Here is a 115,343-nt window from a genome sequence, read left to right on the forward strand (position 1 = left end):
GAGACGCTATATTCTTCTTAGAAGATTATATTTATCTACAGAAGATTTAAAGAATGGTAGGAAAATAATTGAGATCGCATTGGATTACGATTACTCTTCCCAAGAAGCTTATAGTAGAGCTTTCAAAAATGTTTTTGGAATGAATCCAAGAGAATACCAACTTAGCAAAATGCCTATTCAATCATTTGTTAAACTAAATTTAAATAAAGAAGGGGCGTTTAATATGAATATTTCTAGAAAATTAGAGGTTGAACAGTTACGAAATAGGAAGAGTGAGCTATTTGATAAAGAAGTACTTAACATATTAAATGGTCAAGTTATGTATGAAGAATTTAAAAACGAAAAGTTAATGGGTGATTCTGATTATGCACCATTTAATGAGGCGATGTGTGTGAACCCCGCTACTACAAAAATTTTTGATGACGATTTTATTAAAACAAGAGCGGAAGGACACAACAGTTCCGTAGAAAGTTATACAAAAAAGGTTATAGATCCGCTAGAAAAACTTTTTACGAAAAAGTATAAATGTATTGTCTTATGGTTTGGTGAAGATATGTTTTGCCAAATGAATCTACTTACAATACTTTCATATCTTGAACAGTCTTATTATGAAGGGAAAGTATATTTAAATAGCTTCAGAGAGGATGAATTTAAAGTAAATCAAATTGAACTTGAATTAGGAAATTATTCTTCGGTATACAATGAAGTATTAGTAAATCATAAAAAGACTTTCTATAAGGTACCACCTGTAATGTATCAGACTATAGATCTATATTTAGAAATGCTAAAAGAAGACAATGCTGTAATGAAATTTATCTTTAAAAATAAAGACGTATCAACTCAAGAATTATTAACGAAGTTGTTTCATATTTTTCCAACAATTGGATATGGAGATATTCAGTACATAGAACTGATTAATAAAATAAAGAAGAAAACTACACCTAAAATATAAGTGTAGTTTTCTTCTTATAATTGCTCAAGTAATTCTAATTCTTTTTCTACAAATGCCATTAATTCTTTAATTGTTTCGCCAGAAAAATCAAAACGAATTCCAGCTGCTTCATACACTTCTTTTATAGATTGCGAGCTTCCTAGTGATAATGCCTTTTTATAATTTTCTAGTGCTTGCTTTGGATCCTCTTTATATTGTTTATACATTTGTAATGCACCCAGTTGGGCGATCGCATATTCAATATAATAAAATGGTACTTCAAAAATATGGAGTACAGGTAACCAACTCGTTGCTATCCAGTTTTCGTAGCCATCAATATGTATGACGCTAGACTGATAATGTTTTTGAAGTTGTAAGTATTTTTCATTTCTTTCTTCAGAAGTATGACTTGGATTTTCATACAGCCAGTGTTGAAATTGATCGACAATAAGCATAATAGGTAAATATGAAATAACATCTTTAAAGAAGTTAATTTTTGCTTGTTTTAAATCTTTTTTGTCTGTATAGAAGGTATCCCAATAATTAAGCGAGAATAACTCCATTGTCATACTGGCTAGTTCAGCTGTTTCAGCTGGAATTTCTATATACTGTCGTATTTCTAATGGTTTTATGAGTTCGTTATGAATACTATGACCCATTTCATGTATAAAAGTGATAATATCATCTTGTGTATAATTTAAGTTCATAAAAATAAATGATAATTGTGAAGCTGGTAAGTACTCACAAAAGCCTCCAGATGCTTTTCCTTTGCGGCTTGTTAAATCAAGACAGTTATGTTTATACATTTGGTTTAAAAGTGCTGAAAATTCAACATCTAGTTTATTAAAGATATGAGTGCTCTTTTCCATTAAATCATTTTCATTTGCAATTGGTTTAAGTACTTTTTGATCTGGAGTTACAGCTGATACATCCCACGGGCGAAGCGTATCCACTTGCAGTTTCTCTTTTTTTTCTAGTAATATTTTATCTTTAAGAGGCACAACATACTTACGTATGGATTCAGCTAGTTCATAGCAATCTTTCGCTGAATAATCAAAACGCTCGTATTTTTTGAACATATAATCGCGATAATTCTCTAGTTGAATATTTTTTGCTTGTTGATGACGAATTTCAATTAATTGATTTAATATGTTTTGAAGTTCTTTTTCAACAGATAAAAATTGTTCAGAAATAATGGTTTTTGCCTTTTTACGGGTGTCACGATTCGAATCTTGTAAATAGGATTGTAATTCTGTTATCGTTTTTTCTTCTCCGTCCCAAATTCCAATTAATCCTCCAGTAATTTCAAAGTACTCTGTGACTAATTTGTCTTCTTGTATTTCTAATTTGATATTTTCCTCACAAAATAACTTTTGAGCATTTTTTATTTTTGCATTCAATAAACCATATACGTTAGAATCTAATTCCATTCGAAATGGTGACTCTAAATATTTATTATCCAATAAATTTTGGTACCGCTTTAAAAGTGGCTTTACAAATTGTTGATCATGTTCAAAAGTATCTTTTATTTCTTCATCATCCGTATTACATTGAAAGGCGATATAATGTGATTTTAATTGTTCTTCGATTTCCCAAATCACTTTTGACTGCTCTTTTAACCAATTTTCAAGGTCTAGTTTTGAAGAAATCATTTTATTTAATAAAGTCGAAAGCGTTTTTTCCAATTGTAGTACATTACTAATATCAATTGTATTTACATGTTGCATTATATATCCCTCACTTTTTATTTATTCATGAAGATATTCTATTTATTAATTGTAATTTCCTTTTTAAGAGGAGAAAATGTGAAATAATGTTAAAATTTGAAATTATAGAAGGTATTTATATGTGAAAGTAAAAGTTTATCGTAAATGAAAATTTACGGAGGGAAGTGCAATGAAAAGAGGAAAGAAGTTGATTGTATTTTTATTTTCAATTGCTTTATTGTGTGCTTGTGAGTCTGAAATGGAAGAATCCAAAAGTGAAGATTCTATAGTTATGGATATTGCTACAGCGACAGTCAAGGAGGAATCTTTTTTTAGTGCTGCTATATGGGATGAAAAGGAAAGAATAGTAGATTTAGAGATTGCTGATAGCGAAGATGCTAACGAAATAAAAAAAGAAATTAATAAAAGATTGCAAATTCAAGGCATTATGTCTTATAAAGTAAATATATCTCAAAGAAACAAGGAGATTGTAAATGCAGAACATAGATGGGAGTTAGTTTTTGGACAGATATTTGATGACGTATTCAGAAAAAATGGATATGAAGGGTTTGGGATTCAGCAAATAAATTATAAAAAGAATCAACCTGTTGCTATTGATATAAAAACTAAGATTAGCAATGATGAAGTAAGAACGAGAGAACTTGGGCAGAAAATAGAAAAAGAGGTTGAAGGTGTACTTAAAACAGAAGCAGTAAAGAAATGGATTGAAAATGATTCATATGCTATTGGGATTTACGATATAGATAATCGAAAAATTAACTAATTGAGGAATGAATGCTATATGGATGAAAAATCGATGTAATTAAATATAAAATTGCTGAAGGAGGTGTAAAATGTATAAGTATTTACGTATTTTTAATGATATAGAAAACATGATTCAACATGGAGAAATAAAAGAAGGAAAGAAATTACCGTCTATACGATCGCTTGTTACGCAATATGAATGTAATAAGGCGACAGTTATACGTGCACTTCATGAATTAGAAAAGCGTCACATTATATATTCTATCCCTCAAAGTGGATACTACGTTGTTCAAAAGTCAGGGAGTTTTGTAGAAAATGACGGGATAATTGATTTTGCTTCCTCAGCACCAGATCCAGATGTTTTCCCATATTTAGATTTTCAGCATTGTATGAATAAGGCAATTGATACTTATAAAAATGATTTGTTCGTATACGGAACACCGAAAGGGTTACCATCTTTAATTCCAGTCATTCAAAAACAGTTGGCAAATTATCAAGTGTTCACGAAAGAAGACAATATTTTTATAACATCAGGTGTGCAGCAGGCACTTGCAATATTAACTTCTATACCATTTCCAAATGAAAATGAAACAATATTAGTTGAACAGCCAACGTATCATTTATATATAGAATATCTAGAAATAAATAAAGTCCCTGTAATCGGTATTCAACGTACGATTGAAGGTATTGATTTAAATGAATTGGAGCGTATTTTTCGAACTGGTAAAATAAAATTCTTTTATACAATACCAAGATATCATCATCCGCTTGGAACTTCTTATTCTAAAGGTGAGAAAGAAAAAATCGTGCTATTGGCTAAGAAATATAATGTATTTATAGTAGAAGATGATTATTTAGCAGATTTAGAAACAGATTCAAAAGCCGATCCGTTATATAGCTTGGATCATGGTAATCATGTTATATATTTAAAAAGTTATTCGAAGATTATTTTTCCTGGTTTACGGGTTGGAGTTGCGGTCATTCCACCGTCTATTGCAAATGATTTCTATACATACAAAAAGATACTAGATATTGATAGTCCCATGATATCTCAAGCTGCTTTAGAAATTTATATAAAGAGTGGTATGTTTGAACGTCATAAAAATAAAATTAAATCTTCCTACTATAATAGATCAATAAAATTAGCGGAAACATTAAAAAAAGTGCAAAATGAAAATCCATCATTATTTGCATATAATAGACAAAACACATTGGGAATACACACTTGTTTAAAAATACAAAAAAACATAGCTATAGAAACATTCATAAAAACATTAAGAGAAAATCAAATAAGTATCGATTCAGCTGATAGAAATTATTTAACTGATTTTCATAAAGAAAAGTTGCTAAAGTTAAACGTATCGAATGTAAAAGAAGATAAAATTGAAGAAGGTATTCGTAAAGTAATTGAGAAAATCAAACAATCAGGACAGTTGAATTTTCAGTTTAGAAAAAATAATTTGAATTAGGAGGTTTATTGTGAGACGCAAAATAATTCTCTTGTTTGTGTGTATCGCTATTATAATTGGAGCTGTCGTTCTAATTAATTATTATAGAAAAGATGATCAATGTATCGCGATTGGTAAGTATTCAAGAGGCATTATCGTAGATCAAAATAACGAACCTATATCTAATGTAAAAATTTATGAAGATTCAATTGAAAGTAAGGAACGCAGTGTTTCAAATATAGAAGGTAAATTTGAAATACCACATGGTGTTTGTGGCGAGATTGTATTACAATTAGTTACTCCAAATGGAGAAATCTATACAAGGAAATATGATAGTAATCATATACCGGCAGTGATAGAACTGAGTTATAAAAAGTAAGAGAACTGTCATAAAATCATTACGGGGAAAATATGTTAAATTAATATTTTTTAGAGCACTCAATAGCTGAATGCTCTTTTTATTTTGGATATAAGTAATTTAAATGGAAATAAACTACCAATAAATGTTAACCTTAAAGTGTAGTGTTTATTTTGAATAGGAGGCTGATAGAGTCTATGGCAGTACGTATAATTGATGATTTACAACAATTATCATTGTTACTTATGTTTTTAAGTACATTTATATTTTACAGGTACTTAAAGAAGGTTAAACGAGAGAGGAAATTGACTGGTTTTGAATGGACAATGTATTTTGTCACTCAATTTGCGACATTAATTTGGGCAATGACTTATTTTATTAAACACTTAGCTGAATCGTAATTTCTATTCACTCAATCTAGTTTACTGTTATCTATTAGGGATATAAATATAGTCTGTATCTAAATCAATAACAACATCGCTCAAGAGGTCTTCTTGTAATAACTTTGGGATTCGTTCATAGTGGTACCGCATACAAAATAAAATTAGAAGCTCTTTATTAGATATTTCTTCATTTTTAACATTTAAATACATTATCATTAACTCTTTAAGAGAACAATTAAGGCCAAAAACATACTCATTAATTCCATATCCATCAAATTCAATTATCATATTATCACTGTTGGGTGCTAGCCAACGTTATAGCTTAAATTTTAGATGAATTTATTATACATTGTTTGAAATGTAGTGAGAATATATTTTTATAAAATGTGAGGGTTATAAATGGAACAAAATAAATTAGTTTTAGAAGGACCACACTTGAACAATGTTTTGAGGAATTAAGTCAAGGAATAATTACCTCTTTAAAAGTATTTGTCTCATATGAATAATGAACAAAATGACCAGGTACTTGTCACATAGCCCACATATGTTTAGACACTAATATGATAGCAGAGCGCGGAGTAACATGTACGGGGATTCTTTAATAGGTACAACGGGTTGTGAAAACAGAGAATGGTTTTTGCTCTTTCATTATGTACAAATAGTATATTATCTTTCTCAATGTACATATTAAGTAAAATGTTTCATATCATGTACATAAAAGGTGGGGTAATATGGATGAAAAAAAGGAAAATGAAGAATTGATTAAATTTAAGAAACAATGGTTTAATGAAGATAATCAACCAGTGGCTGGAATAGAGTTAGCTTTACCGCCTGATATAGGCAGCATGTTAGACTCCAAATCAGTTGATGATGAAAGTGAAGAAAGTAATAATGAATAAGTTTAATCTATATGCATCCATTCGGGTGCTTTTTCTTTTTTTGACAATGGAAGATGGACCATCAAATCCTTATTGAAAAAGGTTGGTCAAAATAAATTCTTTTTCAGTATATGTAAGTTTGATTTTTACAAAAAAGTTTAATTAAAATACATTTAGAATGCTATATGAAATGGGAATGCTAGTAACATTCACCATTAAAGGATTGGGCTATTATGAATATGATTTTTGAAAGCATTATTTTAATTCTGACTGGGATTATTGCATTAAAAATGACAGGTAGTAAATCTGTTAGCCAAATGACAAGAGCTGAAATTATTATAGTAGTATCAATTGCACGTATTATTGTGGAGCCTGTATTAAGTAGGAAAGTAGGCCCATCTATATTTGCAGCTGTAATATTTGCAGCCGTCCTTCTTATCATTCATTTCTTTGAATTGAAATCAAAGAAGATGGAACAATTCCTAAATGGCAGTAGCATTATAGTAGTAGAAAATGGAGAGATTGTAAAAGAGAATTTGATGAAGGCGAAAATGTCGGAACAACAACTATATATGCAATTAAGAGAAAAAGGAATTCATGATCTGAAGAGCTTACAGCAAGTTACAGCTGAGCCGAATGGGCGGATTGGTTACCAATTAATAGAGAAAGCTCAACCGATAACTTTAGAAATGTTAGAAAAAGTAATAGATCAGTACAATATAAAAAGATAATTTATCTTAAGAAAAACCAATACTACAACGGAAGTATTGGTTTTTCTATTTTTTTACATATTAATATAGGGGAAATAATAAGCCAATCTTAAAATTAGATATAGGCTTATTATTATGCTATATTCAATGAACCTATAGTGAATGTGGTAAAAAAATTAATTTGGCATAGGTAGCCACAGCACTAAAATTTATAAGTTTTTAATGTGATACTAAAAATAGGATTAGAACAAGGAGATAGAAACATAATGGAATTTTGGGAATCAAGTTTTATTGAGAAACAAACGATGTGGGGTTTTGAACCTACAGAATCTGCAATTTTGGCAAAAGATTTTTTTCTAGAAAAGAACGTTAAGGACATATTAGTTCCGGGTATTGGTTATGGAAGAAACGCGAAGGTATTTATCGAAAATAGTATAAATGTAACAGGTATTGAAATTTCGAAAACAGCGATCGATTTAGCAAGAGAAAACGGACTAGAAGATGTTAGTATCTATCACGGTTCGGTAAACGAAATGCCTTTTGATAATAAACTGTATGATGGGATATTTAGTCATGCACTTCTTCATTTGTTGAATGAACAGGAAAGAGAGAAATTTATTGAAGATTGTTATAATCAGTTAAAACCAGACGGATATATGGTTTTTACAACTGTTTCTAAAAAAGCTCCCATGTACGGAAAAGGAAAACAGTTGGATAAAGATTATTATGAGATAATGGAAGGTGTAAAAATGTTCTTCTATGATTCGGAATCTATAAAAAAAGATTTTAATCAATATGGATTAGTACAAGTTTCGGAAATTGATGAACCAAATAAGAACATGGCAAATAAACCTTCAATCAACTTTTTAACGATAAAATGTAAGAAAGAACTATAACTAAAAGTTATTAAGAATGATTAAATATGTTTATATATTAATTATGCACAAATAAAGAGGACAAGCATATAATAGAAATACCTTTTAACTTTAAGTAACCTTAACTTTCGTTAATAGGGTATCTCAAAATCCCCAAAAGAGCACTTGCGGAAACAAGTGCTCTTTTATTTTTTGTTTATTTAAGATGAATAAATTTCGTTAAATCAATATGGGGTTTTAAGCCATTATTTTATATAAAGTGGTAAAATAAATAGGGGGAATATTTAAGGGGGCGGAACATTTGAAACTAAAAGAGCTGGCGAATTTGTTATTGATTAAAGAAACTATTGGCAATATGGATGTAGAAATTACGGGGTTAGAAATGGATTCTAGAAAGATAACTGATGGAGATCTATTTATATGTGTATCAGGTATCGATGGTTTTCTTGAAGATCGACATCAATTTGTTGAAGATGCAGTGAAGAATGGTGCTGTAGCCCTAATTGTAGAAAGGGATGTAAATATTGAGATACCTAAAATAATTGTTAAAGATGCTAGATATGCTATGGCAGTTATTGCGTCACACTTCTATGGTTATCCATCTAATAAAATGAAGCTAATTGGAATTACAGGTACAAATGGGAAAACAACTACTTCCTATTTACTTGAAAAAATTTTAAGTGATTATGGATATCACACGGGGCTCATGGGGAATAACGGAGTAAAAGTTGATTCAAAATGGTATCCTACTGATATTAATACGCAAGAACCTCCAACACTTCAACGGAATTTGCAAATGATGAAAAATCAAAATGCAGATTATTGTGTTATGGAAGTTACGTCACAAGGTTTACATATGGAAAGAGTGAAAGGGTGTAACTTTAAAATAGCTGTTTTTACAAATTTAACGCAAGATCATTTGGATTATCATGGAACATTTCATGAATATAAGCATGTAAAAGGTCTTCTTTTTTCAAGATTAGGAAATGATTTATCTACTACGGATAAAAAAATAGCTGTTTTGAATGCAGACGATCCATCGGTAGAATACTTTAAAAAAATTACTTCAGCTGAGGTTATCACATATGGAATACATAATGGAGCAGATGTTCAAGCGAAGAACATAACTTTAAGCCCAAAAGGAATTCGTTTTTTAGTTTCGTCCTTTAATGGAGAAATAGAGGTTAGCCTTAATCTTGTAGGTCGTTTTAATGTTTATAATGCATTAGCAGCAATAACAGTTGCAATGGTTGAAGGTATTCCGCTTACAAACATTTGTGATAGCTTATCTAACTTAAAGAGTATTGAAGGTAGAATGGAAATCATAGATGAAAATCAAGATTTTCTTGTAATAGTGGACTATGCTCATACACCGGATGCGTTAGAAAATGTTCTCTCTATAATTAGCGAGTTTTCAAAAGGTAAAGTTATTACTGTTTTCGGTTGTGGTGGAGATAGAGACACAAAAAAACGATCTATAATGGGCGGAATTGCTGGAAGTTATAGTGATTTTGTTTTTATTACTTCTGACAATCCGCGTTCGGAAGATCCGCAGGCAATAATGAAAGATATTGAAAAAGGATTTTCGCAAAATAATAATTTGAATTATAAAGTAGAAGTAGATCGTGAACTTGCAATAACTCACGCAATAAACATGGCATCTTCTAATGATATCGTTTTGATTGCAGGGAAAGGGCATGAAACGTATCAAATTTTAAAAGATTCAACTATTCATTTTGATGATAAAGAAAAAGCTCGACAAGCAATTATTAACAAATGAATTTAATTAATAGCTTAATAGTATTTCTAATAAAAATAATGTTTTAGATAAAGCTAAAACTAATAACGAAGCAATTTTTTGAAGAATTGATCATTGAAAGGTAAGGGTGTTTCTCTAAATATATGAGGGGAAAACCTTACCTTTTATAGTTTTATTTCTGAAAAATAAATGTTATAGCATTTGTTTTTAATTGAATATGCCTTTCATCGCGAACAATATCATAGACTAATTCTTTTATTTCAACTTTAATTTCTTTCCATTCCTTATAAATACTTTTTAATAGATATATCATATCTTCAGTAGGAAGGTTAATTTCAATTAAAGCATCTAATTCTTCATTTGTATGTAAGTCAATTTCTTGTATGTTCGAGTTAATAATTAAACAATTAATACCGCCGTTTGTTGTACCTTTTTTCATAGAATGGAGCACGTGTTTTAAATCTTCTTCTGACTCAACATGCTCTAAACTGGATACTGCAACGATATAATCATAAGTATTAGGTTGAATGTAGTAGTTTTCAATTGCTGCTTGTTCTGTTTTAATATTATTAATTACACCATATTCTTTACTATAAGTTTGTAATTTTGTTAAAGCAGAATCAAGTAAATCCACACATGTAACAGTACCACTAGTATTTTGAATCTTTTGGGCAATTGGAATACTATTTCTTCCAACGCCAGAGCCGAGATCAAGTACTTGCAAGTTGTTTTTTCCTTCAAAATAATCCATCAAATCCATAACTGTTTTAACTGGTTTGTAAAGCCAAGAGCCAGTTTCAAATAGTTTGTATTGTTCATAGCAAAGGTCATGATATTTCTTTTCTTCTTGTCTTATGTAATCGAGACGATTCATATTGTTTCAGCTCCAATATTATTATTGCGAAATGAATGGGTAGGACAACCTTTTATATTTGTTTGAATTCGAAAAATACCACCAGCATGTGGATATTCTTTTAATTCGTTATTTGTCATTCTTGTTCTGGCTGTTGTAACATATAGGTCTGTTAAATTAGGTCCTCCAAATGTACACGAGGTTACATATAGCGCTGGAATTGGGATGCTTAATATTCGTTCTCCAGTTGAAGGATTCCATCTCGTAATCTTTGAACCTCCCCAATGAGCAATCCATAAACAACCTTCCTCGTCAATTGTCATACCATCAGGTAGACCGTCATTTTCGGGGAAAATGATTACATCATTTGGATTACGAATTTTTCCAGTACAAATATTATAATGAAAACGAACTACTTTTTTAGTAGGTGTATCAATATAGTAAAGGTATGTATAATCAGGTGACCAAGCGATGCCATTTGATGTATTTACATGTGAAACTTTTTTCTCTACCTTTAAACTATTATTTAAACAATACAAGGAACCTACAGCATTAATACCGTATGTATCTGTAGTACCTGCCCAAAAACGTCCTGCTGGATCGCATTTTCCATCGTTAAAACGATTATCAAATAAATGTGGTTCAGGGTCAAAAATATGTGTCAGTTTTTCTGTTTTTATATTAATAGAATAAAAGCCATTTTCCATAGCTAGGAGTAGTACGTCATCTAAATATGGAACAACACAGCCAATTTGTTGATTGAGAGCAATTACTCGGTTTGTATTAGCGGTAGGGCTAAATATGCATAATTGTTTCTCCACAATATCAACCCAGTATAAAAGCTGCTTTTTTTCATCCCAACATGGTCCTTCAGCTAAACTTGCTTTCGCATCTAAAATTAATTCTATATTACTGTCCAAGATGTCCACCTCGCTTTATAAGATATTTATATAATTCGATAAGAATAGAGGTAAACCTTTTAATCAGAAGATATTAAGATTTGTACTATGGAAAAGTAATTTTCTCGAGCGATTAAAAAATGTATAAACATGGAGAGGAAAATGCATATGATGTTTTATGAAATTATTTGCTTTTCTTGTAAAAATATATTTCGTGTGTATGAAGGTAGTGAAAAATATAAGCGATTTAAAGAGAAACCAAAAGGGTTATATTGTTGTGATGAGTGTAGCCACAAAATTCAATTAGAAGCGATAAAGAATTTTTTTTAGATAATTATACTGTTTTATTTCGGAAAAGTTTGACAATAGAGTCGTTTTAAATTATCATATGAAAAAACTAATATTTAAAATGGCATGGAAGAGAAGAGTAGTTAAGAAAGAATACATACAGAGAGCTCTGGTAGCTGAGAAAGAGCGGTATACATCTTAACGAAAAAAGACTTGGAGCTGCGCAAGGAACTAATTTATTTAGGGATGGTGCGACGGGTTCTCCCGTTATAGAGATAGGGTATAAGCTATTTTGCCGTACCTGAAGAGGTTAGTATGGCGACATATTAACAAACTGAGGTGGTACCGCGAAGCTAATAACTCTCGTCCTCAAGATGAATAATCTTGGGGGTGGGAGTTTTTTTATTGCAAAAAAATGAAAATGTGAGAACAAAAATATAATTGAGGTGAGTAGTATATGCATTGGGCGTATGAAGTAGCAAATGAATTAATTAGAAAACATCCAAACAAAGAAACTTTTATTTGCGCATCTGGGATTAGTCCATCAGGTTCTGTTCATATTGGAAACTTTCGTGAAATCGTAACGACTTATTTTGTTGTAAGGGCACTTCAAGATTTAGGGAAAAAAGCGCGTTTTATATTTTCATGGGATGATTACGACAGGTTTAGAAAAGTTCCTAAAAATATTGATCCATCTTTTATAAAGTATATCGGTATGCCATACTGTAATATACCAGATCCGTATGGATGTCATAATTCATATGCTGATCATTTTGAAAAAGAGTTTGAGGAATCTCTTCAAGCATTTGGAATTGAAGTAGAATTTATTTATCAACATGATGAATACAGGAGCGGAAGGTATAACAAAAGCATATTAGAGGCTTTGTATAAAAGAAAAGAAATATATGGTATTTTAATGGATTATAAAACTGGGGAATGTAGTGAAGAAGAGCGAGAGAGCTTCTATCCAGTTACGTTATATTGCGAGAAATGCGGGAGAGATACAACAGCGATTACGCATTTTGATGAAGTATTAAAAACAGTTCGGTATGAATGTGAATGTGGAAATCAAAATGAATTATCTATACTAAATACAAATAATATGAAATTGAATTGGAAAATCGATTGGCCGATGAGATGGATGATAGAGGATGTTGTTTTTGAACCGGGCGGAAGAGATCATTCATCAGAAACGGGTAGTTATAATGTATCAAAAGAAATTGCGAGAAAAATATTCAATCGTGAAGCGCCCCATTACGTTGCTTACGATTTCATTGGTATTAAAGGGAATCATGAAAAAATGTCTAGTTCCTCAGGGAATAGTATTACACCTAGCGAGTTGCTAAAAGTGTATTTGCCCGAAGTGATTCTATTTATGTTTGCAAAATATAGGCCAGACGCAGCTTTTCATATCGGTCTTGATGAAGATGTGATTCGCAATTATACAGAGTATGAACGATCAAAAGATCGTTATAAAAATAAAACGCTCAAAAATGAAGATTTATTTGATGCAATTAAACTTTCTAGAGTAGATAGCGAATTGAAAGAATATCCGAAATTTAATCAAGTAGCAGGAACGTTACCGTTATTAAATTTTGATTCATCTATTTTACAAGGTATATTAGACAAAATAGATAGGAATTATGCATTAGAGGATATGGTAGCGATAAGTAAACGTGCAGAGTATTGGGTTAGAAACTTTCAATCTGAAAAATTAATGGCGGTAAATCAAGAGAGAAATATAGAGTTTTACAACACATTAGATGAAAGACAGAAAGAATGGTTAGTAGAAGTCTGCAACATACTTCGTTCTAACAAAGATTACTCTAACTTAATGGAACAATTGTACGCGCTTTGTCATCATGAAAATAAAAAAATAATGAAAGAAAATCAAAAACAATTATTTATTATTATATATAAGCTCATTATGAATCAGTCCAGTGGCCCCTCGAATACCGTTATTAATACATGTTGTAGGAGTTGAAAAGTTCATCACATTATTAGATTTTTAAAAAGCTCAAAGAAATGCAAGTACTTAAAGGGCTAAGTACTTGCATTTCAAATTCTATTACCGTGAATACATTTTCGGACATTCGTCACCACTAGGTTCATAAAAACAATGACTTTTAAACTGTCCTACAAATGGCTGGTTATACCATTGGGGTGGACAAGATCCAACTGGACGGAAATACCAAAGAGCCCATCGTGCAGGCCAGCGCCATTCACCTTGTAAAACTTTTCGTGCGATTTCTTTTTCTGACTCACGAGCACGTTGATAAAAATATCCGTATTGCACTGCTTCGAATCCACCAGGGCTTTGATATACAGCGTCACGTACAGAACGAAGTTGTTTAAAATCTAAGCAATCACAAAATACACGATTTACTACTACACAGCCAACAAGTTGTTCACCTTGTCGACCGTCGCCTTCAGCTTCAGCACGCATTAAACGAGCTAGTAAATCAACATCGCTTTCGTTATATGGAATAAGGGGCATAGTGATACCACCTTTCTTTACCTGTTATAGTAAAGAGTGTATGTATGAAAATAAGCTAAGTGCTTTTCTATATGTAAATTCATTAATTATTAAAAGGAGCTTTTATGAAAAAAGCTAATTATTAATTGTAGACTAATATAAAGAGGAGAGATAATATGCATCGAATTCAGAAAGACCATATCATTTACGCAATGTCACCAGAAAATCAACCATGTATGGAAGTAGAAATTGGGAGTCGCCTTATATTTGAAACATATGATTGCTTTGAAAATCAAATTAATTCTGAAGATGTTGTGTTTCAAGAATTAGATTGGAACCGGATTAATCCAGCGACTGGTCCGGTATATATTAATGGTGCAGAACCTGGGGATATATTAGTTGTTACGATTGAAAAGATAAAAATTGCAGAGCAAGGTGTTTTAACTACAGGGGTGAATCTTGGCGTAATGGGTGAAGAGCTACATGAAAATACAGTGAAAATCGTCTCAATACATAATGAACATGTTCTGTTTTCAAATGAACTACAAATCCCGATTAATCCAATGATCGGTGTAATTGGAACAGCGCCGAAAGAAGCGAGCATTTCATGTGGCACACCACATGATCACGGCGGGAATATGGACTGTAAAGAGATAAAAGAAGGGACAACATTATTATTACCTGTAAATGTTCCTGGTGCTCTATTAGCATTAGGTGATTTACACGCAGCGATGGGTGATGGTGAAATTGGTGTTAGTGGAGTAGAGGTTGCTGGTGAGGTAACCGTAACAGTCCAAATTATAAGAGGGAAAAAATGGCCATTACCAATGGCTATTCAAAAAGAAAAAGTAATGACGATTGCTTCAGAAAAATTGCTAGATGATGCAGCGAATCGTGCTGTACGTAATATGGTGACATTTTTACATGAAGAATTAGAAATGTCTAAAGCTGATGCAATACTTTTATTATCAGCTGCCGGCAATTTAAAAGTTTGTCAAGTGGTTGACCCGTTGAAGACTGCTCGAATGGAATTAGGGATGAATTATGTGGAGAAATTGGGGTTTACTATGAATGAATTCCATATTAAATAAGAAATGATAGAAGAAGGATGATTTTGTATAAAAGTATCTTTTTTGATTTACGGATTATATAAAAAAAGGTAGTATTTATTTTATATAATTGAATATAAGATTGTGGGTCGAAAAAGGAGTAAACACATGGTTAAAATTATGATTGTAGAAGACGATATGAAAATTGCAGAACTATTATCAACACACGTTGCGAAATATGGGTATGAAGGAATTATTGTATCGGATTTTCATAATGTATTAAATATTTTTTTAGAAGAACAACCAGAGTTAGTTTTATTAGATATTAATTTACCGAGTTTTGATGGGTACTATTGGTGTCGTCAAATTCGCGGAGTTTCTACATGTCCGATATTATTTATTTCAGCTCGTGAAGGTACGATGGATCAAGTCATGGCGCTAGAAAACGGTGGCGATGATTTCATTTCAAAGCCATTCCATTACGAAGTTGTAATGGCTAAAATTCGAAGTCATTTAAGGCGTGCTTACGGAGATTATGCACCGAAAGTAGAAGAACGGATGGTTGAGCAACAGGGTCTTTGTTTATATCCTGAAAGGCTTGTATTGAAGCTTAAGAATCAAGAAATTGATATAACGAGAAATGAAGCTATTTTATTAGAAATGTTAATGAAAAATTATCCGCGTGTTGTGAGTAGAGAAGTGTTATTAAATAAATTATGGGATAGCGAATCCTATGTTGATGATAATACATTAAGTGTAAATACGACACGTGTTAGAAAAAAGTTAAAAACGTTACATATTGAGAATGCGATTGAAACAATTCGTAGTGTTGGATATAGATTGCATATTACTTGGGATACTGGTATGGAAAAATGATAAGGCTGTTTATACGTGATCATATACCACTTATTTGCTTTACAGCGATCCAACTACTAGCCATATTCCTCGTATATTGGTTTGATGGACATAACCGTATTGCGACGGCATTGTATGCAATGTTTTTAGGTGCCTTTTTTATGGTAGGCTATTTACTATTTCGTTACTATACACATCGTTCTTTTTATGAACGTTTAGCAAACCCGATGCAATCTTTAGATGAATCGGTTCAAAAATCTGATTTTGCAGCTATATCTGCTGCTCTTCAAGACTTGCTTGAAGTACAATATCGCCATTATCAAAATCAACTCCAGATACAAGAGAGAAAAAATAATGATCATTTAACTTTTATGAATCAGTGGATTCATCAAATGAAAACACCTTTATCTGTAATAGAATTAATTACACAGGATGAAGTGGATCCACGTTTTGAAAGTATAAATGAGGAAACAGATAGGCTGAAAAAGGGGCTAGAGATGGCACTGTATGTCGCACGTTTAGAAGCATTTACACAAGATTTTTATGTGGAAAGAGTACAATTACATAAAATAGTGAATGATTCTGTGCATGAACATAAACGCTTCTTTATCCGGAATTTTGTATATCCAGAGCTTAAAATTGATAAGGACATTACAGTAGAAAGTGATGCGAAATGGTTACAATTTTTAATTGGACAAATACTATCAAATGCGATTAAATATTCATCTGGTAGCCGAGAGAAGATTAAAGTGAAAGCTTGTAAGGAAGGTAATAATGTTATACTTGAAATTGCTGATAACGGTGTAGGCATACCGAAGCAAGATTTACCAAGAGTGTTTAAACCTTTCTTTACAGGAGAAAATGGTAGAGATTTTAAAGAATCAACTGGAATGGGGCTATATCTCGTATATGAAATTACGAAGCAATTAGGGCATAGTGTAGAAATCCATTCAGAAGTTGGTAAAGGTACGGTTGTACGAATTAAATTTTATAATGTATAAATAAGTGATCTAGGCTAAAGAACTTTGGAAATAAGTTTTTTAGCCTTATTTTATCTCGTTTTAATGGGGGGCGGATTGCTCATTAAAGTCCGATTGATGAGGGATAATAATTAGTGGGTGATAAAGAAAACCCCCACTGGTTAAAGTTTACCTTTACGGCGATTATATGGAATGGTAAAAGGTCATCTTAGTATACATAATGCCACGCTAATAAATACGATTGTTAAATTAGAAGTATTTAATAAAAGTTGATGAATAGTTTTTGTAAGAAAAAAGCTATCCCTTTGAAAGAGATAGCTTCATGAATCCAGCCTATGAATAAGTGTATCAACATTAATAAGTATAATGATCAAATTCGTGATATATTTTGTGGACTATAATAGAATTAGTCTTTTGTTTTTTCATGATACAGTATTGTAATTAAGTAAACAAACTTAATAATTTATATCCAATTAATCCTAAAATAGTGATAGGAACCATCATTAAGAAAGAAGAAATTCGATTAGCATTAGAGCGTTCTAATACAAGAATCAAGATAATCCCGACTATGACTTCGGTATATCCAACAGGTAACATGTGATTATAGTCTTCAAAATTTAAAAGAATGTGAAGTCCATCCGTTACAAAAACTCCACCAATAAGTGCACTTCCTAATTTATGAAGTGGATTTGTAGTATCTTTCCATAGAAAGCCTGCAATTCCAAAGATAGTTCCTCCAATGAATGCACATGTTATCCATACAGAAATAAAATAAATAGAATGAGATACATTTTTAAATATTATTGCATAACCATAGTAGCCTAGTACCATACCGAGTAGTGCAAGGATACCAGAAAGTATAGCTGTACGCTTAGAATAACTAAAGCTAGCCACAAAAAAGGATGGAACTAACCAAACGCTTCCTAGGTTAGCTAATGAATTCCAATGTCCTGGAAGTATACCTTGTCCCAATTTCGTTAGTATACCAACAAGTATCCCTACTATAATCGGGAGGATAAAAATCCTTACAAACATATTTAACTTTGTGATTTCTAATGTCCTGTCCATAAATTCAATCCTTACATTAATATTTTCTGTAAAGATATAATAGCTTATCGCAAGGGAATAATCAATAAAAATTTATCGAAAAACAATAAGTGGTTATTGGATAACAAATAAGATTTTGTTTTTATATAAAATTTATTACTGTGGAAACCTAAAGGGCGTATTACAATCAATGTAATTTGTGCTTATTCAACATGAAGTTAAGGAATAATAAATAAATCTAAAAGAAAGCAATCTTTTTAACAGCACATATAATTACATTTACTCATACAGTACTAGTATGGTACAATATGGTTATTAACGACGGAAAGGAATGATGGGTGGACGATGATTAACTAATCTTATTTTTAAATGTTGAAATTCAATATATTTCAATTTCTAAAAAATAGGATTAGTCTGCCCAATTTCCATACAACGGTATTGCTATTTATGTTGCGCAATAGCTTATTTGGGTATAAATATTTTAACGACTAATCCTGCCAAATTTATTTGGGAGGATTTTTTTATTCTCCCTTAATGAAAGGGATCGGTATTATGAAAGAACTATTAAAATTAAATGATGTTTATGTTGAAATAAAGGAAAATACTTTGTTAGAGAAAATGAATGTGACAGTAAGACAAGGGGATGTTATCGGATTAATCGGCAAAAATGGGGCTGGTAAATCAACGTTACTTCAATTAATAAATGGGAAGATTGAACCATCAAAAGGTACTGTTGAATGGATGCAAATGAATATGACAACAGCATATGTTGAACAAGAAAAAGAATCTTTCGTTAGTAAGGATATAATTGCAAAAGAAGCAGAACTTCTTGCGAAATGGGGCGTGCCAACGAATGATTTTTTTACTTTAAGTGGTGGTGAAAAGCTAAAAGTTCGATTAGCAAAAGGATTTGCTGAAAATCCTAATGTCTTAATATTAGACGAACCGACAAATCATCTAGATGAGATGAGTACAGAATTTCTCATTAAGCAAATTAAAAATATGAAAGGTACAGTTATCGTCGTATCACATGATCGATATTTTTTAGATGTTGTCGCGACTAGAATATGGTCAATTGAGGATAAGAAATTAATTGATCATAGCGGGAATTATACGAGTTATATGAAAGCACGTGAGCATAAAAGAATGACGCAGCAGCGTGAATATGAAAAACACCAAAAGAAGATAGAACAAGTAGAAACTCATATAAAAGAATTAAGCTCATGGTCACAAAAGGCACATGCGCAGTCCACAAAACAAGAAGGTGTGAAAGAGTTTTATCGTGTAAAGGCGAAGCGAATGGATGCGCAAGTAAAATCGAAACGAAAACGTCTTGAAAAAGAGCTTGAGAAAACGAAAGTTGAACGTGTGAAAGAAGATTATTCGGTTGAATTTTCTATTCAAGCGAATAAAAAAGTAGGGAAACGTTTTTTAGAAGTAAAACAATTACGGAAAGAATTTAATAATCGGCTATTATTTGAAAACGTTAATTTTACAATTCAGCACGGTGAGAAGATTGCGATTGTTGGCCCAAACGGTAGCGGGAAAACAACATTACTAAAGATGATTATGGGAGCGGAAACTGCTCAAGGCGAAATATGGATTTCACCATCAGCAAACATCGGTTATTTAACACAAGAAGTATTTGATTTACCACTTGATAAAACACCAGAAGATTTATTTTATAAAGATACATTTGAAGAAAGAGGAAAAGTCCAAAATTTAATGAAACATTTAGGATTTGAATCTTCTCAATGGACAGAGCCGATACGATATATGAGTATGGGAGAACGAGTAAAATGTAAGCTAATGGCTTATATTTTAGATGAAAAAGATGTACTTATTTTAGATGAACCAACGAATCATCTGGATTTGCCTTCACGTGAACAGCTCGAAAATACATTAGCTGAGTATAACGGAACACTCGTTATTGTTTCTCATGATCGATATTTTCTGGAGAAAACAACAAACACAAAACTTGTGTTTGTAAACAATACGATACAAAAGCAACTTGAAGAACCTACGAAAACAAGAGATGAAATTGAAGAGCTACGTTTAACGTTAGAAACAGAAAGACAAGAAGTATTAGGGAAATTAAGCTTTTTAACTTCTAAAGACAAAGAATATAAAGCACTGGATGAACGGTTTAAGGAACTTACGAAGCAGATTAAGGAACTTTAATGTAAGTAAGGGGGATTAACATGGGAGAAGAGAGTTTGACTAAGTTATTTAGAATAGATTGTGGAGATCTATACCTACAAGAGTTTACGGTCAATGATGCAGAGAGTATTTATCAAATACATTTCAATTAAAGGCGTAAGTTAAAAATATAACTTTGGGAATGAAAAGATCGATAAAGTAATCGGTCTTTTCTTTTTCGTATAATAAAGATAGGATATTGTATTTCCTACCACTATACAATTATTATAAGATAGTTATGCGTTAATTTTAATTTGTAAACAGTATTATTATCAGTTTTTTTAGAAATCTTACAAGCGTGTAAGATAAATGAAAGATGAATCAATATGAGCTATAAGAGAATTCATTTACACTCTATTGTGAGAAGTGCAAATGAAGGGAGAATAGAAATGGAAATTTTACATGCGAAAAATATTAGTAAAGTATATAAAGGGAAAATACCTTTTAAAGCATTAGTAGATATTGATTTATCAATTCAAGAAGGTGAATTTATAGGGATCATGGGGCCATCTGGTAGCGGGAAAACAACGTTATTAAATATGGTATCTACTATCGACTCTCCAACATCGGGAGAAATAGTAATAAATGGTACGAATCCTTTCCAGTTATCATCTGAAGATTTGGCTTTATTCCGTAGAAAACAATTAGGATTTGTATTCCAATCATTTAATTTACTTAGTACGCTTACAGTGAAGGAAAATATCGTATTGCCGATGACATTAGATGGTGTTTCTGTGCAAGAAATGAATAAACGAGTAGAAGAAATTGCAGAGAAATTAAATATTACAGATATATTGAATAAAAGAACGTTTGAAATTTCAGGGGGACAAGCTCAAAGAACAGCAATTGCTCGTGCAATTGTTCATAAGCCGCAATTATTACTTGCTGATGAACCGACCGGGAATTTAGACTCTAAATCTTCAAATGATGTAATGGAGATGCTGGATACGCTTAATAAGGAAGAAAAGGCAACGATGATGTTAGTTACACATGATCCGTATGCAGCTAGTTTTTGTAGCCGAGTAATCTTCATAAAAGATGGTCAACTGTATAACGAAATTTATCGTGGTGAAAGTCGGCAAACCTTTTATCAAAAGATTATGGATGTCCTTTCTTTGTTAGGAGGGAAAAGGCATGACTTTTCGTCAGTTCGCATTTAATAATATTTTTCGAAATAAGCGTACATATGCTGCCCATTTTTTAAGTAGTGCATTTTCGATTATGATTTTCTTTACATATGCCCTTTTATTATTCCATCCTGATTTACAGGGGGAGTTGAAATCGACAAGTAAAACAATAAGTACATTTGGTACATTAGGATTTCAAATATCCCAAGGTTTGATTTTTGTCTTTTCATTTTTCTTTATTTTATATTCAGTGAGCTCGTTTTTAAAAACGCGTAAGAAAGAATTTGGTATTTTAATGATGCAAGGTATGTCAATGAGACAGCTTAAGCAGTTATTGTTAATTGAAAATATGTTAATCGGACTTGGTTCGATTTGTATTGGTATCCTCATTGGCCTCATATTTTCTAAACTAGTTTTACTAATCAGTGCCAGTGTATTAATGATTAGTAATGGTTTACCTTTTTATATACCAGTGCAGGCTGTATTATTAACAGTTTTCACGTTTCTTGTCTTATTTTTAATCGTTTCGTTAGTTACATTTAAAACGGTTAAAGTAACCGAACTTGTGGAACTTATTCAAGCTGGAGAAAAGCCAAAGCCTGAACCGAAAGCTTCAATAATATTATCGTTACTTTCTTTAATTAGTATAGGGTATGGATATATTTCAGTATTTCGCTTTATTCAAAATCATAGTTTTATCATGCTCGTAATGGGTGTGCTCTTAGTAATTATAGGAACGTACTTTTTATATACACAATGTAGCGTTTATATATTGCATCTTGCGAAAAGGAGTGAATTTTTCTTTTTAAAGAGAACAAATATATTAACGTTTTCAGAATTAATTTACCGTATGAAAGATAATGCAACTATGTTTTTTATAGTGTCTATTATTTCAGCAGTTGCTTTTACAGCAATTGGAACTACAGCTGCTATTGGGAATAAAGAATTGGTAAGAATGACAAACCCATATACGTTTCTTTATATAGGTCCTGAAAAAGACAAAGTGGTGGATAAACATCTATCTATTATAAAAAAACATCTTGCTGATGCGAATATTCCATATCGAACAGCTTCATCTTCTTATAAATATACAGAAAGTAATGTATATGTAATGAAGTTAAGTGAATATAACGAACTTGCGAGAGCGCTAGGATATCAACAAGAAACAATTGAAAAAGAAGATGAAATATTACTAATCCCTGGAATGGTATCACAAAAACAAGAATTTAAAAATGGTGATTATAAAAAGAATATTGAAGTCATTGAAGGAGATTGGATAAAGACATTTCGTGTGAAAAAAGCTGTAGAAAATTTAGTTTTACCACATGATACTAGCGGTATTTTTATCGCGGTTCAAGATCGTGTATATGATGGTATTCCTTTTAATATCAATCAAGATGATGTAGTTATTCAACATCGTACATACGGATTTGTTGTAGATGACTGGATAAAGACGAAAGAAATTTCAAATCAATTAAATAGTATATTCAATGCAGATGCAAGAGAAGATAATTTCCATTTTCAAGCTTTGACTTTAAGTTTGTTAGAGGCAAAACAAACGAATGGATTATTACTTATGGCCAGTGTTTTAGTTGGAATCGTCTTCTTCACATTTGCCGCTAGTTTTATTTACTTCCGGTTATATAATGATTTGGATCGCGATCAACAACAATATAAAATGATTTCGAAAATGGGATTAAGTAAGCGAGAGTTGAAAAAAGTTGTAACGAGACAGTTATTATTAATGTTCTTTTTACCGATTACCATTGCAGTAATACACACAGTGGTTGCTTATATGGCATTACAACAATTAGTCGATTTTTCTATTTTAAATAGTTCTATTGTAATTTTAATTTCATTTATCTGTATACAAGTTTTATATTTCTATATAACTCGTTGGCGTTATTTACAAAAGCTTTATAAAACTATGGAACAGTAGGGAATATGAGTAAGTAAGACTGCATAAAAGCATGTAAAAACAATTTGAGTTATGAAAGGAACTGTGATGAAGAAAATATTATCTATTTTCATTTTAAGTATATTAATGTTAATAAGTTTAAGTGCATGCTCTAAAAATGAAAACAGATTTCCAGCTAACGGTGTATTAATCATTGGAGATGAAAATAATACTTTATCAATTATGAATCGTTATCAGGAAATTACGAAAGAAAATGAAGTGTTTTCTGTGAAAACGGGTACATTTGGAAATGGACAAGTTTTAATTTTAAATGAATCTACAGCACAAGCGTTGATTAAAACAAAGATTTTTCGTGAAAGAGAGAATGGATCCAAATTTAGACCTATAGATACGTTACCTAAGTTACCAAAAGAAGGCTCGATTTTGTTGGCACAAGAAGATGAAAAAAATTTTAAAAGTATTGAATTAGAAGGAAAGGAGTTTGCTGTTAAATACGGTAGTGATGCTTGGATAGGTAACACTCGTAAATATCCAACACAAGCGTATGTAATTGTAGCAAAAGATAGTGTGTATAAAGAATTAAAAGCAAATGAAACGAAAATGCATCTTCTCCACCTGAACAAGTCTTTAGGTGATGAAAAACCTAAAATGTCGACAGATAATACATTAATAAATGAAAAAGTAAAAGTAGAAAAGTTAATTAAAGATCATCAAGGGGAGGTATCATTTCAGTTTGTAACGATTGGAGAAAAATCTTAAAAAAGAGTTCGAGGTTGATAGAAATTTTATCAATCTCGAACTCTTTTTACTTTAGAGCATTCATATAACATAGATTACATTACTTCATTTAATCGAGTCTCACTCGTTTCTTCAATCGCAGTTGAATTTTGAACTGAATTATTTTGTGTTTCTTTTTCTTTACGAGCCTTTTGTAGCATTTCAAGTATAATCCATAAAGGAACACCTTTATCTTTTAGCATCTTCCATAAATCTAATTCATTAAATTTATGCTCAGGTTGTTTCATCTCTTTTTCAGATGAACGAATATCAAATTTGATGGGATCATTTGATTTTTTATTTTCAAGTTTAGTAGAAGAGATAGTATTATGCTCAAGATTAGACGGAGTTATTTTAGTAGGTTGAGATAATGTATGAATATTTGATTTGATTTGCATGCTTTTTCCTCCTTTTCAAGCAATGAGATTAGTTTTCTTATGGTTTTTAAATCTTTTTAACATGAGGAAACTATATCTAATTATAAATTCAAATAAACAGATTTACAAGATGTATTGTAAAAAGTAAAAATTCACTTGAATTAATATTTATCAACATTTGTATATGTTTTCTATATATACAACGTATATATAATACTTTACATTATGTTTAAGTTATGAATGCATGATGTAAATTAAAAAATATAAACGTTTTACTAGGGGGAGTATGGGGTAGAGAAGAAATGCTTGGCGTAAAATATTGGGGTGGTGTTCATGATATACAGGAAGATTACATTTGCCTCATTTCACGATGAATAAAGTGTTAATAGGGAACTTAAGTTCCTATGCAAGATATGAAGGAAATCATCCATTAATTGATACTGTTTGGTGGCAAAAAGACGGTGTAGTAAATACAAATTCTATGATTGTATCTTCTACTAATACTGCTGTAAATAATTATGAGCCTTTACAGGTTGGAAGATGGAATCATATCGAAACGAAAGCAAATTAGGACAATCTCGACATGGTAGGATGAAGTGTTTCAGACACATTAGGTTTTTCTAGTATTCAAGAGTTTTATAGAACAATCGCTGAAAAGCTATTACGTTTACCGAAATAGGTAATAATAAAGCGCTCTCGATGGAATTCGAGGGCGCTTTATTATATATTATATTGAAAGAGGGATTGGATAGAAAAATATGGGGGGATATTATGAAAATTAAAGTTGTACTCTCAGGATATGGAACAGTAGGAAAAGAGTTTATAAAATTACTACATGAAAAATGTTCATATATATATGAAACTTATGGTATAGAGTTAGTTGTAAGTGGCGTATTAGGCAGAAATGTTGCAATACATAATAAAGATGGATTATCTATTCATAACTTATTAATGTATGGTAGCAGTAGTGCTGCACTTGAAAAGTATATAGAATATCATCCGGAGGAACGTGCAACAGATAACATAAGTGGTACAGTGCTGGTAGAATCAACAGTTACAAACCTTAAAGATGGAAATCCAGGGAAACAATATATAAAACAAGCGATTGAGAAACAAATGGATATAGTAGCAATTTCAAAAGGTGCGCTTGTTACAAACTGGAGAGAAATAAATGAAGCAGCAAAAATCGCAAATGTACGAATTCGATATAGTGGTGCAACTGCTGCGGCATTACCGACACTTGATATTGGTCAATTTAGTTTAGCTGGTTGCCATATTGAAAAAATAGAAGGAATATTAAACGGGACTACAAATTATATTCTTTCGAAAATGAATGAGGAAGATATTACGTTTGAAGAAGCACTGAAAGAAGCGCAACGTAAAGGAATTGCTGAGACGAATCCAATATTGGATGTAAGCGGATCTGATAGTGCTTGTAAATTGTTACTTTTGACAAACAGTTTAATGGGAACAGAGCATATGCTTACAGATATACATATAAAAGGAATTGAACATGTTACAAAACAACAAATTCGAAATGCTAAGGAACAAAATAAATTTGTTAAATTAATAGCTTCAGCGTATAAGGAGCAGGATGGTAAAGTGACTCTTAAAGTAGAACCGTACGAAATAGATAAGAATCATCCGCTAGCAAATGTAAATGGGACAGAAAAAGGGATTACGTTCTTTACAGATACGATGGGGCAAGTTACTACAATTGGTGGTGCATCAAATCCACGCGGAGCCGCAGCAGCAGCTTTAAAAGATATAATTAACTTATACCGTAAAGATTTATCCCTTAGTAACAGGTAGTAAAACGCCTGGTTCGTGAGGGCTAATAATCAGTGAGCTTAATAAACAATCCCATTGATTAAAGTTCCACTTTATAAGACCGTACCGCCCTTTATAAAAAATACATATGTAGTGGACCTTTTGAGAATGAAATAATTATGCAAAAATGATTGCAGGGGGTAAGGAATTGTTTAAAGATTTTAAAGTTGTCAAAGAGCGTCCCGTTTATATTCAATTGAAAGATTATTTAAAAAAGATGATTATGAAAGGGCATTTGCTCGGGGATCAAAAAATTCCTTCGACGAGGGAACTTAGCGAATTATTAAGTGTGAGCAGAAATACTGTGCTAGCTGCTTATGCGGATTTAGAGCAAGAAGGACTTATATATGCAGTAAAAGGAAAAGGGAATTTTGTTGCGAAGGTTGATATTTCAAACACTTCGTCTGTTGAAATAGATTGGAAAAATAAACTTAATACAGTTACTTTATTAGCGGATGAATTAGATTTAATGAAACATGGTGTTCGCTGGGAAAAAGGAATGATTGTTTTTAACAGTATCGCTCCGGACGAAAAGCTATTTGATGTGGAAAATTTCAAAAGAGCTTTTCTTACTCGTATGTCCATTGAAGGTGATGTCGTATTAAATTACGGATACGCAAAAGGCTATAGACCGTTAATGAAATATCTACTTCATTATATGGAAATGAAAGGTGTAGATATTTCGAATAAAGACATTTTAATTACAAATGGATTTACAGAAGGGTTAGACATTGTTCTATCCTCGTTATCAAAGAAATCAGGGCGGGTTATTTGCGAGAATCCGACTCATCATGCTGCACTCAAGCTTTTCCGCCTACATGGTCTTGAAGTGCATGGAATAAATATGAATGAAGATGGCATTGATACGAACGAAGTGGAAAAAAGCTTGCGTGAAAAAGAGTTTGATTTTGCGTATTTAATTCCTTCCTATCATAATCCAACCGGTATTGTTACGAGTTCAGAGAAAAGAACGGAACTGATGAGATTATTTTCAAAATATAAGGTTCCTATTATAGAAGATGGATTTAATGAGGAACTACGTTATTCAGGTTCACATTTAGCCCCACTATTAACTTTTGCTGGTGCTGGTAATAATGTGATTTATATTAGTAGCTTTTCGAAGGTACTTTTCCCTGGTTTACGTGTTGGATGGATCATTGCAGATAAAGAGCTGATTCATTATTTAGAAAGTGTAAAAAGAGCAAGAACAATTCACACATCTACTTTAGATCAAGCTGTTCTTTTTCAATATTTACATGAAGGATATTTTGAAAAATATTTAAAAAAGGCAAGGTCTGTTTATAAGAAAAAATATGAGTTAGCTGTTGGGGCGTGTAACGAGTACATTCCGTTTCAAAGAATGACCGGTGATGGTGGACTTCATTTATTTATAGAGTTAGAAGAAAAAATTCATGCCCGCACACTTTTGCAAAAGTGTTATGAGCAAGGGGTTACTTTTTCTCCTGGAGATGTGTTTTATTCTGATGGAGAAGGAGCGACCACTTTTCGATTAGGATTTTCACGTCTGAAAGAAGAAGAAATAGTTCGTGGCATTAAAATAATCGGTGATACAATAAAAAACGAAATTTGGAGTTGAGGAAATGAGAATTGGCGTTATTATGGGAGGAGTATCCTCTGAAAAACAAGTATCCATTATGACTGGAAATGAAATGATTGCAAATTTAGATAAAAATAAATATGAAATTGTACCAATTACATTAAATGAAAAAATGGATTTAATCGAAAAAGCGAAAGACATTGATTTTGCATTGCTCGCATTACACGGAAAATACGGAGAAGATGGAACTGTTCAAGGAACGCTTGAAAGTTTAGGTATTCCTTATAGCGGAAGCAATATGTTATCTAGCGGTATATGTATGGACAAAAATATTTCGAAAAAGATTTTACGTTATGAAGGAATAGAAACACCAGATTGGATTGAACTTACAAAAATGGAGGATCTAAATGTTGATGAATTAGATAAATTAGGATTTCCGTTAGTGGTAAAACCAAACTCTGGTGGCTCGAGTGTGGGGGTAAAGATTGTCTATGATAAAGATGAATTAATTTCAATGCTGGAAACGGTGTTCGAATGGGATTCAGAAGTAGTAATAGAGAAATATATAAAAGGTGACGAGATTACATGTTCCATTTTTGATGGAAAACAATTACCTATTATTTCAATTCGACATGCGGCGGAGTTCTTTGATTACAATGCGAAATATGATGATATTAGTACAATTGAAGAAGTTATTGAACTTCCAGCTGAACTTAAGGAACGTGTAAACAAAGCGTCACTGGCTTGCTATAAAGCATTAAAATGCAGCGTTTATGCAAGGGTGGATATGATGGTGAAGGATGGTATTCCATATGTAATGGAGATTAATACATTACCAGGGATGACGCAAGCGAGTTTACTACCAAAAAGTGCAGCTGCAGCGGGAATTGAATATAGTAAACTATTAGATATGATTATTGAAACTTCATTAAGAGTAAGAAAAGACGAAGGATTTTAAGTAGTGGTATCATGAATAACTTTTGACAGTTACATGAAGTATGTTATGATGAATACAATACGAAAATTAAATATTTTATCCACTAGGGGGGCCTATTATAGGCTGAGATCAAATTGGAATTTGAGACTCTTAGTACCTGATCTGGTTAATACCAGCGTAGGGAAGTGGGAAAGACATTGCTATTTAATAAATAAAAACTGTCAATTTCACTTTCTTTACGCCTGTAAAGAAAGTTTTTTTGTTTTACAGATTTAATAATGGTGGGTAAATACTTAAATTTTATACATAATTGGAGGGACTTAAATGACTTTTTCACAATCATTACGTAAAGAAGTAGATTCAATTTGGGAAGCTAGTTTTCATCATCCTTTTGTAAAAAAACTTGGTGAAGGAACGTTAGATTTAGCTAATTTTCGCTATTACGTGCTTCAAGATTCATATTATTTAAGTCACTTTGCTAGAGTACAAACTTTAGGAGCTGCAAAAGCACTAGAATTAGAAACGACAGCTCGTATGGCACACCATGCTCAAAATACATATGAGGCGGAATTATCTTTACATGAGAATTTTGCGAAGAAATTAGGGATAACACAAGAAGAAAAAGATACTTTTATCCCTGCTCCAACTGCATACGCATATACTTCACATATGTATCGTGCTGCGTATGAAGGGCATTTAGGTGATATCATTGCAGCAATTTTACCTTGCTATTGGCTGTATTATGAAATTGGTGAGCGTTTAAAAGAGTGTCAGCCAGAAGAGCCGATTTATAACGAATGGATTTCTGCTTATGGATCTGATTGGTTCCGAACATTGGTGGAAGAGCAAATCACACGATTAGATGCAATAGCTGAAAAAGTAACAGAGGCAGACCGAAATCGAATGAAACAACATTTTATTATTAGCAGCCAATATGAATATTCATTTTGGGAAATGGCTTATACATTAGAAAAGTGGCCGATAAGTACAGAAGAGAAAAACGTAATCGGATAAAGAGAAGAGGTATTGCTATTCACAGGTATGAATCATACTTATGTATATAATTTAACAAAAGAAGTATCGCAAAAAGGCGCATCAATCTAAATGCGTCTTTTTTCAATTTATTGTAAAGTTATTGTAAATGATAAATACATTACATTATTTATATTGTATAATTTGAATGTATTAAAAAATAGTTTTTAAGGGGGCTGTATATGATAATTACTTTTCATTTTTAAATGAGCTGTTTCAATAATATATGGTTCAGAGAAATGTTTTTTTACTTTTCTTTTAAATACTTGATGTAAATGGATTAGAGTAAGTGCTATTTTTCTAGTTTTTTGACAATCAAGACAAATAAAGAAAGGAAGTAATCATTTTATGGGAAAATTAAAGTTGTTAACATTTGAAAATATAATAGAACCTCTTTTAAACGAAAGCGTATCATTTATATATTTTCCTATTGAATGGCTCGATATTGTAGAGATACATTATAAGACATTTTTATTAACGAGTAAGTTGAAACGATTGAATGAAAGATTATATGATATGTTTTCTGATATATTATTTATTCAGCATAATCCATATGTATTAAATGAAAATACACCATGGATTGTATGTAAAGAACCTATTAGAAAAGAACAACTTGATTATATTTTTCAAAGTTGGTATGAGATTATTCATGATTGGAAACCTAATAAATTAATAGAATCGCCAAAATATGAATGGCATTACGATTTAATTTCTAATTTAACAGTACTACATGATAAGAAAGTATATTCTAAATGGGTGCCCGCTTTAATTTCACATATTTTTTGTGAACGTCCTGTACAATTAGAAAATATAAATGAAGAAGATATATATTTTTCTCCTCTTAGATCACAAAATATTTGTGAGGCGATGTCAGAGCCTATTAAAGATGAAAAAACACAAGACTATTTCGCCTATGTATTTCGGTTCGAATATATAACGCGCGGAGGAGAGAACATTCCATTATTAAATGTTTCAATAGGAATTCGGAGGTTTTATCAAGAATATAACCATCCAGACATTCCTTTGCTATTAAGACGAAAACGGGGCATGATATTAATTTCTACTCCAGAATTTGCATCGAATAATAAGAAATTACGATTTGTAAAACTAAAAGTTCAGCAGGCTACAAACGGCATCAAATGGATTAAGATATTTAGAAATTTAAAAGATGATTTTCGTATAGGTGGAGAAGTTGAATTAGAGCATATTCTTCAATATCCGAAAGATTATATGCTAGGAGCAAATCTTAGGGTACTTCTTCCATACAATGAGAGGATATATAAAGTTCAAGGTACTAAAATAAAATCTGGTATAAAAGCAAAAGAAAGAGAGTATCTATTTAAAGGGTTTCAACAAAAATTTTCTTATTTCACATTACTACCAGAATGCAAAAAGATGGAAACAGATAATAGGAAAGAATTATTCCCTTTAATTGCACCAAAAGGATTAGAGACTATAACGCTAGAAATATGGTCTGAAAAAATATCGCTGGAAGTAGAACAAGCATTATTTGAAAGTGAAATTGTGTTAGCTCAAATTAGTGAGTCATCATATATATTAAATGCAGATTCGCCAGTGTTGTTAAAAATAGTAAGATGTAATATTGAAAAGGTATTGCAAAATCCATATAAAATGCAATATTGCCAGAAGTATAAAACGAATTTAGTAGAGGATGTTATGAAAGCGGTTTATGCTACTGCAGGTGAGCGTAATGATGCGACATTGGCGTTAATTGCAATGAAAAATTGTGATGGACGTGAAAAAATTGATCCAAAGCAAATTGTTAGAGAAGGATTTGCACGAACAAACCGTATTTCAGCATTTATTAATTTATTTATAGGTCAAAGTGTATCTCGTAAAACGATTATAAATGGTATTTTGAGTTTATTAGAACAAAAAGGATTTTTAAAACGTAGTTGGAATAAGATAAATTTACCTTGTACATATGTTAATTTATCAATTGAACGAATCTCGAAATTTGATTTCTTACCCATTTTTTCAAAAATAAAAGGAAAAGAAATTTCATATAAATTATATGGGAATACAGAGTGGCAAACGATTGATCGTTTATTATTAAATGTAGATAAACATAACACCTTTTTGCCGCAGCCTTCAAAAAGAAATGATATGGGCATTCAATTTAAACAATTTGTTTCTGAAACATTAGCGGAAATTTTACAACCTGCAAAAGAGCAAAATGAGCAAGTATACTTCATTATAGATGCGAATGTAAGAAAACATTGGATAAAAGAGTTACAAAATGAAAAAATTGATATAGATACTTTCCCTGACATTGTTCCAGATGTGCTAAAGGTTCCAAACTTAAATGCTGTAAGAATAAATACATCTTTTGATGTACCAAAATACGGTGTGATAGAATGTGATGACGTACTAGATAGTACGAGTTTATATATAGATCAAAAAGGAATGTATTATAGCACTGGTGAGTATCTGTGTAATGATAGTGAAACATTGCATCGATATATACTTGAAATATTACCTCTAGGTGTAAAAGCTGTTGAAAGGAACTATATTGCCAAAATGGTACATTACATGTGCTGTAATTCAAGTATGCTTTTGGAAAAGAATATACACATGCCATATTCTATGCATATGGCGAAAGTAATAAAGAGCTATATGACGGATATAGATGCAAGAGAGTTTAAAGAGTTTGATGATGAATTGGATGTAGATATTATAAAAATAGAAAAGAAAGATTCAATTATTCTACTGTAAATAATAATAAACAAATCCTGCTCATTATATCGATCAGGATTTGTCATTTTTTCATGTAAATAAGGATATCTTTTGTCATGTATCTTCTCTTTTATATATTTACTTTATTTCCATACAGGATTAAGATGTTTTTTAGAAATAAAAAACTATATCATTTGGAAAAGCAATAGGAATGAATTCAAAAGAAATTGGAAAGGAATGAGGAATTGTGAAGAAATTAGATGTGCTATTCATGCTATTGAGCGGCCTCTTTCCAGTTGCAGGAATTATGAAGCAAATCCCACTAGAACAATCTTTATATATTGGAGGCCTTTTATTTTTCACCAGTTTCGGTAGTTATTTTGCGAAAAAAATATATTCACGTATATGTAGCTGGATAGCATATGCGCCATTTATTACACTATTGTTAGTTATTTGGCATCAAGATATTTCAACAAGTTCAATCATAGCGAATGCGAAAATCGCTGCTTGTGTCGCTTTAATCCCATGTTTATTCCGTTTTCGTACATATGGGCTTACTTTCGGTTTATTCGCATTATGGGCTGCTTTACTATGGGATATTAAAGAGGTGCAGTCGTTAGTCATACTTGAACGTATGTCGAGTTTAATGACAAGTAATTTCAAATATCTTATGCTTTTAGTTGGTGGACTTATATTAGGTGGATTAATTGCTATGTTATTACACCGTAACGAAGAGGATTATAAAGAAAATATAACTTTATTTCAACAAAAAAAGAAACGTAAAAAGCTATCATTTAAGATTCCGATCCCAAGATTACCGAAATTTAAGTTGAAATTATTTAAGTTTGGTGGGAAAGTATCGAAACAAAAAACGCCTGAAGAAATACGTGAGCATAATTACGAAGAACCAACTGCAGTTGCAACATATGAAATGGCAGAGCAAATACCTCAATATAAAGAAGAGACTGCTCAAGGACAAACGAGGATGGAACGTCGTAGAAATCGGTATAATGCATAATGAAGTTAAAAGCCCCTTAATGATTAATCCTACTAATATATCTTCTGTAGTTGAAAAAATTGGTGTACCGGCTAAGTTTATGGAAGCTTAAAAATCGGTACATAAAAAAACATCCACGGGGGATGTTTTTTTATGTATAAATATGTTAATTGTACAATGAATTTATGAGGAGAATTTATAGTGATACTTCGTACATGCACAAAAAATAAGTACAAGCATATATTAGATAGTGGGACAAGACCTTCGTGTCCTACTTAATACTCAGAAAAACCTCTATCACATGAGAGCATCTGATTGCAGGGTGCTCTTTTTTATCCCACTTTATCCGGATCTTTAACTTTTAATTTTAAACATATCTTTGATGCTCATAAATATTAAAAATAAAATAATAGCAAAAATTAAGTTAGATAAATAGAAATCTTGATGAAATATTAATTCAAAGATGACATCAAAAACATATAAAAAGGCGATAGTAGGTAATATACAAATAAATATAAATCTCCAATTTTTTAGATAATGTTTATAATTAGGAAATACTTTCTCCATAAACATAGCTCCTATATTTTTTATTTTCCATATAATTATACATTTAAATAAAAAGATTTACAAAAGGTTATTTAGCAATCTTTCTAATACATGATTTGACTAAAAAACTTTTAAAGAGTAACACTTAAATGATACACTATAATCTACGTTATTTTTGAAATGAATAGAGGGGTTTACATGATAGATAAAATTAAAAATGCTGTAGAAGATATGCACGAAGATGAAGCAAAACATTTACTTCAAAGTATTCTAATCCAATTAAATTTATTAAAAGAAAATTATAGTGAAGATACTATTAAAAATTTGATGGATATTCCTAAGCAACTAACGAGTAATACATCTTATAAAAGAAATGTAAAAGAAGTCTCACACGTACATATTGCATTTGATGATTCAACAGCTGGATGTTTAAAGCATATGCTTGGTCAAGAAGAACGATTGGAAGAGATGGTTGTTGCTTTTTCTGAATTCTTTTCAATTGGGCCGATAAATAAGTTACATATGAATGAAGGGCAACTAGCAAGAAAAGAGTGGTTAGTAAATAACTTAACTTCTTATGATTGTTATTTTGAAGAAGAGTATTTACCAAGATTTAAGGAAACTTTAGAAGTTTTACATTCAATTCCGAATGAAACACCAATTACCATTTGGAAGGCAGATAACGCACATGAACATGTAGGTCTATGTTTTGTAATGGCGCAATTAAAAGATAAGAAAAATATTCGCGTTATGAATACATCTGAAGCAAGTAAAGAAATATTAAAACTAGAGTATGTTATTCGTGGAACAGGAGAGTTAGCACCTGAAAGTTTAGCTCTAATTCAAAAAAGTTTTGTAAAATTGCCGTATTTAACTGTAGAGAAACGTATGCAGTTTGAACAAGAGTGGGATAGTCTATCGAAAAGTACGGAATTTTTAAGAGTTTGGACAGACAATGAAGTACGTTCTGTACAAGAAAATTATTTTGATCAATTTATTATTGAATGCGCGAAAAGCATAGGCGCTGATCAAGAATTCCGAAAAGCTCCTAGAGTAATTGGTGAAGCACTTGGTCTTGTAGAACAATCAGTTGGCGATACGTTTTTAGAATATCGCTTAAAGGAATTAATTAAACAAGAAGTATTTGAATTTGAAGGTTCATTAGATGAAATGCGTTTCTATAGTGTGAAATTAAGAAAATAATACATCTATTCTGTTTATGAAGAAGCTCGTATTTTTAAATACGAGCTTTATTTTTTGTTGAATTTAGGCTATACATAAGCTTCCCAGAGAGGGCATATCACATATGAATGGTAAAGACAATGAATAAAAAGAAGGTGATTTATTAATATGTATAACCAGCAAAATTATCCATATGATCAAGCGATGTATTATAATCCACAAAACTACGGGTATGAACCTACAAATGAAGTGAGAGATATTGAACAAGAAGATTACAGACCAGATGATGCGGAAGATGCTCCAACGTCACCACCTCCGTCACAAGCGCCGTCGTTACCGTCTACATTTGCTTCTCCTGCACAACCAGGTAATATGAAATCCTGGATGTGTAACTGTCTAGGAAGATGGGGCTATTTACGCTTACATCGTCCTGGTCCTTTCGGAAGGGATTTATGGTTCTTCCCGACTGAAGTGAGAAGAAATGGAGTATCAGGTTACACGTGGCAAGGTGGTCGTCGTCGTAAAGTAAGTTATCGCTATCAACAAATTAGTAATTTTATGTGCTTCGCATAAAGAGAAGTGAGGGAGTGAAACGATTTTACTTTCTCACTTTTTATTTTTCAATATACGAAGTGAGATTTTGATTAAAAATTTACAATTTTCGCGTTTTTATTAGAGTATAATGCATATGTTGGGTTGGTTTTCAACAACAAATGAGAGTGAGGGAATGCAATGTCAATGAAAAATAAAGTTGGGTTAAGCATAGAGGATGGCATTAATTTAGCTTCAGCTCAGTTTAAAGAAGATGCGTATGAAATTTATAAAGAATCGAGAAAAAAACAACCAATATTATTTGTAAACCAAGTTGAAATCGGTAAAGAATGGCTCATTACTAGATATGAAGATGCTCTGCCACTTTTAAAAGATAATCGTTTAAAAAAAGATTGGACAAATGTGTTTTCTCAAGATACAAAGAACATGTATCTTTCCGTTGATAATAGTGATCACTTGACAACACATATGCTAAATTCAGATGCACCTAACCACAGTCGTTTACGATCTTTAGTTCAAAAAGCTTTTACACCGAAGATGATTGCACAATTAGACGGAAGAATTCAGAGAATAGCAGATGATTTGATAAGTGATATAGAGCGAAAAGGTACATTAAATCTTGTGGATGATTATTCATTTCCATTACCAATTATTGTGATAAGTGAGATGCTCGGTATTCCAAAAGAAGATCAAGCGAAATTTAGAATTTGGTCTCATGCTGTTATTGCATCACCAGAAACACCTGAAGAAATAAAAGAAACTGAAAAACAACTATCTGAGTTTATTACATATCTTCAATATTTAGTTGATGTGAAACGAAAAGAGCCAAAAGAAGACTTGGTGAGTGCTTTAATACTTGCAGAGAGTGAAGGGCATAAACTTAGCGCCCGAGAACTATATTCGATGATCATGTTACTAATTGTAGCGGGACACGAAACAACGGTAAATTTAATAACAAATACAGTATTAGCACTTCTTGAAAATCCAAATCAATTACAGTTATTAAAAGATAATCCAAAACTAATTGATTCGGCTATTGAGGAAGGATTGCGTTATTATTCTCCAGTTGAGGTTACAACTGCAAGATGGGCAGCAGAACCTTTTCAAATTCACCATCAAACAATACAGAAAGGAGATATGGTTATTATCGCATTGGCTTCAGCGAACCGTGATGAAACAGTATTTGAAAATCCAGAAATATTTGATATTACACGGGAGAACAACCGTCACATTGCCTTTGGCCATGGTAGTCATTTCTGCTTAGGAGCTCCACTTGCGAGGTTAGAAGCAAAGATCGCTATTACTACTTTGTTCAAACGAATGCCTGAACTACAAATAAAAGGCGATCGTAAAGACATTAAATGGCAAGGTAACTATTTAATGCGTTCTTTAGAGGAATTGCCTTTAACTTTCTAGAATAGTTAAAGGGAGACATGCATACATTGAAAATGTTTTACATAGAGTATGTATGTGTTATTTAAATTCGAAACGGAAGGGTGAAAACATCCCAATGATCAACTAATTCTATTTATAAGAGATCTTCGTTAAAAAACGAAATATTCTTCTGAATAGGATTAGTCTGTACATTTATAGAAAAGGGATGTATTTCGCTCTGCGAATATATAGTCTTTTTATATGATTTGTGCTGCTTCCTGTTCAGAACATGAAATAGGAGGCTTTTTTATGTCGACAAATGTAGTAACGAAACAAAACAATGGGGTATCACAAGTATTAAAAAATCGGTTTGTTCAAGTGATTTTAGCATCAGCATTATTTTTACAAATTGGAATATGGGTTCGGAACTTTGCGGTATTACTTTACGTAATGGAAATGACAAAAGGTGATGCTTTTGCTATTTCGATGATTTCAGTGGCGGAGTTTGCTCCAATTTTCATCTTTTCCTTTATTGGTGGAACGTTTGCTGATAGGTGGAAGCCGAAGAGGACTATGATATGGTGTGAGACTTTAAGTTCTTTATCAGTATTTGCAGTATTAATTACTCTAATGTTTGGAACGTGGAAAATCGTATTTTTTGTCACACTTATTTCTGCAATTCTTTCACAGTTTTCTCAACCATCTGGCATGAAATTATTTAAACAGCATTTATCGGCAGAACAAATTCAATTAGCAATGTCTATTTATCAAACAATATTTGCGATATTTATGGTATTAGGACCGATTCTTGGAACATTTATTTTTCATAGTTTTGGAATTTATATTTCAATCATTATTACAGGTATTGCTTTTTTACTTGCAGCAGCTGTGTTGTTATTTCTTCCGAAAGATCTTGAGAATGATAATGAGAAGAAAGAAATCACTCTGTTACAGGAAATGCTTGATGGTATTAAATATGTGAAAAAGAAAAAAGCATTAACTTTGCTAGGGCTTTGTTTTATGGCAGCAGGACTAGGAATTGGTTTAATTCAGCCGTTAGGTATTTTTATTGTAACTGAGCAGTTAGGATTATCAAAAGAGAGTTTACAATGGTTACTAACAGTAAATGGTGCAGGAATGATTGTTGGAGGTGCTTTAGCGATGGTGTTTGCAAAAAACGTTGCGCCGCAAAAGATGTTAATTATCGGTATGCTTGGTCAGGCAATCGGCATCGGTATTATAGGTTATTCCACCAATTTATGGATAACACTCACAGCACAACTTTTTAGCGGTTTAGCTCTTCCTTGTATTCAAATAGGTATTAATACGCTCATTATTCAAAATAGTGATACTGATTTTATTGGTCGTGTAAATGGCATTTTAAGTCCGCTATTCACCGGTTCAATGGTAGTAACAATGAGTATTGCTGGTTCATTAAAAGAAATGTTCTCATTAAGTACGATGTACGAAGGCACAGCTTTACTATTTATAATTGGATTATTATTTATTTTACCTATATACAATTTAAAGCCAGTAATAGCAGTAGAAAGTGAAATAAACGGTAAAGGAAGTGCTGTGCAACATGAATCCTAATCCAAATGTTAAATATCCTATTGAAGGAAATAAAAATGTTCACTTTATAAAAAATACAATAACGAAAGCTAATATACTCGCCGGTGACTATTCATATTATGATGCGAAAGATGGAGAAACATTTGAAGATCGAGTATTACATCATTATGAATTTCTTGGTGATCACCTTATCATTGGAAAATTTTGTTGTATTGCAAATGGAGTTACCTTTATTATGAACGGAGCGAATCATCGGATGGATGGATTTTCGGCATATCCATTTAATATATTTGGAAATGGGTGGGAGAAGCATACACCTAGTTTGTCTGATCTACCTTACAAAGGGGATACAGTCATAGGTAATGATGTTTGGATTGGTATGGATGCAACCATTATGCCCGGAATCAAAATAGGAGATGGTGCAATCATTGCAGCTAAATCTGTTGTGACTAGAGACGTTGCACCATATACAATTGTTGGTGGAAACCCCGCAAATAAAATAAAGGAACGATTTACAAATACAATAATAGAGGAATTACTGCAAATTCAATGGTGGCATTTTGATATTGAAAAAACAACTGAAAATATAGATGCTATTGTACAAGGGGATATAGAGCCATTAAGAAAGCTAAAAATGGAATAAAAAATGCATAACAAAGAGTATCATACCTCCGAATTTTGTTAATGATAATAGAACGAGGAGGTGTGATACTATGGCACAAGACGTTTTATGTGAAGTAAACAATTGTAAATTTTGGGCTAACGGTAATAAATGTAGCGCAGACGCAATTTATGTAGTAAGTCATAAAGGAAAACAAGCATCGACTACAGAAGAAACAGATTGCAAAACTTTCGATCCGGAAGTATAAATTTTTAAGGGTAACCAAATCGTGGTTGCCCTTTTATTAATTATAGTATTGATAATAAATCTCATTTTCATTCATTGTTTTTAACTTTTCTTGTTATTTTTCATATTTTCTTCATAAGTGATGTAATCCAGAGCAATTCATGCTCAATACGCGATTTACTAAATTCAATGACTTCTGTAATAAAAGATGAAATAGCATCTAAAGATTGAATAGCAGTAAGCTGTTTATGTAGTACGTTTTGGCGTATTGTTAAAATTTCTTTTCTAGCTTTATAATCAAGTTTTTCAAATAGCGCGATACGAACAAGAAATTCTGCATTATTTGTCGCGAGTTTTTCGGGAAACTCGCGTAACATTTCAGAAAAAATTTCTTCTCCTGTTTCAGTAATGTCATACATATTTCGGTTTGGTTTTCCGACTTGTGTATGTACCTTTTTCGTTATAGCCCCCATATTCTCAAAACGTCGAAGAGAAGGATAAAGCATATTATGATTTAATTCAAAATTCTCTCCTAACCGATTTTGAATATTTTTCTTTATTTCATACCCATATTTTGGCCCTGACGTCAATTCTGCGAGCAATAAAATATCAACATACATAAAAATCCCCCTTATTTATTTCTCAAGTTCTCCTACGAAAAATCCCCTTTAGTATATGTTAAAATAACATATGTTAGATTATACAACTTTGAATTACCGACCTATCACTTTTATTGTAAAAGAAAAGGGAGGAAAGGACTATGGCTTCGCCTGAAAATGTGATTTTAGTTCATGAAATTTCAAAGCTGAAAACGAAAGAGGAATTGTGGAATCCGTATGAGTGGTATCAATTTATGAGGGATAATCACCCCGTACATTATGATGAAGAGCAAGATGTTTGGAATGTATTTTTGTATGAGGACGTAAATCGTGTTTTATCAGACTATCGCCTGTTTTCAAGTAGAAGGGAGCGAAGACAATTCTCAATCCCTCCTTTAGAAACTCGAATCAATATTAATTCTACTGATCCACCAGAACATCGCAATGTACGTTCTATCGTTTCTAAAGCATTTACTCCAAGGAGTTTAGAACAGTGGAAACCTCGAATACAGGCTATTGCAAATGAACTTGTACAACATATTGGAAAATATAGTGAAGTTAATATCGTTGAAGAGTTTGCTGCTCCTTTACCTGTTACTGTTATATCCGATTTGTTAGGAGTGCCAACAACTGACCGCAAAAAAATTAAAGCATGGTCTGATATTTTATTTATGCCGTATAGTAAAGAAAAGTTTAATGATCTGGATGTAGAAAAGGGGATAGCACTAAATGAATTTAAAGCATATCTTCTACCAATCGTTCAGGAAAAGAGATACCATTTAACGGATGATATTATCTCAGATTTAATACGAGCTGAATATGAATGCGAAAGATTAACTGATGAAGAAATTGTTACTTTTTCATTGGGTTTATTAGCGGCTGGCAATGAAACAACTACAAATTTAATTATTAATAGTTTTTACTGTTTCTTAGTGGATTCACCAGGAACATATAAAGAATTAAGAGAAGAACCTACATTAATTTCAAAAGCAATTGAGGAAGTATTACGCTATCGCTTTCCCATTACATTAGCTAGGAGAATTACAGAGGATACAAATATATTTGGCCCTTTAATGAAAAAGGATCAAATGGTGGTTGCGTGGGTAAGTGCAGCAAATTTAGATGAGAAAAAGTTTTCACAAGCCTCTAAATTTAATATACACCGAATAGGAAATGAAAAGCATTTAACATTTGGTAAAGGTCCTCACTTTTGCTTAGGGGCACCACTTGCACGTTTAGAAGCTGAGATTGCATTAACTACCTTTATAAATGCTTTTGAAAAGATAGCATTATCTCCATCGTTCAATTTAGAACAATGTATATTGGAAAATGAACAAACTTTGAAATTCTTACCTATCTGCTTAAAAACTCAATAAACTGTTCAGCAAGGTACAAATTTACTGTACCTTGTTCTTTTATTTCTCAATTGTGAAATTTTAGTTGGTTATTTAGTATGGAAGTGTGTGAATAAGAGTAGAGGAGGATGCTTATGTTAACATGTAATGGAAGTAAGACGTTCCAAACATTTATTAAAGCTGTAACGGATTTAATAAATAGTAATTTGTTAGAAGATCAAATGGTTTGTGGGATTGAAAAATTATTAGAAGAACTTTTAGAAAAGAAAACATGGCTTCCGTTAGAAAAACAGAAGGCGAATTCGGCTCAATATGCACGACACTTATTATATGAAGATCCTTTAAATCGTTTTGAAGTATTAGCTCTTGTATGGAAAGATGGACAATCGACTCCTTTGCATGATCATGATGGCACATGGGGAGTAGAAGGTGTATTTACAGGGAGAATAATGGTGCAGAACTTTATACAAACTAAGCAGCTTGAAAATTCACTTGTTTATTTAACTCATACAGGAAATCTTTATTTGGGAGAAGGAGAAACAGATAAAGTCATTCCACCAGCTGATTGTCACATTCTTGAAATAGATGACAATGAAAGCGTTGTCACAATTCATGTTTACGGAAAACGTTTAGAAAAGTTTAAAGTATACGTTCCAACTAAAGAAAAGAATGTATACACATGTGAGACAAAATATATTCATTATAATTCATAGTTTAAAGTCCAAAGCCCTTGCTTTGGATTTTATTTATAATTATTTCTTGACCTGAAACGCTTTTCATAAATTATAAATAAAGAGTGCTTTACGAGAGCGGTATGAAAACGATACCTTTTGTTTAACATGAGCTCGTGTATATATAGAAAGTGGTGAAGAAATAATGAAATTAATCGCAATTGATTTAGATGGAACTCTTCTTTCGGGGAACAAAATGATTAGTAACGAGAATGCAGAAGCAATTCGAAAATGTCAGGAAGCTGGTCATGTTGTAGCAATTTGTACAGGTCGTTCTATCGTCGATATTGAACGATTGTTGTTAGAAGTTAATTTGGAGTGTCCAATTATTGCCGAAAATGGTGCGCTTATATATAATGATAAAAAAATGATGAAGAGATATCCAATTCAAAATATGCAGGCACTCGAGATTGTGAATTATCTTGAAGAAAACGGATTATATTATCAGCTTTATACTAATAAAGGTGTGTACGTACCGGAATATGGAGTAGAGAGTGTACGCAATGAAATCGATTATGTGAAACATTCAAATGAAAATATCGATTTGAAAGAGTTGGAAACGATCGCAGCATTATACCTTGAACATACAGCATTTCTTAGTGCAGAAAGTTGTAAACCAATTGTAGAAACAGATATACATGTGCATAAGCTTTTACCATTTTCTTATGACATGGAAAAATTAAAAAAGTTAAAAGAAACGTTTCTGCATAATACTGATTTAGCAATTACATCTTCATATTGGCATAATTTAGAGATTAATCATCGAGACGCTCAAAAAGGAAATGGACTATATACTTTAGCGGAACATCTAAATATTCCAGTTGAAAATACTGTAGCGATAGGTGATGGGTTAAACGATGTATCCATGATGGAAAAAGCAAATCTATCAATTGCAATGGGGAACGCAGTCGAAGAAATAAAAGCGATGTGTCAATATGAAACTTTGACTAATGAAGAACATGGTGTTGCACATGCTTTATATAAATATGTAATGTAATATAAAAAGAAAAAAAGAATCTAAATAGATTCTTTTTTTCTTTTTATTAGGGGTAAGGTATTCTATGAGATTCATAGAAGCCTTATTACATTTTATTATATAGAATATATTGGAATAAATGTTTATATTTTTCATAGTAATTGTGAAAATTTTATGAACTTTATATTTAATGCATTTTTATAATACAACTAATACGTATGAATTCATGTCAAAACTTAACAAATGTAAGGAGCTAAGGAGAGTTTGTGCAACATAAAAGATCATGATTGGCACAGCTAATAATTAATCGGTGATGAAAAAACTTACTAATTAGAGTTTCAATTTTGTACGGATATATTTTTTGTTTTTAATTGAAAAATAAAATTTGTTCGAATAATTATTCTTCAGCTATATACCTACAGGCACATTCTTCGTATAATGGAGAAGTATGAATTTTAAATTTGTATGAATTTTACATATTGAGGTGAAAAAGGAATGAATGCGCGGCTAATGGAACTTATTGATGTGAGTACAATAGAAACCATGGCAGAACAATTTTATCAATTAACCAACATATCACATCAACTTCTTGATGCTGAAAAAGAATGTATATTTTCATTTGGAATAAATGAAAAGAAAATATGTAAACTTCCCAAACTTGAAATCCCCATTTTTTTATACAATCAATATTTAGGATCTTTTGTTGTATGGTCTCAGAAAAGCGAAATTTTCAATTGCCAAAAATACTTTGAAATGCTTTCAAATTTAATTATAGATGGAGTAATGAAAGGATTTCAAAATAAAAATACGACGTTACTTACTCGAAAAGAGGAGGAACTACATACAATCTTACAAAACATGCCTGTTATGGTTGATGCACTTGATTATAATGGAGATTTTGTTTTGTGGAATCGCGAATGTGAAATTGTGACAGGCTATACTGCGGAAGAGGTAATTGGAAATCCAAACGCACTTCGATTACTGTATCCGGATCATGATTATCGTCACGAGATACAAAAGAAATTTTTGACTCGTGGAAAGAACTTTAGAGACTGGGAAATGCGTTTAACTTGTAAAAATGGTGAAATTAAAACGATAATGTGGTCCAATATATCAGAACAGTTTCCTGTAAGTGGGTTTAGTTATTGGGCTGTTGGTGTGGATATTACACATTTAAAAGCAATAGAAGAGAAATTAAAACAACAAACGTCTGAGTTAGAATTAATTTTTCAGGCTTTACCAGATTTATGTTTCTTAACGGAAGATGATGGAACAATTATTGATTATAAAGCAGGATCCCCTACAAAATTTTACGTACCCGCAGAAGCTTTTATGGGAAAAAAGTTTTACGAAGTATTACCATCTACAGTAGCAAAAAAATTTCAAGAAGCAATTTGTCAAGTGAAAGAAAAAGGGACAAATGTAATTGTGGAATATCCACTTACAATTAATGAAAGTATCGATTTCTTCGAAGCTAGATGTTTACCGTTATTGCATGATAAAATTATGATTATTGTACGTGATATTACAGAGCGGAAAAAGACAGAAGAATTGCTAAATAAATCAGATACACTTGCAGCAATCGGTCAATTAGCAGCTGGTGTTGCTCATGAAGTTAGGAATCCATTAACAGTCATTAAAGGCTTTATACAGCTATTTCAAATTAATAAAGAAGATCAAGAAAAATATTTTGATCTAATGCTTTCTGAAATTGAAAGAATAGAAGCGATTCTTCAAGAATTTTTATCGATTGCTAAAACAGATGAACTAAGCACGGAAAAGAAAAATCTTTATCAAATATTTAAAAATGTCGTTTCGTTAATAAATACAAAAGCAATTATGACAAATATTCAAGTTGAATTATATGCAGATTCCAAAGATATAATCATTGAATGCTCAGAAAATCAACTGAAACAAGTATTTATTAACATTTTGCAAAATTCAATCGAAGCTATGCCAGATGGTGGGAGAATTTCAATTCACATAAAAGAAATAGGCAAAGATGGTATCATTATTAGTGTAATTGATAAAGGAATAGGAATACCTGAAGAACGAATTAAAAGATTAGGTGAACCTTTTTATAGTACGAAAGAAAAAGGTACCGGTATTGGATTGATGTTAAGTTATAAAATTATTGAAAGTCATCAAGGGAATATAAGTATTATGAGTGAGGTTGGCGTCGGAACAACAGTAACGATTTACTTGCCAAAATTTCAGAGTAAAAAGCCTTTATCAAATTATGATGATAGATTTGAATCGATACGTCCAATTATTAACTCTTAAATTTATTAAATACCCAATAACCAAAAGCTAAGCTTTTGGTTATTGGGTATTTTTGTATTTAATTTAGAAAACTTTACCTTTTCTTTAGATTTGCTTTAATTTCTATTAAGTTTTTATCAATATATTAGTATTTGTGCAAAGTAATGTATAGAAAATGTGCATTACTTTTAATATATAGATTCAATTATTAATAGAAATACAGTAAGGAGGAGATTATGACAAGGTGAAAAAACAAGAGAAAAAAAGCGGTAGAGCAGTACCGATGCGGTTAAACATTTTATTCTTATGTGTATTTATATTGTTTTCTGTCATGATTATACAATTAGGTAAAGTACAAATTATCGATGGTGAGACGTATAAAAATGAAGTGGAGAAGAGAGAAAATGCAACCGTAAGCCTTTCTGTGCCGCGGGGAAAAATATTTGACCGAGAAGGGAATCCAGTAGTTGATAATAAGTCTTTACGTACAATTACATATACAAAGATGAAAGGTGTAAAATCAGAAGAAATATTAAAAACAGCAAGACAACTTGCAGACATAATTGAAATACCACAAGAAGATATAGACAAGCTAACTGAGACGGATAAGAAAGATTTTTGGATGCAATTAAATCCGAAACTAACTGAAAAATTAGTATCTAAAAAAGAAATAAATAAGTTCAGAGATAAAGATATTACCGGAAAAAATTTAGATAAAAAAATTGAAGAGTTAAAAAGAAAACGAGTTACAGATAAAGATCTTCAAGATTTAACAGATAAAGATATTAAAGTGTTAGCTATTAAAAGTAAGATGACTTCTGGTTATCAAATGGCTCCTCAAATTATTAAAAAAGATGTTAGTGAAAAGGAATTTACTATAATTAGTGAAGGTTTAGCAAATCTCCCAGGTGTAGATGTGTCGGTTGATTGGGAGAGAGTGTATGTAAATGATGGGTTATTCCGATCTGTTCTTGGAAATGTTTCTAATTCCGATGAAGGATTACCAAGTGAAAAATTAGATTATTACTTGGTACGAGATTATAGCCGAAATGATAGGGTTGGAAAAAGTTATATTGAGCAGCAATATGAAGATGTACTTCATGGTACAAAAAAAGAAGTAAGAAGCGTTGCAGATAAACAAGGTACTGCAATTAGAACGGAAACAATTTCTGAGGGAAAGAGCGGTAAGAACTTAACTTTAACGATAGATATGGAATTACAGAAAAAAGTAGAAGAAAGTATAGAAAAAATATTAAAGGCATATAAAGGATCTGAATCTATGTTGGACCGTGCTTTCGTTGTAATGATGAATCCGAAAAACGGACAAGTATTATCAATGGCTGGGAAAAGACTTGTAGAAAAAGACGGGAAAACAGAAGTTGAAGACTATGCATTAGGCACAATGACTAGTTCATATGAGCTGGGATCAACAGTTAAAGGTGCGACAGTTTTAACTGGATTTGAAACGAAAGCTATAACACCAGGTACTTATTTTTATGATGCACCTATGAAGTTTAAAGGTACTAGGGAGAAGAAGTCTTGGAAAGAGTTTGGAAACATTGATGATTTAAGAGCGTTACAAGTCTCTTCAAACGTTTATATGTTTCATACAGCATTAAAAATTGCAGGTGTGGATTATGTGAAAAATAGTTCATTAAATATTAAACAGGAACACTTTGATAAAATGAGGTACTATTTCAGACAATTCGGATTAGGTGTTCCAACGGGCATCGATTTACCGAATGAAACAGCTGGACAAATTGGTAAAAAAGATAATCAGCCGGGTTTCTTATTAGATTATTCAATTGGTCAGTATGACACGTATACACCACTTCAGCTCGTACAGTATATTTCAACAATTGCAAACGGTGGATATCGAATGAAGCCACAAATTGTACAAGAGGTAAGAGAGCAAACGTCGCAAAAAGATGAGATTGGTAAAGTGGTGCATGCAGTAGAACCAATTGTTTTAAATAAAATTGATATGAAAGAGGAATATATAAATCAAGTAAAAGAAGGATTTAGAAAGGTATTCCAAGAGGGTGATGGAACAGGAGTAAGGGCGTTCCAAAAAGCATCTTATAAACCAGCAGGTAAAACAGGAACAGCACAGACGGTATACGGTGGAGAAAGTGATATTGGAAGAAATGAAAAAGGCGAGAGAAGAGAATGTTATAACTTAACGTTAGCAGGATATGCGCCATATGATAATCCAGAAGTAGCGTTTTCCGTAGTTGTGCCGTGGGTTATGAATGATAAATCTGGTATTAACTCTGATATTGGAAAAGAAGTTTTAGATGCTTATTTTGAATTGAAAAATAAGCGATTGACTGGAGAAACTGTAAAAATAGATAGCTCTAAAGAAGATTAAAACATATGAAATGTTATAAAAATAGAGTTGTCTTATTTAGGAATTAATTCAAAATGGGTGAGAAAGAAGAATAAAATTATTCTATCAATTATTCACATTTTATAAAATAAAACATATATTGATAGCATAGGACAAGCTGAAAAGCTTATTCTAACCTCACAGAACACTCCTTATCACGGGTTGGCATCTACTTATGTAGATGCCTTTTTTAATTTAAACACTAACAATTATTTATCAACCTAAAGTAGTAAGCATATTAGGACTATTAGGTGAAGATTGACGGTAATAATTACAGTATGCTTAATAAGCGAATTGAAATGTAAGGAGTGAGAAATAAGTGCTAAATATTTTAGTGGTTAATTTTCCAGCAGAGGGACATGTAAATCCTACATTAAGTTTAGTCAAAGCCTATACGGAACGGGGGGATCACGTACATTATATTACGACAGAACAATTTAAAGACAGAATTGAAGATTTGGGAGCTACTGTATATACACATCCAGATTTATTAAAGGAGATTTCTATTGATTCTGAAACTCTAGATGGGCTGAATTCTTTCTTTCGTGTACATGTTCAAACTTCTTTATATATATTAGAAATTGTGAAACAATTATGTGAAAACATACATTTTGATTTCGTAATTTATGATATATTTGGTGCTGGAGAGTTAGTAAAGGAGTATTTACAAATTCCAGGCATAGTTTCTTCTCCTATATTCTTAATTCCTACTGAATTTTTGGAGACTTTACCTTTTCATCCTAATGCAGCAATACCATTCCGACCTGATGAAATTTCTGAACAGTTGTTATATCAAATGGATCGTGAATTTGGAGTAAAGCCTAAAAATAATCTTCAATTTATGCATAATAAGGGAGATGTTACTCTTGTGTACACAAGTCGTTATTTCCAACCTAATAGCGATTCGTTCGGAGAAAATAACATTTTTATTGGACCAAGTATTTCAAAGCGTAAAATAAATGTTGAATTTCCACTTGAATCGCTTAAAGATAAGAAAGTTATTTATATTTCAATGGGAACACTGCTTGAAGGGATCGAACCATTCTTTAATGCATGTATTGATGCTTTCTCAGATTTTAATGGATTAGTTGTAATGGCAATTGGCGATAGAAATGATCGTTCTAAAATTAAGGAAGCGCCAAACAATTTTATAATTGCTCCATACGTACCTCAATCAGAAGTATTAAGTGAAGCAGATGTTTTTATTACACATGGCGGTATGAACAGTGTACACGATGCTATTCATTTTAATGTCCCATTTGTCATCATTCCACATGATAAAGACCAGCCAATGATAGCACAAAGATTAACTGAGCTTGAAGCAGCGCATCGGTTATTGAAAGAGAATGTTAATGTGCAAACGTTAAAAGAAGCGGTAACCGATGTTCTTTCAAATGAAAAGTATAAGCATGGAATACGAAAACTGAAAGATAGTTTTTTAGATTGTGGTGGTTCAAATGAAGCAATCACAGTGATTACATCTCTTTTAAATAAATAGTGTGGGTAATATAAAAGCATAGAGGCGCACCTTTATGCTTTTATATGATTATCCCGCAAACTGCACAGCAGTATTTGCATGTAAAAAAGCAGTATCAAAAACAGGAACAGTAAGGTCGTTTTGGGAAATGAGCAACGGTATTTCGGTGCAACCTAGTAGTATACCTTCTGCGCCATTTTGAATTAATGACTTTGTAATTTGTAATAGCTTTTCTTTTGATGTTTCTGAAATAATTCCTTTACTTAATTCATTTAAAATAACATGATGAATAAAATTTCTTTCCTCTTTATTGGGGATGATTGTCTCAATGCTATAATTCGCTAATCGTGATTTATAGAAGTCTTGTTCCATCGTTTGTTTCGTACCCAATAATCCGATACGCTTTATATTCTGTTCTACCATTTCTTTAGCACTTACATCACCTATGTGAAGAAGTGGAATGGATATTGCACTTTCCACTTCTTCAGCAAATAGATGGACCGTATTGGAACACATTAATAAACATTCAGCTCCGGATTTTTCAACCTTCTTTGCAACGGTGACTAATTCGTTTTTCACTTCTTCATATTGGTGATTTTGTAATAAAGTAGTTACTTCACCAAAGTCCATGCTATATAAAACAAGCTTTGCATTTTGATCGTATTGAGAGAGTGTAAGTGTATTAATATGTTTATAGTATAATGATGTAGATTCCCAACTTAGTCCACCAATTAAACCGATTACTTTCATCGTACATTCCTCCCGTAACTATTTTGAATTTATTATTTCACAATTCCGATAAGAATACAATGATTTAAATGTACTATTAAACAAAAAATAAAAATAATTAGAAAAGTATTGAAATTTATATTTTTTAATGCCATAATACGAATTACAAATTAATACTTATCCAGAGAGGTGGAGGGAACGGCCCTATGAAACCTCAGCAACCCCTATATATATTTATAGGAAGGTGCTAATTCCGCAGAGAACACGATGTGTTTTTTGGAAGATAAGAGGATTCTTGAACGTGAAAGAAAATGACCTCTTATGTAAGAGGTCATTTTTTGTTGTATAGAAAGGGAGTGTCGATGCATAATTCATTTTCAAAATAAATATAGAGTAATAAAAGTTGACTATTAAGAGAGGAGAATTGTAATGAACAAATTATCAACAAAATTAGTAGTGGCAATCGGAATTGGAGCAGCATTATACGGGATATTAGGACTTTGGGGATTTTCTATTGCACCCAATACATTTATTAAACCTGCGTTAGCTATTTTAACCATTTTTGGTGCGTTATTTGGCCCAGTGGCAGGACTGTTAATAGGACTTATCGGTCATACCGTAACAGATACAATTGCTGGCTGGGGTATTTGGTGGGGCTGGGTTTTTAGTTCCGGCATTATCGGCTTTGCAATGGGGCTCATTCAAAAAAGAGTTGGCTTTAGTGTGAAAAACGGGACATATAATAAAGGAGATATTTCCTATTTAGCTATTACTGGGTTAATTGGTATTGTCATTGCTATTATATTTGCTGGGGCATTCGATATTATCGTGATGGGAGAACCGTTTGATAAAATTGTTATACAAGTATTAGGTGCAACAATTGCTGATGTTATTGTATTTTTAGTTCTTGGATTGCCAATTACAATAGGGTTAGCTAAATCTAATAAAAAACATACACATTTAAAAATTGAAAAGTAGGGATGTTAACATGCAACCAATTATTTCTTTTGAACAATTCAACTTTCAATATAAGCATGCAGCGCAGCCTACTGTTAAAGACGTTACATTTCATATATATCCTGGGGAAAAAGTGCTGATTGCTGGGCGAAGTGGTTCAGGGAAATCGACATTAGCTCATTGTATGAATGGGCTAATCCCATTTTCTTATGAAGGGACTAGTACTGGTACTATTTTAATTGACGGAAAAGACCCGAGGAAAGGAAGTATTTTTGAACAGAGTAAACAGGTTGGAACAATTTTGCAAGATCAAGATGCACAATTTATTGGTCTTACAGTAGAGGAAGATGTAGCTTTTTATTTAGAAAATGAATGCGTAAATGAAGATGATATGAAAAAGATTGTTTCGGAATCATTAAAAAAGGTAAAGATGCATAATTTTCATAAACAAAGTCCACATGAATTATCAGGAGGACAAAAACAAACTGTTTCTTTAGCAGGTCTGTTAACAACAAATGCTCATATATTATTGTTCGATGAACCGTTAGCAAATTTAGATCCAGTTAGTAGCTTACATACAGTAGAACTTATTAAAGATATACATAAACAATATAATAAAACAATTGTAATAATTGAACATCGAATAGAAGAAATGTTAAACCTAGATTTAGATAAAATCATTTTAATTGATGAAGGAGAAATTGTTGCGATAGGCACACCAGAAAAGATTTTAGCATCAAATATATTACCATCTATCGGATTAAGAGAACCTATGTACATAGAAGGCTTAAAGAGATTGCATTTTGATAGTAATAATGACGTAATATACCCACTTGAAAATCTTCAAAGGGAAAGTGTTAGTGGAGTAATAAATGAGTGGATGGAGAAGCAAACTTTTTGTAAAGATACTCCTACAAAAAAAGAATTATTGAAAGTAGAGAATTTGTCATTCTCATATCCTAATAAACAAAAAGTATTAGACAATGTAAATTTCTCTCTATTTAAAGGGGAAATAGTAGCACTCCTAGGACATAATGGAGCTGGAAAATCAACACTAGCTCATAGTCTTATAGGGATAAACAAAACAAAAAATGATAGGATTTTAATTGATGGAGTAAATATCAATTCTTGGTCTATTCGTAAACGCGGTGAGGTTATATCTTATGTGATGCAAAATCCAAATCATATGATTACACAAGCTACTGTAATGGAAGAAATTTCATTTTCATTAAAATTAAAAAAATTTTCGAAGGAAGAAATTAAGCTTAGAGCAGAGGAAACATTAAAAATTTGTGGCTTGTATCCATTTCGAAATTGGCCAATTCAGGCATTAAGTTATGGGCAAAAAAAGAGATTAACGATTGCATCTGTACTAACAACAAATCCAAAACTTATCATATTAGATGAACCGACAGCGGGACAAGATTATTATCATTATAAACAATTTATGACGTTTATTAGAAAACTAGCTGCAAAGGGAATATCCTTTATTTTTATCACACACGATATGAATCTCGCATTAGAATATGCAGACAGAGCAATAGTTCTAAAGGAAGGAGAAGTTATTGCGAATAATACTGCATCTATTGTATTAGGTCATCCAGAAACGTTAAAAAGAGCGAACTTAAAGGAGAGTTCTTTATTTAAACTCGTTAAATTTAGTGGTATTGCAAATCCTGAAAGGTTTATGGAACTTTATTTTGATGATATTAGGAGGGAGGAAGGTGTATAATACATATTTTCATCGCATGGACGGATCAGTGAAATTGTTATTATTTATTTTTTGTATGACACTTACTTTTTTATTTTTTGATTTTCGCATATTGCTATTTGTATTTATGATTGGATGTATCGGACTTCTAGTTGCTAAAATTCCATTTCGTAAAATTTTTATTGTTTTTACTGTTATATTTACATTTAGTTTATTAAATTCTGTTATGATCTTATTTATTACACCAACCCATGGATCTGAATTAACCGGATCATATACTTCATTTGTGTATATTGGATATGCAACAATTACATACGAAACATTATTTTATGCAGCTACACTTTCGTTAAAGTATTTTACGTTATTACCATTTACAATTATTTTTATTTATACGACTGATCCAAGCAAATTTGTGAGTAGCTTAAGTAAATTTCGAATTCATTATAAAATTACTTATGCGATAAATATTGCATTACGTTATATACCTGATATTCAGTCCGAATATAAAGTTATTAAACATGCCTAAGAGGCGAGAGGAGTAGCTTTTGAAAAAGGAGAAGCAAGTTTATGGATCCGCATGCAAAACCGTGTCTTAATTTTCTGGCCTTTAATTATTCATTCTTTAGAGAGAATCGATACAGTTTCAAACGCAATGGATTTAAGAGGGTTTGGAAAGAAGGATACACGTACGTGGTTCTATACAAATAAAGCGAAAAGCGGGGATTTCATTGCTTTATTTATAGGTATTTTTATTTTAATTGCTGCAGTATATTTAAAGTTACATGTATTTCAAAATTTTTGGTATCCGTTTTAAAGCACTCTCAAATGAGTGCTTTTACTTATTTTTATATAGACATGCTCAAAAAAGGGATATTTACATAATGTATAATACGAACCAGTTAAAATGATCAACTACCTATTAGTTTTCAAACCAAAAGGAGGAGAAAATATGAGTTACGGTGGTTCTTGTGGTTTTGGTGGAGGTTTCGCTTTATTAGTTGTGTTATTTATTTTATTAATTATCGTTGGATGCAGCTGTTGGGGCGGAGGGTACTAATTTTTAATTAGTCTCCACAAATGTAAAACTAAAAAACATAGAAGATACTTATGTATCGAAACAAATAAAAAAGGAGCATAATTGCTCCTTTTTTATTTGTTGTTAGATGCGTTTGTATTACATTTCGGAAATGTAATTGTCAAAGTAGTACCTTTATTCATAACGCTTCGGATTTTCAAATTACCTTGCATCGTTTCAATGATCTTAACAGCAACCATTGTGCCTAAACCTGTACCTTTCGTTTTTGTACTAAAATACGGTTCGCCAAAGCGATTTATTTGCTCTTGTGACATACCAATTCCGCTATCTTCAATTCGTATGATAACTTTATTATTACTAATAGAAGAGGAGATATTTAAAGTGCCACCATTAGGCATTGCTTCAATACCATTTTTTATTAAGTTTAAAAAGCATTGCTGAAAGTGCTGTTTATTACCAACTATTGTTGCATTGGAGAAATCTTTCGTAATATGTACCGTATTCATATTACATAAGGGCACTATCATATTAATAACTCTATTTAACTCTTGTTCGACTGAAATATGATCTAATTTTTCTGGAGCAGGTTTGGCAAATGTTAAATAGTCATCAATAATTTCTTGAGCACGATTTAATTCTTCAAGTATATGGTCAATATATTTGTCTCTCGATTCGGGAGTTAGATTGGATGTTTTCAAAAGTTGTGTAAATCCTTTTACGACAGTTAAAGGGTTTCTTACTTCATGTGATATGCTAGCAGCGAGTTGGCTAACAATCTCCATTTTCTCCACTTTAATTAATTTTGATCGCATACATACTGCATCTTTTATAACTTCATTTATATAAACAATAAATAGCATTAGAGTAGTCGGTAATATTATGAAGTAAATAATATACAAATTATTTACTTCAAAATTTGATAAAGTTAACACAATCACAGTTGTAAATATTGCTAGAAAAAAGGTTAAAAACATGGAAAAAGCTACTTTTATTTTTCTATTATATGTATTAAATTTTGCGGATGCGAATGCTGTAATGATAAACATTATTCCGTAAACAATGACAGTTAGCATATTAAATCCATAAAATAAAAATCTTGTAATTAATAAAATTGTAAACAATATGATACCGACAGGGAATCCACCATAGAGTGTACCAATTATGACTGGGATTTGTCTTAAATCATGAATACAACTCTCATCCATATAGATAGGGTATCTCATACATAGAATAAGTGGGATACTCGAACAAAGAGTAATAAGTAGTGTTTTATATTTCTTTAAATAGCGCCCGCTATCGTATATAAAATAAAAAATAAATATACTAATTAGAATGTAAAGAAGATTATTTAATACGTTTTGATTAATATAAACAAAGTTCATAATATATTTGCCTCGTTATTTTGAATTTCCATTTCATATATATTATACATGATTATAGTAGAAACTTTTTGCTTTTAATAATATAAGTTTATATTTTTTCAGTATTAGCCATGTTTAGCCACTCTTCATAAAATGTTTCAACCGATACATATCGTTCCATTCGGTTTTCATTTACAGCACGATACGCTATTTCATATAAATCCCTACTTGCTTCCCATTTTGTAAAGGAGCGATCTTTTCCACCACCTAAAATTGCGAAAGCCATTGCACCCATATTAAATACATTTGTTCTCGCATCAATCATAGCGTTTAGCTCGAATTCTTCAGGAGACATAAAACGTGAGGAACCCCATAATCTTCCCATTTTATTTACGTATGGTTTTTTAGAATATAAATCAATATCACAAATTTTCGTTTCATTTGTATTAAAATTATACATAATACTACCATCATAAAAATCTATTGCTACATAGTTTTTCTTTTCGACATATGTATGGAAAGAAAAAATGGAATTTAAAGATTGAACTCGTTTTCTAACAGGTAAATGCTTAAATTTATAAAATGGAGAGTTTGGATTTTTATATTTCTCAGGAGGCGGGAAACTCCAGTGCGAATGAAGACATTCACCATCAAACCAATCGAAAATTAATACATATCCAGATTGAACTGGAAAATGTTCAATTAGTTTTATAAGCGAGTTATGCTTTAATTCCTCGTATAGGGAAACTGATTTTTTTAACCGTTCAATAGCGTCGTTTATTGTTCCTTCGTATGCAATTGTTTGTGCCCCTGCGTATTTAATGAATTTTTTATGGCCATTTTTTTCAACACCAAAACTTATATTACCTGAATCTTGCTGGTCAAAAACTGCAAATACGGTTCCTAATTTCAAGAGCCAATCAAAATTATGATGTTCTTTTAATTGGAATGTTATTTGATTTAACTGAATTTCAACTGGTTTAGCTTCCATAATATACCTCGCATTTATTATAATTAAGTTGTATATTTCATTATTCGACATATTTTGTAAAAATCCTATGTTAATCACATGAAATTTTATAAATATAATGATGAATACTTATAGGAGTGTGAATAAAGTGGAACAACAAATCGTTATTAAATCGTATGAAAAAGAGTGGCATGAAGAGTATTTAAAAGAAAAGGAAAAATTTATTTCTTTATTCGGATGAGATTGTATTGCTATTGAACATATAGGGAGCACATCTGTACAAGGGTTAGGAGCGAAACCTTTAATTGATATGATGATTGGCGTAACAGATTTGCAAATTATCGAAAAGTGGATTGAAGATTTATTAAAAATTGGATATGAGTACGTTCCAAAAGAATCACCTAATTGGCGTTTTTTTAGAAAGGGAAAATGGAGAGCGGGCACTCATCATTTACATGTCTATATTTATAATAGTGACGAATGGAAAAACAATCTTTTATTTCGAGACTTTCTAATAAAGCATGAATGGGCACGTAAAGAATATAGAGAACTAAAAGAGAGACTTGCAGCTACATATCCTTTTGATCGAGTTTCATATACAAGTGCAAAAGCGCCGTTTATTCAAAAAATAATAAAGGAAGCTAAACAAATTAAGTGATCTTGAAATTCTCATTTTATTTTAATCTTGTTCTCATGTTCCTTTCTTTTTTATTTGATATTCTGCTGGTTACAGAAACTTTTTAAGAAAGGAGCTTAAATGAAATGGAAAAGCTACTAAAACATAAATCTTTTCATTTATTTGTAAAAATTATAGGCTTTACTATTATTTTTTGTAGTGTAGCATTGTTACTTATTAATGTAATTTACGGCAACGTATTAAATGTAAAAGGGTTAAATAAGAAATTAGGTTCTTTCGGTGAATATGGGACGATTTTAGCTGCATCATTATGGTTTTTACGTCATGTATGGTTATTTTTTAAAAAGAAAAATATAATTGGGGTTAAATTGATAAAAGATTTATATTTGTTCATTAAAAAATTTCACGTATTAATTGGATATACTGTATTAGCTGTATCAATTACTCACGGTGTTTATTTTTTATTAAAAGGAAGTCGACATATACTTATATTTTATAGTGGTATATTCTCCCTTTTTATTTTAATTATACTAGGTGTCATTGGACTTTTCTTACAGAAACATGATAAAAAAATAAACTTGATATTGTATAGAAAAGTACATCAAATTATGGCAATTATATTTGGAGTAGGATTACTGATTCATTTAACTGTATAGGGGGCATTGCTGTTGCAACACATATTAATCATTGAGGATGAAGAAAATTTAGCTGATTTTTTAGAGTTAGAACTAAAGTATGAAGGATATAAAGTCGATATACAGTTTGATGGGCGGAAGGGTTTAGAAGCTGCACTTGAAACAAATTATGACCTTATTCTGCTGGATTTAATGCTACCAGGATTAAATGGAATAGAGGTGTGTCGTAGATTAAGGGCAACTAAAAATACACCAATTATTATGCTAACTGCACGCGATAGTATTATGGATCGCGTGACAGGATTAGATAGCGGAGCCGATGATTATCTTCCGAAACCATTTGCAATTGAAGAGCTATTGGCACGTATGAGGGTTATATTTAGACGGGAAGAACATATAGAAAACAAGCATGTTTCATCTCTTACGTTCAAAGATTTACAGCTCCAGATTGAATCTCGAACTATTACAAAAGGAAATGAAGAAATCGAACTTACAAATAAAGAATTTGAACTCTTGCTTATGTTTATGAAAAATATTAATAGAGTACTTACCCGTGATGTTTTATTGGATCAAGTATGGGGATATGATGCAATGGTTGAGACGAATATCGTTGATGTATACGTTCGTTATTTACGTAACAAGTTACATAGTGTAGATAAGGAGGAATATATCCAAACGGTCCGCGGTGCTGGATATATAATGAAATGATTAAAAATATTGTGCATCAAATTCGAAATCTACCTATAAAGTGGAAATTAACACTTTGGTCCACTACATTAGTATTTATTTTATTCATTTTATATAGCACTTTGCAGTTTATTGTAATCAATAAGTGGACTATAGATTATGAACAGAAACAAATAAATAGGCAAGTGACAGAAATAGCGGCATATTACCAAGATAAAAGTGATACCCTTTCGATTAAAACGTTTGAAAACAGTAAAGATTTCTTAAATAATATGATTGATAAACATCAAATGATTCGTGTTATCGGCATGGATGGAAAACCAATTGTTACTGTTTCGCGAGATTTTAATGAGACATGGATAAAGCCAAAACAAGTTTTACAAGATGAATTATTTATAAAAAGACATGTAGAAGATCGCATATTAGTTAAACGTATACCAATTCAAACAAAAGAGTTCACTGGCACGATTGAACTTACGAAAAACTTAGAGGCTTTTGATCATTTATTAAAAATTATTTTAGTGGTAATGATTATTGCCGGAATATGTGGATTAATCCTTAGTTTTTTAGGTGGGGTACTAATCACGAAAAAGCTATTATCAAGTATTCAAAATATAACGAATACGATGAAGCGTATTAAGAAAAATGGGCTAAATGAACGGGTTCCAGTACGTGAAAATAATGATGAACTTGCAAAATTATCGTTTCTTTTTAACGAAATGATGGATGAAGTAGAAACTTCCTTTACACAACAGAAGCAGTTTGTAGAAGACGCATCCCATGAACTGAGAACACCACTAACAATTATTCAAGGACACTTGTCTATGTTAAATCGGTGGGGGAAAAATGATCCAGCAGTTTTAGATAAATCGCTTCAATCCAGTTTAAAGGAAGTTGATCGTTTAAATAAGTTAGTTTTAGAATTGCTAGAACTATCAAGAGCTGAATCAGAACAGATGCATCCAATTGCAGCTGATCCAGTCCATGTAAATAGCATATTAAAACAAGTTACACAAAACTTTGTTGTACTTCAAACTGAATTTCAATTTGATATGAAACTGGGTGAAGATTCGGCATATGTCTCAATACCTTCATCTTACTTAGAACAAATTATTATTATCGTATTGGATAACGCAGTGAAATATACAAAAGAAGTTAATAAATATATTTGTATTGAATCTAGTGTACAATCAGGGAAAGTTAAAATTCGTATCATAGATCGTGGTGCGGGAATACCCGAAGCTGATTTACCATTTGTTCTTAACCGCTTTTATCGTGTGGACAAAGCAAGAAGTCGAAAACAAGGTGGAAACGGTCTAGGTTTGTCTATCGCAAAACGTCTTGTAGAGAAATACAACGGAACTATTCGAATAGAGAGTAAAGAAGGTGAAGGAACAATCGTTACGATTATACTGCCTACCGTTTCACTTTAATACATTGAAAAGAAGGGATGTTTTTACATTCCTTCTTTTTTATAGTCAAATTACTTTGTTTATTTCGAACTTTCTAGTACATTAGAATTATTAAGGGGGAATAAAAATGAAAGCTATCGTACAACAATATAAAGCAGGATTTGAAGGGGTAGAATATAAAGTATTACCTGAGAGAAACCCTAGCGCTGGGGAAGTGAAAGTAAAATTAAAATCAGCCGGTTTAAATCACCGAGATTTATTTATAATGAATAATAGAAGAGAAATGCAAGTACCATTAGTTCTAGGATCAGATGGTGCAGGTATTGTTACGGAAGTTGGAGAAGGTGTTTCAGGTGATTTATTACAAACCGAGGTCATTATTAATCCTAGTATTGGATGGGATCATATTGCTGAAATACCTGAGTTACCAGAGGTGTTAGGTGGACCGAAAGATGGAACGTTTGCTGAATATGTTATTGTGCCAGCTGAAAATATAGTGGCAAAACCGTCATATCTTACTTGGGAAGAGTCTGGTGTTTTATCTTTATCGGCACTAACTGCATATAGAGCGCTTTTTACAAAGGGTAGATTAAAGCGTGGCGAACATGTTTTAATTCCGGGTATAGGCGGCGGTGTAGCGACATTTGCCATGTTATTTGCAAAAGCAATTGGTGCAAAAGTAAGTGTTACTTCAAGGGTAGAGAGTAAAAGAAAGTTTGCCGAAACATATGGCGCAGACTTTTCTTTTAATAGTTCTGGAAATTGGGAAGAGAGTTTAAGTGGAGAGAAAGTAGATTTAATAATTGACAGTATAGGTCCAGCAACATTTTTAAAATACTTTGATGTATTAAAACCAAATGGGAGAATTGTTAATTTCGGCGCAAGCTCAGGAGATAAAATTGAATTACCATTACGAGCATTATTTTATAATCAAATCGATATAATGGGAACATCTATGGGTAGTCGTGAGGAATTTCATGAAATGGTTAAGTTTATAGAGAAACATAAAATTAAACCAATTATTGATAAAGTATATTCGTTAGAAGAAGCCATTCAGGCGTTAAATCGTATGGAACAAGGAGAACAATTTGGTAATATCGCACTTCGTATGTAATAAAAATATGATTTCGCAACTAGTATATTTAAATAAATATGTTATGTTTTCTACACATAAAAAGCATATGATTCGTATTGTTTTAAAGGTTTTTCAGCTTTATACATAATTAGCCGTTATAATTAGTCTCAATATTGTCAAATGAGTAATAGTAAAATGAGAATTAGATGAGAAAAGTTTAAGCCCATTTTCATATTGATGTTGTATACTGTGTAAATCAAGAAAGCTTTTATTTAAGGAGAGAGAATTATGAATTACACAGTATTTCAATGGTTTAATAATTTAGCTGGATCGTCCAAACTATTAGATACGCTAATGATTGCTATTACAAATAGTGCTGTATATGTAGCAATTTTGTTTATGTTTATCTTATGGTTTAATAATGGAAAAAAAGTCAATGCAATTAAAAAACAATACACAGTGTTATATACGACACTTTCAGTCATTATCGCATTATTAGTAAATGTTGTGATACATGCGGTATATTACCATCCACGTCCGTTTGTATCACATGATGTACATCAATTAGTACCACATGCAGCGGACTCATCATTTGTTAGTGATCATTCAGTACTTGTATTTTCAATTGCATTTGTATTTTTGCTTAGAGGAGAAAAACTTAAATATGTCGCTCTTATTTGGGCAGTATTAGTCGGTGTTTCACGTATGTACGTAGGTGTTCATTATCCTTTAGATATACTGGGTGCCGCTTTCTTAACATTTATCACAAGTGGCTTAGTAGTGCAAAGTACACGTACGTTTGAGCCGATAGCGAAATTTGTATTTAAAACGTACGCGTTGGTAGCGAAACGTATTCCTTTTTTAGCGAAATATAATCATTTAGCTTAATTTTATAAATAACTATTTGTAGGTTTGTTTGAAAGTTCTCCTTTGGAAATCCAGAGGGGAACTTTTTATTGTGCACAAGATAAGGGCCATAAGTATTAAAAGAGTGACAAAATAATACTGGGTTAGCATTAAAAGTCTTTATGAAATTTGTAATTTATAATAAACCAACCATCTAATAATGGAATATTCGTAAATTTCACGCACCGTAATATAAATAGATCAAAAAATAGAAACAGAAACAATAACTACTTTCAGACTGTTTTAAAGGAATTGAAAGGAAATGTTCGAAACATATAGTAGTGAAAGTAAAAACTACATATTTGGTAGCACATCTTTGTAGTAACTAATGGTGAAAGAAAGGAGCGAAATATGCATAAACTTCAAACGAATAAAGGCGCGCGGTATTTTATGATTGCTTTTATTGTTTTGTTTCTTATTATGCTTTTACGTTTTTTCTATATTCAAGCAGTAGGAGTCGTGCAAAATGTGAATGTAAAGGATTTAGCAAATGAACAACATAATAAAAATGGTGTTTTGGAAGCGAATCGTGGCACGATTTATGATCAAACTGGAAAAGTGCTCGTTCAAGATTCAACAACGTATCGTGTTGTTGTGAATTTGAAAGGTAATGACAAAGTGAAAAATAAAGATGAAACTGCAGAGCAATTAGCTACTGCGCTTGAAATTGATAAAGAGGACGTATTAAAAAATTTCCATGAGGGGCGTACGCAAGTTGAAATCGGAAAAGTTGGCCGGAATTTGTCTAGGGAAAAGAAAGAACAAATTAAAAAATTGAAAATCCCAGGTGTTTCTTTTATGCCTGAGAAAGCAAGAGTGTATCCAAATGAAGATTTTGCATCTTATATACTTGGTTTTGCTAGACCAGACGATAAAGGAAATACAGAAGGGAAGTTTGGACTTGAAAAAAGTTTAGATAAATATTTACGCTCGACAAATGGGAATATAGAATATGTGGGAGCGCGAGGAGGTATCCCGCTTACAAATGATATAGGAAAAATAGAACCCGCTAAAAATGGAAATAACGTATATCTTACGCTTGATAAACAAATTAATAGTTTTTTAGAAGAAGCGATGAATAAGGCGCAAGAGCACTATGATCCTTCTATGTTAGTAGGTATTATAGCGGATCCAAAGACGGGGAAAGTTTTAGCTATGTCTAGTAAACCTAGTTTTAATCCTAATAAAGGGGATATTGAATACTTTTTAAATGATCCAATCGCAAATGCATATGAACCAGGTTCAACGATGAAAGTATTTACGTTAGCTGCTGCAATCAATGAAGGTGTATATAACGGGAAAGAATATTTTCAATCCGGCAAGTATTCAGTAGGTTCAGCGGATATAAAAGATCATAATGGTGGGTTTGGATGGGGATCTATAACATTTGATGAAGGTTTTGAAAGGTCATCAAACGTAGCTTTTTCTATTTTAGAAGATCAGTTATTAAAACCAAATAAATTTAAGCAATATATGAATAAATTTGGTTTTAACCAAAAAACGGGAATAGATTTACCTGGTGAAAGTAAAAATACTTTACTATTAAATACACAAATTCAACAAGTAACAACTTCTTTCGGACAAGGTTCTACAGTAACTCCAATTCAATTAATCCAAGCTGCTACGGCTATAGCAAATGACGGGAAAATGATGCAACCATATATCGTTGACAAAGTTGTAAATCCAACAAACAAGCAAGTTATTATGGAAAATCAACCGAAAGAAGTTGGCAATCCGATAAAAAAAGGGACTGCGGACAAGGTAAGAGACTTAATGGAGCGTGTTATTACGTCTTCAAAAGGTACAGGTACAATGTATAAAGTCGATGGTTACCCAATAGGAGGCAAGACAGGAACAGCCCAAATTCCGAATCCTGAAAATGGACGATATATGGAAGGAAAAGAAAATTATATTTTTTCATTTTTAGGTATGGCTCCAATTGATGACCCAGAGTTAATTGTATACTTAGCTATTAAGCAGCCAAAGTTAAAGGGAGATGAATATGGAGCTCAACCACTCGCTGAAATATTTAAACCAGTTGTGAAAAATAGCCTTGAATATTTAAAGGTGAAACCATACACAGAACAACAAATGGCCGATGCAACGAAAAAATCCCAATTAAAAGTGCAAAACTATGTGAATCAATCAATAGATACGGTAGAGAACAATGTGAAAAAAGAGAAACTCCAACCGATAATTTTAGGCGGAGGAAAAATAAAAAAACAATATCCGCAGTCTGGTGAAGTAATGAGTGAAGGTGATCGTATATTTTTATTAGGAAACAACGCAACAATGCCCAATTTACAAGGTTGGTCAATGCGTGATGTTATGTATTTTTCTAAACTATTAAAATTAGATTTAAAAACTTCAGGTACGGGATATGTAACAAATCAAAGTATTGAAAAAGGACAAGCTATACAAGAAGGCGATGCATTAGAACTAAAATTAGAACCACCGTTACAACCGTTAGCAGAGGCAAATACAAATTAATTCAAGCAATGTGAAGGGTCTATATACAATAGGCTCTTTTTTTTATAGAGTTTAGTAATTTCACGCACCGTAATTTTTATAAAAAATAATAAATAAGAAACTTAACAGTTACTAAAACAAAAAAACTTACATATATTGAAATTAGAACGATTGTTCAATTTTTTTGTATGAAATGACGGAAGGAGTCTACATTGAATAAAAGACGATACGATAGCGATTTAGCCAAAGAAATAATAGCAGAGAAGGCGACAGAATTATTTTCCTTAAAAGGATATACAAGAACTTCAATTGATAACATTGCAAAAGCCTCTGGTTATAGTAAAGGACATATATATTACCATTATAAAAATAAAGAAGAATTATTTGTTTATTTAGCTAAAGACAGTATGAGAAATTGGCACGATAAATGGGAAATAGCAGAAAAACAGTATACAAATGCTACTGGGAAATTATATGGGATAGCTAAATTTGTACTTTATAATTACAAAACGCCATTATTAAGAGCAGGACAAGAACTTGCCTCTGATCCGAGCGCGAACCCTTCTACAATTCAACAACTCTATGGTTTAGCTGTTATCCCTTTAAAAACATATCAAAACATTTTGGATGAAGGTATACAAAGTGGTAAATTTTATATAGAAAATGTTGAGGATTCAAGTCTTTTATTAGGTTCATGGCTAGGTGGATTATGTCAATTCATTCATTCATTTGAAACAGAGAAATTAGAAGTTTTATTTAATGAAGCCATTACGATTTTTTTACTCTCTATTTCAAACAAACATGCGTAGCATTACAAGCGAATTAGAACGATTGTTCAAATCTTTACACTCGTCCGTTTTCATTATATGTATTAACAACAGGAGGTTTTTTATATGGATGAACAAAGAGTCGCAATTGTAACTGGCGGAGCTTCTGGTATCGGTAAAGCTTTAGCTATTCAATTAGCAAATAAAGATATATTTGTAATTATCGCAGATATTAATGAAACAAGTGGTCAAGAGCTTGTGAATAATATAAAAAATAATAATCAACTAGCTAGGTTCGAATATTTAGATGTTACTAACGCTGAATCCGTAGAGGAACTTATTATAAAAATAGTTAATGAGTTTGGTAGAATTGATTATATGTTTAATAATGCAGGAATTGCTATGTATGGAGAAGTATTCGATATGTCTTTAGATAATTGGAAACATATTATTGAAATAAATTTATTAGGAGTAATTTACGGGACACAATTGGCTTACCAATTCATGAAAAAACAAGGATTTGGTCATATCATTAATACTGCGTCTGCAACAGGTTTAGGACCTGCTCCACTTTGTACCGCGTACGCAACTACCAAACATGCTATCGTCGGTTTAACCACTTCATTACATTATGAGGCAGAAGAATATGGTGTAAATGTAAGTGTGCTTTGTCCAACTTTTGTAGATACACCCATATTTGAAAAATCAATTGCAATTAATATGAATAAGAGCCAAATTATAAAACAACTAAAAACAAATAAGCCGATTTCAGCAGACAAGTTTGCTGAAATTGCGCTGAAAGCTATTCATAAAAATAAATTAGTTATATGTCCAATGCCGTTAAAAAAAACAATGGATGTACTCTTCACTTTATTTCCTTATCTTCATAAAAAGCTAATGCGTTTCGTATGCCGAATTGGTCGAAAAGCAAAAATGAACCAACTGTAAATGTCTGATTATTTTTTATTTACAGTTAAATATAAATGTGATAATATGGAAAAATCAAATGCAGTGAAGAGAAGAGTAAATAAAATGAATTTTTCACAGAGAGCTCCATTTAGCTGAAAAGGAGTAAAAATTCTTTATTGAACCAAGCCTCTGAGCAGCACATCGGAACCTATTATTAGGGGGTGGTGTGACGGGAGCTCCCGTTATAGAGCTATGGTATAAGCATGAATTAGAGTGCAGTACCTGATAAGGTTAATATGGTGACATATTAACAAACTAGGGTGGCACCGCGATGATAAATCTCGTCCCTAAGACTAAAGTCTTGGGGGTGGGATTTTTTTATTGGTTAAAAATAATTTGGAAAGCGGGGCCGAAAATGAAAAACTTACTTAACGATTGGAAATATCCTTTATTATTACTGTCCGGAGTTGGTATTGCAAATTTAGGGGCATGGATTTACTTAATAGCACTAAACGTACTTGTCTATAATATGGGCGGTTCAGCCCTAGCTGTTGCTACTTTATATGTAATTAAACCATTAGCCGCTTTATTAACAAACGCTTGGTCAGGGAGTATGATTGATCGTTTAAATAAACGAAAATTAATGTTTCACCTCGATATATATCGTGCGGTATTTATCGCTATTTTACCTTTACTTCCATCACTTTGGATGGTTTATGTATTCGTATTCTTTATTAGTATGGCTAATGCAATTTACGAGCCAACTGCTATGACATATATGACTAAATTAATTCCAGTTGAGAAAAGACAACGTTTCAACTCATTGCGTAGTTTAATAGGATCTGGTGCATTTTTAATTGGCCCAGCGATAGCGGGAGTATTGTTAATAGCAAGTACACCAGAGTTTGCAATATATATAAATGCTATAGCATTTCTCTTATCAGGAGTAATTACATTGCTATTACCTAATCTTGATAAAAAATCCGATATGCATACATCAAATGACAAGTTATCTTTAGCTGTACTAAAAAAAGATTGGAACATCGTTTTAAATTTTAGTAAAAAATCTTTGTATATCGTTTTTGTGTACTTCTTATTTCAAGGGATGATGGTTTTAGCTACCGCAAATGATTCGCTTGAATTGTCATTTGCTAAAGAAGTTCTATTGTTAACAGATAGTGAATATGGATTTTTAGTTAGTGCCGGCGGGGCTGGAATTATTTTAGGAGCTATAACAAATACAATGTTATCTAAAAAATTAGCGCCGTCATTTTTAATTGGAATAGGATCATTATTCATTGCAATTGGTTATTTAATTTATGCTTTTTCAAATGGGTTCGTAATAGCTGCTATCGGATTTCTTATTTTATCTTTCTCTATGGCATATGCAAATACAGGATATTATACCTTTTATCAAAACAACGTTCCTGTTCACATAATGGGACGGATTGGAAGTATATATGGACTAGTAATTGCCGGCATAACCATTTTGATTACGATTCTATTCGGAGTTGCAACTCAATTTATTTCTATACAACATGTAGTTATTGTAGGATCATTGGTAATGTTACTTATAACTATTATATTGTGTGTGTTTACTTTATTACCTTCAAAATCCAAGGTATATCATGCTGAATCAGTAGATTCCAAATAATTTTTTCTTCCATTTTTCAATTAGTATACATCACTAGAGGATTCTTCCATCTATATATTGAATAATAATTAGGTGGAAGAATCTCTTCTGCATATGACGGTGACAAATATGATTAATGCAAAGGATATAGTCCAGAAAATTATTATATCTAGATTTAGATTGTTCAATTGATTATATGTCTAAAGCAACGAAGTAGGAGTTGAAAAATTAATAAAAATATAGAGGGAGCTTTTAGATTACATGGATATTAAGATTAGAGCATATAAAAAATCTGATGAAACCGGTTGGGTACGTTGCCGTGTGTTATCTTTTTTAGATACAGCATATTACGATAACGTATTTAGAGAGAAAGAAAAATATGAAAATCCTGCAATTGAATTAGTAGCTGTATACGAAAATCAAATTGTGGGTTTAATAGATATTGAATATGAATTAGAAGAACGTACGGTATGTTCAAGAGGGACAGGTCTTGGCGGCATGATTTGGCATATTGCAGTTCATCCGGATTTCCGTAGAATGAAAATTGGTAATCAACTATTAAATGAGGCAGAAAAGTTAGCGAAAGAACTTAACCTAAATCGATTAGAAGCGTGGACTAGGGACAATCTATGGGTACATGGATGGTATGAAAAGAACGGATTTGTAAACGTAGATTCGTATTTACACGTATATAGCGATCATACAGACGAGATAAAAGGTGTAATGAAAAGTAATATTGATCAGTTATATCCGGTTCAAATATTTGCTCATTATACAGGTGAAAATAAAGAAGACATAAGAAAACAATTTAAACGAGTTCATAATTGTTTTTGTTTTGAAAAACATTTTAGTTGACTAGAAAACCTTTATTTTATAAATAACGGTACTAAAGACGTACGGGTAAAAAGTACGTCTTTTTATTTTTTAAAATAATGCTTCAGACTGATGGGAAATCAAATTCCACATCATACAATTGAAAGGAGTTATCGTATTTCAATTATGAAATGAAAAGAAGAGAATATAATTTTTAAAGGCAAACAACTATATAGGAGGACTTTAAATGGATATTGTACTTGTTATTCTTATTATTGTTTTGCTGCAAGGGAAAGAGCGAAAAATCAAAATAAATCGCATTTGGCTTGTTCCAGTTTTGTTGGGCTTTGTAACAATCCAGTCCATTATTCATATGGGACAAATAACTTTGCTGCAAGGACTATTATTTGTTGCAATGCTTGGAATTGGCTTAGGTTTTGGCATTATACGCGGAAAAGTTTTAACATTTCGATTAGATAGTGAAACGGGTCATGTATTACGAAAAGGAAATTGGTTAAGCACAATGATTCTTCTTGTTATTTTAGGTGCGAAAATTGGAATTAAGCAAAGTATGTTTTCAGGTAGTACACATTCCACATTAATGGTTGTAACGAATGCCTTTTTATGTATTACATTAGGTACGGTAATAAGTAGACGATATTATATCTGGAAAAAATATAATGAGTTAATACAAAAAGTGTAAATACATTTATCCCTTGTTTAACAATGCTGTGAACGGTAATACTAAATAACATTGAACTTTTATAACAAGGGATGATCATATGATATTCATTTACACTGATTTCGGCGGAACACATTCAACTGCACTCGCTGCAGCTTATCATTTAAATAAATTGCCAACTGACCGTAAGTTAACGAAAGAAGAAATATTAAATGTAGATTACTTTAATAAATTGAAAACCGAAGATATGGGGAAAATTATTTTTCATGGAATAGATGAAAATGGTAATCCTGTATATACAATTGGGTGCGGGGCATCTAAAGTCGTTGTACCTGCGATGAAGCATTTAGGAGAGATTTTGCAAAAACATTATCAAAGTCATGAAAAGATCGTTTTTTCTAATACATCACCAACTGTACCTTTACCAATGACTTTTGGCGGTCTGTTTTCTAGAAGATTTCATATTGACTTTATTGGTGTACCACTACTCGTATGGGGTGCAAAACTTAGCTGTGATAACATACAAAGACTTGTTAGTTATACGAAAGAAGCAGGTCGCTTGACGAACGATTATGTTGTGATTTTAGATAATGAAACTTTTAAATAATGTATGAGAAAAAGAAAATCGAGCAAATTTCTTGATTTTCTTTTTAATTTGTGAAAAAGACAAGAAATATTCACATTTATCATCTATCTACTATAGCCAAAACAATAAAGTCCTGTTACTATTACAGGGATATTCTCTTTTCATAACATAAATATATAGAAAAATTAGAAAAGAGGAATTGAATTAAGGGAGGAACAACATGAAGCGTGTTGCTTGGATTACTGATAGTACAACTGCGAGTTTTACAACAGAAGGAGATAACTTTGTTATCCCAATTGAAGTTATTATTGATGGTGTGTCGTATAAAGATTGTGAAGAAGGTGTGCGCGAGCGCGTTTATAATGCTTTAAACGAAGGTAAAACTGTCACTACATCACAACCTAACATAGGGGAAATGGTAGAGTTATTTTCGAAATGCAAAGAAGAATATGAAGAGGGATTTGCAGTTGCTATTAGCGGAAAAGTAAGTGGAACCTATCAAAACATGAAGTTAGCTGCAGAAATGGCAGGTTTCCCATTAACGGTATTAGATAGCGAAACAACAAGTTATCCAATGGATGAACTAATTAGAAAAGCGAAATCGTTATACAATGATGGTATGACTTTACAAGATATACACAAAACATTAGTAGATGAAAAAAGAAGACCTTTCCACGTATTCCCGAAAAGTTTAAAGGGTCTTTACGCAAGTGGACGTGTAAAGGGAGTTCAATTTTTACTTGGGAGTTTATTAAGTGTTAACTTAATATTAGAAGTAAAAGGTGGCGAGCTTTTACTTGAAAAGAAAGTTCGCAAAATCCAAAAATGTCGAGAATACATTAAAAATGAACTTGAAAAAGAATTACCAAAAGTACTTCACATGTTCCATGCTAACGATAAACCTGGAGCTGAAGAATGGATTGCAGATATTAGACAAGCATTCCCTGAAATGGATTTCAAACTATATCCATTACCAATTTCATTTGCGGTACATGCAGGTGAAGGTACAATAGCAATTAGTTATTAAGAAGAAAACCCGTGAATGATTCGCGGGTTTTTTTATTTGAAAATGGGGACACACCATGTCTATATTAAGCAAAAGAATTCATTTTATTGTTTCCAGGACTAACCAATCACTCGACTTATTTAAAAATATAAACCTTTTCCTACTGGCTGAACAGTTTCTAGTACAATATCAACCATTTCTTCATTAAGCAGGGTCCTTATAATCCAAGCTGAAAGTTCTTGAGCAGCAAAACAACCCGCAGCAGTTGAAATATTTCCTTCGTTTACGAAACTTTTTTCAATAACCTCTACGCCAAATTCTTTAAGTTGTTCTACTGCGGATGGATATGTAGTTGCTTTTTTGCCAGTTAGCAATTTTTTAGCTCCTAATAGTAGTGAACCAGAACACATAGATCCTATTAATTGTCTTTGAGGATCTACATGAATGCTATTAATATATTCTTGGTTTTTATATAAATCTTGTACACCTTTACCGCTTGCAAATATTACAGCGTCAGCAGAAGGAAGATCAAATATACTTCCTGTCATGGGAATACGTAAGCCAGACATGGATATATGAGTTTTTTCCGTTCCTAAAAGCTGGACATCCCAATCAGAAATACCACCAACTAAACGTACACGATTTAATAAATCCCATGGTAGAAAAACATCAATATCAGTAAAGTTATCGAAACAGACTATTGCAATTGTCATTTTCTAATCCCTCATTCCGTATGTATATCCCCTTATTTAGAATATAAACTCCTCCTTTTTATTTTCTATATTAAGTTATAAATTCCTGTATATCCTATACGTTCTATACGATGGAAATTTAATTAAATAAAAGGATTATACACCTTATAAAATATGTGGTATTCAAATACCCCATACATAACGTAAATAATGTTGTTTCAAAAGTTTAAAGGGTTTTTAAATATAAAAATAGAAATCTGTATAAAAAAATATTTAAATGGTAGGGATATTATGAAAATCGGTAAGTTTGGAGAAGTAAATAACTTAAGTATTGATACAATTAGACATTATATGGATCTTAGTCTCATTATTCCTGAAAAAAAGGGAGGACACTATTTTTTTGATGAGTATTGTCAAACAGATTTAGAACTCATTTTATATTACAAAGATTTAGGATTTAGTTTGAATGAAATTAAAGAACTATTTTTTTATAAAAATTTAGCGAAATCTATGAATTACGAAAAAGATACTTTTTACCAATCTTTATTTAAACTGAAATATGACAAGATGGAACAGGAAATAGAACTTTTAGAGGAGAAACGGGATAAATTAAAGGGAGTGTTACATGATTTATTATTAACAAATGAAACTTCTAATTCAATTATAGGGATAGATTTAAGTGTACTACATTTACTTACATGTTCTAAGTGTAGCGAAAAATTAATTCTTCAAGATGGAATTATTACTAACAATCAAATTACTGAGGGGAAGTTAATTTGTGATTGTGGTGAAGAATATATTATTACTTCAGGAATTATAACTGCGGGTAAATTATTTAAAGCAAATGAGCTGACGTCACTTGATGATACTATTTCGGATTATATTCATGAAACGGATACTGCTTTTTTAGAAAATATACAGAAGGGAGGAGAATGGGCGAAAAAGAAACTAATGCAGCTAGATTTAAATAATAAGATACTACTGGATTTAGGATCCGGCCTCGGATTCTTTTTACGGAATAGTTATGAAGAACTACCGGAAGATTGTTTATATATTGCTGTTGATCGAGATTTGAATAAACTTTTATTTTTAAAAGATGTAATTGAAAAAAGAAATCCTAAAAGAAACATTTTATTTATCTGTGCTGATTTCTTAAACATCCCTATTCAAAAAGATTCTGTTGATATTGTAATTGATCAGTCTGGTACAAGTAATTATAGTTTTGAACATGAGGCTTTTTTATTACACGAATTAAATTCGCTTTTTAAACACGATTGTTATTTATTAAGCTCATTTATTTTATTTAATAAATTCAGTATAAATAGCCAAATTACAACTAGATTTCGAGAGAATTTTAAACTTTCAAAAGTAATGAAAGAAATTCATAATCTAAGGTTTCAATCCATTGATGAACGAACGTCAAATTATTTGGAACGGGGCGGAAAATACGAGGATTTCTTTGTTCAAGGAGAAGAAATTTATACATATTCATTTTTCGGAAAAAGATGGGGTTAACCCCATCTTTTATTTATTTTCCCTTCAAACTTTTCAAATCGTACATATTGCGATTGGGTTGACCCGAGAACTTACAATGTACGTAACACAAAATTAGGCAGGGGGAAAAGTTATGGCAAGTTTACGATTACATATGGAAAATAAAAAAAGAAACCAAGAGTTAAGAAATATTTGTTTATATTCAATTGCAAAAACAGTATCACTATTCGGTAGCTCTATTTATAGTTTTGCATTAGGATTGTATGTTTTACAAATAACTGGATCTGCGTTAAATTTCGCGATTACGCTCATATTAGGAACAATTCCAATGATTGTTATGAATCCATTTGCCGGTGTAATTGCTGATAAGGTTGATAAAAAGAAACTCGTCGTTTGTATGGACGTACTAAGCGGATGCTTATTAATAACTGTTTATATATTAAGCAGCTATTATGGTTTAAACTTATTCATCGTTTATACTACTACCTTTCTTATGACAGTATTTACAACATTTTTTGGAATAGGGTTAGAGGCTGCAAAACCAAATATCGTCTCTAAAGAGAGACTAATGAGTCTTAACTCTATAAGTAAAATTATCGACTCTATATCTTTAATTCTAGGACCTATGTTAGGAGGCATTGTTTTTGCGGTCTTTGATATGAAAACTTTTATAATTATTAACGGTATTTCATTTATCCTTTCGGCTATATCCATATTGTTTATAAACTTTAAATTGTGTGAGCAATACATAAATGAGGAATGTTCAATTAGAGAAATTCATTTTATTAAAGATATAAAGGAGGGATGCTCTTACTTAATGGAGCGGGAAAGCCTAAAAAATACGTTTCGTATTTTAATTTCATTTAATTTTTTCCTTGGATTTGCTGTAACTGTTCCATTGCCATACATTATTAATACAGTTCTCAACCTTAGTTCTAAACAATTTGGTTTGATTCAAGGGACTTTCCCGATAGGTATGATAGTTGGTGCAATGTTAGTGAAAAAGATAACGAATCGTTTTTCTTATTCCTATCTATTGAAAAAAATAAGTTTTATGTTGGCAATTTTTATGATAGTTTCAGGTGCCCCAGTCCTATTCAAAAGTATTGAAGTTAATAATATTGTATTTGTTACTATGTATTGCGCTATTATGTTCTTTTTAGGGCTAATGATAGCATTAATCGATATCCCTTTAATTTATTTTATGCAAAGAGAGATTCCAGATGAATATAGGGGCAGAGTGCTTAGTATTGGATTAAGCGTAGGTAAAATGATGCAGCCGATAGCACTGGCATTATCAGGTCTATTATTAAATCATATTCCAGCCTACACACTTCCAATTGGAGGAGGGATCGTATTTCTTATTTTGAATCAGGTTTACTCAAATAAATTGAATTTAGAAATTCATTCAAAAGGGTATAGTGTTGAACGTAATTAAATAATATGGAAAAAGCGCAGGATCATCATCCTGCGCTTGTCTATCGTAATTCAGCTGTTTTTCTAATAACAATCTTATCAATATCGTCTTCTTCATCACCAATAAATAACCCGCGTTCTTTTAAGTACGCTTCAAAATATAAATCTGCTTCTGCACGTTCATCATATGGTTTTACAGATAGAACGAAACCTAATTTGTTTTGTTCCTCTAAATGAGAAGTGGAAATGTAAGCTGGTACATTGTGTCGTAAAAAGAGTTCTTTAACCGGAATAATCATATCTTTCATTAATTTCGTTAACATACCCATCTCAAACTCGAAATTAAAGCGATCTATACTACATAAATCGGCGAATACTACACCGATAAAACCTGTATTAAATACTTCTTGATATTCTACGTCTTCGTCATGATTACCGTAAAAATTCTTTTCGATTAAATAATTTACAAAATAAGCAACACCGTCACTTTGTTCAAATGGTTTCGTTGAAAGAACAAAGCCGATTTTCTTTTGTTTATGTAAATATACACATGACATATATGCTGAAATGTTATGTTCCTTAAATAGAGAACTTGTTGCCCCAGAGAGACCATCTAATACGTGATGAACAATTTGAAGTTTTTTACGAGCGAAATAATAGGATTTCTTTTGTAACTCCAATGTATCAATAAAGACAGAGCCGATAAAGCCTGTATTTGAAATGATAGGTGTTTGCTTTTTTCTTCCTCTGCGCTTTGCTTGAGCCATTGTAAAAATCATCCCTTCATGTACAATTAAAATAAAAAGAACGTTTGTTCGTATATTTATATTTTACTATTAAAACGCTATAAAGTAAAGGGTTTTTGACGAAAAAAACAACAAAAAAGACACCTGCAAAAGGTGCCTTAAACGCTGTGGGGAAGAGGGTTCATCCCCACAATTTATATTATGATACAGAAACAATCTCTTCTGTATCTTCTACATCTAAATGACAGTCCATTGTACGAACATCTTGATCTTCATGACTTCCGAAATAAATAGTAATTTTCATATGTATCGCTCCTTTATTCTAGGAATACCTAAAATAATTACTAGTAATGATAATATTTATTATATACCACTTTTTTCATTCCGACAACGTTATATCATTTTTTATTCTTTAAGGGCGCAAAGAGTAATGTAAAGAGATATTTTTATAGAAATAGGTACATTTCTTATATGTTATATTTAATACTGAAGTATTCGAATACAAATTTTATAAAAGGAGCAAAATGGATGAATTTTAAACAGTTACTAATAGATAATTTTACATATAAAACTTCATATATTGCGCGGCAGGCACAGGGAATGAATGTGAAAGAAACGAAGGATTACATTGCTGTCGACTGTGGTTTACCTGCAGATACATTTAATATCATTACTTTACTAAACAATAATGTAACAGAAGGGATCGAGAAATTATATAAAGAGGTAAACAACTATAATCAAAAGAAATTTCCAATGAGTGTTTGGTTTTGGGATGATAGGTACGAGCAGACTATAAAAAGCGAATTAATAAAACTGGACTTAAAAGAAGCAGAACAAAATATTGCAATGGTCGCAGAATTAAATACAATTCATCCGACAATAAACATGCCAGAAGGTTTTACAATACAAAAAGCATCTTCACCAGAACAAATTAAAAAGTTTGGAGAAACGTTAGCTAATTTGTTTGGTTCATCAGAGGAAGGTATACATGTACAAGCATTCTACAATCAAACTGCTTCTTTCGACTTATGGAATAGTGGGAATATGAACCTATACTTAGGACTTTATAAAGATGAAGTCATATCGGTTGGTTCATTAGTATGTACAAAAGATAGTATTGGTATTTATGATATAGCAACGAAAGAAGAAATGAGAGGAAAAGGATTTGGTTCTACTATGTTTCATTACTTGCTACAAGAAGCAAAGGCATTAAACGTTGCTCAATGCGTATTACAAGCTTCACCTGATGGGATTAATATTTATAAAAAGGCCGGTTTTCAATCTGTTGGACAAATGACTGTATTTGAAAATCGACATTTATTTGAATAAATTATTCAAGCCAAATTGCTTTCATGTAGGAGTTAATAAATCATTATGAAAAAGATATATATCGTTACAATACTTTGCATCTTTATAGTAATAGGTACTTTTGTTTTTCATAAAGTAAATGAACGTAAGTACACGAAAGCTATTAATCAATCAACTCATATAAAAAACATTGCACATAGAGGAGCTTCTGCGTATGCACCAGAACATACAATAGCAGCTTATACATTAGGACAACAATTAAAAGGAGATTATATAGAAATAGATCTCCAAATGACAAAAGACGGATATTTAGTAGCTATGCATGATGAAACATTAAATCGTACTACAAATGGTACAGGACTAGTCAAGGAACATACATTAGAAGAAATAAAGCAACTAAATGCAGGCTCTACTTACAATAAAAAGTATCCAAATTTAGCAAAGAAAGAATATGAAAATGCTAAAGTTCCAACACTCGAAGAAGTAATTGAAGTGTTTGGGCATGACGCGAACTATTATATTGAAACAAAATCACCTGATGAATATCCAGAAATGGAAGAAAAGTTATTAGAAATTATTAATCACTATGAAATACAGGATAAAGTTATTATTCAATCATTTAGTGAAGAAAGTCTGCAAAAAATTCATAATTTAAATGTTAATATACCCCTGGTGCAATTATTATCCTATAAGAAGGCAGTTCAATTAACTGAATTAGAGATAAAAAAGTATAAAACATATTGCATTGGTCTTGGAATGAACTATAAATATATTGATTCAGCTTACGTAAAGAAAATAAAGAAACAAGGATTAGAAGTTCATCCATTTACTGCAGATAATGAAGCAGACATGAAAAAGTTACTATTATGGGGAGTTGACGGGATGTTTACGAATTATCCGGATCGATTACATTCATTATTAAAGTTTTAATTAAAAGAAACTGTTTTTAACGTAATAGTTTATATAGGTTTTCGAGTAATATATAATTAAATTAATCTAGTTAAACTAAAAAGGAGTGTAAGTAGGATGAATATATTAGCTGTTGTCCCACGCCTCTATGTTTCAGACTTACAAACTCATCTAGAATTTTACAAAATACTATTAAAGCAAGAAAAACCACACGAATTTCAAATGAACGGAACGCATGTGATTAGATTTACAAATTTACTTTTAATTGAAGAATTAAAAGAAACAATTAAGAATCATGTTGCTGCAACGATTGTAATTGATGATCTCAACGAAGTAAAAGAACTAATCTTAAACTATAACGGCGTAATGATTACTGAACCAATACAAGTACCCACAGGTATGAAAATGATAATTCGTCATCCAGATGGTAATATCATTGAATACATAGAGCCGACATTGAAATGAAATATGAAAAAGACGTGAAGAAGAATCCAATAAGCATATTGGATTCTTTTTTTGCTAGTTTTACGAACCGAACGCGAAAGAATACGACATTGGGTATTATTTTTCATAAGTTTAGTCAGAAAGTAACGAAAATGTAATGAATTTTAACTACGCTTTTTATATTTTTTTGATACACTGGCTACGAGAGGAATACCGATTAATGTAGGTAAAAACCAAAACCATATAGGTGGCAGTAAATTAATTATGGGAATATGAATACCGACGTTTACTAAAAGTGCGGTTACCGCACCTATATAAGAACCTAACATACCTCTAATATGGTGGTGGATCCAATTTTTCCAGCGTTTTTTTCTTGCAAGGTAGCCATAAATCGCAAAAGCATAAGAGAAAATTGCTACATAAAATAAATATGCGATTTTATCCCAGTTTATAATGGATAATATAATTGCAGTGAGGGTAATGACAACATAGGATGCATGATATATTTCGCCCCATTCCGTATGTTTCCCTTTCTTCTTTTGAGCAACCATCGCCACAATACCGGTAATTAAACATATTGTTCCAAATAAAATGTGGATGGTCAAAAGAACATTGAAAATACTCATAATAATTCCTCCTTTTTTATTTCTATAGTATTGCAGTATAGGAGAAAAGTTGAAACATATCGTTTATTCGTCTTAATATATTGAAATAAAGGTACTCTTAGAACAAATTTTCTTGAATTTAGTGAGTCACGTATTACGTGAAATGAAGGAGAGACTTCCATGTTTACATCTATTACATATTTACAATCAGGGAATGACAAGCAACAAAAGGTTTATGATGTTTTGAATAAACTAAACATCATGGAGGATTTAGCTTTATATAATCCCGTTCTTTGCGGGACTATACCTATAAGAATTGATACGCTTCAATCTGACTTAGATATAGTAATGGAAGTACATAACTTTGATGTTTTTGAACAAGAAATGAGATCTTTATATGGTTCTTATGAAGGATTCAAAATAAAAAAGAAAAAAATTAAAAATACCGAATCGATAAAGGTGAATTTTAAATTTGAAGGTTTTGATTTTGAATTATTTGCCCAGCCTAAGCCAGTGCGTAACCAAAATGCGTATAGACATATGATAGTAGAACACATGTTATTAATGCAGCATCCACATATAAGGGAAGAAATTATTCGCTTAAAAGAGAAAGGTTTAAAAACAGAGCCTGCTTTTGCTCAAGTATTAAACATTGTCGGGGATCCTTATGACGAACTTATTTTATTGGGACAGGAAATGAGATTGTGGTAAATAAGATATACAAAAACTCCTCCATAGAAAAAGAGGAGTTTTTGTTATGCCATTAGCTTACGAATTAATTCACTCAACAATTTAATCCCGTTAGTGATTTGTTCAGAGGAAGCATATCCATACGATAAACGTATGTACTGATCTGATTCTTCTTCATAGATACGTCCTGGGTTTAATAGAACCCCTTTTGATAGAGCCTCTGAAAATAATTTCTTCATCGGAATGCTAGGTACTACCTTTAGCCATATAAAAAATCCACCACTAGGAATATCCCACGTTGCAACATCTGCACAATACTTATTTAAAGCCCGTATCATGATTTGTCTTCGTTCTTTTAGTTGAATTCTTACGTTTGCAACATGTTCCTCATAAAAACCTTTATTTATCCATTCGGCAGCAACCCTTTGAGATAATGAACTCGATCCATAGTCTGTTTGCATTTTTATATCTGACAATCTATCAATAACTGGTTCAGGTCCAATAATCCATCCAATTCTAAGTCCTGGGCTAAGTGTTTTAGATAGGCTACCAACATATAATACATGTCCATGTTTATCTATCGACTTTAAAGGGACTGGAGGTGGTTCATCAATCCATAACTCGCGATAAATATCATCTTCAATAATAGGTAACTGTTCCTTTTCACATATTTTTATTATTTCTTTTCTTCGCTCTTTAGACATTAATATCCCTGTTGGGTTTTGAAAACTAGGGATAGAATATAAAATGTTTTTCTTTTTACTATATTTAATGCGTTTTAATAATTCGTTAGGTAAAACACCGTGATGATCCATAGCTATACCAGATAAATTTATATTTGCTGATTGAAATACATGAAGTGTATATAAGTAAGAAGGTTGTTCAAGTAAAACAGTTGATTCTCTATGCAAAAGACCAATTGATATTAATTGCAATGCTTGTAATGCACCAGAGACGATTAATATAGAACTCGGTGACGTATGTATTCCGAATGATTTTACGTATTTACTTATTGCTTTACGTAACGGATAAAACCCTTTTTGTTCTTCGTATCCAAAATAATCTAATTCCTCACTTACTTTTTTCATAATGGACTGCATCGTTTCTAACGGAAAAAGATGAGGAGCAAGTTCGCCTTTACTAAGATGGATAAGTTTGTTATTTGCTTCTGCCTCATTTATTTCTCGTACCATTAACTTGCTTGGTTTATGAATACCGGCCTTTACATATTCACTCCAATCAGGTGGTGGATTCGTTGCTAATAATGACCATGTATTATTCGTTACAATTGTTCCTGCTCCAATTTTCCCTTGAATCAGTCCATCAGCCATAAGTTCATCTAGTGCAGTTATTACAGTGCTACGATTTACTTCAAATGATTTTGCTAACTGCCTTTGACTAGGGATCTTACTTCCAATTGGCCACTCTCCATTTTCAATTTTTTCTTTCATATAATCTACTATCTGCCGATACTTAGGCAGTTTTTTACTATTTGTCATAAATAAACTCCCCTCGTTCACTTAAAAAATGCCAAGTGGTTGGTTTTTACGATAAGTAACTGGTTGAAGACATTGTATCAACTATTAAATATGATGAAAAGAAATAATTGGTAATTCGAAAATGGTTGGTTTATTAGGGAGGGAGAGACAACATGCATAATAAAAAATGGGATTTACGCATTATATGCGCTCACGTTTTTACGATTCTTATATGGGGATCTGCTTTTCCGGCAATTCGTATGGGGCTTTCATCTTATACACCTGAGCATCTGACTTTACTACGTTTATTAATCGCTTCATTTATACTTCTGTTGTTTTCTTTTATTTACAAGTTACGAATACCGGATTTAAAGGATATCCCAGCAATTTTTATATTTGGTGCTTTAGGATTTACTTTTTATCACATCGCATTAAACTATGGTGAAAAAACAGTAAATGCTGGATCGGCAAGTTTAATCGTTTCCGTCACACCTATAGTAACGGCAATTCTTGCTTCTATTTTTTTGAACGAAAAAATGAAATTAAACGGTTGGATCGGTGGTGTAATTAGTTTTATAGGAATTGCTCTCATATCATTTAGCCAAGGAGATGCTATTCAATTAAATAGTGGGGGATTTTTTATACTATTAGCAGCGACTTCAGAAAGCTTATATTTTGTTTTCCAAACTTCTTACTTAAAAAAGTACGGCTTCTTACCATTTACGATATATACAATTTTATCTAGTACGGTATGTATGCTTATTTTCTTCCCGGGAATGTATACAGAAATACTAGCAGCTCCTCTTGAAGTGAATATGAGTGTTATATATTTAGGTTTATTTCCAACAGTACTCCCATATATCGCATTGGCTTATATCATATCTCATTCTGGTGCTGCTGAAGCAACAAATTCTCTATATTTAACGCCAGTAACTGCATGTTTCGTTGCTTGGATATGGTTAGGAGAAGTACCGACTTTTGTTTCAATAATTGGTGGGGGGATTACTATACTTGGAATTTTGATTGTTCATATACCAGTATTAAGAAAAGAAAAACATAGGAATCTAGCAAATGATCAATCCGTATAATGTAATTCAATTATAATTTTATGATACTTTTTCATATAGTTTCTTTCTTATGTTGATAAATATAATATTTTGTATTTTAGTTAAATATTGTATGTTGCATTTTATGTAGTAAGCATTTTAAAAGGAGCTGACAACATAGAGCATTTTATGAATTTACAGGTGATAAAACTTGGCTTACTGTTATTAATAATTTGTACGATGTTTATACACAATTTAGTAATAAGTACTCTCCAAATACAGGACTTATTTCAGATTTCGTTGTAAAAAACCCACCACAACCCGCACCTAAAGACTTCTTAGATGAGTCAGAATATACAAATGCATATTATTACAATGCTAGTCGGGTACCATTGAGAATTGTAATGGACTATGCGATGTACGGCGAGAAAAGAAGTAAAGTCATTTCTGATAAAGTCTCTTCATGGATTCAAAATAAAACGAATGGAAATCCTTCTAAAATTGTGGATGGTTATCAATTAAACGGATCTAATATTGGTAGTTATTCAACTGCTGTATTTGTTTCACCGTTTATTGCTGCAAGTATAACGAGTAGCAATAATCAAAAGTGGGTAAATAGCGGTTGGGATTGGATGAAGAATAAGAGAGAAAGCTATTTTAGTGATAGTTATAATTTATTAACTATGTTATTTATTACAGGAAATTGGTGGAAACCTATACCTGATGATAAAAAAATACAAAATCAAATAAATGATGCAATTTATGAAGGATACGATAATTAATTAAATTTGAGAATGGTTACTTAAGAAAGGAATTAGCATACGCTAGTTCCTTTCTTAATATTTTGTAAAACATTATCCATTCAAAAATTCGCATAGATATACTTGCTTTTTTCATATACATAGTTATTGATGACGCTATGTTTTTGTGAGGGGAGAGTATTTCTTGGAAAAAGTATTATTTTTCGGAGACCCAGGTATTGATGACTCATTTGCCATTATGTATGGTTTACTGCATCCCGAAATTGAAATTGTCGGTATTGTAACCGGATACGGAAATGTTGAGCATATACATGCTGCACATAATGCAGCGTATATTTTACAGTTAGCAAATAGACAAGACATTCCTGTCATTAGTGGTGCAACAAAACCACTTACAGAAGAAATCACTACGTACTATCCTGAAATTCACGGAGCAGAAGGATTAGGGCCCATCCATGTTCCAGAAAATATATTATCTATTCCAATATATAATTTCGGCAGTATTGCTGCGATTCTTATAAAGTACGGAAAAGATTTAACGATTGTTGATGTAGGAAGATCTACCTCGTTAGCAATTGCTTTTAATTTATGGAATGATTTAATGCTAAATGTAAAAGGAATCTATTTCATGGGTGGTGTTTTTTTAGAAGTAGGAAACGTTACGCCATTAGCAGAGGCAAACGTGTATGGGGATCCTATAGCAAGTAAAATTGTTTTCCATCAAGCAAAGAATTTATTCATATTCCCTTTAAATGTAACAAACAAAGCTGTGTTAACACCAAATGTATTTAACTATATTCAAGCTAATACAAAGAATCCATTTCATATGATAATGAAACCAATGTATGATTACTATCTATCCGCATACAAAAAACTTAATCCATCTATGGAAGGACCTTTGCTACATGATGTGGTTGCAATAAGTGGATTAGTAAATCCAAGTTTTTTTGAATTTGTGCATCGTACAGTAAATATAGATACATACGGAGATACGAAAGGACAAACATTTGCTGATTTTCGCCATAGCTCTATATCTGAAGGAGCCCGTATAGCACTAGAAATAGATGAACAAAAATTCATTCAAGATTTTATAAAAATCATGTTATAAGTTGTTGGCGAAAAAGGGAATTATTTCACTACGTTGAATATAAACATACATCCTCTATATAAGGGAGCTTACAATATTGAATGTCCAGTTAAAGGTTGTTACGAGAGAAAATTGGGAAGAAGCATTAAAGCTACAAGTTAAAGAAAATCAGTTGAAATTTGTTCCATCCGTAGCAGTTTCGCTTGCTAAAGTATATATAAAACCAGATGGTGACAATGTAGAGTACATGCCATTTGTGATATATGATGGCGACCATATGGTTGGTTTTATTATGCATGCTGTTGTAAGAGAGACAACTGATATGTATTGGATAAACGGTTTTATTATTGATCAAATGCAGCAAGGTAAAGGTTATGGAAAAGCGGCATTACAGGAAAGTATCTATTTAATAAAAAATACATTTAAAGCGTGTAGAGAAATTAGATTAACAGTACATAAAGATAACATCTCTGCTAAGAAACTATATGAACGTTATGGTTTTCAATCATTGGGACATGATTATGATGGTGAGCAAGTATATCGCTTATTCGTTTAATTATTATGTAATAAAGGTGTGAAATGAATTATGCAATTTACTGAAGTGAAAATTGAAGTATTTATCCCTGAAGAATACATTGAAATGTTGAGGAATGAGTTAAATAAAATTGGTGCTTGTAAAACGGGAGAATATGATCATTGTCTGTCCTATAGTTCTGTGAAAGGATACTGGAGACCATTAAAAGACGCATCGCCTTTTAACGGGGAAATTGGTCAGATTTGTGAAGGCCAAGAATGTAAAATTGAAATAAAGTGCAAACGGGATCTTGTAAAGGATGCACTTGAAGTCATTAACAAAATTCATCCGTATGAAACACCTATGATTTATATTATTCCTATATTAAATGACTATTTTAATCAAATATAAAGTAAATGAATGGGAGGAATAGCAATTGAAAAATAAATTTCATCATATTGTACGAGCTGTTATGATTAAGGATGAAAAATTGTTAGTAGCTGAATATATTGGCCATCATTATTTTTTACCAGGTGGTCATGTTGAAGTTGGCGAATCAGCTGAGAATGCATTAATAAGAGAACTACAAGAAGAACTCGGAGTAAATTGTAGTATAAAACAATTTTTAGGAGTCATAGAAAACCAATGGCAAGATAAAGAAGTTCTTCACCATGAAATCAATCATATTTTTGAGATAGATTCACAAGAGTTACATATTGATTTCATACCAAAATCTAAAGAATCTCATTTAGCGTTTCACTGGATTGATTATAATCAAGATGCTTTACATACTTATAAAATCATGCCAGTACCTTCAGTTAAAGAGTTACTAGAAAGAAAATTAAGTGATGAACTACTAAACTGTTGGATTAGCAATTTTTAAACGCCTCTATCAATAGTAAATCTGTCCGCCAAAAGGAAAATAAGAAAATAGGCTAAAAAACAAGGTACATCACCTAGTGTAAGTTCATATTTTGTTGATGTACGCATTTAGTCTATAGTCTTGTTTCTACTTTATTTACAAAAATTTATTAACTTTCATATTTGGACGGAATTTACATTAATAAATGGAGGGTTTCATAATGAATCAGTTTCAACAAGAACTACAATCATTAAACCTTAATGATTTTCAAACTGGTAATGTTGTTTATTGGGATCAACAACAAAATCAATATCCGTATTATTACATCCAAGGCGATGTACGTCGTTGCGGTGGATGCGGAGGTTGTGGCGGACGCTGCGGTGGTTGTGGCGGCAGATGTGGTGGATGCGTAGGTTGTGCAGGATGTTTCGGTTGCTTTAATTGCTGGAACTGGTGGATCATTTAGGTATAGAAGATCAAAACTATTTTACATGAAAGAAAGGTGTGAAAATTATTTTGCACTTTTCTTTCATGCTGTAATTTTGTATTAGTGTTAAGGGGGATTCATTTGTATACATATGATAAGTTGATTTCTTGGGTAGAGAATATAAAAGAAAAAAATCATAGTTCTGCAGCAGCACTTTGTATTATAAAAGATAATAAAATCGTACTAGAGCATTATAGTGGTTATCACACAAATACATCTACAAACAAGAGAGTAACAGCATCTTCACAATTTAACATTGCTTCTGCTAGAAAAAGTTATTTAGGATTAATGATAGCGTATGCGCTTTACGAGGGGAAAATAAACTCTATTGATGATGAAGCGATAAAATATTTTAAAGACTTTGATCCTGTATTGCTTGGTAAAACGACGATAAGACATTTAGTAACACATTCGCACGGATTAGAAGAAACGAATGACGGGACAATTTTTCGTGAATTTGAACCGGGGCAAGGATGGGCGTATAGAGATATTAATGTAAGGATGATGACACGTCTTATTTATCAGCTATATAACAAAAGTTTTCCTGAATTGTTAAAAGAGCGTGTGTTTAAACATGCTAATTTTCAAGAAACAGGTTGGAGAGTTCAGCAAGATGAAAATTTAGTTGAAGTCGTTAATGATCCAAATGAAGATGCAATTAGCGCAATTGGTACAGTAGATGACGGTACGGAAAAAAATCTGTTTGTTTCAGCTAGAGAATTTGCTTATTGGGGAAATCTTCATTTAAATCAAGGTGTATTAAACGGGAAACAAATTGTTCCAAAAGAAGTTATAGAAATTGCGACAAGTTTACAGAGTCCAACATTTACAAACAATGAACTACCACAAAATGGGTTATTTTGGTTCGTTCAAAATGAATCTGCACAGTTGAGTGAACTTGGTGAACGAGTACCAAAAGGATCATATCAAATATTAGGAATTACGGGGCCAACTATATTAGTAATACCTGAATATAATGTAGTTGTTGCAAAAATGTATAATAAAAGATATAACTACGGCGGTGATAATTATTTATATTATTTACGTGAATTCAGCAATTTAGTCGCGGATACATTTCGTAACGGTAATAGGGCATAATTACTCCTATAATGAAAAGGAGTGAGAGAAAGTGAAAGATAAAATGAATAAAAACAAAAAGCAAAACATTAAAGATATAAATACAGAGCAAAATGCAATTTATAGCGATCCGAAAGATGCAGCTAATATGCAAACGGTACCGCAGCCGAAGGATTTTGATGAAATTGAATATTAATTTTTCGTTTATCCGACCATATGATGAATCAAAAATACATCTTAAGTCCCATCACATGATTGAAAACTTTTGGTACTCTATATACATAAGCATTTGAAAATGTCTTATCTTAACAAAGCTTTCTTTAAGTAAATCTAATATAACCTGCAGAAAGACACTTCATTATGGAGTGTCTTTTTGTGTACATGAATTCAATTTCCATTTTTCATGCAGTATCTTGCTTTTTATGATGGTTATACTAACTGTGAAAATTCATGTCACGATAAAAGAAGGGGACAGTTAGTATGAAACAAACCTCTATAAATCCGTTACTAATTGTTCTAGGTACAATCATTGTTCAAATTGGCCTTGGAACAATTTACACATGGAGTTTATTTAATCAGCCCCTTGTCAGTAAGTTTGGATGGAACCTTAATGCCGTTGCGATAACTTTCTCCATTACAAGCTTCTCTTTATCATTTTCAACATTATTTGCAGGAAAGTTACAGCAAAAATTAGGGCTTCGAAAACTCATCGCTACTGCAGGGATTGTGCTGGGACTCGGTTTAATACTTAGTTCACAAGTTTCTTCCTTACCATTACTTTATTTATTAGCTGGTGTAGTAGTTGGTTATGCAGATGGAACTGCTTATATCACATCATTATCTAATTTAATTAAATGGTTTCCAAATCGAAAAGGACTTATTTCTGGTATATCTGTTTCTGCATATGGAATGGGTAGCTTAATCTTTAGATATATAAACGGAAGTCTGATCGATAGCCTTGGTGTATCACAAGCATTTTTATATTGGGGTATCATCGTTTTACTTTTAGTATTAATCGGATCGTTCTTCTTACATGAAGCAATAGTAAGTAATACTGTAACTGAGACATTACACAATGATTATACGCCTCGTGAAATGATGCGAACGAAACAAGTATATCTTTTGTTTTTTTTGCTATTTACGTCGTGTATGGGTGGTCTATATTTAATCAGTATGGTAAAAGATATTGGGGTACAGCTCGTTGGACTTAGCGCTGCAACTGCTGCTAATGCCGTCGCAATGATTGCAATCTTTAATACAGTAGGTAGAATCATTCTTGGAACGCTATCAGATAAAATTGGCCGAATGAAAATTGTCTCTGCAACGTTTATTATTATTGGATTGTCAGTCTTTACATTAAGTTTCATTCCATTAAATTACGGGATTTATTTTGCTTGTGTAGCCAGCGTAGCCTTTTGCTTTGGTGGTAATATTACAATATTCCCAGCCATTGTTGGGGATTACTTCGGTTTAAAAAACCATAGTACAAATTACGGGATTGTATACCAAGGGTTCGGATTTGGTGCGCTTGCAGGATCATTCATCGGAGCATTATTCGGTGGATTTCAGCCGACCTTTATTATAATCGGTATTTTAAGCGTTATTTCCTTCGTTATTTCGATATTAATTCGTCCACCAAAAGCAGAGAAGAAAAAGGAAATAAAGCAGCTACATCGAAAAATAGCTTAATTCTACAAAAGGGTCCTCCTACTAGGACTCTTTTTTCACGTTAACTTTGCTAAGAGCAGATAAATGAAATACTCAATTAACTTTTTTATATTTTAAAACGAATAAATGGTAGAATGTAACAAAGATAGAAAATTCCCATTATTAGAGGTGGACTTAGATGAAGAAAGTAAATGTTACATATGCACTTTTATACGATAAAACAAACGAAAAGATCTTAATGGTAAAAAACAAAGGGAAGAATGGTTCTTATTACACACTACCAGGTGGCGCGGTTAAATTGGGAGAAACGTTAGAAGAGGCAGTAATTCGGGAAGTGAAAGAAGAAACCGGTCTACATATAACTGTAAAGGGGATTTGTTACATTAGCGAAGCTTTTTTTGAGGAGAGAGGACACCATGCAATTTTCTTTAATTTTTTAGGTGAAATAATTGGTGGGGAGACAAATATATCAAGGCCAAAAGAAATTGAAGAGATTACTTGGATGGAATTACATAGAGCAGCACCGTATTTGCGTATACCAGAACATTTACTAGACATTTTACAAAAGAAAGAAACAGTACCTTACATTTTTAATGGAACAATCATTCATCAAGCAACATAAAAATATCATTACATATAAGGCGGGGGAAAAATGGAGTTTATCGTTAATCATAAACATTTCACTCAAGCACTTTCAGAAGTAAGTAAAGCAATATCTACCAAAGCTATAATTCCTATACTATCCGGTATAAAAATAACTGCAAATCAATCTGGAATTACTTTAATCGCAAGTAATTCAAATATTTTCATCGAAAAATTCATCCCTAGTTCCATGGATGACGAACAAATTACGACTACCTTACAAGCAGGGACAATTGTTGTACCTGCAAAATACTTCATTGAAATTATAAAGAAAATGCCAAGCGATATAGTAATAAAAAGTAAGAATGAGCAAACAATTACCATACAATCAGAAGAAATCACATTAAACTTAAATGGCTTTCCAGCGAGTGAATTTCCTAACGTACCACAAATAGAGGATCATGCAGAAATACAAATAGAAACAAAACAATTGATTGATGCGTTTAAACAAACAGTCTTTGCAGTAGCGAAAAATGAATCTAGACCCGTTCTTACCGGAGTGCATATCGAGTTAGACTACAATAAATTAATATGCGCTGCAACTGACTCTCATAGACTAGCTATACGTGAAACACAAATTTCTACTAATATGAAAGCGAATTGTATTGTACCAAGTGCAACCATTAATGAACTTTTAAAATTAATGAACAGCAATTTAGAATTCGTTTCTATTTATCTATCAGAAAGCCACATTATTTTTACATTCGGCACAACTACTTTATATTCAAGACTAATCGAAGGGAAATATCCTAATATATCTAGTTTAATTCCAAATAAATTTCAAACAGTCATTAACGTAGATAGACAAAGAATGTTACAAGGTGTAGATCGATCAAGTTTATTAGCAAGTGAATGGGCAAATAACAATGTTAACTTAGAAATCGTAAACGAATCTACAATTAAAGTTTCTTCTAATGCTTCTCAGATTGGAAAAATATATGAAACACAACAAGTAGATGCAATTCACGGTGAAAAACAATTACATATATCTTTCGATGGACGATTTATGTTGGATGCTTTAAGGGCAATAAAAGAAAAAACGGTTACTTTAAGTTTCAGCGGTTCTATGAGACCGATATTAATTGAAGCAGGGACACAATCTGCAGCAATCCATCTTATATCCCCAGTAAGAGCTTATTAAAAACGGAGGAAGGAATCACATTATGTACAAGCACACTTTATGTTTTATAAAAAGAAATGAAGAGATACTTATGTTAAATAGAGAATATGATCCGGTAAAAGGATTATGGAATGGTGTAGGAGGAAAGATAGAAAAGGGCGAAACACCTTTAGAAAATGCGATTCGTGAAATAAAGGAAGAGACTAATATAAAAGTTACGTATGACCAAATTCAATTTAAAGGCATTATTAAGTGGAAAGATTCTTCATATTCTGGTGGTATGTATCTTTATTTAATAGAGCTAATGAATGAATTTACATATCAAACTCCAAAAAAAGTATCAGAAGGAATTTTAGATTGGAAAGAGATTTCTTGGATTCTTAGTGACTATAATTACGGCGTAGGAGAGATGATACCTAAATTTTTAGTTGAAGTGCTCTACAATAAATTCATATTAGAGCACAATTTTGTTTTATCTAATCATAAATTAATAGATTATAGGAATGAAAAATTGGCTAAACAGGAAAGTTCTATAAATAATATAATTCAATTGTAAAAAGCAGGAATTGTAATCTACAATACACAGCAAAATAATTATAACTCAAATAATTCGAAGAGTAGCTAAGGAGAAAATTCAAATGGGGATGAGTGTAATGAAGAAAATGAAATGCCCAGTGTACCAAAAAACTAAAAAGCAGATAAAAAATTTTAGACAGGAGATTCAATATGTGGAAAACAAATATTGTCAAAACTACTAGAGGCAATTTTGAGTATTTTATGAAGGGAGAAGGTCCGCCTTTATGCGTTACACATATGTATAGCGAGTATAACGATAATGGAAATACTTTTGCAAACCCATTTACTGACCATTATAGCGTATATTTAGTTAACTTAAAGGGGTGTGGCAATTCAGATTCAGCAAAAAATGATTCTGAATATAGTATGACCGAAACGATTAAAGATTTAGAAGCGATTCGAGAAGCTTTATATATTAATAAATGGGGGGTTGCTGGTCATTCGACAGGAGGGATGTTAGCTCTTGTATATGCGACTGAAGCACAAGAAAGTTTAACGAAAATAATTGTTGGTGGCGCAGCGGCGAGCAAGGAATATGCATCTCATAAAGATAGTATATACTGTAGTAAAAATGTAAAATTTAATAGAATCGTATCAATTATGAATGCATTAAATGATGATAGTACAGTACAAGAAGAAAGAAAAGCATTAAGTAGAGAGTGGGCACTTATGTCTTTTTATTCTGAAGAAAAGCTTGAAGAGGCATTAAAACTGCCGAATAGCGGAAAGACAGTTGGCAATCGGCTAAATTATTTTAGACAAGTTGAATATAAAGATTATGATGTTCGTCAGAAACTTAAATTCGTAAAAATCCCAAGTTTTATATACTGTGGTAAGCATGATGCACAATGTCCCTACATATTTTCTCGTGAAATAGCAAATTTGATCCCGAACGCAACATTAACTAAATTTGAAGAAAGTAATCATAATCCATTCGTTGAAGAAATAGACAAGTTTAATCAGTTTGTCAACGATACATTATAATCAATAAGTAAAAAGCGAATCTTTTATATAAGACAGATTCGCTTTTTATTATAATTAGACTTTTTGCCACCAAGCATACCTAGGATAGTCTGTAGATTTTAACGTAATAGATTCGCCAATTTGAGGTGTTGTAATTTTAACTCCTAAACGGTTAGCTTCTTTCGTAACACGTTCTATCGGGTCACTCCATTCGTGTAATGCTAATGTAAAAGCACCCCAATGAATCGGAAGAAGTAATTCTCCTTTTACATCAATATGAGCTTGTACTGTTTCTTCAGGCAACATATGAATAGCAGACCACCTTGGATCATATTGCCCGCATTCCATTAACGTAAGATCGAATGGACCGTATTTATTACCAATCTCCTTAAAGTGAGGCGCATAACCGCTATCGCCACTAAAGAAAACTTTAGTTTCTTGACCAAGGATAGCCCATGAACACCATAACGAACAATCTCTATCTGTCATACCTCGTCCAGAGAAATGCCTTGCAGGGGCACATACTAACTTAATAGTATCAAGCATAATTTCATCCCACCAATTATGCTCACTAATTTTACTAGGTGAAACACCCCATTTAATTAAATATTGCGCAACTCCAGTTGGAACATAGAAATGCTTTACACGATCTTTTAATTGCATAATACTTTTATAATTTAAATGATCATAGTGATTATGAGAAATGATAATTGCATCAATTTCTTGCAGTTCTTCACGTTCTAAAGAAAAAGAACCACTATAACGTTTACTATTAAACACTGGAAACGGGGAAGAGGCATCTCCAAACATCGGGTCTAATAACAATGTTTTACCTTCTATTTTTAAAAGAGAAGCAGAATGGCCAAACCATGTAATACTCTCTAAAGACTTATTGTTTTTATCTGATAAAACAATAGGTAAATTCTTTATAGGACGCAACTTTGTTTTCATTTTAAAGTAATCAGTCATTAAACCTATAATATCTTTCGGTTTAAAACTTACATCAGTATGAATTTGATTTACATATTTCTTTTTCATTCGTTCTCCTTTTTACGTTTAACAATATACGTATGTTGTTATTGTAGTTATTTGTAGTGTAAACTATATCATTTTATCTTTCATCTTAAATAAAGTACATTTCATAAATTCGTCAAATTCATTAATCATATATATAAAATGAGTGTTATTTAGCGGCAGATAAAATCAATATTAAGTAAATGTAAATTGTTTTAATTTAGTAAATTCATTCTTAAAAGCAACAAAGAACATACGTTTCGTTGTGTGTTAAAGAAGAAAATATATCTCTAATTAGTAAAAGAAAGGAGAGGATGTAAGTGCAAATAGAGAGAAAAAAGAAATCAAAATGTAAACTATCAAAATCTGAAATAACTCAGCTATATCTATGCTAAGGTTTTTAATTTGAGATTAGAGGATACTTACTTTCGTTTATAGAACTTAGTAAATACATAGATTTTACAATGAATTTACTCGTAAGGGAGGGAATATGAAATGCCCACTAATAATAGTCCGGAGAATATATTACATACAGCTTATGAAACTAAAATGATTTCATCTGGAGATAATTCGCCATCTATAAAAATAAAAGGAACGAAACTTCAATATTTACTTGTATTGGTTCATCTTGGTTTTGAGTCAAATATTGTGAAAATGGTGCTAGGTTGGACGAATGAGGAATTTGAAGAGCGCATTAATTCATTAGAAGTAGAGGGGCTATTGAAACAAACAGGAGGGAGGTACTATCCAACGTGTATGATTATAACAGCTTGTGAAGGAGAAAAGCTTTATAACCTTTGTGAACCTCTAATTAAACCAACACTTAGGATCTTTGAAAACTATTCAAGTCATATTGAAGATATTTCAAAGAGAATCGACACGTTTAATCATTTATCTAGAGAATCTTATAGTCTTTTATTGTATAGTGGTGTGTTATTAGATTTTGGACAAATAAATTACATTGAAGAAAACTATTTAAAAAAGAAACGACCTTTAAGAAATAAGAAACGATATTATTATGCTATTCAAGAACAAGAACTAACAGATATAGAGGCTTTCGGGATGTATGGTAATACGTATTTAGATTTAGGAGAAGTTCAAATTGGTCTTTATGGAAATTCTCGATATTCAACATTAAATTTAATAACAGCAGATAACGAAACATTTAAAGAATATTTTCAAAACAATAGTACCGATATTAATTATAAGAAAAAACAATTAGTAAAAGGTTTCGTAGCAGCAGATAGACAAAAAGACTTACATTTAAACGTAGTTTACGAAAAATTAGGCTTATATCAAAATTCACAACCTGTTATCCCTGTATTTAAATCAACAGACTTATTTATACTTAACGAAATTGCAAACATAATCAGTGAAGATTTAGTCTTATTATTCAACGAAAACGATAAACCTTTAAAACAATACTTTGCCAGCAGTAGATACTCAAAAGAAATTACTTATGAAGAGTTTTTTATCTGGTGGTATCACTTTTTCTATACAAAAGTAACTGAAGAATTAATAAAACAAGGTGTAATTATAACAAGCACCCAAAAAAATCAAACGTACATAATCCATCAATAACTTTAAATTAAAGTGCTAATATACTTTTACAAATGTAGCAGCTGAACGGTAAATAATTATTATAGTAAATAAGGGATAATCTGAATTTAAAATCTAATATAAAGAAAACAAGATATTTAAAGAGGAGAAGAGCCATGCAAAAGAAATTTATCAATCCAGAAACGATGCCACCAACTTTTGGATACTCACATGTAGTGGAAGTTAGTAACGCTAAACGAACGATTTACATATCTGGACAAGTAGCAATTAATATAGACGGCCAAATTGTTGGAAGTAATGATTTAGCTACACAAACACGACAAGTATTTGAAAATATTAAAATCGCATTAGAAGCGTCAGACTTAAATTTCAATGATGTAGTAAAATTAACATTTTTCTTAACAGACATTTCTCAAATGGCCGTTGTTAGAGATATTCGAGATCAATACATTGACACTAATAATCCACCAGCAAGTTCAGCTGTCGAAGTTAGAAAATTAATTAACGATAACTTATTAATTGAAATCGAAGCAATTGCTGTAGCAAACTAATTTTAAAAACTTATTATGAATCATATCCATGCAATTCGTTTAATGTGTTCATTTAAAACGAATTGCATTTTTTATTGTCTTAAATATAATTTATATCTGGAGACATTATCATCAACAACTCATAAAACAACAAATAAGCACACAATCGATTACACAGAATGAATCCGATGAAAAGGGAAGCGTAACAATATAAACTAACATATAATAAGTTTTTTACTTTTATCCAGTTAACATAATATATATTATAGGCAGTTACAGAAACAAAGCAATATCAGGTATCAAAAAACAAGTAAACTATACTTAATGAGACGAAACGGAGATTTTTAGTGAGATTTACATAAAATCTTATTTAAACGGATTTCTACAGTTTTTACCGTTTATTTTGCTATACAATCAATCGCAGCAAATCTGAATCAATAATCGATTTAGATTAAACGAATTAAAATCATTTTTGATCAGCGAGAAATTTTTATACAAAAAAATCATTTCTAAACAAAACATAAATTAATAATTATATTTTATGTTTTACTGTATGAATTTATTGCTGTTTACACACGTTTTACAACTTCACATTATTTATTGTTATTTCTGTTATTTACACTTGACTTTTGTTATACCCATTTTTTGTATTCTAGTTAACATAACGTTTATTTTTAACATAAAAAAATCTCCCTTACCTTCAGGAAGATTTTTTAACTTGCTAGTATTTTATTTATATATTTTTAATAACAATCCCAATTGTAAATAACGTTGGAAAAATCTAGATTTAACAAGTCTTCTTTTTTTATAAAGAAATTTGCAACACCAGAATCTCCCCACATAATATTTAATGAATCATCTGTATCGATTTGCAGTAATAAGATGTCATGCTGTTGGTATTTTTCTTCCCATTCTCTCGGATCTGTCTGTGTGAAAAATGGATATCCACCAATTTTATGTCCTTGATCTTTACATAAATCATCATACAGTTCGCCTAATTCTGTATTATTTTCTTCATCAACAATTTCTTCCCAGTCAATATCTTCACTAAAAATCTTTTCGAATCGATAATCCCCTGACGTTACGGGTTGATAATCCAATTCAAACTTTAATTTCGCTGCTTCAGGTATAATAAAGTCCTCTAATTCTAAAGTGTTTAAATAACTAAAATCAGTAATAACCTTATTTAAGTCTTCTATAATTGTAGAATGATAAATAATTCGAAAGTCTTTTTGAGTTGTTGGCTGATCAAAATCTGCTCCGTAAAGCTCATCAGCAGCACTTACGAAAAACTGTAACATTCCCTCTTGAGGCATATATTCAACATGCGGCATTTCTTCAAAGTTTAGCTGAGCAAGTAACATCATAGGTTGTCCATTTGAATCTTTAGGGTGCTCTTGATCTATAGGTAAATACGGATATCCACCAAACTTACTCTCAAAAAGCGTTGTCTCTGCTAATGTTCCAGACACTTTAATATACGGTTTTACACTTTCTTCTAAAATAGTACGATACTGCTCTAGTTCTTTCGGAATTTGAAGTTGATACGTATTCTTCATTACATTTGCCTCCCTTTCATAATGAATTAAAAATGCCTTACTTAATTATATAGCAAGAGATAGCTTCATGAAAAATTGTTAAAAGTCCGTTTTCACCCTCGTTTTTTGCGCACTTGGTGGACAAAGTAAATTATGTTCTAAAACCTTTTTATTAATAGTTCGAATTAAATTCGCTGCTTCTGCAGTATTTGTATTTTCTTTTAGCTTTTCTTTTAAATCATCAATTTCTTTTGAAAGCTCAATCCACCTTGGTAAAACATGATTATTCTTTAACGTTCTATACAGTTGCTTTTCAGGATTGTACGAAAGGTCTTTATCTAGATTTAGAGGTTTCCCTTTACCAGGCATATTATCAAAAGACCCTTTCTTTTCTGCTTCTTTAATGATAGAACTAATATGATCCTCATATGTATAGGACCAAACTTTCTCATCTTTTACTAAAATCTCTTGCTTTTTTAGTTTCTTATCTAGTTCTTCTTGATTCATAGATTCTCTCTCCTTTTTATTTTATAGTGTGTTTTTTGTAAGTTTTAAAGCTTTCAACCCGTCAAACAAATTTTCTCGCCACCAAATACCGTCATGTCCGCCTTGGAACTCTTCATAAGTGGTTTGGTATCTATTTTCTTTTAAAGCTTTATATAGGCGTCTATTGGCCGTTAAAAGAGGTTCGTTTTCAAGTTCACCTACTGCTATGTAAGAATAGAGATGAGTCGTATTAGAATCTATTGATGAAATTTGATTTTCAATCCAAGGAATTTGATTTTCATAACCATCTTTTTTCCAATGTACAGATCCAGACATTGACAACACATTCCCGAAAATATGCGGATTTTGAAGTGCTGCATAAAAAGCTGCTAGGCCACCAAGACTGAAACCTGCAATTGTTGTATGTTTCGCTTCTTTATGCACACGATACTTAGCCTGAATCCACAGAAGTAATTCCTTCGTTAAAAATGCGTTCATTTTATCGTTATAAGTTAGCTCTTCTAATCGATCAACAGGATCTATAGCAACAGCAATACACGATGAGATTTCTTTTTCGTAAATTAAATAATTAAGTGTTTTTGTGATTGAAAGGTCATTAATGAATGAATTCCCATCAAATACAATGAGAAGTTCTTGAAGATGTGAAGTGTGAGAATAATCATGAGGCGTATAAATATGAATTTTACGTGTGTTATTTAAAATCGTACTATGAAATGAATATGTTTCAATTTTTCCGGATGGATAATGGTTTGAAGGAAAACGACTGCTATACTGCACTTCCTATATTAAAGCAGTCGTAAATTATGTGTTTTATGTGTTTAGAGACGTTATTTATTAGAAAAATGATCAATTGCCTGAATAGAAAGTTCCAACGCTTTTATTCTTCTTGTTAAAAGTGTTCTTTGCGGACTACCGGCTTTAGACTTATCATAGGCTCTCTCAATTGATGGAAGTAAACCAGCAAGGACGTTACGAGCGTCTGCTAACTCTTCTTGGCTATACTGATGACTTTCTTGATTCCAAACGTTTTCTAGCACTACTAACCCTATGCAAACAGCTTTAAGTCGTTTTTTCACTAATGTAGTATTTGCACCTTTTTGAGTCATCTGAGAGAGTGCATTTTCAAGTTTACGGATTGTTGACTGTAAAGACTGTATTGATTCTACTTTATCTACATTTGATACGTTTTCCATTTTAAACCTGTCCCTTCTTCATTTCTAAATTAGTTTTCCTGATATTTGATAATACCATTAAGAAACGAATTTTACTCGAAATATTTGAGTTGGACATGAATTGAAAGGAAAACAGCTAACAAACTTCTATCTCCTCCCTCGCACATATTCTATATGTACTTCTTTTTTCTCGTTAAAATACCTACATGGACAAGTTGTAAATATTGTATATTTTATGAACAAAAAACGTACAAGCAGCATGACTTGTACGTTTAAATTTTTATTCAGTAAGATAATAAAGTAATAGCTTCCGGGTCTTTTCATAATTCATGAAATCTCTATATAAAATGGGATACTTCATAATCTCTGTTTCTAGAAAACAATATTGTGGAAACCACTCAAAAAAAGATTTCTTTAACCACTTGATTTGCTGAAACGTAATGTTCTGTTCATTTAGTACAGAATTTAAAGTTGCTGCTGTATGCATCCAATAATGATTAAAATCAGCGTTTATACAGTCATCTTCGGTAAATTTACTCTTTAAAGTTCGCTGCAATTTTGCTGTAGCACGGTAAGGAAACGGCTTGCGCAATGGACTATGCATGTTCTGCAATTCCTTAAAAATAATTTGTTTTCCTAACTTCAACTTTTCACCCCTTTATTTTTCTATCCAATTTAATAAGTTTTCATAATGATATTGAGCATCTGTATACCCAAGATTATATAAATTAACGAGTTTTTCTTTATTTCTCTCTATACCGCTTATAGGAAGTTGTACACTTGGTTGAATGACATAAAAGTTGTCTTTTTGTTTTCTTTGATTCATATAAGATATCGTCTCATTATAAAAACGATAATGTTCTACTAAAGATTGTGCGATATTCGGATATTTCCTATATAAAATTTTAGCCAGCCCTGAAAATTTATTTCGTTGCTTCTCATATCCTTCTGGCTTTGTCATAATTACAACATTCTTTTCATAACCATCAGTTTGAGCTTTTAAAACTGGTATAGGATCTATAATTCCTCCATCTAGTAATTTTCGATTATCATATTCTACAGCAGGCGCTATAAACGGCACTGAGCTAGATGCACGAATGATTTTTAAAATATCATTTCCGTGTTCTGCTTTATTATAATAAATAGCTTGTCCTGATTCGCAATCAGTCGTTCCTATAACAAACTGTTCATTTGAGTTTAAGAAAGTTTGAAAATCAAATGGTACAATTTTATTAGGTACTTCATCAAATAAAAAATCCATTCCAAATAATTCACGTTTTCGAATTAAATTTCGATAAGATATATAACGATGATCTGCTACTAACTCTGTATTTACTTTCTTATTTCTCCCTTTTTGACGTGATAAATAAGTTGCTCCCATACAGGCTCCAGCGGATACGCCAACTACATAAGGGAAAAATAAGTTCTTTTCCATAAAATATTCGAGTACACCTGCAGTATATAAACCTTTCATTCCTCCGCCTTCTAATACTAAACCGATATTTTTCATGCTATATCCCTCTGCTTCTTTTTTCTTACTTACATATTAGCATAAGATATTAAGACGAGGTTACATAAATGAATTGCAACAATAACCAGAAACTACTAAAGTAATGTCATTATTTCTTAGTCAAGAGCGTGGTACAATATAAGTAACACATTCCACAAATAATGGAGGAGGAATTTCCTATGGGTTTATTTAGCGGTATTTTAGGAAATGCATCAAATACGAGTACAGAAAGTGTAGAACGTGATTTAGAGAAGATTATGTTAGACGATGAGAAAGTTGAACATGCTTATAAATTAATTCGCGATTTAATCGTATTCACAAATCGTCGTCTTATTTTAGTAGATAAACAAGGGATATCAGGTAAAAAAACTGAGTATCATTCTATCCCTTATAAAAGCATTACACAATTCAGCATTGAAACAGCTGGGCATTTTGATTTAGATGCTGAACTTAAAATTTGGGTATCTAGTTTGAGTACACCAATTACGAAAGAATTTAAAGGTGACGATAGTGTTTTAAGCATTCAAAAAGCGTTAGTAACATATACGACCAAATAATACTTTTTGTATGTTTATTCAATTCCAAAATTACTCACCCGAGTATTTTGGAAGAATATACATCATTTTTGTATATTTAATCTCAAATAACAGAAAAAGGTAAAGCGTATTTCAAATGCTTTACCTTTCTTTTTTGTAATAAATAAGTGTAGTTTTATCATTTAATTTCTTAGTTACTTCTGTTCTTTTATATCCCATCTTTTCGTATAGAAAACAATTTCTTTCTTCTTCTAAAATCGTAGCAAGTTCAAAGCTTCGTGCTTCTGGAAACATCTCTTCAATTAAAATAAGTACCTGCTGAGCAATTCCTTTCCCTTGATAGTTTGGATGAATGAACATTGGACTAATCCAAAATTTATATGGTATTTCTTTTTTTGAAATGCATATCGCTCCAACAAGGTTAGAATCTATTATCATTTTATAATAGTTACTGCTGGGATTATTTATCCTCAAAATCGTTTTTTCAATAGATTCATTTGCTGGGTTTGTTTCATAGTCTTTATATTTATTTAATAAAGGGCTAAATGAGTCTATTTGCATTTGAAATAAAACTGATGCATCACTTTCTGTTGCCTTCTCTAATGTAATCTTCACGTTACTACCAATTTAGTCGCTTTCTTAATGAAGTTATATGAGCCGTATGATGACGTCCATGCCATGCGTATAGTCCAATTGCAACAGCAAGTTTTGTTTCACCAGTCTCTGGGTGGTTAAATGTCTTTTCTAGATCTTCAAGTTCTAAAGAATATAAAAGGTTAACCCATCTTTTATGTAATGAATCTAACATTACTAGTGAAACATCTACTGGTAATTTAGAATCAGGTAATTCTGCCCACTTTTCTTCTTTATATGGTTTAATCGTTGGATTCTTTTCTGTTAGTGCTAATTTAAAGCGTATGTAACTATTCATATGGCTATCAACAACGTGATGGACTACTTGACGAACTGTCCATCCACCAACGCGGTACGGTGTGTCTAACTGTTTCTGATCTAAATCTTTAATTGCCTTCGTTAGTTCATTAGGTAAATCTTCAATTTCTTGAATCCATGTATCAATCATTTCTTCCGTTATAGGACGTTTATATGTAAATTGCCCAATTGGATAACGTAAATCATTCATGAATAAGTCCCCCTTATTATAAGCGCGAAGTATTTCTCCAAATATAATGTACAAAATTCACATGTTCTCCATTTAATACTACAGATGTTGTATCTGCTTCGTTTTGATAAGAAGAAAACCCGCTTTTTTCTAGTACAATTTGTGATGCAAGATTATTAGTAGTTGTTTTAGCATGAACCTCATTAATTTCATTATTTTTCGCTACGTCTAAAATTAATTTTACAGCTGCTGTTGCAACTCCTTTTTTAGTAAACTTTTCTCCGACTCGATAACCTAACGAACTGATTCGAGTTTCCGAATCTATATCTACTAAATTTATTCTTCCTAGAATTTCATTTTCTTCGTTACGAATTAAATAAAAATAAGATTCTCCATCCGCCTGTTCTATTAATAAATCATCTAGTAGTTTTTGGAAATATTCAAAATCAAAATATTGCGAGCCACGATTAGGTACCATTGTTTCAAAAAAAGACTTATTCGTAAGTTCAAACGTAAATAAATCTTTAGCATCGTATTTCTTTAATTGTTCTATGTATATTTCCATCTCGATTACCCCTTTTATATCTACTAACTGTTATATATTCTTTTTTAATCAATTTTTTCCTGCTATTTCTTTCGTTTCAGTAACACAGCAAGTAACACTTTTGGATGAAATAAGTGAAATGGACTACGAATTAAATTCATCACCCTTACTAATCGAATATAAACGTCAGAATCAGTTGCAGATAGTTGATATATTTGTTTCGTATACCATAGCTGGAATTTTTGCTTTATCGTTAATTCTCTTTTTAGCTGAGGATGACGTGATATTTCCGTTGTTGTCATATCCCAAGGTGTTTCTATTATAGTAGCTGCCTTTTTATAAAATTGTTGTGTAAATGTTTTATCAAGTTGTTTTTTACCTTGCAGAAGTAATTGCAACTGGTGAGCTTCCATAGCGGCAACTGAAACACCTTGACCGAAAACAGGGTCGAAACGACAATGTGCATCTCCAACGACTAATAATCCTTCTGGCATATTTGTGGTGAGATCAAATCTCCGACGTACTTGATAAGGAATTTTATACGTTTTGATATCTGAAATTGCCACAGCTTTGTTAAGAAAATCTGTAACATTAGGGATTGATAAGTTTTCAGCAAAATTATAAAATTCTCCATCTGTTTGTGGTGCTTTTTCATTTGCATATCCACTGAAAGTAACAAAATAACGATTATCTTCAATCGTTTGAATAAGAACGCCATACGGATTGTCAGGGAAACTTGGAGACATTAGCGTATTACAGTAGTCTAATTTCTCATTTTCTTTAAGTTTAAACATTCTAGTTACGTAAAATAAATCAATACGCGCTTTCTCTTCTTGTACTTCAATTTCGTATTCTCGTAACCACTCTATACTTTTTGAACCAAATCCACTTGCATCAACTACAATATCTGCATGAACTTCTTCTTGTGCGTCTGTCTCTAAATATTTAACTTTTACTCCACACACTTTGTTAAGCTTTTCATCTACCAATAACCCTTTAACCAATGTTTCATATTTAATAGTAACATTTGAAATTTGATGTATTCGTTTTTGGATATTCCATTCTAGCAAAGGACGACTTTGTTGAATCATATGTACTTCTCCTATGAATGGCTGTTTCCATAAACCAAATTGATGCCATTTTAAATCACGAGTAAAGTTATGTACGACACTACCTGATTCTATTAATTCATTCGTAATTTTAGGAAACAATTCCTCAATGGCTTTTTCTCCACCTTTTAATAACACATGAGGATGATTACTTTGTGGGACTCTTTTTCTCGAGGACTTTCCATCCCATCTTTCACCGGCTTCTATAATGATTACTTCTTTAAAAGCAGTTGATAATGCTTTTGCTGCGAGCTTTCCTGCGATACTTCCGCCAATAACGATAGCCTTATTAAACATGTTTTCCCCCTTAATAAAAAGAAATCCTGTCTTATATGTATGAATGAAACAGGATCTTAAACTCATTAACTTCTTTATCATTATAATTAAAACACATGAGTAAATTGTAACGTTAAAATTAAAATACCTAATCCCCAGACGTAATACGCGAATACTTTTAAGGAATGACGTTTTAAATACTGAATCATCCACGAAACGGCTATGTAACCGAAAAACGCAGCTGATAACGTTCCAACAATTAAAGATGTACTAGAAATAGATTCTGCTTCCCCTTGAAAAACATCTACAAATTGCAAAATGATTGCTCCGACAATGGCTGGCGTTGATAATAAAAAAGAAAAGTAAGCTGCGGTTTCGCGGTCTAACTTTCTCCATAATGCAGCGACGATTGTCATACCAGAACGAGAAATTGCAGGGAAAATAGCAACCGCTTGAAATGAACCGATGATAAATGCATCTTTATATGTAATGTCGTCCATTTTTTTACGACCATTCTTTTGTTTATCTGCCATGTAGAGAAAGAACCCTGTCACTAAAAACTCCCAACCAATCGTAATACCTGTTTTTGAAATATCCTCAAAAAAGTCTTTAAATAACAATCCAATTACAACCGCAGGTATCGTCCCGACAATAAGTAATAGCATTAGTTTTGAAAATGGATTTTTGATTAAATATATAAATTCTTTTTTGTAATAAATAAACACTGCAAGTAAAGTGCCAATATGCAGCATCGTATCTAAAAACAATCCTGCTTCATCTAATTGAAACAAATGTCTTCCTAAATAAAGATGACCTGTACTACTTATCGGTAAAAACTCTGTTAAACCTTGTATAATCCCTAATATAAAAGATTCTAACCAATTCATGATGGTCCCCTTTCTTGTTTGCTTGTACCAATATATGAAGGTTAAATTTTCGATATGAAAAAAACTATATTTCTCTATGAATTTACTTTCATTTTATGGATATATATGTAAAGAGGATTGAGGAGGGTTATTATGTGGAAGCACACAAAATTCGGCAATGTATTACTTTGGCTAGGACCGATCCTTGTGTTTGTAGGGTTATGTATGACAAATGTTATTTCTGATATTCCTTTCTTTTTGGGAAAACATGAAACGATTGGAATTGTACTTATATGTATAGGAGTATGCTGTTTTATTGTTGCGAATCATTTAAAAAAAGTAGAAAAATATGAGGACTAATTTTAAATAAAAAAACAATCCCACTCTATAAACTGTACCCTATAGAATAGACACTTAAAAAAAGTCTATTCTATAGGGTATTTCTTGTATAATGAGAGAAAAATGAGAATCGGAGAAATTTCAAAATGACGAAAAAATTGCTTACAGAAAAGGAAATTCAAATATTATCAAAAAATCGATACGTAAAATCGGTAAGCCAAAAAGGAATTACCTATACCGATGAATTCAAGCGTATTTTTATTAAGGAAAATGAACAGGGTAAACCACCTCGTATTATTTTTGAAGAATGTGGTTTTGATATAGATATCATCGGTCTACAACGTATTGTGTCATCAGGAAATAGATGGCGTACGTCCTATAAGCAAAACGGTGTATGGGGCTTAAGAGACACACGTAAGGAAAACTCAGGAAGAAAGTCAGAAAGAGAACTTACATTAGAGGAGAAATATGCACGTTTGGAAGCGGAACGAAACTTATTAAAAGCTGAAAATGAACTGTTAAAAAAGATCAAATTTATGGAAGGGAGGATGGGAAAGAAATAACGTTACACGCTAGTCAAAAGTACCTATTAATTCGTTCTATCATTGAAAAATACCGCCTGAAAAATATGGTGAGATATTTGTGTCAGGTCGCAGGCGTTTCACGTTCTGGATACTATAATTATTTTTTAGCCATTTCTCAAAGTCGGCGAGAGAAAAGAATACATCAAGATGAAATAGTGAAAGAGATTATATTAAAGGCATTTCGATTTAAAAACCGAAAAAAGGGGGCTCGTCAGATCAAAATGACATTGGCGGGTCAATTTCAAGTTGTCTACAATTTGAAACGCATCCGTAGAATCATGAAAAAATATGGGATAATCTGTCCTATTCGTAGAGAAAATCCCTATAAAAAAATGTTGAAAGCGACGAAAGAACACTTCGTGGTACCCAATCGATTAAAACGCGAATTTAGGCAAGGTGTACCGGGAAAGGTACTTCTTACAGATATCACATACCTGTTTTATGGTAAGAATCAAAAAGGATATTTATCTACTATTCTAGACGGGTCTACGAATGAAGTTTTGGCGTATCATGTTTCAGAACGACTTACCTTAGATATCGCAACGACGACGCTGCACAAACTAAAGAAGAATAAGAAGGTACGATTAACGCAAGATGCCTATATTCATTCTGATCAAGGTGCTCATTACACAAGTCCTACCTATCAAAAATTAGTCAAAAAATTAAAGCTGGGACAATCTATGTCAAGGCGAGGAAACTGTTGGGATAATGCCCCACAAGAATCTTTTTTCGGGCACTTTAAAGATGAAGCACACATCAAAACTTGTACATCTTTCACACAGTTAAAACAAGAAATTAAAGACTATATGAAATACTATAATCAGCACAGATATCAGTGGAATTTAAAGAAGATGACTCCTGTCGAATACAGAAACCATCTTCTTGATGCCGCCTAACTTTTTTTAAAATGTCCTTTACAAAGGGTACAGATTACTATGTGCTAGGATTGTTTTTTTATTACTTATTTATAGAATACTTTATCAACGTTATATTTTGCTTTGTATTTATTAATGATATATGTTTCATAAATTTCTCTTTCTGTTGGATCTTCTACGATACATGCATCAATGCGGTATACTTCATCACGGTGATTTTTAATTGGTGAAACATTGTCTTCGAAATGCTTCTTAATACGTTGTCTAATTTTACGAGCTTTACCTACGAAAAGTAGTTCGTCATTAATATTGTAAAACATAAAAATGCCGCCTTTATCTCTAGGGAACAAGTGGAAATCGATAAAACCATTGATTGGCGTAATTCTTGGCTCGTCTCCTCTAATAACTTGTTTACGTTCAGTAATTGTAACATCAACTTCAGGGATACTAATTTTAATCAAGTTCATTCACGTCCTCTTTTATTATAAAGATAAATAATAGCATACATATGTAAGAAAAGCTACGTTCATAGGCATATTTCATTTTATAATTCAAATATTATAGGTGTATCGTGTAAACTCTTCTTCCAAATCATATGATCACTTGATTCTCCCCAATAATCTTTTAGTACATAACTAGGCTCTCCAAACTTCTTCGTCCATATACTTTGCGCTTTTCTGTATCCACTATCTAAACAGAATTCCGTTATTCCTCTGCTAAGTAACGTAAGAAACATTGTATGTAGTAGTAAACTCCCGATACCCTTTCTTTGATAATCCGGAAGTATAAATACAGTTCCTATTTCATACAAATCCTTAAGTACACCATTTGTACAACTAGTAATCAATGTACTTGCTGGGCCAACTTCAATTGTTCCAATGATTTTATCGTTATTTGTGTCAATTGCTAATAAAAAGTAACGTTTTTCTCCGTTACTATCAAAATCTGTTTTCAAATATTGCTTTTTCATGTTAATTTCATTTTCTATGTCATCCAATTGTTGTGATAATCCTTCGTCTTTATATGTATTCGTAATAACTATACGGAAAAACAAGTGAAGTTCCTCTAAATCATCCGAATTTGGTCTCCTAATTGCAACGTTATACATGTTTTAAATCTCCATTCTATACAATTGTTAAAACAATGCTTTATATACTCTATTCAACAATATGCTACAAAGCCCTGCATAGATCCAGCAGTATAGAAAGCTCAGTATAAATATAGATGAAATAATTTTTATATCCATAGTTGTATGAATAGTAGGACCAAGCACGGGAAAACGGAAAATATCGAGAACTATCATAATTCCTATAAGTAAACAAATCGCAGAAAAGGAAACAACCCAAATTCTCCTCTTGAATTGTATAAAGGAAAGCCCTAAAGCTATACCTAATAAACCTGTAGTAAAGGGGAAAACAATTAGTTCACTTGGCTCAATAATAAATAATAAGAGAATAGTAAGGATATAAGAAAGTACTCCCTCACGAATAGAGTAGCAAATAGCCAAAAAAATTGGTAATGTCGCAAAAGGACTAATGAATAACCCTATACCAGGAATTAAATTCCCCGCTGCTTGAAACATGGTGGCTAAAGCACTCATTAAAGCTGTAATGACTAGCTTATTTGCTAGGGACAATTTTCTTTTATGAACAAAGTTCGCATCATTCTCTATCATAAGTTGACACCAATAACGTACAAACCGATTCATCAATATACCCCCTAAAGATATCTCATTCATCACTTTCTATATTATTCATACACTAGTTGTTTATGATTTGCTTTCTGCTTATTATCAACCACAATACAATAGACGTTTATAAAGAAGACCTTTAGGGGATAAAGTATAAGTGTATATCTTTTTAAGGAATAATTTCAAATATGGTACCTTTATTAAAATCAGTTACTTTCATAGAACCGTAAACTCCTAAATATAAACTAGTTTGATCCAAATTTGTTCCTAAACTCATATAATAAGCTGCTTGCGTACCAAAATCATAATTGGTTTCAATAACATGAAAGTCAGTATGTTTACCATCTATACCGGCTCTAGTATATGCTAAAACACCTTTAACTGGCGGCCGAGATTCTTCTTTCTTAGCAAGATCAGTAAATACAACGCTACCATATAAATTTGGGATTGCAGTTCCCATATATGGCTGAACGCCTGTAAGTGAAGTTCCTCCAAACTTATCTGGTCTCGGGTCTTTATGAAAATAACTAATGAGTGGCTGCATACGCTTTGCGGATAATTCTATTGTTTCATCATAATAAACCATTGTTCTCTCATCTAAAGTAGGATGATCAGCACAGTGTCGTATAAAAGAAGTAGGTAATTCTCCTTCCCATCCTCTCCAACCAAAATTAATAAATCCATCTTGATTAGAAGTGAACCTCATTACATGCATTTTAATAAGTTCGGTAACCGGAATTGGTTTATATTGAACAAATGAAAAAATAGACTCTACAATATCCTGTCCGACATTACCTGCATATTTAATATATTGATTATAAAACCTTTGGAATGAAATACCGGTTATATTACGGACGCCTTTCGCAATTACTGTAAGTGTTTCTTGTATCGATAGAGGAAGTTCATTAAAGCGTGTAACTACTGGAGGATTATTTATGAATGTATCTCTACTTACATCGATTTCAATTATTTTACCTGCTATTTCTAAATCATCTTGGCTTAAATTAAACGGATCATACCCCGACCCACCATCTCCATTTGTAAATACAAGTTTCCCCGTCTCTGGAGAAAAGTTTAAAGTATTTACTCCATTATGATTAAAAAATGGGCGTTTTATATGAAGTAATGTTCTACGTTTTTGAGGTTGCCCGTTTGACTGTAAAATCCATTCTTCAATTGTATCAATATGATCATATTGCGTATCTCTATTTAGCCATTTTAAGTTTAAAGTTTTTGGGTCACAAGGATTCGGTTTAAATTGTTCAGAAAGTGCACCAGGTCCTTGAGTTCCAGCTACTGAATAATGAAGATAAAATAAACCGTTTTGATAAAATTGTGGATGAAACGCAAGTCCAAGCAATCCACGTTCATCATAGCCGCTACTAGAGACACCTTCTTCAGATGTACCTAATTTAATAATACGTTGACGAATATTTAAAAATGTTTTTATGACTCCATCTCCTATGTAAAAAACCTCTCCTAATTGGGTTGCGATAAATAGTCTTTCAACTGATTCACCTGGAAGTATTGCTGTTTTTATGACAGTCGGTAAATTTATGTTATGAACAATGGGTCGTAAATGAACCTTAACTTTTGTCAATTAACTTTACACCCCTTTATATTCTTTTTAATAGAAGAGTATGATTAGAGTAACCTTATTAGTATTAAATAAGTCGTATTCCTTTTTATTACAATTTTGTATATAATATAATTATTAATAAACTAGGAGGGCTACTTATGACACTTTTACTACAAATCATCTTACCACTTATATTTGCGCTATATTTATTTACCCTCTATCGTAATACAACTATTGGAAAAGCTGCTTTTCTTTTAGCGGTCATTATTGGGATTTTTGGATTAGAGAACATTTTTCAGCATGCTAATCTAACAGATCATGCTATTTATCCATATTGGGGCAGTTTGAAGGCTGTTGTTATTATTTTATCAGTCGTATTTCTATTTAAAAAAGGTGGTTTAACAGGGAAATATTGATTTATAATGCTGTACATATTTTATTGTTAAACTGCTTTTAATTTATAAAAAGAAATGTTTATGTAAAAACACGAAGGGATGTGTTACATATGTCTATAAATATTATTTCTATAATTTCTATAATAATATGGATTGTGTTGATTACAGAACTTATAAAACCTTCAAAAGAACAGAATGGACGAAAAATAGTAATGCTATTAACTGCTGGTTCCGCATCAACACTTATTTTGACGGTTTCATTTATTCAAAATATCCCGTTTTGGAATTGATAGTGAAATAACTAATAAAAAAATATATAAGATTAGGACCGTACATTTTAGAAATGTCTAATATGTACGGTCCTTTTGTTTACTAGTGGTCCACTTATAAGTATGTGATCTTTTTACAATTCGAATTTCTTTTTAAGTTTCTTATATTTTCTATACGAACGTCTAACAATGTTTAACATAAAATACGGTATTTTAACAGGGAAAGGCAATTTTATTGATTTAATAGTCTTTTGTTTAATTCCCACAATGCTGTTTTATTGCTATCCCACTTCAAATACGTTACGGCTTCCTCAAAGCATAGCCATTTATAATTCAAGTGTTCTTTAGATAATGAGATGTTTTTTGTAGGTACTTTAACTCCAAACGAAAATTCTTTTATTACATAAACGTCATCTCCCCAAAGGAACCCTCCAACTACATCCTCTACTGGTAGTGAAGACACAGAATCTAATTGTATATATGAACATTCTCTTGTAATACCAGCCTCTTCAAACGCTTCCCGTTTTGCTGATTCAATAGGAATCTCACCGTCTTCTCCACCACCAGCTATGCCTTGCCAATAACCATAATCACTTCGGTTGAAAATCGCATATTGAATAGAGTCATCAATTTTTATATAAGGAAATATTAATACTTGATATGGTGCTCTCATTGCTTAACCTCCTCTCGAAAATAGGCTTTAAATACATATGAATAAAGAGCCGACATCATAATTCTACATGAATAATGCAGCTTTATGGTGTCAGCCCTCTATTTGTGAAGAATTTTATTTTTCATAAACTATCTAATTCTTCAACCTGGTGTTATTCAATTGCGCCTGCAACGTCATAATCGTTTAAATCTAATTCAATTGGTTGTCCTAGCGCTAATTTAGCGAGTTCTGATCCTAAATATGGACCAGCAGTTAAACCTGAAGCTCCTAATCCGTTCGCAACAAGAATACCGTCGAAGTTAGGAAGTGGTCCGATAACAGGTAAGAATCCTGGAGTAAACGGTCTAAATCCAACTCTTGTCTCAAGCATAGTAGCATCTTCTAAGCCAGGTGCAACTGTTAATGCTTTATGGAATACTTCATTTAAACCACCAGCCGTTACACGGTGATCGAAACCAGTATCATTCTCATGTGTTGCACCAATTACGACATGGCCATTGTCAAATGTTAAAATGTATTGATCATTTGGCGGCATAACAACTGGCATATTTTCTGTTGCTGTATTTTCCATTTGCAAGTGAACAATTTGTCCTTTTTGGAACGTAACTAAGAAATTAATTCCTAAAGGGTTTAAGATTTCGTTCGCCCATGCACCTGCAGTTACAATAACCTTTTCTGCTAAAATAGTTTCATCGTTTACTATAACTCCCGTAATATGATTACCTTCACGGACTAATACTGCATCTCCTTTTATAAAAGTTGCACCATGTTTTTTCGCAGCGCTTATTAATGCATTACGTAATAATCTTCCATTTACTCTTGCAGCACCACTAATATGAACAGAACTAAATTCTTCTGATAATGCTGGGAATAATTTTTTTGTTTCTTCAGCTGATAAGCGAGTGATTTCACCAATCTCTGGGGCATCTTCACGACGTTTATACGCTCGCTCTTCCATTTGATCAAGTTTTTTCTCATCAGTATGTAAACTAATTGCACCTACACGGTTATAACCTGTGTCTGTTTCACCGTCATCTTCTAATTGCTGAATTAACGAAGAATAGTAACGTGCACCGCCTTTAACGATTTTATACCATGCTTTATTACGACGTTGCGAAAGCCATGGACAGACAATACCTGCTGCAGCATCAGTTGCTTGACCTACTTGTTGACGATCCACGATAGTAACATTCGCGCCAGCCTTAGCAAGATGGTAAGCAGTAGACGCTCCTAAAATACCCGCTCCAACTACAATATACGATTTCATTTCAAACACCTTTTCTCTTTTGCTAATTATTTAAATATAAGAACATACTTTAGTATACTGAAAGGAATCCTTTTTTCAATGTGCCAAGTGCAATTAATTGTTGCATCATTGTGAATTGCCTAGTCTTACTTTTTCTTTTTACGAAATAATTCAATCGTTTTATATCCTTGCGAAAGAATTTCAATCATTTTCTCAAGACGTTTTTCACGTGTTTTTTCTTGTTTTACAGAAAACAAATTACGTGCCCAATCTTTTTGATATCCAGGTGTTAAACTTTGATAAAACTTAAGTTCATTTGGGTGATTAGCTAATAAAGATTCAACATCTTGAATTCGATCTGCATAATCAGCTACACATTGGCTCATTGCAGGCGTTTTCGTCGCTTTTTTCTTCTCACGCTTTAAACCTACAACAGTAAAAACATCATCCATGCTTACCATTCGCGCAAATTTAATATCGCTTTCTCCCACATATCCATCTTCTCCAACGTTTAATGCTGGAAACATCTCATCACGGTGAATAAACGTACTGTAGCGAGAATTACCTTTTTTCGGATATGCGAAGAATACGTATCCTTTTTCAATTAATAATTCTTCATTACTAATAATATAATTCGTTTGTTTCACCATTTCATCCAGTGTTTCTACAAAAATAAAAATGGCATCGTGCTCTTTTGAAAATACAGTTTCTTTTCCTGTAAAAACTTCGTAATCACTTGGTTCATTAATAACAACCATATTCGTATACTTATTAAGTTTCAATTTATCGATAATTGACATGAAAATCTTCCTTTACATTCAAAATTCGTTGTTTATACTTTTTCATACTGTTCTAGTGTATTATATCTATTAAGAAAATCAAACTTTAATAATTGTTTTAAATTAAAATAACCGATTCTTCATAAGAACCGGCTAGCTATTTGTTTTATCATAACTCAATAGCAAATAAAGTATATAAAAGATCTCTATATTGCTCTTCTGTAACTTCACGTTTCGTTTTTTCACCGTGAATCATTGTAGTTAAACTAGTATTTGTTAAAGAGACATGGCCAGATTCCGTCAATTTGACTGCAATCGGTCCTTTATTAAAAATAGATTTCTCATCTTCTATTACTCTTTTTTGAACATCATTTACTACTGCCTCATCAATGATACGATTATAAAAAGCATGACAAACTTTCCACTCACCATTCGTATCTTTTCTTTCTAGAACGTAATTCCCTTTACTCGTATCTTTTTGTCTCACTCGATACGTACCATTTTTAGAAGAAACAGACTCACCAGTAAAAGGTACAGGGACTAGAGGTACTAGTGAGGCAATACCTACATCAATTACGTATCGTACTTTATCATAATTTAGAATAATCGTTATATGTCCATTCTCAAGTGCCCATGCGTTTCTATCATTTTTATATACGGTACCTAATGCGAGTTGTACATCATAACCACAATCTTTTAAAAAGTAATAAAAAAGCGTATTTAATTCATAACAAAGTCCGCCACGGGATCCATTTGAAATTTTATTCTGTAAATTTTCCATAGTAATTGCATTCGTATTACGTGCTATTACATCTAAATTCTCAAATGGTATAGTGTGTGCAAATGCAAAGAGAATTGTATTTAATTCCTCAAATTTCACTTCAGTACGCTTTGCGAGATTCAATCTTGTAAACAGCTTATGTTGTAGACTTGTCATAGTCAGCACCCCTTAAAATGTATAAGTTAAAATAGTATATGTTGATTGTAAATTTGATGGGGTACTGAAACAATGTACATTTCGTTTAACTGTACCGGTACAAAAAGTCTAACTCACAAGATTACTTAAGATAAGAAGCTACGAATACAAATTTAATAGTTCGTCTATAGGTAAATTATTATGATCGCTTAAATCAACAAAATATTGAATTTGCCACAGTTGGCTCTTTTTAGCTTGGTTGCTAACAGGAGTATCCCATATAGGGTAAATCCTCATAGCCATCTTGCCTTTTTGGTTTTCTGTTCTCAAGATTTTTTCCTTAAGAAGAATCTCTTTAGGGAAAATAAATTGTCCTAGTTTATTATCATCTATACAAGTGATAACTAATAAATCAGGAGCAGCGTCATAAGAAAACGCTTGATTTTGCATATTGTCATCTTTCTCCCAAAAAGAAACAAATTGACCAATTTTATTAGGAGTAATTTTTGATTTTCTAAAACGAATGGTTTTGTTATTTAAGTTAAATATACATCCTGCATATTCTGCGTTTTGCTTTTCTTCTTTTACATTCGTTATCATTAAATTATTAGGTTTGTAAAATATATTGTCTAAATTTCGGATCGTATCATTATAATTGTTCAAGAAAACTCCCCCTTTGTTCATTTCTTAGTTTAACACAAACGTCAGTTCTTCTATATTGTATAGAATGTTTATAATCATGAGTGACGTGAAAAGGGATATAACAGGATATAATTATTACTTTAATTTAAGTAAAATGCGTTCAACTATTCGTGGGATGAAGAGTGTATTTTTGTAAATAATAAGTTTGTAAAGTATTAAATTGAGGAGGGTTTGTATGCAATATCCTAAAAAAGCTATAAAGTCTGCTTCTAATATGAAATCAGATTTTGCTACAACTGATGCGCAAAAAGTAAAACAAGAAATTCAAAATGATGTAAGAGCAGGACAAGGAGCAATGACTTCTCGAGAGGCGGGGGCAATGCGAGATTAAGAATACATTCCTTACTTGTATTTTTAGTTTGTTTATTTCTTAAACATTTACCAGTAATGAGTGTTTCTATAAAATCACTGCCCTTAAGTAGAGCTTTAAGTGTTTCTTTGTTTTTACTTACAATGCGGTAAATGAAATCTTTCTTAATTATTTGTTTAGAATATAAAAATTCATTACTCCGCAATATTTTTACTTATTATAAAAATATTGCGGAGTAATATAACCTAATAAACTATCAAAAGTGTCAATCTCAGAATACGGTTTTATTTCAGTCTTATTTGTGATTCTATGAGGATTAAACCATATCCCTTTTATATTTACATTTTGAGGACCAGCAATATCCTTTTCTAAGTCATCTCCAACAAATAATACATCTTCTGGTTGCACATTAAGCTTATTTAATGCTAGTTCAAATATACGTTTATCCGGTTTACTAAATCCTACTTCTTCAGAAATAATGATCGTATCAAAGTAATTGTTTAAATTCGTGTTAATTATTTTAGCCCTTTGCCTCTGACTTGAACCATTTGTTATAATTCCAACTTTAAAGTGCTTCTTTATATGATTTAAGAAATGAATAGTATTTTTGTCTATTGAAAAACATTTAGGGAATTTTTCATTCCAAAAATCTTCAATGTAATTGCGTGGTAATCTATACTTCGGCGGAAATTCATCAAACAATGATTCTAAAACTATCGTTTTATCACTCATGCCGTATTCCCTTTTATCATATTCTTTAAATTTCTGTAGCATATTGTTTTTGACTGTATCACTAACATCCTCATAACACTTTTCTAAAACAAATAAAAACAATGTATCTACGGCCATATCCCTATTAAGTAACGTATCATCTAAATCAAACAGCATAGCTTTATAACCCACCAAATAAATTCACAACCTTTCTATATTTCCTAGTTATTATCAAAAGTAATCAAAAAACAATTCATATGAACGAACTCCTAATAGAATGATATTCTAAGAGTTAAATCAAAAATCCTTTTTCTGTTTGTTAATTGATGTGAAAGCACACGGTTTCAACTTAGGTAATCGATGAATTTTTTAATTTAGGATTTTCAGATTAATTTAAAAATCTTTTGTGATAGGCTGTACTTAAAGATTAAATATAAAGGATGATTCGTATGCAAACTAGCCCTTATACATATTTTTTTTCAAACTGATATACTATAAACACAATGGTTCTAGAAAGGTGATGATTTTATGTATGAACAACAAAATAATAGGGATAGAGATCAAAAAATGATGTTTTTTATGCAAGGGGTTCCCACAAATAAAGTTAACATGAATCAATTACCAAAATGGATTAGATTCTTTGGCTATTGTGCGTTTGGTTGGATGATACTATTTAGTTTCATTATGATTGTAGGTTTAATTCTGCAATAACGATACATTTAAAATGTGAACGGGACAGTATTTAGATCATGCGTCTAGGTAATAAGCTATTTTATTACCTAGACGTACTACGTACTACCTATTTCTTTTCGTCTTCTTGGCTGTATTGGATGTTTTGGTCCATTCAACTTGTGGA

General features: G+C 31.8%; 114 protein-coding genes, 9 pseudogenes, 2 riboswitches and 2 other annotated features (1 of these 127 cut by a window edge). Of the genes and pseudogenes, 85 read left to right on the top strand and 38 right to left on the bottom strand.

Annotated elements, in window-relative coordinates; genetic code table 11:
• Window positions 1-952 carry the 3' portion of a helix-turn-helix domain-containing protein gene (locus MKY00_RS12775; RefSeq protein ID WP_016717552.1) on the top strand. Its footprint begins 143 nt before the window's first position, so 952 of the gene's 1,095 nt are visible here — the last part of the coding sequence; the start codon falls outside the window, past its left edge; its stop codon occupies window positions 950-952.
• Between the two features lie 14 nt (window positions 953-966).
• On the opposite strand, the gene MKY00_RS12780 is transcribed toward MKY00_RS12775, so the two are convergent.
• Complete coding sequence (locus MKY00_RS12780; RefSeq protein WP_016717553.1) at window positions 967-2,658, bottom strand: M3 family oligoendopeptidase; 1,692 nt, start codon at window positions 2,656-2,658, stop codon at window positions 967-969.
• Between the two features lie 169 nt (window positions 2,659-2,827).
• Here MKY00_RS12780 and MKY00_RS12785 point away from each other — a divergent pair, with 169 nt between their 5' ends.
• The 4 genes from MKY00_RS12785 to MKY00_RS12800 all read left to right on the top strand — a co-directional run bounded on the left by MKY00_RS12785 (window position 2,828) and on the right by MKY00_RS12800 (window position 5,609).
• Window positions 2,828-3,421, top strand: a complete 594-nt coding sequence (locus MKY00_RS12785) for a DUF4030 domain-containing protein (RefSeq protein ID WP_061182391.1) — start codon at window positions 2,828-2,830, stop codon at window positions 3,419-3,421.
• A gap of 70 nt (window positions 3,422-3,491) precedes the next feature.
• Complete coding sequence (locus MKY00_RS12790; RefSeq protein WP_016717555.1) at window positions 3,492-4,871, top strand: aminotransferase-like domain-containing protein; 1,380 nt, start codon at window positions 3,492-3,494, stop codon at window positions 4,869-4,871.
• A gap of 10 nt (window positions 4,872-4,881) precedes the next feature.
• Window positions 4,882-5,229 (top strand): hypothetical protein, encoded by a 348-nt coding sequence (locus tag MKY00_RS12795; RefSeq protein WP_016717556.1) that lies wholly within the window; start codon window positions 4,882-4,884, stop codon window positions 5,227-5,229.
• 176 nt (window positions 5,230-5,405) lie between these two features.
• The gene (locus MKY00_RS12800; protein WP_016717557.1) at window positions 5,406-5,609 is read left to right on the top strand and encodes a hypothetical protein; all 204 of its coding nucleotides are present in this window, start codon (window positions 5,406-5,408) and stop codon (window positions 5,607-5,609) included.
• A 27-nt stretch (window positions 5,610-5,636) separates the two neighbouring features.
• Here the strand turns inward: MKY00_RS12800 and MKY00_RS12805 are convergent, their stop codons facing one another.
• Complete coding sequence (locus MKY00_RS12805) at window positions 5,637-5,879, bottom strand: hypothetical protein (RefSeq protein ID WP_016717558.1); 243 nt, start codon at window positions 5,877-5,879, stop codon at window positions 5,637-5,639.
• A 443-nt stretch (window positions 5,880-6,322) separates the two neighbouring features.
• On the opposite strand from MKY00_RS12805, the gene MKY00_RS12810 reads away from it, so the two are divergent.
• From MKY00_RS12810 to MKY00_RS12825, 4 genes are all read left to right on the top strand, one after another.
• Window positions 6,323-6,490 (top strand): hypothetical protein, encoded by a 168-nt coding sequence (locus MKY00_RS12810; protein ID WP_016717559.1) that lies wholly within the window; start codon window positions 6,323-6,325, stop codon window positions 6,488-6,490.
• A 212-nt stretch (window positions 6,491-6,702) separates the two neighbouring features.
• The gene (locus tag MKY00_RS12815; RefSeq protein WP_016717560.1) at window positions 6,703-7,200 is read left to right on the top strand and encodes a DUF421 domain-containing protein; all 498 of its coding nucleotides are present in this window, start codon (window positions 6,703-6,705) and stop codon (window positions 7,198-7,200) included.
• A gap of 245 nt (window positions 7,201-7,445) precedes the next feature.
• Window positions 7,446-8,075: a class I SAM-dependent methyltransferase gene (locus MKY00_RS12820; RefSeq protein WP_016717561.1), complete on the top strand. Its 630-nt coding sequence runs from the start codon at window positions 7,446-7,448 to the stop codon at window positions 8,073-8,075.
• A gap of 280 nt (window positions 8,076-8,355) precedes the next feature.
• Window positions 8,356-9,834, top strand: a complete 1,479-nt coding sequence (locus MKY00_RS12825) for a UDP-N-acetylmuramoyl-L-alanyl-D-glutamate--2,6-diaminopimelate ligase (RefSeq protein WP_016717562.1) — start codon at window positions 8,356-8,358, stop codon at window positions 9,832-9,834.
• A gap of 151 nt (window positions 9,835-9,985) precedes the next feature.
• Here the strand turns inward: MKY00_RS12825 and MKY00_RS12830 are convergent, their stop codons facing one another.
• The gene (locus MKY00_RS12830; RefSeq protein ID WP_016717563.1) at window positions 9,986-10,687 is read right to left on the bottom strand and encodes a class I SAM-dependent methyltransferase; all 702 of its coding nucleotides are present in this window, start codon (window positions 10,685-10,687) and stop codon (window positions 9,986-9,988) included.
• Window positions 10,684-11,586, bottom strand: coding sequence for an SMP-30/gluconolactonase/LRE family protein (locus tag MKY00_RS12835; protein WP_341035015.1), 903 nt, complete (start codon window positions 11,584-11,586; stop codon window positions 10,684-10,686). The genes MKY00_RS12830 and MKY00_RS12835 overlap by 4 nt, the downstream gene beginning before the upstream one ends.
• A 141-nt stretch (window positions 11,587-11,727) precedes the next feature.
• On the opposite strand from MKY00_RS12835, the gene MKY00_RS12840 reads away from it, so the two are divergent.
• Entirely contained in the window at window positions 11,728-11,895 is a 168-nt protein-coding gene (locus tag MKY00_RS12840) for a DUF2197 domain-containing protein (RefSeq protein WP_016717565.1), read from the top strand.
• A gap of 76 nt (window positions 11,896-11,971) precedes the next feature.
• Window positions 11,972-12,227 (top strand) — a binding site (T-box leader).
• An 83-nt stretch (window positions 12,228-12,310) separates the two neighbouring features.
• A pseudogene (lysS, locus tag MKY00_RS12845) lies at window positions 12,311-13,865 on the top strand (lysine--tRNA ligase).
• 56 nt (window positions 13,866-13,921) lie between these two features.
• On the opposite strand, the gene MKY00_RS12850 reads toward lysS, so the two are convergent.
• Window positions 13,922-14,350: a cell wall hydrolase gene (locus MKY00_RS12850; protein WP_016717568.1), complete on the bottom strand. Its 429-nt coding sequence runs from the start codon at window positions 14,348-14,350 to the stop codon at window positions 13,922-13,924.
• A 155-nt stretch (window positions 14,351-14,505) separates the two neighbouring features.
• On the opposite strand from MKY00_RS12850, the gene MKY00_RS12855 reads away from it, so the two are divergent.
• The 3 genes from MKY00_RS12855 (at window position 14,506) to MKY00_RS12865 (ending at window position 17,234) form a co-directional block, all read left to right on the top strand.
• Complete coding sequence (locus MKY00_RS12855; protein ID WP_016717569.1) at window positions 14,506-15,420, top strand: acetamidase/formamidase family protein; 915 nt, start codon at window positions 14,506-14,508, stop codon at window positions 15,418-15,420.
• A gap of 126 nt (window positions 15,421-15,546) precedes the next feature.
• On the top strand, window positions 15,547-16,254 hold the full coding sequence (locus MKY00_RS12860) for a response regulator transcription factor (RefSeq protein ID WP_016717570.1): 708 nt from the start codon (window positions 15,547-15,549) through the stop codon (window positions 16,252-16,254).
• The gene (locus tag MKY00_RS12865) at window positions 16,251-17,234 is read left to right on the top strand and encodes a sensor histidine kinase (RefSeq protein ID WP_002080538.1); all 984 of its coding nucleotides are present in this window, start codon (window positions 16,251-16,253) and stop codon (window positions 17,232-17,234) included. The genes MKY00_RS12860 and MKY00_RS12865 overlap by 4 nt, the downstream gene beginning before the upstream one ends.
• Before the next feature lie 420 nt (window positions 17,235-17,654).
• Here the strand turns inward: MKY00_RS12865 and MKY00_RS12870 are convergent, their stop codons facing one another.
• Window positions 17,655-18,281: a DUF6518 family protein gene (locus MKY00_RS12870; RefSeq protein WP_000376247.1), complete on the bottom strand. Its 627-nt coding sequence runs from the start codon at window positions 18,279-18,281 to the stop codon at window positions 17,655-17,657.
• A 531-nt stretch (window positions 18,282-18,812) separates the two neighbouring features.
• Here MKY00_RS12870 and abc-f point away from each other — a divergent pair.
• The 5 genes and pseudogenes from abc-f to MKY00_RS12895 all read left to right on the top strand — a co-directional run bounded on the left by abc-f (window position 18,813) and on the right by MKY00_RS12895 (window position 24,263).
• On the top strand, window positions 18,813-20,441 hold the full coding sequence (abc-f, locus tag MKY00_RS12875) for a ribosomal protection-like ABC-F family protein (protein ID WP_074585731.1): 1,629 nt from the start codon (window positions 18,813-18,815) through the stop codon (window positions 20,439-20,441).
• 20 nt (window positions 20,442-20,461) lie between these two features.
• Window positions 20,462-20,560 (top strand): annotated as a pseudogene (locus tag MKY00_RS12880) (acetyltransferase); the annotation flags it as partial.
• Window positions 20,561-20,848: 288 nt separating this feature from the next.
• Complete coding sequence (locus MKY00_RS12885; RefSeq protein WP_000404256.1) at window positions 20,849-21,619, top strand: ABC transporter ATP-binding protein; 771 nt, start codon at window positions 20,849-20,851, stop codon at window positions 21,617-21,619.
• Complete coding sequence (locus MKY00_RS12890; RefSeq protein WP_016717571.1) at window positions 21,594-23,525, top strand: ABC transporter permease; 1,932 nt, start codon at window positions 21,594-21,596, stop codon at window positions 23,523-23,525. Before MKY00_RS12885 ends, MKY00_RS12890 begins: the two co-directional genes overlap by 26 nt.
• A gap of 66 nt (window positions 23,526-23,591) precedes the next feature.
• Window positions 23,592-24,263 carry a lipoprotein BA_5634 family protein gene (locus MKY00_RS12895; RefSeq protein WP_016717572.1) on the top strand — a complete coding sequence of 224 codons (672 nt, stop codon included), beginning with the start codon at window positions 23,592-23,594 and terminating at the stop codon, window positions 24,261-24,263.
• Window positions 24,264-24,337: 74 nt separating this feature from the next.
• On the opposite strand, the gene MKY00_RS12900 is transcribed toward MKY00_RS12895, so the two are convergent.
• Window positions 24,338-24,679, bottom strand: a complete 342-nt coding sequence (locus MKY00_RS12900; RefSeq protein ID WP_016717573.1) for a DUF3914 domain-containing protein — start codon at window positions 24,677-24,679, stop codon at window positions 24,338-24,340.
• A 328-nt stretch (window positions 24,680-25,007) separates the two neighbouring features.
• Here MKY00_RS12900 and MKY00_RS12905 point away from each other — a divergent pair.
• From MKY00_RS12905 to MKY00_RS12935, 7 genes and pseudogenes are all read left to right on the top strand, one after another.
• Window positions 25,008-25,337, top strand: a pseudogene (locus tag MKY00_RS12905) (lipase); the annotation flags it as partial.
• A 92-nt stretch (window positions 25,338-25,429) separates the two neighbouring features.
• Window positions 25,430-26,470, top strand: coding sequence for a homoserine dehydrogenase (locus tag MKY00_RS12910; RefSeq protein ID WP_074585727.1), 1,041 nt, complete (start codon window positions 25,430-25,432; stop codon window positions 26,468-26,470).
• Window positions 26,471-26,636: 166 nt separating this feature from the next.
• Entirely contained in the window at window positions 26,637-28,085 is a 1,449-nt protein-coding gene (gene pdxR, locus MKY00_RS12915; RefSeq protein ID WP_016717576.1) for a MocR-like pyridoxine biosynthesis transcription factor PdxR, read from the top strand.
• 4 nt (window positions 28,086-28,089) lie between these two features.
• Window positions 28,090-29,004: a D-alanine--D-alanine ligase gene (ddlB, locus tag MKY00_RS12920; protein ID WP_016717577.1), complete on the top strand. Its 915-nt coding sequence runs from the start codon at window positions 28,090-28,092 to the stop codon at window positions 29,002-29,004.
• Window positions 29,005-29,078: 74 nt separating this feature from the next.
• Window positions 29,079-29,184, top strand: a riboswitch (TPP riboswitch).
• Window positions 29,185-29,307: 123 nt separating this feature from the next.
• Window positions 29,308-29,997 carry a thiaminase II gene (gene tenA, locus MKY00_RS12925; protein ID WP_016717578.1) on the top strand — a complete coding sequence of 230 codons (690 nt, stop codon included), beginning with the start codon at window positions 29,308-29,310 and terminating at the stop codon, window positions 29,995-29,997.
• A 366-nt stretch (window positions 29,998-30,363) separates the two neighbouring features.
• Window positions 30,364-32,751: an RNaseH domain-containing protein gene (locus MKY00_RS12930; RefSeq protein WP_016717579.1), complete on the top strand. Its 2,388-nt coding sequence runs from the start codon at window positions 30,364-30,366 to the stop codon at window positions 32,749-32,751.
• A 208-nt stretch (window positions 32,752-32,959) separates the two neighbouring features.
• Complete coding sequence (locus MKY00_RS12935; RefSeq protein WP_016717580.1) at window positions 32,960-33,730, top strand: DUF3959 family protein; 771 nt, start codon at window positions 32,960-32,962, stop codon at window positions 33,728-33,730.
• Window positions 33,731-34,063: 333 nt separating this feature from the next.
• Here MKY00_RS12935 and MKY00_RS12940 read toward each other — a convergent pair whose 3' ends face one another.
• Window positions 34,064-34,276, bottom strand: a complete 213-nt coding sequence (locus MKY00_RS12940) for a hypothetical protein (protein ID WP_000416565.1) — start codon at window positions 34,274-34,276, stop codon at window positions 34,064-34,066.
• A gap of 177 nt (window positions 34,277-34,453) precedes the next feature.
• Here MKY00_RS12940 and MKY00_RS12945 point away from each other — a divergent pair, with 177 nt between their 5' ends.
• The 6 genes from MKY00_RS12945 (at window position 34,454) to MKY00_RS12970 (ending at window position 39,804) form a co-directional block, all read left to right on the top strand.
• Entirely contained in the window at window positions 34,454-35,458 is a 1,005-nt protein-coding gene (locus tag MKY00_RS12945; RefSeq protein ID WP_074585726.1) for a DUF1835 domain-containing protein, read from the top strand.
• A gap of 147 nt (window positions 35,459-35,605) precedes the next feature.
• Window positions 35,606-36,010: a hypothetical protein gene (locus MKY00_RS12950; RefSeq protein ID WP_000282687.1), complete on the top strand. Its 405-nt coding sequence runs from the start codon at window positions 35,606-35,608 to the stop codon at window positions 36,008-36,010.
• Window positions 36,011-36,169: 159 nt separating this feature from the next.
• Entirely contained in the window at window positions 36,170-37,405 is a 1,236-nt protein-coding gene (locus MKY00_RS12955; RefSeq protein WP_016717582.1) for a cytochrome P450 family protein, read from the top strand.
• 267 nt (window positions 37,406-37,672) lie between these two features.
• Window positions 37,673-38,956 (top strand): MFS transporter, encoded by a 1,284-nt coding sequence (locus MKY00_RS12960; protein ID WP_016717583.1) that lies wholly within the window; start codon window positions 37,673-37,675, stop codon window positions 38,954-38,956.
• On the top strand, window positions 38,946-39,578 hold the full coding sequence (locus tag MKY00_RS12965) for a Vat family streptogramin A O-acetyltransferase (protein WP_016717584.1): 633 nt from the start codon (window positions 38,946-38,948) through the stop codon (window positions 39,576-39,578). Before MKY00_RS12960 ends, MKY00_RS12965 begins: the two co-directional genes overlap by 11 nt.
• Before the next feature lie 70 nt (window positions 39,579-39,648).
• Window positions 39,649-39,804, top strand: a complete 156-nt coding sequence (locus MKY00_RS12970; protein WP_000046091.1) for a DUF1540 domain-containing protein — start codon at window positions 39,649-39,651, stop codon at window positions 39,802-39,804.
• Window positions 39,805-39,904: 100 nt separating this feature from the next.
• On the opposite strand, the gene MKY00_RS12975 is transcribed toward MKY00_RS12970, so the two are convergent.
• The gene (locus MKY00_RS12975) at window positions 39,905-40,402 is read right to left on the bottom strand and encodes a PadR family transcriptional regulator (protein ID WP_016717585.1); all 498 of its coding nucleotides are present in this window, start codon (window positions 40,400-40,402) and stop codon (window positions 39,905-39,907) included.
• A gap of 140 nt (window positions 40,403-40,542) precedes the next feature.
• Here MKY00_RS12975 and MKY00_RS12980 point away from each other — a divergent pair, with 140 nt between their 5' ends.
• From MKY00_RS12980 to MKY00_RS13005, 6 genes are all read left to right on the top strand, one after another.
• The gene (locus MKY00_RS12980) at window positions 40,543-41,757 is read left to right on the top strand and encodes a cytochrome P450 (RefSeq protein WP_016717586.1); all 1,215 of its coding nucleotides are present in this window, start codon (window positions 40,543-40,545) and stop codon (window positions 41,755-41,757) included.
• A gap of 113 nt (window positions 41,758-41,870) precedes the next feature.
• The gene (locus MKY00_RS12985) at window positions 41,871-42,449 is read left to right on the top strand and encodes a cysteine dioxygenase family protein (RefSeq protein ID WP_000954456.1); all 579 of its coding nucleotides are present in this window, start codon (window positions 41,871-41,873) and stop codon (window positions 42,447-42,449) included.
• Between the two features lie 163 nt (window positions 42,450-42,612).
• Window positions 42,613-43,464: a Cof-type HAD-IIB family hydrolase gene (locus MKY00_RS12990; RefSeq protein ID WP_000766398.1), complete on the top strand. Its 852-nt coding sequence runs from the start codon at window positions 42,613-42,615 to the stop codon at window positions 43,462-43,464.
• Window positions 43,465-43,938: 474 nt separating this feature from the next.
• Window positions 43,939-45,726 carry a PAS domain-containing sensor histidine kinase gene (locus MKY00_RS12995; protein ID WP_016717588.1) on the top strand — a complete coding sequence of 596 codons (1,788 nt, stop codon included), beginning with the start codon at window positions 43,939-43,941 and terminating at the stop codon, window positions 45,724-45,726.
• A 223-nt stretch (window positions 45,727-45,949) separates the two neighbouring features.
• Window positions 45,950-48,076, top strand: a complete 2,127-nt coding sequence (locus tag MKY00_RS13000) for a peptidoglycan D,D-transpeptidase FtsI family protein (protein ID WP_074585732.1) — start codon at window positions 45,950-45,952, stop codon at window positions 48,074-48,076.
• Between the two features lie 337 nt (window positions 48,077-48,413).
• Window positions 48,414-49,592 carry a macrolide family glycosyltransferase gene (locus MKY00_RS13005; protein WP_016717589.1) on the top strand — a complete coding sequence of 393 codons (1,179 nt, stop codon included), beginning with the start codon at window positions 48,414-48,416 and terminating at the stop codon, window positions 49,590-49,592.
• 48 nt (window positions 49,593-49,640) lie between these two features.
• On the opposite strand, the gene MKY00_RS13010 is transcribed toward MKY00_RS13005, so the two are convergent.
• A complete protein-coding gene (locus MKY00_RS13010; RefSeq protein WP_000864407.1) occupies window positions 49,641-50,321 on the bottom strand; it encodes an aspartate/glutamate racemase family protein in 681 nt (226 codons plus the stop codon).
• Window positions 50,322-50,474: 153 nt separating this feature from the next.
• A riboswitch (SAM riboswitch) is annotated at window positions 50,475-50,590 on the top strand.
• Window positions 50,591-50,729: 139 nt separating this feature from the next.
• On the opposite strand from MKY00_RS13010, the gene MKY00_RS13015 reads away from it, so the two are divergent.
• The 4 genes and pseudogenes from MKY00_RS13015 to MKY00_RS13030 all read left to right on the top strand — a co-directional run bounded on the left by MKY00_RS13015 (window position 50,730) and on the right by MKY00_RS13030 (window position 54,025).
• Window positions 50,730-51,278, top strand: coding sequence for an ECF-type riboflavin transporter substrate-binding protein (locus MKY00_RS13015; RefSeq protein ID WP_001038197.1), 549 nt, complete (start codon window positions 50,730-50,732; stop codon window positions 51,276-51,278).
• 10 nt (window positions 51,279-51,288) lie between these two features.
• Complete coding sequence (locus MKY00_RS13020) at window positions 51,289-52,989, top strand: ABC transporter ATP-binding protein (protein WP_016717590.1); 1,701 nt, start codon at window positions 51,289-51,291, stop codon at window positions 52,987-52,989.
• A pseudogene (locus MKY00_RS13025) lies at window positions 52,982-53,782 on the top strand (energy-coupling factor transporter transmembrane component T family protein). The gene MKY00_RS13020 and the pseudogene MKY00_RS13025 overlap by 8 nt, the downstream one beginning before the upstream one ends.
• A gap of 135 nt (window positions 53,783-53,917) precedes the next feature.
• Window positions 53,918-54,025: a YjcZ family sporulation protein gene (locus tag MKY00_RS13030; protein WP_000120182.1), complete on the top strand. Its 108-nt coding sequence runs from the start codon at window positions 53,918-53,920 to the stop codon at window positions 54,023-54,025.
• Window positions 54,026-54,117: 92 nt separating this feature from the next.
• Here MKY00_RS13030 and MKY00_RS13035 read toward each other — a convergent pair whose 3' ends face one another.
• Window positions 54,118-55,386: a sensor histidine kinase gene (locus MKY00_RS13035; protein WP_033678423.1), complete on the bottom strand. Its 1,269-nt coding sequence runs from the start codon at window positions 55,384-55,386 to the stop codon at window positions 54,118-54,120.
• Window positions 55,387-55,474: 88 nt separating this feature from the next.
• Window positions 55,475-56,356: a serine/threonine protein kinase gene (locus MKY00_RS13040; RefSeq protein ID WP_016717592.1), complete on the bottom strand. Its 882-nt coding sequence runs from the start codon at window positions 56,354-56,356 to the stop codon at window positions 55,475-55,477.
• Between the two features lie 97 nt (window positions 56,357-56,453).
• On the opposite strand from MKY00_RS13040, the pseudogene MKY00_RS13045 reads away from it, so the two are divergent.
• The 14 genes and pseudogenes from MKY00_RS13045 (at window position 56,454) to MKY00_RS13110 (ending at window position 70,573) form a co-directional block, all read left to right on the top strand.
• Window positions 56,454-56,993 (top strand): annotated as a pseudogene (locus MKY00_RS13045) (GrpB family protein).
• A gap of 104 nt (window positions 56,994-57,097) precedes the next feature.
• Window positions 57,098-57,628, top strand: coding sequence for a hypothetical protein (locus MKY00_RS13050; RefSeq protein ID WP_000413330.1), 531 nt, complete (start codon window positions 57,098-57,100; stop codon window positions 57,626-57,628).
• A gap of 12 nt (window positions 57,629-57,640) precedes the next feature.
• A complete protein-coding gene (locus tag MKY00_RS13055) occupies window positions 57,641-58,315 on the top strand; it encodes a response regulator transcription factor (protein ID WP_001163823.1) in 675 nt (224 codons plus the stop codon).
• Window positions 58,312-59,727, top strand: coding sequence for a HAMP domain-containing sensor histidine kinase (locus tag MKY00_RS13060; RefSeq protein WP_016717593.1), 1,416 nt, complete (start codon window positions 58,312-58,314; stop codon window positions 59,725-59,727). The genes MKY00_RS13055 and MKY00_RS13060 overlap by 4 nt, the downstream gene beginning before the upstream one ends.
• 106 nt (window positions 59,728-59,833) lie before the next feature.
• Window positions 59,834-60,820, top strand: coding sequence for a zinc-binding dehydrogenase (locus tag MKY00_RS13065; protein WP_016717594.1), 987 nt, complete (start codon window positions 59,834-59,836; stop codon window positions 60,818-60,820).
• Between the two features lie 249 nt (window positions 60,821-61,069).
• Complete coding sequence (locus tag MKY00_RS13070) at window positions 61,070-61,669, top strand: undecaprenyl-diphosphatase (protein WP_016717595.1); 600 nt, start codon at window positions 61,070-61,072, stop codon at window positions 61,667-61,669.
• Window positions 61,670-62,038: 369 nt separating this feature from the next.
• On the top strand, window positions 62,039-64,177 hold the full coding sequence (locus MKY00_RS13075; protein ID WP_016717596.1) for a penicillin-binding protein: 2,139 nt from the start codon (window positions 62,039-62,041) through the stop codon (window positions 64,175-64,177).
• A gap of 191 nt (window positions 64,178-64,368) precedes the next feature.
• Entirely contained in the window at window positions 64,369-64,965 is a 597-nt protein-coding gene (locus tag MKY00_RS13080; protein ID WP_016717597.1) for a TetR family transcriptional regulator C-terminal domain-containing protein, read from the top strand.
• An 84-nt stretch (window positions 64,966-65,049) separates the two neighbouring features.
• Window positions 65,050-65,871: an SDR family NAD(P)-dependent oxidoreductase gene (locus MKY00_RS13085; RefSeq protein ID WP_016717598.1), complete on the top strand. Its 822-nt coding sequence runs from the start codon at window positions 65,050-65,052 to the stop codon at window positions 65,869-65,871.
• A gap of 54 nt (window positions 65,872-65,925) precedes the next feature.
• Window positions 65,926-66,184, top strand: a binding site (T-box leader).
• A gap of 63 nt (window positions 66,185-66,247) precedes the next feature.
• Window positions 66,248-67,486: an MFS transporter gene (locus tag MKY00_RS13090; protein WP_029141126.1), complete on the top strand. Its 1,239-nt coding sequence runs from the start codon at window positions 66,248-66,250 to the stop codon at window positions 67,484-67,486.
• Between the two features lie 240 nt (window positions 67,487-67,726).
• Window positions 67,727-68,320, top strand: coding sequence for a GNAT family N-acetyltransferase (locus MKY00_RS13095; RefSeq protein WP_016717600.1), 594 nt, complete (start codon window positions 67,727-67,729; stop codon window positions 68,318-68,320).
• Between the two features lie 205 nt (window positions 68,321-68,525).
• Entirely contained in the window at window positions 68,526-68,981 is a 456-nt protein-coding gene (locus MKY00_RS13100; RefSeq protein ID WP_016717601.1) for a DUF1453 family protein, read from the top strand.
• A gap of 79 nt (window positions 68,982-69,060) precedes the next feature.
• On the top strand, window positions 69,061-69,567 hold the full coding sequence (locus MKY00_RS13105) for a DUF3189 family protein (RefSeq protein WP_016717602.1): 507 nt from the start codon (window positions 69,061-69,063) through the stop codon (window positions 69,565-69,567).
• Between the two features lie 199 nt (window positions 69,568-69,766).
• Window positions 69,767-70,573 (top strand): DegV family protein, encoded by an 807-nt coding sequence (locus MKY00_RS13110; protein ID WP_000831949.1) that lies wholly within the window; start codon window positions 69,767-69,769, stop codon window positions 70,571-70,573.
• A 119-nt stretch (window positions 70,574-70,692) separates the two neighbouring features.
• Here the strand turns inward: MKY00_RS13110 and MKY00_RS13115 are convergent, their stop codons facing one another.
• Window positions 70,693-71,265 (bottom strand): DJ-1/PfpI family protein, encoded by a 573-nt coding sequence (locus tag MKY00_RS13115; RefSeq protein ID WP_016717603.1) that lies wholly within the window; start codon window positions 71,263-71,265, stop codon window positions 70,693-70,695.
• Between the two features lie 270 nt (window positions 71,266-71,535).
• Here MKY00_RS13115 and MKY00_RS13120 point away from each other — a divergent pair, with 270 nt between their 5' ends.
• Together MKY00_RS13120 and MKY00_RS13125 are read left to right on the top strand one after the other, a co-directional pair.
• Window positions 71,536-72,759 carry a methyltransferase domain-containing protein gene (locus MKY00_RS13120; protein ID WP_062822563.1) on the top strand — a complete coding sequence of 408 codons (1,224 nt, stop codon included), beginning with the start codon at window positions 71,536-71,538 and terminating at the stop codon, window positions 72,757-72,759.
• A 112-nt stretch (window positions 72,760-72,871) separates the two neighbouring features.
• On the top strand, window positions 72,872-74,176 hold the full coding sequence (locus tag MKY00_RS13125) for an MFS transporter (RefSeq protein ID WP_016717604.1): 1,305 nt from the start codon (window positions 72,872-72,874) through the stop codon (window positions 74,174-74,176).
• Between the two features lie 40 nt (window positions 74,177-74,216).
• On the opposite strand, the gene MKY00_RS13130 is transcribed toward MKY00_RS13125, so the two are convergent.
• Window positions 74,217-74,933, bottom strand: a complete 717-nt coding sequence (locus MKY00_RS13130) for a hypothetical protein (protein ID WP_002021581.1) — start codon at window positions 74,931-74,933, stop codon at window positions 74,217-74,219.
• A 495-nt stretch (window positions 74,934-75,428) separates the two neighbouring features.
• On the opposite strand from MKY00_RS13130, the gene MKY00_RS13135 reads away from it, so the two are divergent.
• The 3 genes from MKY00_RS13135 (at window position 75,429) to MKY00_RS13145 (ending at window position 77,582) form a co-directional block, all read left to right on the top strand.
• A complete protein-coding gene (locus MKY00_RS13135; RefSeq protein WP_001009763.1) occupies window positions 75,429-76,229 on the top strand; it encodes a GNAT family N-acetyltransferase in 801 nt (266 codons plus the stop codon).
• A gap of 45 nt (window positions 76,230-76,274) precedes the next feature.
• Window positions 76,275-77,138, top strand: coding sequence for a glycerophosphodiester phosphodiesterase (locus tag MKY00_RS13140; RefSeq protein WP_016717605.1), 864 nt, complete (start codon window positions 76,275-76,277; stop codon window positions 77,136-77,138).
• 96 nt (window positions 77,139-77,234) lie between these two features.
• Window positions 77,235-77,582 carry a VOC family protein gene (locus MKY00_RS13145; RefSeq protein WP_001022863.1) on the top strand — a complete coding sequence of 116 codons (348 nt, stop codon included), beginning with the start codon at window positions 77,235-77,237 and terminating at the stop codon, window positions 77,580-77,582.
• Window positions 77,583-77,725: 143 nt separating this feature from the next.
• On the opposite strand, the gene MKY00_RS13150 is transcribed toward MKY00_RS13145, so the two are convergent.
• Window positions 77,726-78,187: a DUF2306 domain-containing protein gene (locus tag MKY00_RS13150; protein WP_000021776.1), complete on the bottom strand. Its 462-nt coding sequence runs from the start codon at window positions 78,185-78,187 to the stop codon at window positions 77,726-77,728.
• 159 nt (window positions 78,188-78,346) lie between these two features.
• Between MKY00_RS13150 and MKY00_RS13155 the strand changes: the two genes are divergently transcribed.
• Window positions 78,347-78,877, top strand: a complete 531-nt coding sequence (locus tag MKY00_RS13155; RefSeq protein ID WP_000495174.1) for a DUF4269 domain-containing protein — start codon at window positions 78,347-78,349, stop codon at window positions 78,875-78,877.
• 44 nt (window positions 78,878-78,921) lie between these two features.
• On the opposite strand, the gene norG is transcribed toward MKY00_RS13155, so the two are convergent.
• The gene (norG, locus tag MKY00_RS13160) at window positions 78,922-80,355 is read right to left on the bottom strand and encodes an efflux pump transcription regulator NorG (RefSeq protein ID WP_016717606.1); all 1,434 of its coding nucleotides are present in this window, start codon (window positions 80,353-80,355) and stop codon (window positions 78,922-78,924) included.
• Window positions 80,356-80,507: 152 nt separating this feature from the next.
• On the opposite strand from norG, the gene MKY00_RS13165 reads away from it, so the two are divergent.
• The 14 genes and pseudogenes from MKY00_RS13165 to MKY00_RS13230 all read left to right on the top strand — a co-directional run bounded on the left by MKY00_RS13165 (window position 80,508) and on the right by MKY00_RS13230 (window position 91,158).
• Entirely contained in the window at window positions 80,508-81,422 is a 915-nt protein-coding gene (locus tag MKY00_RS13165; protein WP_016717607.1) for a DMT family transporter, read from the top strand.
• 137 nt (window positions 81,423-81,559) lie between these two features.
• A pseudogene (locus MKY00_RS13170) lies at window positions 81,560-82,162 on the top strand (glycosyl hydrolase family 8); the annotation flags it as partial.
• Between the two features lie 163 nt (window positions 82,163-82,325).
• A complete protein-coding gene (locus tag MKY00_RS13175) occupies window positions 82,326-83,249 on the top strand; it encodes a nucleoside hydrolase (RefSeq protein WP_016717609.1) in 924 nt (307 codons plus the stop codon).
• Between the two features lie 76 nt (window positions 83,250-83,325).
• Complete coding sequence (locus tag MKY00_RS13180; protein ID WP_016717610.1) at window positions 83,326-83,784, top strand: GNAT family N-acetyltransferase; 459 nt, start codon at window positions 83,326-83,328, stop codon at window positions 83,782-83,784.
• A 30-nt stretch (window positions 83,785-83,814) separates the two neighbouring features.
• Window positions 83,815-84,153, top strand: a complete 339-nt coding sequence (gene cutA / locus MKY00_RS13185; protein WP_016717611.1) for a divalent cation tolerance protein CutA — start codon at window positions 83,815-83,817, stop codon at window positions 84,151-84,153.
• A gap of 25 nt (window positions 84,154-84,178) precedes the next feature.
• A complete protein-coding gene (locus MKY00_RS13190) occupies window positions 84,179-84,625 on the top strand; it encodes an NUDIX domain-containing protein (protein WP_016717612.1) in 447 nt (148 codons plus the stop codon).
• A 199-nt stretch (window positions 84,626-84,824) separates the two neighbouring features.
• Entirely contained in the window at window positions 84,825-85,070 is a 246-nt protein-coding gene (locus MKY00_RS13195) for a heterocycloanthracin/sonorensin family bacteriocin (RefSeq protein WP_001071372.1), read from the top strand.
• Window positions 85,071-85,172: 102 nt separating this feature from the next.
• A complete protein-coding gene (locus tag MKY00_RS13200; protein WP_016717613.1) occupies window positions 85,173-86,189 on the top strand; it encodes a serine hydrolase domain-containing protein in 1,017 nt (338 codons plus the stop codon).
• A 31-nt stretch (window positions 86,190-86,220) separates the two neighbouring features.
• Window positions 86,221-86,364 carry a hypothetical protein gene (locus tag MKY00_RS13205; RefSeq protein ID WP_016717614.1) on the top strand — a complete coding sequence of 48 codons (144 nt, stop codon included), beginning with the start codon at window positions 86,221-86,223 and terminating at the stop codon, window positions 86,362-86,364.
• Between the two features lie 284 nt (window positions 86,365-86,648).
• Window positions 86,649-87,857: an L-lactate MFS transporter gene (locus tag MKY00_RS13210; RefSeq protein ID WP_016717615.1), complete on the top strand. Its 1,209-nt coding sequence runs from the start codon at window positions 86,649-86,651 to the stop codon at window positions 87,855-87,857.
• A 157-nt stretch (window positions 87,858-88,014) separates the two neighbouring features.
• The gene (locus MKY00_RS13215) at window positions 88,015-88,458 is read left to right on the top strand and encodes an NUDIX hydrolase (protein ID WP_016717616.1); all 444 of its coding nucleotides are present in this window, start codon (window positions 88,015-88,017) and stop codon (window positions 88,456-88,458) included.
• A gap of 30 nt (window positions 88,459-88,488) precedes the next feature.
• Window positions 88,489-89,619, top strand: coding sequence for a DNA polymerase III subunit beta (dnaN, locus tag MKY00_RS13220; RefSeq protein WP_061182476.1), 1,131 nt, complete (start codon window positions 88,489-88,491; stop codon window positions 89,617-89,619).
• Window positions 89,620-89,641: 22 nt separating this feature from the next.
• The gene (locus MKY00_RS13225) at window positions 89,642-90,154 is read left to right on the top strand and encodes an NUDIX hydrolase (protein WP_016717617.1); all 513 of its coding nucleotides are present in this window, start codon (window positions 89,642-89,644) and stop codon (window positions 90,152-90,154) included.
• A gap of 170 nt (window positions 90,155-90,324) precedes the next feature.
• The gene (locus MKY00_RS13230) at window positions 90,325-91,158 is read left to right on the top strand and encodes an alpha/beta fold hydrolase (RefSeq protein ID WP_016717619.1); all 834 of its coding nucleotides are present in this window, start codon (window positions 90,325-90,327) and stop codon (window positions 91,156-91,158) included.
• 54 nt (window positions 91,159-91,212) lie between these two features.
• Here MKY00_RS13230 and MKY00_RS13235 read toward each other — a convergent pair whose 3' ends face one another.
• On the bottom strand, window positions 91,213-92,175 hold the full coding sequence (locus MKY00_RS13235) for an MBL fold metallo-hydrolase (RefSeq protein ID WP_016717620.1): 963 nt from the start codon (window positions 92,173-92,175) through the stop codon (window positions 91,213-91,215).
• A 471-nt stretch (window positions 92,176-92,646) separates the two neighbouring features.
• On the opposite strand from MKY00_RS13235, the gene MKY00_RS13240 reads away from it, so the two are divergent.
• Both MKY00_RS13240 and MKY00_RS13245 read left to right on the top strand, forming a co-directional pair.
• Window positions 92,647-93,732: a hypothetical protein gene (locus MKY00_RS13240; protein ID WP_016717621.1), complete on the top strand. Its 1,086-nt coding sequence runs from the start codon at window positions 92,647-92,649 to the stop codon at window positions 93,730-93,732.
• Between the two features lie 134 nt (window positions 93,733-93,866).
• A complete protein-coding gene (locus MKY00_RS13245; protein WP_016717622.1) occupies window positions 93,867-94,262 on the top strand; it encodes a RidA family protein in 396 nt (131 codons plus the stop codon).
• Between the two features lie 722 nt (window positions 94,263-94,984).
• Here MKY00_RS13245 and MKY00_RS13250 read toward each other — a convergent pair.
• From MKY00_RS13250 to MKY00_RS13270, 5 genes and pseudogenes are all read right to left on the bottom strand, one after another.
• The gene (locus MKY00_RS13250; protein WP_000799817.1) at window positions 94,985-95,800 is read right to left on the bottom strand and encodes a YwqG family protein; all 816 of its coding nucleotides are present in this window, start codon (window positions 95,798-95,800) and stop codon (window positions 94,985-94,987) included.
• A gap of 78 nt (window positions 95,801-95,878) precedes the next feature.
• Window positions 95,879-97,066: pseudogene (locus tag MKY00_RS13255) on the bottom strand (DnaJ family domain-containing protein); the annotation flags it as partial.
• A 47-nt stretch (window positions 97,067-97,113) separates the two neighbouring features.
• Complete coding sequence (locus MKY00_RS13260) at window positions 97,114-97,479, bottom strand: hypothetical protein (protein WP_016717624.1); 366 nt, start codon at window positions 97,477-97,479, stop codon at window positions 97,114-97,116.
• Window positions 97,480-97,738: 259 nt separating this feature from the next.
• Entirely contained in the window at window positions 97,739-98,104 is a 366-nt protein-coding gene (locus tag MKY00_RS13265; protein ID WP_016717625.1) for a YxiJ-like family protein, read from the bottom strand.
• Between the two features lie 12 nt (window positions 98,105-98,116).
• A complete protein-coding gene (locus MKY00_RS13270) occupies window positions 98,117-98,968 on the bottom strand; it encodes a patatin-like phospholipase family protein (protein ID WP_016717626.1) in 852 nt (283 codons plus the stop codon).
• A 179-nt stretch (window positions 98,969-99,147) separates the two neighbouring features.
• Between MKY00_RS13270 and MKY00_RS13275 the strand changes: the two genes are divergently transcribed.
• Window positions 99,148-99,525 carry a PH domain-containing protein gene (locus MKY00_RS13275; RefSeq protein ID WP_000522480.1) on the top strand — a complete coding sequence of 126 codons (378 nt, stop codon included), beginning with the start codon at window positions 99,148-99,150 and terminating at the stop codon, window positions 99,523-99,525.
• Window positions 99,526-99,645: 120 nt separating this feature from the next.
• Here the strand turns inward: MKY00_RS13275 and MKY00_RS13280 are convergent.
• The 5 genes and pseudogenes from MKY00_RS13280 to MKY00_RS13300 all read right to left on the bottom strand — a co-directional run.
• Window positions 99,646-100,119 (bottom strand): annotated as a pseudogene (locus MKY00_RS13280) (GNAT family N-acetyltransferase); the annotation flags it as partial.
• A 4-nt stretch (window positions 100,120-100,123) separates the two neighbouring features.
• Entirely contained in the window at window positions 100,124-100,645 is a 522-nt protein-coding gene (locus tag MKY00_RS13285) for a YfiT family bacillithiol transferase (RefSeq protein WP_061182522.1), read from the bottom strand.
• Between the two features lie 16 nt (window positions 100,646-100,661).
• Window positions 100,662-101,189, bottom strand: a complete 528-nt coding sequence (locus tag MKY00_RS13290; RefSeq protein ID WP_016717628.1) for a GNAT family N-acetyltransferase — start codon at window positions 101,187-101,189, stop codon at window positions 100,662-100,664.
• 62 nt (window positions 101,190-101,251) lie between these two features.
• Window positions 101,252-102,574 carry an FAD-dependent oxidoreductase gene (locus MKY00_RS13295; protein ID WP_016717629.1) on the bottom strand — a complete coding sequence of 441 codons (1,323 nt, stop codon included), beginning with the start codon at window positions 102,572-102,574 and terminating at the stop codon, window positions 101,252-101,254.
• 86 nt (window positions 102,575-102,660) lie between these two features.
• Entirely contained in the window at window positions 102,661-103,440 is a 780-nt protein-coding gene (locus MKY00_RS13300; RefSeq protein ID WP_016717630.1) for an undecaprenyl-diphosphate phosphatase, read from the bottom strand.
• Window positions 103,441-103,572: 132 nt separating this feature from the next.
• On the opposite strand from MKY00_RS13300, the gene MKY00_RS13305 reads away from it, so the two are divergent.
• Together MKY00_RS13305 and MKY00_RS13310 are read left to right on the top strand one after the other, a co-directional pair.
• Complete coding sequence (locus tag MKY00_RS13305) at window positions 103,573-103,779, top strand: hypothetical protein (protein ID WP_016717631.1); 207 nt, start codon at window positions 103,573-103,575, stop codon at window positions 103,777-103,779.
• 125 nt (window positions 103,780-103,904) lie between these two features.
• Window positions 103,905-105,238 (top strand): IS3 family transposase gene (locus MKY00_RS13310; protein WP_085966774.1). Its coding sequence is split into 2 segments (ribosomal slippage): window positions 103,905-104,292 and window positions 104,292-105,238, totalling 1,335 coding nucleotides; the frame shifts between segments, so codons are not numbered across the junction.
• 65 nt (window positions 105,239-105,303) lie between these two features.
• Here MKY00_RS13310 and MKY00_RS13315 read toward each other — a convergent pair.
• The 4 genes from MKY00_RS13315 to MKY00_RS13330 all read right to left on the bottom strand — a co-directional run bounded on the left by MKY00_RS13315 (window position 105,304) and on the right by MKY00_RS13330 (window position 108,507).
• Window positions 105,304-105,684, bottom strand: a complete 381-nt coding sequence (locus MKY00_RS13315; protein ID WP_016717632.1) for a nucleotide excision repair endonuclease — start codon at window positions 105,682-105,684, stop codon at window positions 105,304-105,306.
• A 77-nt stretch (window positions 105,685-105,761) separates the two neighbouring features.
• Entirely contained in the window at window positions 105,762-106,325 is a 564-nt protein-coding gene (locus MKY00_RS13320) for a GNAT family N-acetyltransferase (RefSeq protein WP_000282922.1), read from the bottom strand.
• Between the two features lie 27 nt (window positions 106,326-106,352).
• Window positions 106,353-106,925 carry a hypothetical protein gene (locus MKY00_RS13325; protein ID WP_001079203.1) on the bottom strand — a complete coding sequence of 191 codons (573 nt, stop codon included), beginning with the start codon at window positions 106,923-106,925 and terminating at the stop codon, window positions 106,353-106,355.
• 151 nt (window positions 106,926-107,076) lie between these two features.
• Window positions 107,077-108,507 (bottom strand): PQQ-dependent sugar dehydrogenase, encoded by a 1,431-nt coding sequence (locus tag MKY00_RS13330; RefSeq protein WP_016717633.1) that lies wholly within the window; start codon window positions 108,505-108,507, stop codon window positions 107,077-107,079.
• A gap of 137 nt (window positions 108,508-108,644) precedes the next feature.
• On the opposite strand from MKY00_RS13330, the gene MKY00_RS13335 reads away from it, so the two are divergent.
• Together MKY00_RS13335 and MKY00_RS13340 are read left to right on the top strand one after the other, a co-directional pair.
• The gene (locus MKY00_RS13335; RefSeq protein WP_000173557.1) at window positions 108,645-108,902 is read left to right on the top strand and encodes a hypothetical protein; all 258 of its coding nucleotides are present in this window, start codon (window positions 108,645-108,647) and stop codon (window positions 108,900-108,902) included.
• Window positions 108,903-108,991: 89 nt separating this feature from the next.
• Window positions 108,992-109,171, top strand: a complete 180-nt coding sequence (locus MKY00_RS13340; RefSeq protein WP_016717634.1) for a hypothetical protein — start codon at window positions 108,992-108,994, stop codon at window positions 109,169-109,171.
• Window positions 109,172-109,284: 113 nt separating this feature from the next.
• Here MKY00_RS13340 and MKY00_RS13345 read toward each other — a convergent pair.
• The 6 genes and pseudogenes from MKY00_RS13345 to MKY00_RS13370 all read right to left on the bottom strand — a co-directional run.
• A pseudogene (locus MKY00_RS13345) lies at window positions 109,285-109,383 on the bottom strand (serine/threonine protein kinase); the annotation flags it as partial.
• A complete protein-coding gene (locus tag MKY00_RS13350; protein WP_016717635.1) occupies window positions 109,383-109,823 on the bottom strand; it encodes an NUDIX hydrolase in 441 nt (146 codons plus the stop codon). The gene MKY00_RS13350 and the pseudogene MKY00_RS13345, both read right to left, overlap by 1 nt.
• A 151-nt stretch (window positions 109,824-109,974) precedes the next feature.
• Window positions 109,975-111,090, bottom strand: a complete 1,116-nt coding sequence (locus MKY00_RS13355; RefSeq protein ID WP_000844363.1) for an NAD(P)/FAD-dependent oxidoreductase — start codon at window positions 111,088-111,090, stop codon at window positions 109,975-109,977.
• Between the two features lie 125 nt (window positions 111,091-111,215).
• On the bottom strand, window positions 111,216-111,869 hold the full coding sequence (locus MKY00_RS13360; RefSeq protein ID WP_016717636.1) for a YdeI/OmpD-associated family protein: 654 nt from the start codon (window positions 111,867-111,869) through the stop codon (window positions 111,216-111,218).
• Window positions 111,870-112,017: 148 nt separating this feature from the next.
• On the bottom strand, window positions 112,018-112,785 hold the full coding sequence (locus MKY00_RS13365) for an arylamine N-acetyltransferase family protein (RefSeq protein WP_016717637.1): 768 nt from the start codon (window positions 112,783-112,785) through the stop codon (window positions 112,018-112,020).
• Between the two features lie 138 nt (window positions 112,786-112,923).
• Complete coding sequence (locus MKY00_RS13370) at window positions 112,924-113,448, bottom strand: MepB family protein (protein ID WP_073531024.1); 525 nt, start codon at window positions 113,446-113,448, stop codon at window positions 112,924-112,926.
• 193 nt (window positions 113,449-113,641) lie between these two features.
• Here MKY00_RS13370 and MKY00_RS13375 point away from each other — a divergent pair, with 193 nt between their 5' ends.
• Window positions 113,642-113,797 carry a hypothetical protein gene (locus tag MKY00_RS13375; protein ID WP_001199986.1) on the top strand — a complete coding sequence of 52 codons (156 nt, stop codon included), beginning with the start codon at window positions 113,642-113,644 and terminating at the stop codon, window positions 113,795-113,797.
• Between the two features lie 189 nt (window positions 113,798-113,986).
• On the opposite strand, the gene MKY00_RS13380 is transcribed toward MKY00_RS13375, so the two are convergent.
• Window positions 113,987-114,679, bottom strand: a complete 693-nt coding sequence (locus MKY00_RS13380; RefSeq protein WP_029141127.1) for an HAD family hydrolase — start codon at window positions 114,677-114,679, stop codon at window positions 113,987-113,989.
• A gap of 336 nt (window positions 114,680-115,015) precedes the next feature.
• Here MKY00_RS13380 and MKY00_RS13385 point away from each other — a divergent pair, with 336 nt between their 5' ends.
• Window positions 115,016-115,198 (top strand): hypothetical protein, encoded by a 183-nt coding sequence (locus tag MKY00_RS13385; protein ID WP_014893663.1) that lies wholly within the window; start codon window positions 115,016-115,018, stop codon window positions 115,196-115,198.
• The last annotated feature ends 145 nt before the right edge of the window (window positions 115,199-115,343 follow it).

The sequence above is a fragment of the Bacillus sp. FSL R9-9834 genome (assembly GCF_038006905.1).
Classification (GTDB): domain Bacteria; phylum Bacillota; class Bacilli; order Bacillales; family Bacillaceae_G; genus Bacillus_A; species Bacillus_A pacificus.

What these genes read in the sequence shown, in the direction of transcription:
- MKY00_RS12780 (WP_016717553.1), bottom strand. Translation starts at nt 2,658, where the DNA reads ATGCAACATGTAAATACAATTGATATTAGTAATGTACTACAATTGGAA.
- MKY00_RS12785 (WP_061182391.1), top strand. Translation starts at nt 2,828, where the DNA reads ATGAAAAGAGGAAAGAAGTTGATTGTATTTTTATTTTCAATTGCTTTA.
- MKY00_RS12790 (WP_016717555.1), top strand. Translation starts at nt 3,492, where the DNA reads ATGTATAAGTATTTACGTATTTTTAATGATATAGAAAACATGATTCAA.
- MKY00_RS12800 (WP_016717557.1), top strand. Translation starts at nt 5,406, where the DNA reads ATGGCAGTACGTATAATTGATGATTTACAACAATTATCATTGTTACTT.
- MKY00_RS12805 (WP_016717558.1), bottom strand. Translation starts at nt 5,879, where the DNA reads ATGATAATTGAATTTGATGGATATGGAATTAATGAGTATGTTTTTGGC.
- MKY00_RS12810 (WP_016717559.1), top strand. Translation starts at nt 6,323, where the DNA reads ATGGATGAAAAAAAGGAAAATGAAGAATTGATTAAATTTAAGAAACAA.
- MKY00_RS12815 (WP_016717560.1), top strand. Translation starts at nt 6,703, where the DNA reads ATGAATATGATTTTTGAAAGCATTATTTTAATTCTGACTGGGATTATT.
- MKY00_RS12820 (WP_016717561.1), top strand. Translation starts at nt 7,446, where the DNA reads ATGGAATTTTGGGAATCAAGTTTTATTGAGAAACAAACGATGTGGGGT.
- MKY00_RS12830 (WP_016717563.1), bottom strand. Translation starts at nt 10,687, where the DNA reads ATGAATCGTCTCGATTACATAAGACAAGAAGAAAAGAAATATCATGAC.
- MKY00_RS12840 (WP_016717565.1), top strand. Translation starts at nt 11,728, where the DNA reads ATGCATATGATGTTTTATGAAATTATTTGCTTTTCTTGTAAAAATATA.
- MKY00_RS12850 (WP_016717568.1), bottom strand. Translation starts at nt 14,350, where the DNA reads ATGCCCCTTATTCCATATAACGAAAGCGATGTTGATTTACTAGCTCGT.
- MKY00_RS12855 (WP_016717569.1), top strand. Translation starts at nt 14,506, where the DNA reads ATGCATCGAATTCAGAAAGACCATATCATTTACGCAATGTCACCAGAA.
- MKY00_RS12860 (WP_016717570.1), top strand. Translation starts at nt 15,547, where the DNA reads ATGGTTAAAATTATGATTGTAGAAGACGATATGAAAATTGCAGAACTA.
- MKY00_RS12865 (WP_002080538.1), top strand. Translation starts at nt 16,251, where the DNA reads ATGATAAGGCTGTTTATACGTGATCATATACCACTTATTTGCTTTACA.
- MKY00_RS12870 (WP_000376247.1), bottom strand. Translation starts at nt 18,281, where the DNA reads ATGGACAGGACATTAGAAATCACAAAGTTAAATATGTTTGTAAGGATT.
- abc-f (WP_074585731.1), top strand. Translation starts at nt 18,813, where the DNA reads ATGAAAGAACTATTAAAATTAAATGATGTTTATGTTGAAATAAAGGAA.
- MKY00_RS12885 (WP_000404256.1), top strand. Translation starts at nt 20,849, where the DNA reads ATGGAAATTTTACATGCGAAAAATATTAGTAAAGTATATAAAGGGAAA.
- MKY00_RS12890 (WP_016717571.1), top strand. Translation starts at nt 21,594, where the DNA reads ATGACTTTTCGTCAGTTCGCATTTAATAATATTTTTCGAAATAAGCGT.
- MKY00_RS12895 (WP_016717572.1), top strand. Translation starts at nt 23,592, where the DNA reads ATGAAGAAAATATTATCTATTTTCATTTTAAGTATATTAATGTTAATA.
- MKY00_RS12900 (WP_016717573.1), bottom strand. Translation starts at nt 24,679, where the DNA reads ATGCAAATCAAATCAAATATTCATACATTATCTCAACCTACTAAAATA.
- MKY00_RS12910 (WP_074585727.1), top strand. Translation starts at nt 25,430, where the DNA reads ATGAAAATTAAAGTTGTACTCTCAGGATATGGAACAGTAGGAAAAGAG.
- ddlB (WP_016717577.1), top strand. Translation starts at nt 28,090, where the DNA reads ATGAGAATTGGCGTTATTATGGGAGGAGTATCCTCTGAAAAACAAGTA.
- tenA (WP_016717578.1), top strand. Translation starts at nt 29,308, where the DNA reads ATGACTTTTTCACAATCATTACGTAAAGAAGTAGATTCAATTTGGGAA.
- MKY00_RS12930 (WP_016717579.1), top strand. Translation starts at nt 30,364, where the DNA reads ATGGGAAAATTAAAGTTGTTAACATTTGAAAATATAATAGAACCTCTT.
- MKY00_RS12940 (WP_000416565.1), bottom strand. Translation starts at nt 34,276, where the DNA reads ATGGAGAAAGTATTTCCTAATTATAAACATTATCTAAAAAATTGGAGA.
- MKY00_RS12945 (WP_074585726.1), top strand. Translation starts at nt 34,454, where the DNA reads ATGATAGATAAAATTAAAAATGCTGTAGAAGATATGCACGAAGATGAA.
- MKY00_RS12950 (WP_000282687.1), top strand. Translation starts at nt 35,606, where the DNA reads ATGTATAACCAGCAAAATTATCCATATGATCAAGCGATGTATTATAAT.
- MKY00_RS12955 (WP_016717582.1), top strand. Translation starts at nt 36,170, where the DNA reads ATGTCAATGAAAAATAAAGTTGGGTTAAGCATAGAGGATGGCATTAAT.
- MKY00_RS12960 (WP_016717583.1), top strand. Translation starts at nt 37,673, where the DNA reads ATGTCGACAAATGTAGTAACGAAACAAAACAATGGGGTATCACAAGTA.
- MKY00_RS12965 (WP_016717584.1), top strand. Translation starts at nt 38,946, where the DNA reads ATGAATCCTAATCCAAATGTTAAATATCCTATTGAAGGAAATAAAAAT.
- MKY00_RS12970 (WP_000046091.1), top strand. Translation starts at nt 39,649, where the DNA reads ATGGCACAAGACGTTTTATGTGAAGTAAACAATTGTAAATTTTGGGCT.
- MKY00_RS12975 (WP_016717585.1), bottom strand. Translation starts at nt 40,402, where the DNA reads ATGTATGTTGATATTTTATTGCTCGCAGAATTGACGTCAGGGCCAAAA.
- MKY00_RS12980 (WP_016717586.1), top strand. Translation starts at nt 40,543, where the DNA reads ATGGCTTCGCCTGAAAATGTGATTTTAGTTCATGAAATTTCAAAGCTG.
- MKY00_RS12985 (WP_000954456.1), top strand. Translation starts at nt 41,871, where the DNA reads ATGTTAACATGTAATGGAAGTAAGACGTTCCAAACATTTATTAAAGCT.
- MKY00_RS12990 (WP_000766398.1), top strand. Translation starts at nt 42,613, where the DNA reads ATGAAATTAATCGCAATTGATTTAGATGGAACTCTTCTTTCGGGGAAC.
- MKY00_RS12995 (WP_016717588.1), top strand. Translation starts at nt 43,939, where the DNA reads ATGAATGCGCGGCTAATGGAACTTATTGATGTGAGTACAATAGAAACC.
- MKY00_RS13010 (WP_000864407.1), bottom strand. Translation starts at nt 50,321, where the DNA reads ATGAAAGTAATCGGTTTAATTGGTGGACTAAGTTGGGAATCTACATCA.
- MKY00_RS13015 (WP_001038197.1), top strand. Translation starts at nt 50,730, where the DNA reads ATGAACAAATTATCAACAAAATTAGTAGTGGCAATCGGAATTGGAGCA.
- MKY00_RS13020 (WP_016717590.1), top strand. Translation starts at nt 51,289, where the DNA reads ATGCAACCAATTATTTCTTTTGAACAATTCAACTTTCAATATAAGCAT.
- MKY00_RS13030 (WP_000120182.1), top strand. Translation starts at nt 53,918, where the DNA reads ATGAGTTACGGTGGTTCTTGTGGTTTTGGTGGAGGTTTCGCTTTATTA.
- MKY00_RS13035 (WP_033678423.1), bottom strand. Translation starts at nt 55,386, where the DNA reads ATGAACTTTGTTTATATTAATCAAAACGTATTAAATAATCTTCTTTAC.
- MKY00_RS13040 (WP_016717592.1), bottom strand. Translation starts at nt 56,356, where the DNA reads ATGGAAGCTAAACCAGTTGAAATTCAGTTAAATCAAATAACATTCCAA.
- MKY00_RS13050 (WP_000413330.1), top strand. Translation starts at nt 57,098, where the DNA reads ATGGAAAAGCTACTAAAACATAAATCTTTTCATTTATTTGTAAAAATT.
- MKY00_RS13060 (WP_016717593.1), top strand. Translation starts at nt 58,312, where the DNA reads ATGATTAAAAATATTGTGCATCAAATTCGAAATCTACCTATAAAGTGG.
- MKY00_RS13065 (WP_016717594.1), top strand. Translation starts at nt 59,834, where the DNA reads ATGAAAGCTATCGTACAACAATATAAAGCAGGATTTGAAGGGGTAGAA.
- MKY00_RS13070 (WP_016717595.1), top strand. Translation starts at nt 61,070, where the DNA reads ATGAATTACACAGTATTTCAATGGTTTAATAATTTAGCTGGATCGTCC.
- MKY00_RS13075 (WP_016717596.1), top strand. Translation starts at nt 62,039, where the DNA reads ATGCATAAACTTCAAACGAATAAAGGCGCGCGGTATTTTATGATTGCT.
- MKY00_RS13085 (WP_016717598.1), top strand. Translation starts at nt 65,050, where the DNA reads ATGGATGAACAAAGAGTCGCAATTGTAACTGGCGGAGCTTCTGGTATC.
- MKY00_RS13090 (WP_029141126.1), top strand. Translation starts at nt 66,248, where the DNA reads ATGAAAAACTTACTTAACGATTGGAAATATCCTTTATTATTACTGTCC.
- MKY00_RS13095 (WP_016717600.1), top strand. Translation starts at nt 67,727, where the DNA reads ATGGATATTAAGATTAGAGCATATAAAAAATCTGATGAAACCGGTTGG.
- MKY00_RS13100 (WP_016717601.1), top strand. Translation starts at nt 68,526, where the DNA reads ATGGATATTGTACTTGTTATTCTTATTATTGTTTTGCTGCAAGGGAAA.
- MKY00_RS13105 (WP_016717602.1), top strand. Translation starts at nt 69,061, where the DNA reads ATGATATTCATTTACACTGATTTCGGCGGAACACATTCAACTGCACTC.
- MKY00_RS13110 (WP_000831949.1), top strand. Translation starts at nt 69,767, where the DNA reads ATGAAGCGTGTTGCTTGGATTACTGATAGTACAACTGCGAGTTTTACA.
- MKY00_RS13115 (WP_016717603.1), bottom strand. Translation starts at nt 71,265, where the DNA reads ATGACAATTGCAATAGTCTGTTTCGATAACTTTACTGATATTGATGTT.
- MKY00_RS13120 (WP_062822563.1), top strand. Translation starts at nt 71,536, where the DNA reads ATGAAAATCGGTAAGTTTGGAGAAGTAAATAACTTAAGTATTGATACA.
- MKY00_RS13125 (WP_016717604.1), top strand. Translation starts at nt 72,872, where the DNA reads ATGGCAAGTTTACGATTACATATGGAAAATAAAAAAAGAAACCAAGAG.
- MKY00_RS13130 (WP_002021581.1), bottom strand. Translation starts at nt 74,933, where the DNA reads ATGATTTTTACAATGGCTCAAGCAAAGCGCAGAGGAAGAAAAAAGCAA.
- MKY00_RS13135 (WP_001009763.1), top strand. Translation starts at nt 75,429, where the DNA reads ATGAATTTTAAACAGTTACTAATAGATAATTTTACATATAAAACTTCA.
- MKY00_RS13140 (WP_016717605.1), top strand. Translation starts at nt 76,275, where the DNA reads ATGAAAAAGATATATATCGTTACAATACTTTGCATCTTTATAGTAATA.
- MKY00_RS13145 (WP_001022863.1), top strand. Translation starts at nt 77,235, where the DNA reads ATGAATATATTAGCTGTTGTCCCACGCCTCTATGTTTCAGACTTACAA.
- MKY00_RS13150 (WP_000021776.1), bottom strand. Translation starts at nt 78,187, where the DNA reads ATGAGTATTTTCAATGTTCTTTTGACCATCCACATTTTATTTGGAACA.
- MKY00_RS13155 (WP_000495174.1), top strand. Translation starts at nt 78,347, where the DNA reads ATGTTTACATCTATTACATATTTACAATCAGGGAATGACAAGCAACAA.
- norG (WP_016717606.1), bottom strand. Translation starts at nt 80,355, where the DNA reads ATGACAAATAGTAAAAAACTGCCTAAGTATCGGCAGATAGTAGATTAT.
- MKY00_RS13165 (WP_016717607.1), top strand. Translation starts at nt 80,508, where the DNA reads ATGCATAATAAAAAATGGGATTTACGCATTATATGCGCTCACGTTTTT.
- cutA (WP_016717611.1), top strand. Translation starts at nt 83,815, where the DNA reads ATGCAATTTACTGAAGTGAAAATTGAAGTATTTATCCCTGAAGAATAC.
- MKY00_RS13195 (WP_001071372.1), top strand. Translation starts at nt 84,825, where the DNA reads ATGAATCAGTTTCAACAAGAACTACAATCATTAAACCTTAATGATTTT.
- MKY00_RS13210 (WP_016717615.1), top strand. Translation starts at nt 86,649, where the DNA reads ATGAAACAAACCTCTATAAATCCGTTACTAATTGTTCTAGGTACAATC.
- MKY00_RS13215 (WP_016717616.1), top strand. Translation starts at nt 88,015, where the DNA reads ATGAAGAAAGTAAATGTTACATATGCACTTTTATACGATAAAACAAAC.
- dnaN (WP_061182476.1), top strand. Translation starts at nt 88,489, where the DNA reads ATGGAGTTTATCGTTAATCATAAACATTTCACTCAAGCACTTTCAGAA.
- MKY00_RS13225 (WP_016717617.1), top strand. Translation starts at nt 89,642, where the DNA reads ATGTACAAGCACACTTTATGTTTTATAAAAAGAAATGAAGAGATACTT.
- MKY00_RS13230 (WP_016717619.1), top strand. Translation starts at nt 90,325, where the DNA reads ATGTGGAAAACAAATATTGTCAAAACTACTAGAGGCAATTTTGAGTAT.
- MKY00_RS13235 (WP_016717620.1), bottom strand. Translation starts at nt 92,175, where the DNA reads ATGAAAAAGAAATATGTAAATCAAATTCATACTGATGTAAGTTTTAAA.
- MKY00_RS13240 (WP_016717621.1), top strand. Translation starts at nt 92,647, where the DNA reads ATGCCCACTAATAATAGTCCGGAGAATATATTACATACAGCTTATGAA.
- MKY00_RS13245 (WP_016717622.1), top strand. Translation starts at nt 93,867, where the DNA reads ATGCAAAAGAAATTTATCAATCCAGAAACGATGCCACCAACTTTTGGA.
- MKY00_RS13250 (WP_000799817.1), bottom strand. Translation starts at nt 95,800, where the DNA reads ATGAAGAATACGTATCAACTTCAAATTCCGAAAGAACTAGAGCAGTAT.
- MKY00_RS13260 (WP_016717624.1), bottom strand. Translation starts at nt 97,479, where the DNA reads ATGGAAAACGTATCAAATGTAGATAAAGTAGAATCAATACAGTCTTTA.
- MKY00_RS13270 (WP_016717626.1), bottom strand. Translation starts at nt 98,968, where the DNA reads ATGAAAAATATCGGTTTAGTATTAGAAGGCGGAGGAATGAAAGGTTTA.
- MKY00_RS13275 (WP_000522480.1), top strand. Translation starts at nt 99,148, where the DNA reads ATGGGTTTATTTAGCGGTATTTTAGGAAATGCATCAAATACGAGTACA.
- MKY00_RS13285 (WP_061182522.1), bottom strand. Translation starts at nt 100,645, where the DNA reads ATGAATGATTTACGTTATCCAATTGGGCAATTTACATATAAACGTCCT.
- MKY00_RS13290 (WP_016717628.1), bottom strand. Translation starts at nt 101,189, where the DNA reads ATGGAAATATACATAGAACAATTAAAGAAATACGATGCTAAAGATTTA.
- MKY00_RS13295 (WP_016717629.1), bottom strand. Translation starts at nt 102,574, where the DNA reads ATGTTTAATAAGGCTATCGTTATTGGCGGAAGTATCGCAGGAAAGCTC.
- MKY00_RS13300 (WP_016717630.1), bottom strand. Translation starts at nt 103,440, where the DNA reads ATGAATTGGTTAGAATCTTTTATATTAGGGATTATACAAGGTTTAACA.
- MKY00_RS13305 (WP_016717631.1), top strand. Translation starts at nt 103,573, where the DNA reads ATGTGGAAGCACACAAAATTCGGCAATGTATTACTTTGGCTAGGACCG.
- MKY00_RS13315 (WP_016717632.1), bottom strand. Translation starts at nt 105,684, where the DNA reads ATGAACTTGATTAAAATTAGTATCCCTGAAGTTGATGTTACAATTACT.
- MKY00_RS13320 (WP_000282922.1), bottom strand. Translation starts at nt 106,325, where the DNA reads ATGTATAACGTTGCAATTAGGAGACCAAATTCGGATGATTTAGAGGAA.
- MKY00_RS13325 (WP_001079203.1), bottom strand. Translation starts at nt 106,925, where the DNA reads ATGAATCGGTTTGTACGTTATTGGTGTCAACTTATGATAGAGAATGAT.
- MKY00_RS13335 (WP_000173557.1), top strand. Translation starts at nt 108,645, where the DNA reads ATGACACTTTTACTACAAATCATCTTACCACTTATATTTGCGCTATAT.
- MKY00_RS13340 (WP_016717634.1), top strand. Translation starts at nt 108,992, where the DNA reads ATGTCTATAAATATTATTTCTATAATTTCTATAATAATATGGATTGTG.
- MKY00_RS13350 (WP_016717635.1), bottom strand. Translation starts at nt 109,823, where the DNA reads ATGAGAGCACCATATCAAGTATTAATATTTCCTTATATAAAAATTGAT.
- MKY00_RS13355 (WP_000844363.1), bottom strand. Translation starts at nt 111,090, where the DNA reads ATGAAATCGTATATTGTAGTTGGAGCGGGTATTTTAGGAGCGTCTACT.
- MKY00_RS13360 (WP_016717636.1), bottom strand. Translation starts at nt 111,869, where the DNA reads ATGTCAATTATCGATAAATTGAAACTTAATAAGTATACGAATATGGTT.
- MKY00_RS13365 (WP_016717637.1), bottom strand. Translation starts at nt 112,785, where the DNA reads ATGACAAGTCTACAACATAAGCTGTTTACAAGATTGAATCTCGCAAAG.
- MKY00_RS13370 (WP_073531024.1), bottom strand. Translation starts at nt 113,448, where the DNA reads ATGAACAAAGGGGGAGTTTTCTTGAACAATTATAATGATACGATCCGA.
- MKY00_RS13375 (WP_001199986.1), top strand. Translation starts at nt 113,642, where the DNA reads ATGCAATATCCTAAAAAAGCTATAAAGTCTGCTTCTAATATGAAATCA.
- MKY00_RS13385 (WP_014893663.1), top strand. Translation starts at nt 115,016, where the DNA reads ATGTATGAACAACAAAATAATAGGGATAGAGATCAAAAAATGATGTTT.